Annotated in this window: 110 protein-coding genes and 2 pseudogenes (1 of these 112 cut by a window edge); 51 read left to right on the top strand and 61 right to left on the bottom strand. The window is 63.2% G+C overall.

What is annotated here, in order from left to right; genetic code table 11:
• Positions 1-713: the start of a 3-hydroxyacyl-CoA dehydrogenase gene (locus AAEZ08_RS10905; protein ID WP_500124261.1), read on the bottom strand. The gene continues 811 nt to the left of window position 1, outside the view; only the first 713 of its 1,524 coding nucleotides appear in the window; the start codon lies at positions 711-713; the stop codon falls past the left edge of the window.
• 119 nt (positions 714-832) lie between these two features.
• Here AAEZ08_RS10905 and AAEZ08_RS10900 point away from each other — a divergent pair, with 119 nt between their 5' ends.
• Together AAEZ08_RS10900 and AAEZ08_RS10895 are read left to right on the top strand one after the other, a co-directional pair.
• A complete protein-coding gene (locus AAEZ08_RS10900) occupies positions 833-1,276 on the top strand; it encodes a PaaI family thioesterase (RefSeq protein WP_500124260.1) in 444 nt (147 codons plus the stop codon).
• A 3-nt stretch (positions 1,277-1,279) separates the two neighbouring features.
• Positions 1,280-2,623: a hypothetical protein gene (locus tag AAEZ08_RS10895; RefSeq protein ID WP_500124259.1), complete on the top strand. Its 1,344-nt coding sequence runs from the start codon at positions 1,280-1,282 to the stop codon at positions 2,621-2,623.
• A gap of 3 nt (positions 2,624-2,626) precedes the next feature.
• Here the strand turns inward: AAEZ08_RS10895 and radC are convergent, their stop codons facing one another.
• Positions 2,627-3,301 (bottom strand): RadC family protein, encoded by a 675-nt coding sequence (gene radC, locus AAEZ08_RS10890; RefSeq protein WP_102820668.1) that lies wholly within the window; start codon positions 3,299-3,301, stop codon positions 2,627-2,629.
• Between the two features lie 138 nt (positions 3,302-3,439).
• On the opposite strand from radC, the gene coaBC reads away from it, so the two are divergent.
• From coaBC to argB, 4 genes are read left to right on the top strand one after another with little or no spacing between them, the layout of a single operon-like run.
• Positions 3,440-4,648, top strand: coding sequence for a bifunctional phosphopantothenoylcysteine decarboxylase/phosphopantothenate--cysteine ligase CoaBC (gene coaBC, locus AAEZ08_RS10885; RefSeq protein ID WP_003283362.1), 1,209 nt, complete (start codon positions 3,440-3,442; stop codon positions 4,646-4,648).
• Between the two features lies 1 nt (position 4,649).
• On the top strand, positions 4,650-5,105 hold the full coding sequence (gene dut, locus AAEZ08_RS10880; RefSeq protein ID WP_003283360.1) for a dUTP diphosphatase: 456 nt from the start codon (positions 4,650-4,652) through the stop codon (positions 5,103-5,105).
• 41 nt (positions 5,106-5,146) lie between these two features.
• Entirely contained in the window at positions 5,147-7,720 is a 2,574-nt protein-coding gene (locus tag AAEZ08_RS10875; RefSeq protein ID WP_500124258.1) for a phosphomannomutase/phosphoglucomutase, read from the top strand.
• Between the two features lie 15 nt (positions 7,721-7,735).
• Positions 7,736-8,638 (top strand): acetylglutamate kinase, encoded by a 903-nt coding sequence (gene argB / locus AAEZ08_RS10870; RefSeq protein WP_058063613.1) that lies wholly within the window; start codon positions 7,736-7,738, stop codon positions 8,636-8,638.
• 70 nt (positions 8,639-8,708) lie between these two features.
• Here argB and AAEZ08_RS10865 read toward each other — a convergent pair whose 3' ends face one another.
• From AAEZ08_RS10865 to pyrE, 3 genes are all read right to left on the bottom strand, one after another.
• Positions 8,709-10,184 carry a DUF3360 family protein gene (locus tag AAEZ08_RS10865; RefSeq protein WP_500124257.1) on the bottom strand — a complete coding sequence of 492 codons (1,476 nt, stop codon included), beginning with the start codon at positions 10,182-10,184 and terminating at the stop codon, positions 8,709-8,711.
• Between the two features lie 221 nt (positions 10,185-10,405).
• Positions 10,406-10,972: a DUF4124 domain-containing protein gene (locus AAEZ08_RS10860; RefSeq protein WP_036991616.1), complete on the bottom strand. Its 567-nt coding sequence runs from the start codon at positions 10,970-10,972 to the stop codon at positions 10,406-10,408.
• Between the two features lie 47 nt (positions 10,973-11,019).
• Positions 11,020-11,661 (bottom strand): orotate phosphoribosyltransferase, encoded by a 642-nt coding sequence (gene pyrE / locus AAEZ08_RS10855; RefSeq protein ID WP_003283353.1) that lies wholly within the window; start codon positions 11,659-11,661, stop codon positions 11,020-11,022.
• Between the two features lie 85 nt (positions 11,662-11,746).
• Between pyrE and crc the strand changes: the two genes are divergently transcribed.
• Positions 11,747-12,526 (top strand): catabolite repression control protein Crc, encoded by a 780-nt coding sequence (gene crc, locus AAEZ08_RS10850; RefSeq protein ID WP_181066304.1) that lies wholly within the window; start codon positions 11,747-11,749, stop codon positions 12,524-12,526.
• Positions 12,527-12,542: 16 nt separating this feature from the next.
• Here the strand turns inward: crc and AAEZ08_RS10845 are convergent, their stop codons facing one another.
• Entirely contained in the window at positions 12,543-12,911 is a 369-nt protein-coding gene (locus AAEZ08_RS10845) for a DUF4870 domain-containing protein (protein ID WP_500124256.1), read from the bottom strand.
• 17 nt (positions 12,912-12,928) lie between these two features.
• Positions 12,929-13,651, bottom strand: coding sequence for a ribonuclease PH (gene rph, locus AAEZ08_RS10840; RefSeq protein WP_003283349.1), 723 nt, complete (start codon positions 13,649-13,651; stop codon positions 12,929-12,931).
• A gap of 153 nt (positions 13,652-13,804) precedes the next feature.
• Between rph and AAEZ08_RS10835 the strand changes: the two genes are divergently transcribed.
• The 5 genes from AAEZ08_RS10835 (at position 13,805) to AAEZ08_RS10815 (ending at position 18,399) form a co-directional block, all read left to right on the top strand.
• Positions 13,805-14,668 carry a YicC/YloC family endoribonuclease gene (locus tag AAEZ08_RS10835; RefSeq protein WP_058063611.1) on the top strand — a complete coding sequence of 288 codons (864 nt, stop codon included), beginning with the start codon at positions 13,805-13,807 and terminating at the stop codon, positions 14,666-14,668.
• A gap of 70 nt (positions 14,669-14,738) precedes the next feature.
• Positions 14,739-15,359, top strand: coding sequence for a guanylate kinase (gmk, locus tag AAEZ08_RS10830; RefSeq protein ID WP_003283347.1), 621 nt, complete (start codon positions 14,739-14,741; stop codon positions 15,357-15,359).
• A gap of 116 nt (positions 15,360-15,475) precedes the next feature.
• On the top strand, positions 15,476-15,739 hold the full coding sequence (rpoZ, locus tag AAEZ08_RS10825; RefSeq protein WP_003283345.1) for a DNA-directed RNA polymerase subunit omega: 264 nt from the start codon (positions 15,476-15,478) through the stop codon (positions 15,737-15,739).
• Between the two features lie 60 nt (positions 15,740-15,799).
• The gene (gene spoT / locus AAEZ08_RS10820; protein WP_058063610.1) at positions 15,800-17,908 is read left to right on the top strand and encodes a bifunctional GTP diphosphokinase/guanosine-3',5'-bis pyrophosphate 3'-pyrophosphohydrolase; all 2,109 of its coding nucleotides are present in this window, start codon (positions 15,800-15,802) and stop codon (positions 17,906-17,908) included.
• A gap of 110 nt (positions 17,909-18,018) precedes the next feature.
• Positions 18,019-18,399 (top strand): RidA family protein, encoded by a 381-nt coding sequence (locus tag AAEZ08_RS10815; protein WP_003283343.1) that lies wholly within the window; start codon positions 18,019-18,021, stop codon positions 18,397-18,399.
• 45 nt (positions 18,400-18,444) lie between these two features.
• Here the strand turns inward: AAEZ08_RS10815 and AAEZ08_RS10810 are convergent, their stop codons facing one another.
• The 3 genes from AAEZ08_RS10810 to AAEZ08_RS10800 form a co-directional block, all read right to left on the bottom strand.
• Positions 18,445-19,002 carry an OmpA family protein gene (locus AAEZ08_RS10810; protein WP_058063726.1) on the bottom strand — a complete coding sequence of 186 codons (558 nt, stop codon included), beginning with the start codon at positions 19,000-19,002 and terminating at the stop codon, positions 18,445-18,447.
• Between the two features lie 23 nt (positions 19,003-19,025).
• On the bottom strand, positions 19,026-19,448 hold the full coding sequence (locus AAEZ08_RS10805) for a FecR domain-containing protein (protein WP_085987877.1): 423 nt from the start codon (positions 19,446-19,448) through the stop codon (positions 19,026-19,028).
• A 565-nt stretch (positions 19,449-20,013) separates the two neighbouring features.
• On the bottom strand, positions 20,014-20,622 hold the full coding sequence (locus tag AAEZ08_RS10800) for a substrate-binding periplasmic protein (RefSeq protein WP_500124255.1): 609 nt from the start codon (positions 20,620-20,622) through the stop codon (positions 20,014-20,016).
• Between the two features lie 495 nt (positions 20,623-21,117).
• On the opposite strand from AAEZ08_RS10800, the gene AAEZ08_RS10795 reads away from it, so the two are divergent.
• On the top strand, positions 21,118-23,091 hold the full coding sequence (locus AAEZ08_RS10795; protein WP_500124254.1) for an AAA family ATPase: 1,974 nt from the start codon (positions 21,118-21,120) through the stop codon (positions 23,089-23,091).
• 34 nt (positions 23,092-23,125) lie between these two features.
• Here the strand turns inward: AAEZ08_RS10795 and AAEZ08_RS10790 are convergent, their stop codons facing one another.
• The 4 genes from AAEZ08_RS10790 to vimR form a co-directional block, all read right to left on the bottom strand.
• The gene (locus AAEZ08_RS10790) at positions 23,126-23,743 is read right to left on the bottom strand and encodes a TPM domain-containing protein (protein ID WP_058063607.1); all 618 of its coding nucleotides are present in this window, start codon (positions 23,741-23,743) and stop codon (positions 23,126-23,128) included.
• Positions 23,744-23,761: 18 nt separating this feature from the next.
• Positions 23,762-24,505: a TPM domain-containing protein gene (locus tag AAEZ08_RS10785; RefSeq protein WP_500124253.1), complete on the bottom strand. Its 744-nt coding sequence runs from the start codon at positions 24,503-24,505 to the stop codon at positions 23,762-23,764.
• On the bottom strand, positions 24,502-25,125 hold the full coding sequence (locus tag AAEZ08_RS10780; RefSeq protein WP_003283335.1) for a LemA family protein: 624 nt from the start codon (positions 25,123-25,125) through the stop codon (positions 24,502-24,504). Before AAEZ08_RS10780 ends, AAEZ08_RS10785 begins: the two co-directional genes overlap by 4 nt.
• Before the next feature lie 72 nt (positions 25,126-25,197).
• Positions 25,198-26,136: a transcription regulator VimR gene (vimR, locus tag AAEZ08_RS10775; protein WP_500124252.1), complete on the bottom strand. Its 939-nt coding sequence runs from the start codon at positions 26,134-26,136 to the stop codon at positions 25,198-25,200.
• Positions 26,137-26,236: 100 nt separating this feature from the next.
• Here vimR and AAEZ08_RS10770 point away from each other — a divergent pair, with 100 nt between their 5' ends.
• Entirely contained in the window at positions 26,237-27,250 is a 1,014-nt protein-coding gene (locus tag AAEZ08_RS10770; RefSeq protein ID WP_102820664.1) for a zinc-binding alcohol dehydrogenase family protein, read from the top strand.
• A 17-nt stretch (positions 27,251-27,267) separates the two neighbouring features.
• Here the strand turns inward: AAEZ08_RS10770 and AAEZ08_RS10765 are convergent, their stop codons facing one another.
• Positions 27,268-28,491: a CaiB/BaiF CoA transferase family protein gene (locus AAEZ08_RS10765; RefSeq protein ID WP_003283332.1), complete on the bottom strand. Its 1,224-nt coding sequence runs from the start codon at positions 28,489-28,491 to the stop codon at positions 27,268-27,270.
• Positions 28,492-28,622: 131 nt separating this feature from the next.
• A complete protein-coding gene (locus tag AAEZ08_RS10760; protein ID WP_500124250.1) occupies positions 28,623-29,804 on the bottom strand; it encodes an acyl-CoA dehydrogenase in 1,182 nt (393 codons plus the stop codon).
• 174 nt (positions 29,805-29,978) lie between these two features.
• On the opposite strand from AAEZ08_RS10760, the gene AAEZ08_RS10755 reads away from it, so the two are divergent.
• Entirely contained in the window at positions 29,979-30,923 is a 945-nt protein-coding gene (locus tag AAEZ08_RS10755) for a LysR family transcriptional regulator (protein ID WP_500124249.1), read from the top strand.
• A 17-nt stretch (positions 30,924-30,940) separates the two neighbouring features.
• Here the strand turns inward: AAEZ08_RS10755 and AAEZ08_RS10750 are convergent, their stop codons facing one another.
• From AAEZ08_RS10750 to glcD, 11 genes are all read right to left on the bottom strand, one after another.
• On the bottom strand, positions 30,941-32,107 hold the full coding sequence (locus tag AAEZ08_RS10750) for a Fic family protein (RefSeq protein ID WP_003283326.1): 1,167 nt from the start codon (positions 32,105-32,107) through the stop codon (positions 30,941-30,943).
• 230 nt (positions 32,108-32,337) lie between these two features.
• On the bottom strand, positions 32,338-32,712 hold the full coding sequence (locus tag AAEZ08_RS10745; RefSeq protein WP_003283324.1) for an SCP2 sterol-binding domain-containing protein: 375 nt from the start codon (positions 32,710-32,712) through the stop codon (positions 32,338-32,340).
• 139 nt (positions 32,713-32,851) lie between these two features.
• Positions 32,852-33,124, bottom strand: a complete 273-nt coding sequence (locus tag AAEZ08_RS10740) for an HU family DNA-binding protein (RefSeq protein WP_003283322.1) — start codon at positions 33,122-33,124, stop codon at positions 32,852-32,854.
• A gap of 149 nt (positions 33,125-33,273) precedes the next feature.
• Positions 33,274-34,458: an NAD(P)/FAD-dependent oxidoreductase gene (locus AAEZ08_RS10735; protein ID WP_500124248.1), complete on the bottom strand. Its 1,185-nt coding sequence runs from the start codon at positions 34,456-34,458 to the stop codon at positions 33,274-33,276.
• Positions 34,459-34,492: 34 nt separating this feature from the next.
• Positions 34,493-34,660, bottom strand: a complete 168-nt coding sequence (rd, locus tag AAEZ08_RS10730; protein ID WP_003283319.1) for a rubredoxin — start codon at positions 34,658-34,660, stop codon at positions 34,493-34,495.
• A gap of 114 nt (positions 34,661-34,774) precedes the next feature.
• Complete coding sequence (locus AAEZ08_RS10725) at positions 34,775-36,478, bottom strand: L-lactate permease (RefSeq protein ID WP_090521887.1); 1,704 nt, start codon at positions 36,476-36,478, stop codon at positions 34,775-34,777.
• Positions 36,479-36,694: 216 nt separating this feature from the next.
• On the bottom strand, positions 36,695-38,875 hold the full coding sequence (locus AAEZ08_RS10720; RefSeq protein WP_500124246.1) for a malate synthase G: 2,181 nt from the start codon (positions 38,873-38,875) through the stop codon (positions 36,695-36,697).
• Between the two features lie 20 nt (positions 38,876-38,895).
• Complete coding sequence (locus AAEZ08_RS10715) at positions 38,896-39,300, bottom strand: heme-binding protein (protein ID WP_332822936.1); 405 nt, start codon at positions 39,298-39,300, stop codon at positions 38,896-38,898.
• 73 nt (positions 39,301-39,373) lie between these two features.
• Positions 39,374-40,591 (bottom strand): glycolate oxidase subunit GlcF, encoded by a 1,218-nt coding sequence (gene glcF, locus AAEZ08_RS10710; RefSeq protein WP_014595642.1) that lies wholly within the window; start codon positions 40,589-40,591, stop codon positions 39,374-39,376.
• 6 nt (positions 40,592-40,597) lie between these two features.
• Positions 40,598-41,659, bottom strand: a complete 1,062-nt coding sequence (glcE, locus tag AAEZ08_RS10705) for a glycolate oxidase subunit GlcE (protein ID WP_500124245.1) — start codon at positions 41,657-41,659, stop codon at positions 40,598-40,600.
• The gene (gene glcD / locus AAEZ08_RS10700; RefSeq protein ID WP_058063593.1) at positions 41,659-43,158 is read right to left on the bottom strand and encodes a glycolate oxidase subunit GlcD; all 1,500 of its coding nucleotides are present in this window, start codon (positions 43,156-43,158) and stop codon (positions 41,659-41,661) included. The genes glcE and glcD overlap by 1 nt, the downstream gene beginning before the upstream one ends.
• Before the next feature lie 237 nt (positions 43,159-43,395).
• Between glcD and glcC the strand changes: the two genes are divergently transcribed.
• The 7 genes from glcC (at position 43,396) to AAEZ08_RS10665 (ending at position 50,339) form a co-directional block, all read left to right on the top strand.
• Positions 43,396-44,169 carry a transcriptional regulator GlcC gene (gene glcC / locus AAEZ08_RS10695; RefSeq protein ID WP_103455869.1) on the top strand — a complete coding sequence of 258 codons (774 nt, stop codon included), beginning with the start codon at positions 43,396-43,398 and terminating at the stop codon, positions 44,167-44,169.
• Between the two features lie 111 nt (positions 44,170-44,280).
• Positions 44,281-44,820, top strand: coding sequence for a chorismate--pyruvate lyase family protein (locus AAEZ08_RS10690; RefSeq protein ID WP_500124244.1), 540 nt, complete (start codon positions 44,281-44,283; stop codon positions 44,818-44,820).
• 41 nt (positions 44,821-44,861) lie between these two features.
• Positions 44,862-45,755 (top strand): 4-hydroxybenzoate octaprenyltransferase, encoded by an 894-nt coding sequence (gene ubiA, locus AAEZ08_RS10685; protein ID WP_500124243.1) that lies wholly within the window; start codon positions 44,862-44,864, stop codon positions 45,753-45,755.
• 119 nt (positions 45,756-45,874) lie between these two features.
• Positions 45,875-46,564: a phosphate regulon transcriptional regulator PhoB gene (gene phoB / locus AAEZ08_RS10680; protein ID WP_003283304.1), complete on the top strand. Its 690-nt coding sequence runs from the start codon at positions 45,875-45,877 to the stop codon at positions 46,562-46,564.
• Between the two features lie 68 nt (positions 46,565-46,632).
• Positions 46,633-47,934 (top strand): phosphate regulon sensor histidine kinase PhoR, encoded by a 1,302-nt coding sequence (gene phoR, locus AAEZ08_RS10675; protein ID WP_003283303.1) that lies wholly within the window; start codon positions 46,633-46,635, stop codon positions 47,932-47,934.
• Between the two features lie 100 nt (positions 47,935-48,034).
• Positions 48,035-49,378, top strand: coding sequence for a hemolysin family protein (locus tag AAEZ08_RS10670; protein WP_181066318.1), 1,344 nt, complete (start codon positions 48,035-48,037; stop codon positions 49,376-49,378).
• A 193-nt stretch (positions 49,379-49,571) separates the two neighbouring features.
• Complete coding sequence (locus AAEZ08_RS10665; RefSeq protein WP_313476180.1) at positions 49,572-50,339, top strand: outer membrane beta-barrel protein; 768 nt, start codon at positions 49,572-49,574, stop codon at positions 50,337-50,339.
• A gap of 58 nt (positions 50,340-50,397) precedes the next feature.
• On the opposite strand, the gene AAEZ08_RS10660 is transcribed toward AAEZ08_RS10665, so the two are convergent.
• Positions 50,398-51,294, bottom strand: coding sequence for a peptidoglycan DD-metalloendopeptidase family protein (locus AAEZ08_RS10660; RefSeq protein WP_003283300.1), 897 nt, complete (start codon positions 51,292-51,294; stop codon positions 50,398-50,400).
• Between the two features lie 145 nt (positions 51,295-51,439).
• Entirely contained in the window at positions 51,440-52,351 is a 912-nt protein-coding gene (locus tag AAEZ08_RS10655; protein WP_003283299.1) for a response regulator, read from the bottom strand.
• Positions 52,352-52,550: 199 nt separating this feature from the next.
• Here AAEZ08_RS10655 and AAEZ08_RS10650 point away from each other — a divergent pair, with 199 nt between their 5' ends.
• The 6 genes from AAEZ08_RS10650 to AAEZ08_RS10625 all read left to right on the top strand — a co-directional run bounded on the left by AAEZ08_RS10650 (position 52,551) and on the right by AAEZ08_RS10625 (position 58,316).
• The gene (locus AAEZ08_RS10650) at positions 52,551-53,363 is read left to right on the top strand and encodes a universal stress protein (RefSeq protein ID WP_003283297.1); all 813 of its coding nucleotides are present in this window, start codon (positions 52,551-52,553) and stop codon (positions 53,361-53,363) included.
• A gap of 380 nt (positions 53,364-53,743) precedes the next feature.
• The gene (locus AAEZ08_RS10645; RefSeq protein WP_003283296.1) at positions 53,744-54,949 is read left to right on the top strand and encodes an ABC transporter substrate-binding protein; all 1,206 of its coding nucleotides are present in this window, start codon (positions 53,744-53,746) and stop codon (positions 54,947-54,949) included.
• Positions 54,950-54,951: 2 nt separating this feature from the next.
• Positions 54,952-55,746: an ABC transporter ATP-binding protein gene (locus tag AAEZ08_RS10640; protein WP_003283295.1), complete on the top strand. Its 795-nt coding sequence runs from the start codon at positions 54,952-54,954 to the stop codon at positions 55,744-55,746.
• A complete protein-coding gene (locus AAEZ08_RS10635; protein ID WP_500124242.1) occupies positions 55,739-56,443 on the top strand; it encodes an ABC transporter ATP-binding protein in 705 nt (234 codons plus the stop codon). The genes AAEZ08_RS10640 and AAEZ08_RS10635 overlap by 8 nt, the downstream gene beginning before the upstream one ends.
• Positions 56,443-57,330 carry a branched-chain amino acid ABC transporter permease gene (locus tag AAEZ08_RS10630; RefSeq protein ID WP_013981555.1) on the top strand — a complete coding sequence of 296 codons (888 nt, stop codon included), beginning with the start codon at positions 56,443-56,445 and terminating at the stop codon, positions 57,328-57,330. Before AAEZ08_RS10635 ends, AAEZ08_RS10630 begins: the two co-directional genes overlap by 1 nt.
• Positions 57,330-58,316, top strand: a complete 987-nt coding sequence (locus AAEZ08_RS10625; RefSeq protein WP_500124342.1) for a branched-chain amino acid ABC transporter permease — start codon at positions 57,330-57,332, stop codon at positions 58,314-58,316. Before AAEZ08_RS10630 ends, AAEZ08_RS10625 begins: the two co-directional genes overlap by 1 nt.
• A gap of 5 nt (positions 58,317-58,321) precedes the next feature.
• On the opposite strand, the gene AAEZ08_RS10620 is transcribed toward AAEZ08_RS10625, so the two are convergent.
• The 4 genes from AAEZ08_RS10620 to AAEZ08_RS10605 all read right to left on the bottom strand — a co-directional run bounded on the left by AAEZ08_RS10620 (position 58,322) and on the right by AAEZ08_RS10605 (position 61,677).
• Positions 58,322-59,095, bottom strand: a complete 774-nt coding sequence (locus AAEZ08_RS10620; protein ID WP_003283288.1) for a ParA family protein — start codon at positions 59,093-59,095, stop codon at positions 58,322-58,324.
• Positions 59,096-59,183: 88 nt separating this feature from the next.
• Complete coding sequence (locus tag AAEZ08_RS10615) at positions 59,184-59,978, bottom strand: thymidylate synthase (protein WP_102821037.1); 795 nt, start codon at positions 59,976-59,978, stop codon at positions 59,184-59,186.
• A 105-nt stretch (positions 59,979-60,083) separates the two neighbouring features.
• A complete protein-coding gene (gene lgt, locus AAEZ08_RS10610) occupies positions 60,084-60,884 on the bottom strand; it encodes a prolipoprotein diacylglyceryl transferase (RefSeq protein WP_003283285.1) in 801 nt (266 codons plus the stop codon).
• A gap of 10 nt (positions 60,885-60,894) precedes the next feature.
• Positions 60,895-61,677 (bottom strand): sulfite exporter TauE/SafE family protein, encoded by a 783-nt coding sequence (locus AAEZ08_RS10605; protein ID WP_482695208.1) that lies wholly within the window; start codon positions 61,675-61,677, stop codon positions 60,895-60,897.
• A gap of 161 nt (positions 61,678-61,838) precedes the next feature.
• On the opposite strand from AAEZ08_RS10605, the gene AAEZ08_RS10600 reads away from it, so the two are divergent.
• Positions 61,839-62,594 (top strand): NRDE family protein, encoded by a 756-nt coding sequence (locus tag AAEZ08_RS10600; protein WP_500124241.1) that lies wholly within the window; start codon positions 61,839-61,841, stop codon positions 62,592-62,594.
• A 5-nt stretch (positions 62,595-62,599) separates the two neighbouring features.
• Here the strand turns inward: AAEZ08_RS10600 and ptsP are convergent, their stop codons facing one another.
• Both ptsP and AAEZ08_RS10590 read right to left on the bottom strand, forming a co-directional pair.
• Entirely contained in the window at positions 62,600-64,873 is a 2,274-nt protein-coding gene (ptsP, locus tag AAEZ08_RS10595; RefSeq protein ID WP_102821033.1) for a phosphoenolpyruvate--protein phosphotransferase, read from the bottom strand.
• A 23-nt stretch (positions 64,874-64,896) separates the two neighbouring features.
• On the bottom strand, positions 64,897-65,376 hold the full coding sequence (locus AAEZ08_RS10590; RefSeq protein WP_003283278.1) for an RNA pyrophosphohydrolase: 480 nt from the start codon (positions 65,374-65,376) through the stop codon (positions 64,897-64,899).
• A gap of 184 nt (positions 65,377-65,560) precedes the next feature.
• Between AAEZ08_RS10590 and AAEZ08_RS10585 the strand changes: the two genes are divergently transcribed.
• A complete protein-coding gene (locus AAEZ08_RS10585) occupies positions 65,561-66,214 on the top strand; it encodes a histidinol-phosphatase (RefSeq protein WP_003283277.1) in 654 nt (217 codons plus the stop codon).
• 35 nt (positions 66,215-66,249) lie between these two features.
• On the opposite strand, the gene AAEZ08_RS10580 is transcribed toward AAEZ08_RS10585, so the two are convergent.
• Together AAEZ08_RS10580 and ilvA are read right to left on the bottom strand one after the other, a co-directional pair.
• Positions 66,250-66,678, bottom strand: coding sequence for a DUF2269 domain-containing protein (locus tag AAEZ08_RS10580; protein WP_058063580.1), 429 nt, complete (start codon positions 66,676-66,678; stop codon positions 66,250-66,252).
• Between the two features lie 23 nt (positions 66,679-66,701).
• The gene (gene ilvA, locus AAEZ08_RS10575; protein WP_003283274.1) at positions 66,702-68,216 is read right to left on the bottom strand and encodes a threonine ammonia-lyase, biosynthetic; all 1,515 of its coding nucleotides are present in this window, start codon (positions 68,214-68,216) and stop codon (positions 66,702-66,704) included.
• Positions 68,217-68,378: 162 nt separating this feature from the next.
• On the opposite strand from ilvA, the gene rpiA reads away from it, so the two are divergent.
• Positions 68,379-69,050 carry a ribose-5-phosphate isomerase RpiA gene (rpiA, locus tag AAEZ08_RS10570; RefSeq protein ID WP_003283272.1) on the top strand — a complete coding sequence of 224 codons (672 nt, stop codon included), beginning with the start codon at positions 68,379-68,381 and terminating at the stop codon, positions 69,048-69,050.
• 85 nt (positions 69,051-69,135) lie between these two features.
• On the top strand, positions 69,136-69,483 hold the full coding sequence (locus AAEZ08_RS10565; RefSeq protein ID WP_003283271.1) for a YegP family protein: 348 nt from the start codon (positions 69,136-69,138) through the stop codon (positions 69,481-69,483).
• 39 nt (positions 69,484-69,522) lie between these two features.
• Here the strand turns inward: AAEZ08_RS10565 and AAEZ08_RS10560 are convergent, their stop codons facing one another.
• The 4 genes from AAEZ08_RS10560 to AAEZ08_RS10545 form a co-directional block, all read right to left on the bottom strand.
• Positions 69,523-70,419 carry an SdiA-regulated domain-containing protein gene (locus AAEZ08_RS10560; RefSeq protein ID WP_003283269.1) on the bottom strand — a complete coding sequence of 299 codons (897 nt, stop codon included), beginning with the start codon at positions 70,417-70,419 and terminating at the stop codon, positions 69,523-69,525.
• Positions 70,420-70,506: 87 nt separating this feature from the next.
• Entirely contained in the window at positions 70,507-71,409 is a 903-nt protein-coding gene (locus AAEZ08_RS10555; RefSeq protein WP_500124240.1) for an SdiA-regulated domain-containing protein, read from the bottom strand.
• Positions 71,410-71,502: 93 nt separating this feature from the next.
• Complete coding sequence (locus AAEZ08_RS10550) at positions 71,503-72,168, bottom strand: fumarylacetoacetate hydrolase family protein (RefSeq protein ID WP_058063577.1); 666 nt, start codon at positions 72,166-72,168, stop codon at positions 71,503-71,505.
• A gap of 68 nt (positions 72,169-72,236) precedes the next feature.
• Positions 72,237-73,631 (bottom strand): D-2-hydroxyglutarate dehydrogenase, encoded by a 1,395-nt coding sequence (locus AAEZ08_RS10545; protein ID WP_003283264.1) that lies wholly within the window; start codon positions 73,629-73,631, stop codon positions 72,237-72,239.
• A gap of 199 nt (positions 73,632-73,830) precedes the next feature.
• Between AAEZ08_RS10545 and serA the strand changes: the two genes are divergently transcribed.
• Positions 73,831-75,060 (top strand): phosphoglycerate dehydrogenase, encoded by a 1,230-nt coding sequence (gene serA, locus AAEZ08_RS10540; RefSeq protein WP_038665977.1) that lies wholly within the window; start codon positions 73,831-73,833, stop codon positions 75,058-75,060.
• Between the two features lie 92 nt (positions 75,061-75,152).
• On the opposite strand, the gene AAEZ08_RS10535 is transcribed toward serA, so the two are convergent.
• The 4 genes and pseudogenes from AAEZ08_RS10535 to AAEZ08_RS10520 form a co-directional block, all read right to left on the bottom strand.
• Positions 75,153-75,446 (bottom strand): hypothetical protein, encoded by a 294-nt coding sequence (locus AAEZ08_RS10535; protein WP_500124239.1) that lies wholly within the window; start codon positions 75,444-75,446, stop codon positions 75,153-75,155.
• A gap of 150 nt (positions 75,447-75,596) precedes the next feature.
• On the bottom strand, positions 75,597-75,923 hold the full coding sequence (locus tag AAEZ08_RS10530; protein ID WP_003283260.1) for a hypothetical protein: 327 nt from the start codon (positions 75,921-75,923) through the stop codon (positions 75,597-75,599).
• Positions 75,924-76,044: 121 nt separating this feature from the next.
• Positions 76,045-77,111 (bottom strand): annotated as a pseudogene (locus tag AAEZ08_RS10525) (AI-2E family transporter).
• A gap of 68 nt (positions 77,112-77,179) precedes the next feature.
• A complete protein-coding gene (locus tag AAEZ08_RS10520) occupies positions 77,180-78,895 on the bottom strand; it encodes an OPT/YSL family transporter (RefSeq protein ID WP_427702542.1) in 1,716 nt (571 codons plus the stop codon).
• A 264-nt stretch (positions 78,896-79,159) separates the two neighbouring features.
• Here AAEZ08_RS10520 and AAEZ08_RS10515 point away from each other — a divergent pair, with 264 nt between their 5' ends.
• The 8 genes from AAEZ08_RS10515 to AAEZ08_RS10480 all read left to right on the top strand — a co-directional run bounded on the left by AAEZ08_RS10515 (position 79,160) and on the right by AAEZ08_RS10480 (position 85,193).
• On the top strand, positions 79,160-79,744 hold the full coding sequence (locus tag AAEZ08_RS10515; RefSeq protein WP_003283257.1) for a helix-turn-helix transcriptional regulator: 585 nt from the start codon (positions 79,160-79,162) through the stop codon (positions 79,742-79,744).
• Between the two features lie 217 nt (positions 79,745-79,961).
• On the top strand, positions 79,962-80,447 hold the full coding sequence (locus AAEZ08_RS10510) for a curli production assembly protein CsgB (protein ID WP_058063573.1): 486 nt from the start codon (positions 79,962-79,964) through the stop codon (positions 80,445-80,447).
• A 17-nt stretch (positions 80,448-80,464) separates the two neighbouring features.
• A complete protein-coding gene (locus AAEZ08_RS10505; protein ID WP_058063572.1) occupies positions 80,465-81,346 on the top strand; it encodes a hypothetical protein in 882 nt (293 codons plus the stop codon).
• Between the two features lie 47 nt (positions 81,347-81,393).
• A complete protein-coding gene (locus tag AAEZ08_RS10500) occupies positions 81,394-81,789 on the top strand; it encodes a hypothetical protein (RefSeq protein ID WP_102821023.1) in 396 nt (131 codons plus the stop codon).
• Positions 81,790-81,925: 136 nt separating this feature from the next.
• Complete coding sequence (locus AAEZ08_RS10495; RefSeq protein WP_003283253.1) at positions 81,926-82,531, top strand: outer membrane beta-barrel protein; 606 nt, start codon at positions 81,926-81,928, stop codon at positions 82,529-82,531.
• A gap of 70 nt (positions 82,532-82,601) precedes the next feature.
• Entirely contained in the window at positions 82,602-83,279 is a 678-nt protein-coding gene (locus tag AAEZ08_RS10490) for a response regulator transcription factor (RefSeq protein ID WP_003283251.1), read from the top strand.
• Entirely contained in the window at positions 83,276-84,673 is a 1,398-nt protein-coding gene (locus AAEZ08_RS10485; protein ID WP_003283249.1) for an ATP-binding protein, read from the top strand. Before AAEZ08_RS10490 ends, AAEZ08_RS10485 begins: the two co-directional genes overlap by 4 nt.
• Positions 84,674-84,749: 76 nt before the next feature.
• A complete protein-coding gene (locus tag AAEZ08_RS10480) occupies positions 84,750-85,193 on the top strand; it encodes a ketosteroid isomerase-related protein (protein WP_003283248.1) in 444 nt (147 codons plus the stop codon).
• 14 nt (positions 85,194-85,207) lie between these two features.
• Here the strand turns inward: AAEZ08_RS10480 and AAEZ08_RS10475 are convergent, their stop codons facing one another.
• From AAEZ08_RS10475 to AAEZ08_RS10440, 8 genes are read right to left on the bottom strand one after another with little or no spacing between them, the layout of a single operon-like run.
• Positions 85,208-86,860, bottom strand: coding sequence for a proton-conducting transporter transmembrane domain-containing protein (locus tag AAEZ08_RS10475; RefSeq protein ID WP_500124237.1), 1,653 nt, complete (start codon positions 86,858-86,860; stop codon positions 85,208-85,210).
• A complete protein-coding gene (locus AAEZ08_RS10470; protein WP_500124236.1) occupies positions 86,857-88,353 on the bottom strand; it encodes a complex I subunit 5 family protein in 1,497 nt (498 codons plus the stop codon). Before AAEZ08_RS10470 ends, AAEZ08_RS10475 begins: the two co-directional genes overlap by 4 nt.
• On the bottom strand, positions 88,350-89,774 hold the full coding sequence (locus AAEZ08_RS10465; RefSeq protein WP_500124235.1) for a complex I subunit 5 family protein: 1,425 nt from the start codon (positions 89,772-89,774) through the stop codon (positions 88,350-88,352). The genes AAEZ08_RS10470 and AAEZ08_RS10465 overlap by 4 nt, the downstream gene beginning before the upstream one ends.
• Positions 89,771-90,052 carry an NADH-quinone oxidoreductase subunit K gene (locus AAEZ08_RS10460; RefSeq protein WP_003283241.1) on the bottom strand — a complete coding sequence of 94 codons (282 nt, stop codon included), beginning with the start codon at positions 90,050-90,052 and terminating at the stop codon, positions 89,771-89,773. Before AAEZ08_RS10460 ends, AAEZ08_RS10465 begins: the two co-directional genes overlap by 4 nt.
• Complete coding sequence (locus AAEZ08_RS10455) at positions 90,049-90,957, bottom strand: Na(+)/H(+) antiporter subunit B (RefSeq protein WP_500124234.1); 909 nt, start codon at positions 90,955-90,957, stop codon at positions 90,049-90,051. The genes AAEZ08_RS10460 and AAEZ08_RS10455 overlap by 4 nt, the downstream gene beginning before the upstream one ends.
• The gene (locus AAEZ08_RS10450; protein ID WP_003283237.1) at positions 90,950-91,243 is read right to left on the bottom strand and encodes a cation:proton antiporter; all 294 of its coding nucleotides are present in this window, start codon (positions 91,241-91,243) and stop codon (positions 90,950-90,952) included. The genes AAEZ08_RS10455 and AAEZ08_RS10450 overlap by 8 nt, the downstream gene beginning before the upstream one ends.
• Positions 91,236-91,487, bottom strand: coding sequence for an MrpF/PhaF family protein (locus tag AAEZ08_RS10445; RefSeq protein ID WP_003283235.1), 252 nt, complete (start codon positions 91,485-91,487; stop codon positions 91,236-91,238). The genes AAEZ08_RS10450 and AAEZ08_RS10445 overlap by 8 nt, the downstream gene beginning before the upstream one ends.
• Positions 91,487-91,978 (bottom strand): Na+/H+ antiporter subunit E, encoded by a 492-nt coding sequence (locus tag AAEZ08_RS10440; protein ID WP_036991606.1) that lies wholly within the window; start codon positions 91,976-91,978, stop codon positions 91,487-91,489. Before AAEZ08_RS10440 ends, AAEZ08_RS10445 begins: the two co-directional genes overlap by 1 nt.
• Before the next feature lie 263 nt (positions 91,979-92,241).
• Between AAEZ08_RS10440 and AAEZ08_RS10435 the strand changes: the two genes are divergently transcribed.
• The 3 genes from AAEZ08_RS10435 to AAEZ08_RS10425 are packed head-to-tail and all read left to right on the top strand — an operon-like array spanning position 92,242 to position 95,187.
• Complete coding sequence (locus tag AAEZ08_RS10435) at positions 92,242-93,918, top strand: carbon starvation CstA family protein (protein ID WP_003283233.1); 1,677 nt, start codon at positions 92,242-92,244, stop codon at positions 93,916-93,918.
• Positions 93,915-94,181, top strand: a complete 267-nt coding sequence (locus tag AAEZ08_RS10430; protein ID WP_003283230.1) for a cory-CC-star protein — start codon at positions 93,915-93,917, stop codon at positions 94,179-94,181. The genes AAEZ08_RS10435 and AAEZ08_RS10430 overlap by 4 nt, the downstream gene beginning before the upstream one ends.
• A 4-nt stretch (positions 94,182-94,185) precedes the next feature.
• Positions 94,186-95,187, top strand: a complete 1,002-nt coding sequence (locus AAEZ08_RS10425) for an ArsA family ATPase (RefSeq protein ID WP_500124340.1) — start codon at positions 94,186-94,188, stop codon at positions 95,185-95,187.
• Here the strand turns inward: AAEZ08_RS10425 and AAEZ08_RS10420 are convergent.
• The 3 genes and pseudogenes from AAEZ08_RS10420 to AAEZ08_RS10410 form a co-directional block, all read right to left on the bottom strand.
• Positions 95,182-95,610, bottom strand: coding sequence for a DUF2628 domain-containing protein (locus tag AAEZ08_RS10420; RefSeq protein WP_036991604.1), 429 nt, complete (start codon positions 95,608-95,610; stop codon positions 95,182-95,184). The genes AAEZ08_RS10425 and AAEZ08_RS10420 overlap by 6 nt on opposite strands.
• A 124-nt stretch (positions 95,611-95,734) precedes the next feature.
• Positions 95,735-96,388 (bottom strand): annotated as a pseudogene (locus AAEZ08_RS10415) (dienelactone hydrolase family protein).
• Complete coding sequence (locus AAEZ08_RS10410) at positions 96,385-97,053, bottom strand: phosphoribosyltransferase (RefSeq protein ID WP_500124233.1); 669 nt, start codon at positions 97,051-97,053, stop codon at positions 96,385-96,387. Before AAEZ08_RS10410 ends, AAEZ08_RS10415 begins: the two are co-directional and overlap by 4 nt.
• Before the next feature lie 340 nt (positions 97,054-97,393).
• On the opposite strand from AAEZ08_RS10410, the gene AAEZ08_RS10405 reads away from it, so the two are divergent.
• Positions 97,394-98,476, top strand: a complete 1,083-nt coding sequence (locus AAEZ08_RS10405; RefSeq protein ID WP_500124232.1) for an ABC transporter substrate-binding protein — start codon at positions 97,394-97,396, stop codon at positions 98,474-98,476.
• Complete coding sequence (locus AAEZ08_RS10400; RefSeq protein WP_181066338.1) at positions 98,463-100,856, top strand: putative bifunctional diguanylate cyclase/phosphodiesterase; 2,394 nt, start codon at positions 98,463-98,465, stop codon at positions 100,854-100,856. The genes AAEZ08_RS10405 and AAEZ08_RS10400 overlap by 14 nt, the downstream gene beginning before the upstream one ends.
• Here AAEZ08_RS10400 and AAEZ08_RS10395 read toward each other — a convergent pair.
• Positions 100,853-101,527 (bottom strand): DUF1028 domain-containing protein, encoded by a 675-nt coding sequence (locus tag AAEZ08_RS10395; RefSeq protein ID WP_500124231.1) that lies wholly within the window; start codon positions 101,525-101,527, stop codon positions 100,853-100,855. The genes AAEZ08_RS10400 and AAEZ08_RS10395 overlap by 4 nt on opposite strands.
• Before the next feature lie 406 nt (positions 101,528-101,933).
• Between AAEZ08_RS10395 and AAEZ08_RS10390 the strand changes: the two genes are divergently transcribed.
• Genes AAEZ08_RS10390 through AAEZ08_RS10380 form a run of 3 tightly spaced genes read left to right on the top strand, consistent with a single transcriptional unit; the run spans position 101,934 to position 103,670 of the window.
• Positions 101,934-102,605 (top strand): CsgG/HfaB family protein, encoded by a 672-nt coding sequence (locus tag AAEZ08_RS10390; RefSeq protein ID WP_102821012.1) that lies wholly within the window; start codon positions 101,934-101,936, stop codon positions 102,603-102,605.
• An 18-nt stretch (positions 102,606-102,623) separates the two neighbouring features.
• Entirely contained in the window at positions 102,624-102,989 is a 366-nt protein-coding gene (locus AAEZ08_RS10385) for a DUF4810 domain-containing protein (RefSeq protein ID WP_181066339.1), read from the top strand.
• 9 nt (positions 102,990-102,998) lie between these two features.
• Positions 102,999-103,670, top strand: a complete 672-nt coding sequence (locus tag AAEZ08_RS10380) for a DUF799 domain-containing protein (protein WP_181066340.1) — start codon at positions 102,999-103,001, stop codon at positions 103,668-103,670.
• A 51-nt stretch (positions 103,671-103,721) separates the two neighbouring features.
• On the opposite strand, the gene AAEZ08_RS10375 is transcribed toward AAEZ08_RS10380, so the two are convergent.
• The 3 genes from AAEZ08_RS10375 to AAEZ08_RS10365 form a co-directional block, all read right to left on the bottom strand.
• On the bottom strand, positions 103,722-104,180 hold the full coding sequence (locus AAEZ08_RS10375; RefSeq protein WP_500124230.1) for a YehS family protein: 459 nt from the start codon (positions 104,178-104,180) through the stop codon (positions 103,722-103,724).
• Positions 104,181-104,245: 65 nt separating this feature from the next.
• Positions 104,246-105,634 carry a sigma-54-dependent transcriptional regulator gene (locus AAEZ08_RS10370; RefSeq protein ID WP_500124229.1) on the bottom strand — a complete coding sequence of 463 codons (1,389 nt, stop codon included), beginning with the start codon at positions 105,632-105,634 and terminating at the stop codon, positions 104,246-104,248.
• Positions 105,627-107,108, bottom strand: a complete 1,482-nt coding sequence (locus tag AAEZ08_RS10365; protein WP_500124228.1) for a sensor histidine kinase — start codon at positions 107,106-107,108, stop codon at positions 105,627-105,629. Before AAEZ08_RS10365 ends, AAEZ08_RS10370 begins: the two co-directional genes overlap by 8 nt.
• Positions 107,109-107,258: 150 nt before the next feature.
• On the opposite strand from AAEZ08_RS10365, the gene AAEZ08_RS10360 reads away from it, so the two are divergent.
• Together AAEZ08_RS10360 and AAEZ08_RS10355 are read left to right on the top strand one after the other, a co-directional pair.
• Complete coding sequence (locus tag AAEZ08_RS10360) at positions 107,259-107,651, top strand: DUF4168 domain-containing protein (protein ID WP_102821009.1); 393 nt, start codon at positions 107,259-107,261, stop codon at positions 107,649-107,651.
• Positions 107,652-108,395: 744 nt separating this feature from the next.
• Positions 108,396-109,280: a metallophosphoesterase family protein gene (locus AAEZ08_RS10355; protein ID WP_500124227.1), complete on the top strand. Its 885-nt coding sequence runs from the start codon at positions 108,396-108,398 to the stop codon at positions 109,278-109,280.
• A gap of 334 nt (positions 109,281-109,614) precedes the next feature.
• On the opposite strand, the gene AAEZ08_RS10350 is transcribed toward AAEZ08_RS10355, so the two are convergent.
• A complete protein-coding gene (locus AAEZ08_RS10350) occupies positions 109,615-110,511 on the bottom strand; it encodes an alpha/beta fold hydrolase (RefSeq protein WP_500124226.1) in 897 nt (298 codons plus the stop codon).
• Between the last annotated feature and the right edge of the window lie 343 nt (positions 110,512-110,854).

Below are 110,854 nucleotides of genomic sequence, written 5' to 3'. Positions count from 1 at the left end.
ATATCAAGCCCGGTGAGATCGAACAACTCGAACGGCCCCATGCGAAAGCCCGGTCCGTCGCGCAGAATGCGGTCGATCTGCTCGGCATTGGCGATACCCTCGGCAAGGATGCGCTGCGCCTCGGTGCTGTAGGCGCGACCGGCGTGATTGACCAGAAAGCCGGGGGTATCCGGCGTGATTGCCGGAAAGTGCCCAGCCTCTTCGGCCAACTTGACCAGCCGCTCGATGACCTGCGGATCGCTGCGCTCACCGCGCACCACTTCCACCAGCCTCATCAACGGTACCGGGTTGAAGAAGTGAAAACCGGCCACCCGCTCCGGGTGCTGGCAGGCCGCCGCGATGCGCGTGACCGAAAGCGACGAGGTGTTGGTCGCCAGCACCGCATCTTCGGCGAGCAGCGGCTCCAGCTCGATGAAGAGCGCCTGCTTGGCCTCGAGATTTTCGACGATCGCCTCGATCACCAGATCGCAGCCGGACAGATCGGCCAGCGCGGGCGCCGCCTGCATGCGGGCCAGCGTGGCGTCGAGCTCGGCGATGCTCAGCCGCCCCTTGGCCACGCCGCGTTCTAGCAGCTCACAGTTGAAGCGCAGCGCCTCGCTGATCGACTCGCTGCGTGCATCGTGCAACCAGACCTGCTTGCCGGCGCTAGCGAACAACTGTGCGATCCCGCGGCCCATGGCGCCTGCGCCGACAATGCCGATACGCTCAAACATGCAAACCTCCTCACGAGCAATGCGATATTTCGCAGTGCGGAACAAGATTCCATCGAATTGACCCTGAGCGTAAAGACTGCCAATCTCCAGCGCAAGTCAGCCGCCGAACCCGCACCTTCATGTCCGATCAACCCTATCCCGCCGCCACACTGCAACAGGTCGAACGCTCGTTGACCGGGTTCTTCCAGGACCTGGGCTGCCAGCTCAAGGAGTACGGCCGGGAGCGCGTGGTGGTCGAACTGCTGTTGTTGCCGCGTCACCTGAACAACGCCAGCAACCTGCACGGCGGCGTCACGGCGACGCTGCTGGACGTGGCGATGGGGCTCTGCGGAACCTGGGTCGAACAGCCGGAGCAGCGCCGCGTGGCGACCACGTTGTCGATGAACGTCAACTTCAGCTCCCCGGCACCAGTCGGCAGCCGCATCCGTGCGGTGGCCGTCTGCCGCTCCGCCGGGCACAAGGTGTTCATGGCCAGCTGCGATCTGCTGGACGAGGAGGACCAGTTGCTGGCCTTCGGCGAAGGCGTATACAAGCGCGGCAAACTGCGCAGCGAGCTGCCCTGAGCGATGCTTGCTCTGCTCCCGTTGGCGCTCGTCTGCGAGCTGTTCGCGCTGGTTACGCGCCTGCAGCTGCCGAGCGTGATCAGTGGTGCGCTATTGGTGCTGTTCTTCGTATGGCACTGGCGCTCGCTGATGCCCTACCCGCGCAGGCTCGGGCTGGTTACGCTGGGGCTTTTCGGTTACTGGGTGTTGTTCAGAGAGCCCGACTGGCAGCAGGCCCAACGGATGCTCGGCGCCGCGGCCTACTACGGCGCGTTCATCGGCGCCCTCGGGCTTGCTCACTGCGCGGTGAAGCGGATGCCGCAACTTGGTGAGCTGCATCGATTGTTGTTGCGGCAACCCCGTACCAGCCTCTACCCGAGCTATCTGTTCAGCACCTTTGCGATCAGCTCGGTACTGAGCTTCGGCATGCTCAATCTGGTCTGCGGCTCACTGGAACGCTATCTGGAGCGACAGCCGTATAGCCCGACCCAGCGCCGCGAGGGCGCCAGGGGCGTGATGGTTACGGCCCTGCGCGGCTTCGCTCTTGTGCCCTTGCTGGCACCGACCAGCGTGGCGGTGGCGATCCTCACTAGAGAGCTGCCTGGGCTGAGCTGGAGCGCCCTGCTGCCGTTCGGCCTGCTCTGCGGGGCCATCCTGCTGTTGGTGGGCTGGCCGATGGAAAACCACCGTCTGCAACAGTTGCGGGAAACCAATGCCCCGGTAAGTGACTCGAGCGCTACCGGGCCGGCAAAGGGGCTGCGCAACCTGCTGTACGGCAGTTTGCTCGGCATCCTGCTGATCGCACTGCTGGCCAGCCTGACCCCGCTGTCGGCAACTCAGGCTGCGATGCTGCTGGTGCCGCTCGCGGTGATCGGACAACTGCTACACCAGGGCGATGCACCGGCAACTGTTTATAGCGAGGTGCGCGACACCCTGGCGGGCATGCGCAACGAAACCTTTATCTTCGCCTGCTCGGCGCTGCTTGGTGGACTTACAGCTGTGCTGATCCCGGTAGAACGACTGGCCAGCCACTTCAGCAGCACGCCGTTGGCACTCTTCGGTCTCGGCAGTGCTGGCATGCTGACGATCATCGCCCTGGCCCTGCTCGGTGTCGCGCCGATCATCTCCCTGAGCCTGTGCGCCGCACTGCTCGCGCAGCTGGCCGGACACGGCGTAGCGATCATGCAGCCGGCAGTGGCGCTGCTGATCGGCTTTTCGCTGGCCATGCTGCTGTCGCCCTACGGCCCCTCGGCGCTGATGCTGGCACGCCACGCGCAGTTGTCGCCGTGGCGCATCGCCTTCGGCTGGAACGGCCGTTTCGTGCTGCTGGTGCTCGGCCCGCTGCTGCTGGTGCCGCTGCTGGCGTAGCGATCACATCCAGCCGTACTCGGCCATCGACAATGGCTCGCCATCACCAACGATGAAGTGATCGAGCACCCGCACATCGATCAGTGCCAGCGCCTCTTTCAGCCGCTGGGTCAGCTGACGATCCGCCTGACTCGGCTCGGCCACGCCGGACGGGTGATTGTGCGTAAGAATGACCGCCGCCGCATTATGCGCGAGGGCACGCTTGACCACCTGCCGCGGATAGACGCTGGCGCCGTCGATGGTACCGTGGAACAGCACCTCGAAGGCCAGCACGCGATGCTTGGAGTCGAGAAACAGGCAGCCGAACAGTTCGTGCGGCTCATGGCGCAGCCGCGCCTTGAGGTAGTCGCGTACCGCCTGCGGCGACTCCAGCGCCGAATCGCGGCGCAGCCGTTCGGCCAGATGCCGGCGCGCCATCTCCAGCACCGCCTGCAACTGCGCGAACTTGGCGGGCCCCAGTCCCAGATGTGCACCGAACTGATCGAGCTCTGCCTCCAGCAACGCCCGCAGGCTGCCAAACTCGGCGAGCAGATGGCGGGCCAGATCCACTGCGCTTTTTCCGGCGACCCCAGTACGCAGGAATATCGCCAGCAATTCGGCGTCGGAAAGCGCGGCTGCGCCCTGTTCGAGTAGCTTTTCCCGCGGCCGCTCCGCCGCGGGCCAGTCACGTATGCTCATGTCGCCTCCCTGTCGAGCAAGCCCACTTTTCCACTGTGGGCGCTGTGCTATCTTAGCCCGTCATTTTTCCGGGGTATCGGGCGAGTTCTGACCTGGTTCTCACTCCGGACAGTCCCTACAAGATAACAAGGCAGGCCTATGCAGCGGCTGTATCGTAAACGCATCGTCCTGGGCGTCGGCGGCGGCATTGCTGCCTACAAGAGTGCCGAGCTGGTCCGCCGCTTGCGTGACCACGGCGCCGAAGTCCGGGTGGTGATGACCCAGGGCGGACGGGAATTCATCACGCCACTCACTTTGCAGGCGCTCTCCGGTCACCCGGTCCATCTGGACCTGCTCGACCCTGCCGCCGAAGCGGCGATGGGGCACATCGAACTGGCCCGCTGGGCCGACCTGGTATTGATCGCCCCGGCCACCGCCGACCTCATGGCTCGTCTGGCCCAGGGCGTCGCCAATGATCTGCTGACCACCGTGGTGCTGGCGACCAATGCGCCGGTCGCCCTGGCACCGGCCATGAACCAGGCCATGTGGGCCGACCCGGCCACCCAGGCCAATCGCGAGTTGCTGCTGGAACGCGGCATTCGTCTGTTCGGTCCCGGTTCCGGCAGCCAGGCCTGCGGCGACGTCGGCATGGGCCGCATGCTCGAGGCCGATGAACTCGCTCAGGCCGCCGCGAACTGCTTCGCGACCGGGCTGCTGACAGGCAAGCACCTGCTTATTACCGCAGGTCCAACCCAGGAAAACATCGACCCGGTTCGCTACATCACCAACCACAGCTCCGGCAAGATGGGCTTCGCCTTGGCCGAGGCGGCCGCCGAGGCCGGTGCGCGAGTGACGCTGGTGACCGGCCCGGTGTTCCTGCCGACGCCCGATCGCGTGCAGCGCATCGACGTGGTCAGTGCCCGCGACATGCTCGCTGCCTGCGAAGCCGCGATGCCCTGCGACATCTTCGTCGCTGCAGCAGCAGTAGCCGACTACCGCCCGGAAGTGGTGGCGCCGCACAAACTCAAGAAAGACCCCAGCACCGGTGACGGCCTGCTGCTGCAAATGGTCCGCAACCCCGACATCCTCGCTACTCTGGCCAGCCGCCCGGACCGCCCGTTCTGTGTCGGGTTCGCCGCGGAAACCGAGAATCTGCTGGAGTACGCCACGCGCAAGCTGCGCGACAAGAACCTCGACCTGATCGTCGCCAATGACGTGGCCAACCCCAGCATTGGCTTCAACAGCGAAGACAACGCGGTCAGCGTCATCGACCGCCAGCAACACGAAACCCGCTTCGGCCAGGCCAGCAAGGGGCATATCGCCCGTGCGCTGGTGGCCTTCATCGCCGACCGCTACAAAGAGTCCTGACATGCACGCACTTCAAGCCAAGATTCTCGACCCTCGCCTCGGCCAGGATTTCCCGCTGCCCGAGTACGCGACACCGGGCTCTGCCGGCCTGGATCTGCGCGCCATGCTGCAGAGCGACACGGTGCTCGAGCCGGGCCAGACGCTGCTGATTCCCACCGGCATTGCCATCCACATCGGCGACCCGGGACTTGCGGCCCTGATCCTGCCGCGTTCGGGCTTGGGCCATAAGCACGGCATCGTGCTCGGCAATCTGGTCGGGCTGATCGACTCGGACTACCAGGGCGAACTGATGGTGTCCTGCTGGAACCGCGGCCAGAGTGCTTTCACCATCGCCGTTGGCGAACGCATCGCGCAGCTGATGCTGGTACCGGTCGTGCAAGCGCGCTTCGAACTGGTCGACAGTTTCGACAGCAGTGATCGCGGTGCCGGCGGGTTCGGACACTCCGGCAGCCACTAAGCAGAACCACTGTTACCTTTCAGGATGATTCGAGGAGCTTCATGGCACTCTTCAAGCGCACCGCCAAGGATTCAGGCGTACTGAACCCGGCCGGCACCCGCAGCAAGCGCGGCGGTTTCGATATCAAGCCACTGCTCGGCGGCTTGTTAAGCAGCCTGATCGGCCTTGGTGCCGCAGCCACCCTGCTCTGGCTGGGCCTGCAGAGTGCTCAGGAACAACAGCAGACTCAACTCGCCAATGCCTGGGGCCAAAGCCAGGCTAGCGCCCTGCAGCAGGCCCTAAAGCAGCTGCAGAGCGATACCCAGGCCGTGGTGGACCAGCAGCAACTAGCCGACGCACTTCGGGGCGACGTCGAGCGCAAAAGCGAAGCCGAGCAACGATTGCTGGAGTTGCCTGGCGTGATCGACGCGCACCTGAATCTACGCGGCAGGGCTGTGCCAGACACCAACCGCCCAGGTCCGTTGAACTTCGCCGCGCTCGATCTGCTGCAGCGGGTCGAAGCAGGCCAGTCGCCCGCGCCAGAGGCCTATAAGGTCGACAACCGCTGGCTGCTCTATAGTGCGGTGCCGCTACGCGCAGAGGGCCAGCAGGCCATACGCGGCACCCTTCTGCTAGTCAGCGATCTTGAACGCCTACTCACTGCGCTTCCGACGCTGCCCGCTGACGCCGGACAGTTACGTTTGACCCAGCAGTTCTCGGGTGCACCCGAGCAACAGCTGCTGCAACGCGGCGTGGCAGGCGATTCGGCTACTGCGACGGCTCTCGCTAGCGGCAACCCCAACTGGAAGCTGGCATACACGCCCGGCAACGATACTTCGCAGGCGAAACTCACGCCCATGCACCTGATAGCCGCGGCATTAGCTGCCCTTGCCGGCATGCTGATCGGCCTGCAGCTGGTGCTCGGCGCACAGCAACGCAAGCTGCGCGAAGACGTATTGCAGATCAGCCGTCTGCTGCAGGAACTCTCCACCGGCAAGACCATCCAATTACCGGCCTTGAGCCTGCCGGTCCTCGACGCACTGGCCAGGAACATGGTCCGACTGCCCGTCCGCTCTGCCGGACCGGCTTCGACTCAGGCACCCGCCGCGGCTCCAGCCGTTCGGCCCGCCAAACCTACCGAGTACGTCGATCCGCGCTTGCCGGAGACCGATATTCTCGACATCGATATTCTCGACGAGGACCAGGACATTTTCGGCCTCGACACCAAGGAGCGAGAAACCGCAATGAGCAGCGCCAAAGCCCCGAATTTGCCCGCCAGTATCTTTCGTGCCTACGACATCCGCGGCGTAGTCGGCGACAGCCTGACCAACGAGACAGCCTACTGGGTCGGCCGAGCCGTCGGCTCCCAGAGCCTCGCCCAAGGCGAGCCCAACGTTTCGGTCGGCCGCGATGGACGCCTGTCGGGTCCGGAACTGGTACAGCACCTCATACAAGGTCTGCTCGACAGCGGCTGCGATGTCAGCGATATCGGCATGGTTCCGACCCCAGTGCTGTATTACGCCGCCAACATCCTTGCCGGAAAGTCCGGCGTAATGCTTACCGGCAGCCACAACCCGCCGGACTACAACGGCTTCAAGATCGTTATCGCCGGCGACACCCTGGCCAACGAGCAGATTCAGACGCTACGCAAGCGCATCGAGACCAACGACCTGTCGAGCGGCGTCGGCAAGGTCGAGCAGGTCGATGTACTTGAACGCTACTTCCAGCAGATTCGAAGTGACATCGCCATGGCCAAACCCATGAAGGTGGTCGTCGACTGCGGTAACGGCGTCGCCGGCGTCATCGCCCCGCGCATGATCGAAGCACTGGGCTGCACCGTGATTCCGCTGTACTGCGACGTCGACGGCAACTTCCCCAATCACCATCCGGATCCGGGCAAACCGGAAAATTTGGTCGACCTGATCGCCAAGGTAAAATCCGAGAAGGCCGATTTGGGTCTGGCATTCGACGGCGACGGCGACCGCGTCGGTGTGGTGACCAATGCCGGCACCATGATCTATCCGGATCGCCTGCTGATGCTCTTTGCCAAGGATGTGGTTTCGCGCAATCCCGGTGCAGACATCATTTTCGACGTCAAATGCACGCGTCGCCTCACCCCGCTGATCAGCGGCTACGGCGGGCGCCCGGTGATGTGGAAGACCGGTCACTCGCTGATCAAGAAAAAGATGAAGGAGTCCGGCGCATTGCTGGCCGGCGAGATGAGCGGCCATATCTTCTTCAAGGAGCGCTGGTTCGGCTTCGACGACGGGATCTATAGCGCCACACGCCTGCTGGAAATTCTCAGCCAGGACAAGCGCGATGCCGAGCAGGTGTTCGCAGCGTTCCCCTGCGATATCTCGACACCGGAAATCAACATCACGGTGACAGAAGAAAGCAAATTCACCATCATGGACGCCCTGCAACGCGACGCTCAGTGGGGCGAAGCCAACCTGATCACCCTCGACGGTGTACGGGTCGACTATCCCAAGGGCTGGGGTCTGATTCGCGCCTCGAACACCACGCCGGTCCTGGTGCTGCGCTTCGAAGCCGATAGCGAGGAAGAACTCAGCCGCATCCAGGACGTCTTCCGCGTACAGCTGCTCAACGTTGCACCCGACCTCAAACTGCCGTTCTGATTTGCGGAGCCCTGCATGACCCTCAGCCGTGAAGCTGCCACCCAATTCGCCAAGGTACTGTCCGAAGCGCTGCCTTACATCCGCCGGTTCGTCGGCAAGACGCTGGTCATCAAGTACGGCGGCAACGCGATGGAGAGCGAGGAGCTGAAGACCGGCTTCGCGCGTGACATCGTGCTGATGAAGGCAGTCGGTATCAATCCGGTGGTGGTGCACGGCGGCGGCCCGCAGATCGGCGACCTGCTCAAGCGCCTGAACATCGAAAGCCACTTCATCGACGGCATGCGCGTCACCGACAGCCAGACCATGGACGTCGTGGAAATGGTACTTGGCGGGCAGGTCAACAAGAGCATCGTCAGCCTGATCAACCAGCATGGCGGCAGCGCCATTGGCCTGACCGGCAAGGACGCCCGCCTGATCCGCGCCAAAAAACTCAATGCGACCCGCCAGACTCCGGAGATGACCAAGCCGGAAATCATCGACATCGGCCATGTCGGCGAAGTTACCGGAGTTAACGCCGAGCTGCTGGAGATGCTGGTGAAGGGTAACTTCATCCCGGTCATCGCACCGATTGGCGTGGGCGAGAACGGCGAGTCCTACAACATCAATGCCGACCTGGTCGCCGGTAAAGTCGCAGAAGCGCTGAAAGCCGAGAAGCTGATGCTGCTGACCAACATTGCCGGCCTGATGGACAAGCAGGGCAGCGTGCTGACTGGCCTGTCCACGGCACAGGTCGACGCACTGATCGCCGATGGCACCATCTACGGTGGAATGCTGCCGAAAATCCGCTGCGCGCTCGAAGCGGTGCAAGGCGGCGTCAACAGCGCTCACATCATCGACGGTCGCGTCCCTAACGCGGTGCTGCTGGAAATCTTCACCGACGTAGGAGTCGGAACGCTGATAACCAACAGCCAGGGTTGAAGCAACTGCAAAAGAAAAGGGGAGCCGAAGCTCCCCTTTTTAATGCCGTCGATTTGTGCCGCCAGACCAATCAAAGATCGATACGGAACGACTCGAGCATCGCCGGGATACCTGGGAACATACCGATACCCAACATTACGGCGCATAGAACTATGAATACGATCGTCGGGATCACCCAGCGATGCAGGCGGCTCAAGGACTGACCGCGCTCCTTGTCACCGATTAGCCCTAGGTTGTCGAGCAGAACAGTCAGCGACCAACCGAACACCGGGTTAACCAGCGCTGACGAGAAAATTACGATAGCGGCGGACTGCGACGTCTTCCCTTCGCGAGTCATCTGCATCCCAGCCTCCAGTAGCGGCAGGAACACTCCCACCATCAGCGCCACGCTCAGCACCGGCGGCCATATCGCCAGGTCCATCGGATAACCCCATAGCGCAGCTACAACGCAGAGCAGACCGGTGAGCAATGCACCGGCGGGAATCGGCCGCTTGGCGATGGCGGCCGGCACCATGAAGGTACCCCAGGATGACGCCAGGTTGCCGCCGCCCAGCGAAGTGCCGACGATCTGCCGCGCCGCCGCTACGCACATGGTGTCATCGATGTTCATCAGCACTTTCTTCGCCTTCGGCGGGTAGTTGAGCTGCTGGAACACGCGATGACCGAGGAAGTCCGGCGACCACATCGCCACCGCCAACACGGCGAAGGGCGCGACGGCGATGAAATGATGCAACTCGGGCAGACCAATCTGCCAGCCGGTGTCATCACCCCACCAGTACATCGGATTCAGGTTGGGCACGCCAGGCTCGGTGGTGAACTCGAACGGCGCGCCCATGAGAAAGGCGATCAGGGCTGCTAATGCCGAGCCAAGCGGGATTGCCAGCCAGCGCATACGGATATGTTCGAGATAGGCGTACATCACGATGGTCGCGAACACCACGACGAAGGCGATGTAACCCATATCGAAGCTGTCGGCCCAGCCGAACAGCTTCTTGATCTGCGAGGTTATGCCGATGAAGCCGAGGTAGAGCAGCAGGCCGCCGCAAACCCCGTCGCTGGTAAGCCGCGCCAGCAAGCTACCCCCCTTGAATACACCCAAAGTGAAGCCGAGCACGCCGACCATGATACCCAGCGCCATCGGGTGGCCGCCCGACGCGACGATCAATGGAATCAGCGGAATCAGTGGGCCATGGGTACCGGCCAGATTGGCAGTCGGGTTGAGAAAGCCGGAGAACAGCACCACGAACAGCACCGCGGCAATCAGCATTTCGTAGCGGGCGTTCTCGATGACGAACTCATTGGACAGCCCCATCGGACCGGCAAAGGCCGCGACGACCGCGGCCACCATGACGATCTTGCCAATGGTTGCAGCCATCGCCGGCACCCAGTCTTCATACTCGAAGCGGTAGTCTCGAAACGGCAGGTTTATGCCCCAGCGCTTCGGCGCCATGATCTCGAGTTCGTGCTCAAGATAATCGGAGCGAGTCGCGAAATTTCCCTTCGGCTTATGGAGCTCCTGATAACTGCGTAGGTCCCTATCATTCATGATATTCAGCCATACCGAAAATTTCGCGACACGGTACAGACTGCCCCCCCTGAACTCATCCCTACCTTGAAACTATTGAGCTAGAGCGGTCGTTATGATAGTAAGCAAGCTACCCATCAGGCAGCAGCGAGACGTGCCGCCAACCCGAGACGTTTAGAGGCGGATTTGTTGGGAGGGGAAATCAGGGGATATCGAACGGGAGCTCCGCTGGGCAGCGAAGATTACTGCGTTTGCCCGAGCAACTCGGCGACGCGCTGCCGATCATTGGCAAAACTGACCTCGGCATCGGCGCGCGCCTTTTCGAATCGAGTGAGGTCGCGTAGCAGGCTTTGCTCTTCCTTCTCAAGATTCTTGATCTGCGCCAGGAGGTTATCCGGCACCTTGCGACCAGCACGCTCATGATTGGCCGCTTGCTTCTGCAGACTACTGCGCTGATTCCGAATCGACTGCAGGTTTCCCCGAGCCAATCCGATGACGCTGCCCAGCTCGGCCAGCTTGCGCGTCTCGGCACGCTCCACATCCTCGACACTGGCATACAGACGAAGCAACTGGGCATCCGACGCGTCACGCGCCTTCTGCGCCTGCAGCCGGGCGAACTCCTCGGCGCTCGGCGCCGGTGGCACCACACGAATGACCCGTCCTTGCTCATTGAGGACCTGATAGCCGCGCGAGATGTGCTGCGGCGGCACACCATGTCGATCAAGCACCACCACCCCACGCTCGTCCACATAGCGATACAGTTCGGCAGCCGAAGCCAGTGCCGGGTATACGACTCCCAGCAAAAGCATCATTCGAACGGCTACCGATTTGCGCATGGTGGAACACCTATCCTGGGTCAGATTCCATACTGCGCGCGATAGGCCTCAACCGCGGGCAGATACTGTTTCAACTGAACATCGTCGGCGAGATATTCCAGCACTTGCTCGAGCGACACAATACTGATTACTGGCATTCGATAATCACGTTCAACTTCTTGAATCGCCGACAGCTCTCCCTGCCCTCTTTCCTGGCGATTCAACGCAATCAGGACACCGGCCGCCTCGGCGTTCTGGGCCCGGATGATGTGCATTACCTCTCGGATTGCAGTGCCTGCAGTGATCACGTCATCAACGATCAGCACGCGACCGGCCAGAGGTGCGCCGACCAGAGTTCCGCCCTCGCCGTGATCCTTGGCCTCTTTGCGGTTGAAACACCAGGGCAAGTCGCGCTGATGCTGCTCAGCCAGGGCAATAGCCGTGGCGGCCCCCAAGGGAATGCCCTTGTAGGCCGGACCGAAGATGACGTCGAAGTCCAGACCGCTCTGCATCACCGCCGAAGCGTAGAAGCGCCCTAGCTGAGCCAGCGCACTGCCACTGTTGAACAGGCCGGCGTTGAAGAAATAAGGGCTGGTGCGGCCCGACTTGAGAGTGAACTCACCGAAACGCAAAACGCCGCGCTCGATGGCGAAGCGAATGAACTCGCGCTGGTACGCCTGCATGAGGAAATTTCCCGGAAAACCACTGTTTTAGCTAATTGCGAAGAGCTTGGGTTATCATACACGCACGTGTTTTTAGGGGCCATTTATGCGGATCATCAGTGTCAACGTGAATGGCATTCAAGCGGCGGCACAGCGAGGATTGCTCAGCTGGCTGCAAGCGCAGAATGCCGATGTCATCTGCCTGCAGGATACCCGCGCCTCTGCCTTGGAACTCGACGATCCGGCCTATCAGCTGGACGGTTATTTTCTCTATGCCTGCGATGCCGAGATTCCGGAGCAGGGAGGCGTGGCGCTCTATTCCAGGCTGCAGCCCAAAGCCGTCATCATGGGGCTGGGCTTCGAGACGGCAGATCGCTATGGACGCTATCTGCAGGCCGATTTTGACAAGGTCAGCATTGCCAGCCTCCTCGCGCCGTCTGGCCAAGGCGGTGACGCTGGCCTGAATCACAAGCTCAAGTTCATGGACGACTTCGCTCACTATATGGACAAGCAGCGTCGCAAGCGCCGCGAGTACATCTATTGCGGCTCGCTGTACGTCGCCCATCAGAAGCTTGACGTGAAGAATTGGCGCGACTGTCAGCAGGACCCTGGGTTCCTGCCACCGGAGCGCGCCTGGCTGGACGAGATCTTTGGCAACATGGGCTATATCGACGCACTGCGCGAGGTCAACCGCGAAGGCGATCTGTTCAGCTGGTGGCCGGATACCGAGCAAGCTGAGATGCTCAACCTCGGCTGGCGCTTCGATTATCAGATACTCACGTCCGGCCTGCGCCGCTTCGTGCGCAACGCCCGCCTACCACGGCAGCCGCGCTTCTCCCAGCACGCACCGCTGATCGTCGACTACGACTGGACGCTGAGCCTCTGAGGGCTCAGCGCTCGCCTTACTTGACGATTCGCCAGCAGAACGGATAGCGGTAGGGCTTGCCCTCATTGGCGCGAATGCCGGCGATCACCACCAGCACCAGCGCCACCACGCTTGCCAGAACCATCAACGGAAAACCGATGAGGATCCAGGCGAGCACGCCGCAAATCATTAGCACGATGCTGAAGGTGAGCTGAAAATTCAGTGCTTCCTTGCCCTGCTGATCGACGAAGGGATCCACGTCCTTCTTCAACTGCCAGACGATCAGCGGGCCGATCACATTGCCGATCATCGGCGCCAGAAACCAGAAGAACGCCGAGTAATGGCAGAACATCGCGCACTGACGCGCCTCGCGACTGGGCAGAGGAACGAGATCCTGATCGGCCATCACACGCGCCTCCTCTTTCAGTCTGCCAGCGCCGCGCGCTGCAATTCGAACAGCTCCCGTACGCCGTCATGGGCCAAGGCCAACATGGCATTGAGCTCGTCGGGGTGGAAGGGTGCACCTTCAGCGGTACCCTGGATCTCGATGAAGCCACCCGCGTCAGTCATCACCACGTTCAAATCGGTTTCTGCCGCGGAGTCTTCCAGGTAATCCAGATCCAACACCGGCTCGCCCTGATAGATACCCACCGAAACCGCAGCGATCATCTGCTTGATCGGATCGCCAGACTTCAAACCGCCCCGTTTCTTCAGCACCTTGAGCGCATCGATGACCGCCACCATGGCACCAGTGATAGACGCTGTGCGCGTGCCACCGTCGGCCTGGATCACATCGCAGTCGATGAACAATGTGTTCTCGCCGAGCTTGCTCATATCGAGCGCTGCACGCAGCGAACGACCGATCAGACGCTGGATTTCCAGGGTGCGGCCACCCTGCTTGCCGCGCGTAGCTTCGCGCTGGTTCCGGTCGCCGGTGGCGCGCGGCAACATGCCATATTCGGCAGTCAACCAACCCTGCCCCTGCCCTTTCAGGAAGCGCGGAACGCCGTTCTCGATGCTGACGGTGCAGATCACCTTGGTATCGCCGAACTCCACCAGCACAGAACCTTCAGCGTGCTTGGTGTAGTTACGGGTGATACGGATCGAGCGCAGCTGGTCGGCGGCACGCCCACTGGGTCGCTTCATGAATACACGTCCTGCTAGAAAAGAAAGTAACCAGCATTATAGGGCCCATTGGTTACGAATAGGGTCGCGGCCGTCAGGGCATCACTGCAGCGGCACCCGGTTTTCCTTTACAATCCTTCGCCTTTCGCAGCCCGCATTCGAGAGGTAACCCCGATGGTCCACAGCATGACGGCCTTTGCCCGCAGCGAGCAGGCCGGCACCCATGGCACCCTCAGCTGGGAAATCCGCTCGGTCAATCATCGTTATCTTGAGCCTCACCTACGCTTGCCTGAGGCGTTCCGCGATCTCGAGGGGCTGGTCCGCGACGCTCTGCGCAAGGGAATTTCCCGCGGCAAGGTGGAGTGCACCCTGCGTTTCACCGAGGAAAACAACCGCACGGCCCTACAGGTCGATCGCGAACGCGCGAGCCAACTGATCGCGGCAGCCGAAAGTGTTGCGGCACTGATCAGGCAGCCAGCCCCTATCGATCCCCTGCACGTGCTCGGCTGGCCAGGTGTGCTGGTGGGTGATGCGGCCGATCCACAAGCGCTCAACCACATTGCCCTGCAGCTTTTCCACAGTGCGCTCGATCAGCTCAAGGAAGGCCGCCGGCGCGAAGGCGAGGAGCTGGCCAAGCTGCTAAACGAGCGCCTGGACAGCATTCTCGAAGAAGTTGCCACATTGCGTGAACAGGTGCCGCATATGCTGGCAGCTCAGCGTCAGAAGGTTCTCGACCGCTTTGCCGAAATGCGCGCCGAGCTCGACCCGCAGCGCCTCGAACAGGAAATGGTGTTACTGGCACAGAAGAGTGATGTCGCCGAAGAGCTCGACCGCCTGAGTACCCATGTGACCGAGGTGCGGCGCGTACTCAAAACCGGTGGAGCAGCCGGACGCCGCCTCGACTTCCTCATGCAGGAACTCAACCGTGAAGCCAACACCCTCGGCTCGAAAGCATTCGACACGCGCAGCACTCAGGCAGCGGTGAACCTGAAGGTGTTGATCGAGCAGATGCGCGAGCAGGTGCAGAACCTCGAATAACCGCCGGCCGCCACAAGCGACTGGTCTATTTTTATCCCACAGCATTCATAGCGACTTCCAGGAACCCGTCATGTCCGCCACCACCGGTACGCTCTATATCGTTTCCGCGCCTTCCGGGGCCGGCAAGACCAGCCTGGTCAAGGCGCTGGTCGATGCACAACCGCAGGTGCGGGTGTCGGTATCCCACACGACCCGCGCCATGCGGCCAGGTGAGGTGGACGGGGTGAACTATCACTTCGTCAGTCGCGAGGACTTTCTCGCGCGACTGGAGCGTGACGAGTTTCTCGAGCATGCCGAGGTGTTCGGCAATCTGTACGGCACGTCGCAGCGCTGGCTCGAAGATACCCTGGCCGAAGGCTTCGACCTGATTCTGGAAATCGATTGGCAGGGTGCACAACAGGTGCGTCGGCTGATGCCGCAGGCCAAGTCCATCTTCATCCTGCCGCCAACCCAGGAAGCACTGCGCCAACGCCTCAACAACCGCGGCCAGGACAGTGACGAGATCATCGACAAGCGCATGCGCGAAGCGGTCAGCGAAATGAGCCACTACGTCGAATACGACTACCTGGTGATAAACGACGACTTCGCCCACGCACTGATCGACCTGCAATCGATCTTCCGCGCCAACCAGCTGATACAGCTGACGCAGCAGCAGCGGCATGCCCGCCTGCTCAGTGAACTGTTGGCGTAAACCGGCCAACGTGCAGCGCCGCAGAAACAGCGCTTCCATTAAGGCTGGTGATTTTTTAGACTACTCCGTCCGCTCGCCCATTCGGGCACGCTCTACCGCTACTGATGAGGAACACCATGGCCCGCGTTACCGTTGAAGATTGCCTAGACAACGTCGATAACCGCTTCGAGCTGGTCATGCTCGCTACCAAGCGCTCGCGGCAGCTGGCTACCGGCGGCAAGGAGCCCAAGGTGGCGTGGGAAAATGACAAGCCAACCGTCGTGGCCCTGCGTGAAATCGCTTCCGGCCTGGTCGACTACGATGTCATTGCACAGGACGAAATCGTTGACGACGAACCGCTCTTCACCCAGTACGAGGAAGAGCCGAACGAGGCCATCTGATTAAATGCCAGGTCGAAGTCGAACCGATAACATCGAAGCCCGCTGGCGAGGAGCACTATCTTGCCAGCGATAGACGCGCTCGCGGATCGCCTATCGACCTACCTCGGCCCAGACCAGGTCAACCTGGTCCGCCGTGCCTATTTCTACGCCGAGCAGGCCCACGACGGGCAGCGACGGCGCAGCGGTGAAGCCTACGTCACCCACCCCCTCGCGGTAGCCAATATCCTTGCCGACATGCACATGGACCATCAGAGCCTGATGGCCGCGATGCTGCATGACGTCATCGAAGACACCGGCATTCCCAAGGACGCACTGGTCGCGCAGTTCGGCGAAACCGTTGCCGAACTGGTCGATGGGGTCAGCAAGCTGACCCAGATGAACTTCGAGACCAAGGCCGAAGCACAGGCCGAGAACTTCCAGAAGATGGCCATGGCCATGGCTCGCGATATTCGCGTGATCCTGGTCAAGCTCGCCGACCGCCTGCACAACATGCGCACGCTGGAAGTGCTGGCCGGCGAAAAGCGCCGCCGCATCGCCAAGGAAACCCTCGAGATCTACGCGCCCATCGCCAACCGGCTGGGTATGCACACCATGCGCGTGGAGTTCGAGGATCTCGGCTTCAAGGCCATGCACCCGATGCGCTCCGAGCGCATCCGCGCCGCCGTGCGGCGCGCCCGTGGTAATCGCAACGAGATAGTCGAGAAGATCGAACAGTCGCTGATCCACTGCCTCGAGCGCGAAGGCCTGGAAGGCGACGTACTGGGCCGCGAGAAGCACCTGTACAGCATCTACAAGAAGATGCGCGGCAAGCGCAAGGCATTCCACGAGATCATGGACGTCTACGCTTTCCGCATCGTGGTGGACAAGGCAGATACTTGCTATCGCGTACTCGGCGCCGTACACAGCCTGTACAAACCGCTACCGGGACGCTTCAAGGATTACATCGCGATCCCCAAGGCCAATGGCTACCAATCCCTGCACACCACCCTGTTCGGCATGCATGGCGTGCCCATCGAGATCCAGATTCGCACCCGCGAGATGGAAGAGATGGCCAACAACGGCATCGCTGCGCACTGGCTGTACAAGTCTCCCGAGGACGAAGTGCCCAAGGGAACCCATGCCCGCGCCCGACAGTGGGTCAAGGGTGTGCTGGAGCTGCAGCAGCGTGCCGGCAACTCGCTGGAATTCATCGAGAGCGTGAAGATCGACCTGTTCCCCGACGAGGTCTACGTCTTCACCCCCAAGGGCCGCATCATGGAGATGCCCAAGGGTTCTACCGCCGTCGACTTCGCCTATGCGGTGCATACCGATGTCGGCAACACCTGCATAGCCTGCCGCGTCAACCGTCGCCTGGCGCCGCTGTCGCAACCGCTGGAAAGTGGCTCGACGGTGGAGATCGTTACCGCACCGGGCGCGCGACCGAACCCAGCATGGCTTAATTTCGTCGTCACCGGCAAAGCCCGTACGCATATCCGCCATGCGCTCAAGCTGCAGCGCCGCTCGGAGTCGATCAACCTCGGCGAGCGCCTGTTGAGCAAGGCACTCAGTGGTTTCGAAACCAGTTTGGAGAAGATCAGCGCGGAGCGTATTCAACAGGTGCTCGCCGAGTACCACATGGAATACGTCGAGGATCTGCTGGAAGACATCGGGCTGGGCAATCGCATGGCCTACGTGATCGCGCGCCGCCTGATATCGCGCGATAACGAAGAGGCGCCGGCGCTCGAAGGGCCGCTGGCAATCCGCGGCACGGAAGGGCTGGTGCTCAACTACGCCAAGTGCTGCACACCGATTCCTGGCGACCCAATCGTCGGGCATTTGTCCGCCGGCAAAGGCATGGTGGTGCACCTCGACACCTGCCGGAACATCGCCGACGTTCGCCACAACCCCGACAAGTGCATCCAGCTGTCCTGGTCCAAGGATGTTACTGGCGAGTTCAACGTCGAGCTGCGCGTCGAGCTGGAACACCAGCGCGGTCTGATCGCGCTGCTGGCCGGCAGTGTCAACGCCGCCGACGGCAATATCGAGAAGATCGGCATGGACGAGCGCGACGGGCGCATAAGTGTCGTCCAGCTGGTGGTCAGCGTGCATGATCGCGTGCACCTGGCCCGGGTTATCAAGAAGCTGCGCGCGATCAAGGGCGTCACACGCATCACCCGCGTCAAGGCCTGATCACTCCGCCAACGCCTTCCCAGGCAACACCCGCACAACGCCTCGGCTGGCCGCTGCCTCCGTCAGCCATTATGCTGGCTGCCCGCTGCCCAATTCCCAGAGGAGTCTCCATGAGCAAGACCGTGATCAACACCGACAAGGCCCCAGCCGCCATTGGCACCTACTCCCAAGCCATCAAGGCCGGCAACACCGTCTACCTGTCCGGGCAGATCCCGCTGGACCCCAAGAGCATGGAGCTGGTGGAAGGTTTCGAAGCGCAGGCGGTTCAGGTGTTCGAGAATCTCAAGGCTGTGGCGGAGGCGGCCGGTGGCTCGCTGAAAGACATCGCCAAGCTCAATATCTTCCTCACCGACCTCGGCAACTTCGCTACCGTCAACGAAGTGATGAGTCGCTACTGCCAGCAGCCGTATCCGGCACGCGCCGCCATCGGCGTTTCCGCGCTGCCCAAGGGCGCGCAGGTAGAAATGGACGCCATCCTGGTCATCGACTGATCAACGACAGCCCGGCCAGGCGCGGTACACCTGGCCGGCTTACCTTTAGCGCACCAGCACCTCGACCCGCCGATTGCGCGGCTCAGAGGTCGCATCGGGAGTCGCCACCAGCAGATTGCGTTCGCCGTGGGACTCCACTCGCAGCTCCATCGCCTCAAGCCCTTTGCTTCGCAACAGCTCGGCAACGCTTTGCGCACGACGCAGGCCCACCTGCTCGTTGGCCGCACGATGCCCCAGGGTGTCGGTATGCCCGATCACCGTGACCACCGGATAATCCCGACGGCGTGCAGCGAGCAGAACACTGTCGAGCACCTGCTCTGCTGCGCTGTCCAGCTCACCGGATGCTGCCAGGCGAACCGTAAAGCGCTCAGGCAACGCCGGTTGCGCCGCCAACGCTTTGTCAAAATCTCTTTTGCGCTGAAGTTCTGAAACGTTGTATGCCTGACCGGCACCTGTGATGGCCAAAGCCTTGCCCGACACATCGAGTAGTCGATCCCCATCATCACTGAGCATTACCCCGCCGCGCCCACCTGAGTCGTCCGCCAGCATCACGTAGGAATGCTGCGCGCAGCCACCCAGCGCCGCCATTGCCAGCGACACCATGATTTTTATCAGCCCTTGCCGCTTCACGGGTTCACCTTCATCAATACCTGACCACCGCGCACCCTGACCCGCCCCTGTGGGGTCTCGACGGCTATCGCTTGCGGATCGAGCCTCGCCATGTCACCGGAAATCAGGTTCAGCGTGCCACGGTTGAGCGTGGCGCGCAGACGCAGCTCATCCCTTGCCGGCGCGAAGCGGTAGTCATCCAGCGTCAGCTCGCTATGAGGCCCGAACGACAGCACGCTGCCGTCGCCGAGGATTACGCCAAGTGCGCCTTCGGCGCCGGTACTCAATGCCACGCCCGGCACGATTGCCTGACCGACCTTGGCGGCATTGGTATGGCCGCGGCTACTGATATATGCAGCGCCCTCTACCCGCGCCACATGCCCAATAGGCTCGGGTAGATTTTCCGCAGAGACGGACGCTGTCCAGAGTGCGCCAGCCATGCAGAGGGCAGGCAGCGTGTAGGTGTTAAGACGGATCATCGAAGCTCTCTATTCGTCAGGAGCGCATTAGTAGCGATCCCGTTGGACTGCACTGGACTAAGGCAGCCCAAATCGACAAAAAATCCCTCCACCTCGTTATCCGCCGTTCCGTCACCTGCTTTGGATGCCGGCGCCGCAGACTACTGCCACCGCGCTGCTATGTAGACGTCCTCCTTGGCGAAGCAACTACAGCTCATTGCGCAACCTGCACACGCCAGGGATCCGGCCGGCATCTATAGGGCAGGGAAGTAGCGGCGCTTGGCGCTTCGCATGTTTTTCGAGACACAGCGTTGCACTATGGCCGCGCAAAGAGCTTCTGCGCGTCACGGAGTCCGCCGGAGGAATCGAATGCTCGTCTCCGCTGGCACGAAACGCCGTCAGTTCACGTAGCGTCGGGCGGCCTGTTGCAGCAACCCTTCTTGCTTCATCTGGTCGAGGGTACGCTGCAGTTTCTCGACAACCGCGTCGGGCGTTTCCTTATTCAGCGCTAGATACAGATCGACACGATTCAGGGTCAGGGCAACGGTCAGCGGACCGACGCCAGCCTGCTTCGCTTCGTATTCACCGGAAGGGTTAGTGGTCGCCAGAGATCAAACTGGCCGGCCTTTAGCTTGGCCGGCGTATCGATCAATGAGCTCTGCACCTCGATACCACGGCTTATCAGGTACTGGCTGCCAACGCTGCCATCCTTCGAGCCGATCCGGTACTGCCTGGCGTCGTCCAGCGTAGAAAGCTGGATCGGACTATCAGGCCTCTTGAGCAACACGATCTGGATCTCGCTGAGCGGTCCGACCCACTTGTACTTGGGCTCACGCTCGGGCGTGCGGCTGAGAGAGAACACCGCAAAACCTGGGCTCTTCTCGGCCAGCTGCTGCAAGCGACTCCAGGGGAAACGAAGCGTCAGCGTGTAGGGCACGCCCGCTCGCTTGAACAGGGCAGCTACCACTTCGGCGTCGATGCCACTAATCGCAGCCTCCTTCGCGAAATTCTTGCCGTCGGCGGCCATGCTGAACGGCGGGAAGTTCTGTGTGAGCAGGTTGATCGTTTCTTCGGCAGCGCTGGCCGAAGCGAAGGGCAGGAGGCCAATCAGCGCACCCAGAAAAACGGAGCGGAAATACCTGTTGTAGGTCGGCATATTGAAGTCTCGGGTCGAACGGACGTTATTTTTTTACCGCTCCGGGCTTCGGGCCTGGTGCGGCTTTGGCAGATTTTTGTATGCCCGCATCAGATCGCGGCAAAGCGACCGCGCGGGGCGATGAGCCCTAGCAGGCCCTTGCGTCACAATCTCTGCGTCGGATCACTTACGTGACAGGCCGCCATCCGTGGCGTGGCCTGACATGTCGCAACACGCGGTTGCTCGGCACGAGATTCGTTCCACAAGCAACCGGTCATTCGTCGAAAACATACTGCCCGTTCGTCGCGACGCCACCCCCATGGTGGCACTTGCCGTATTCTCGCCGGCTATCGGAGTCTGCCGACCCGAGACACAGTCGGGCATATAAATCGCATCCAACACATCCGAACTGTGGCGCGCCATGCAATTGGCGCCGCGGGGTTTCCCGCAAACAACTGTGGTCCGCCTCATGGCGGTGGTTTGTCGAAACATCGGGCGTTCCCGATTGGATGTGAAATGAAAACACCTCGTCTGCTACAAGGTCGCCGCGGCCCTGTGCTCTCCGTTTTCCTGCTCCTGCTGATTGCCGCCAGCGTGGCCTATTGGCAGTTGCGCCCCACTGCTCCTTCGACACCAACCGGCGTCGCGGCGAGCATGCTCGATTCCCTACAGGAATCCGTCGACCCTTGGCAGGCCAACCGCGGGGACCTGTCCCGACTGATGGGCGACCTGCGCAGCGGCGCCATTTCCAGCGCGGCACTTGGAGCTGACGCGGTATATGTCACCACTGTTGCCGAGCAACATTACTGGGTGCCGGACCAGTCCGGCCGGGTCGCCACGCTGCTGCTCGATCAATACGCCGGCAGCAGCGGCGAGCTGTTCCCACTGGCGATGTTCCAGACCGACGCGGAAAAGCCCTTCTACAAGTTCCTCCTACCCTATTCGCCGTTCGCGCTGCTGCTGATCGGCGCCGCCGTCTTCTTCACCATGAAGACGCGCAGTTTCGAGGTACAACGCAAGGGCAGCGGCATCACCTTCGCCGATGTCATCGGCGCCGCGGAGGCCAAGCAGGCGCTGAGCGATGTGACCGCCTACCTGCGCGACCCTGCCGCCTACGCGCGCCTCGGCGCCCGCCCGCCCAAGGGGGTATTGCTGACCGGCGAGCCCGGCACCGGCAAGACCCAGTTGGCCAAGGCACTGGCCAGCGAATCTAATGCCAGCTTCATCCAGGTGACCGGCAGCGACTTTTCCTCGATGTACTTCGGCGTCGGCATCCAGAAGGTCAAAGCGCTGTTCCGTACCGCACGCAAGCAGGCGCCGTGCATCATCTTCATCGACGAGATCGACGGCATCGGCAAACGCGCCGAGCAGACCCGCTCCAGCGATGCCGAGAGCAATCGCATCATCAACCAGTTCCTTGCCGAGATGGATGGCTTCGATGGCGCCGCCGGGGTGCTGGTACTGGGCGCCACCAACTTCCCGAATTCCCTCGACCCGGCCCTGGTGCGCGAAGGCCGCTTTGATCGTTCCATCGCCGTTGGCCTGCCGGGCCTGGATGATCGCGAAGCGCTGTTCCGTCTGTACGCCGCAAAGGTCAGCGCCGCCAGCGATCTGGATCTAGCGCAACTGGCGCGCAACACAGTCGGTCTGACTCCGGCGGCCATCGCCTATATCGCCAACCATGCTGCGCTGCTGGCCGCCCGTGCCGGAGCCAAGCAGGTCGACATGGCTCATTTCGTCGATGCCGTGGAAACCTGCCGTATTGGCGAGCAGCCTTCCGGCGTAACGCCGCTGTCGGCGACCGACCGCAAGCGCATCGCGGTGCATGAGGCCGGCCACGCACTGGTCGCAGCAGCCTTGAACGTCGGCCGGGTGGAAAAGGTCACCATCCTGCCGCGCGGGCAGGCGCTGGGTGTGACCCTGGTGACACCGGTAGAAGACAAGCGCCTGCACATGTATTCTGACCTGCGCAACCGCATTCAGATGTTGCTTGCCGGGCGAGGCGCCGAGCAGCTGTATTTTCACGAGGTGTCTTCGGGTGCCGGGCAGGATTTACAGGAAGCCTCGAAGATCGCCCTTTCCATGGTCGGCGCGCTGGGCATGGGCCCACGCGGCTCGCTCCTGAGCTTGCAGGCCGTGCGTGATGCGCATCTGGAAAGCGACCCACGCGAAGCGCTGGAGGCGGCCGACGAGCTGTTGCAGCAACTCAATCAGGATTGTCTGGCGCTATTGCAGAGGCTCAGGCCAGCCCTCGATCACATCACCCAGCGCCTGCTCGACTGCGAGACGGTGCCCGGTGAAGAAGTACTGGCAGCCATCGCGCAGATTCCAGCCGACCGCGCCCACGGTGTCTCGCCTCTGCATGGCCCCGTAACCGGAATGGAGCGCGTCGCCGCGTCGGCCTTCGACGACACGACCGGCGGGTTATTCGATCTGGTTGCCGGGGAGCCAAAGGACGCTGCCGAACCGGAAGGCCCTGGCATGGCCTGAGGCGCTCGCTGATCGCCCGGCAAAGCCATGGCGATCAGGGCAGCAGCACCAGTCGATTGGGAAGCTCGTTACGCTCGTGGGTCTTGGGTACATGCTGCGCCAGCAGTGCGCCGCTGGCCTCGATGCAGCCGAGAAAGCCTTCCAGCACCTGCCCCTGCTTCACACGATCTGTGAAGCAGGCGACGATCGACTCCCAGGCGCCGTTGTCAATGCGGCTGGAAATGCCGCGGTCCACCAGAATTTCCACATAACGCTCAGCCTCTGATACGAAGATCAGCACCCCGGTGTCAGCATCGGTGTGATGAAGATTGAGCTCTATGAACTGCCGCCGCGCCAGGTTGCATGCGCGCCAGCAGCGTACCGAGCGTGGAATCATGCGGCTGGTCAGCGCCGGCATGCGGAACAGCACGGCCAGCACGATAAACGTCGCCCACTGCACCAGCAGCAATTGCCATGCGCCAAGCCAGCCGCTGAAGAACAGCAGGGCCCCGGGCAATAGCAACGCGATCAGGCTGGCCCATAGCAGCGGGATGTAGTGGTAGTCGTCGGCCTGGGCGGCCAGCACCGTCACCACTTCGGCATCGGTGTTGCGCTCGATTCTTTCGATCGCCTCGGCCACTTGTTGCAGTTCGCTTTCGCTCAGTAAGGTCATCGTTCATCCATCATTGATTTACCAGCTGCCGGAAGCGCCACCGCCGCCGAAACCGCCGCCGCCCCCACCGAAGCCACCGCCGCCGAAACCACCACCACCGCCCCGCCCCATACCGCCAAGCAAGGCGCCCAGCAGCAAGGCACGACGACCGCCACCGCGGCCACCGCGCCCGCCGCCGATAACGAAGATCGCTACCAGCATGAGGAAGAAACCAAGAATCCCGAGGCCGCCGGGCTGTTCCTGTGCCATCGGCATCACCGGCCGCAGCTCGGCAGGCAAGGCGTCGCCGCCAAGCACGGTGACGATCGCCTCTGCGCCCTCGGTGATGCCGGCTGCGAAGTCGCCACGCTGGAATGCCGGCGCGATGATCCGGTTGATGATGACCGAGGATTGCGCGTCGGTGAGCCGGCCTTCCAGACCGTAGCCGACCTCAATACGAATCTTGCGATCATCGCGAGCGACGATCAGCAGCGCGCCATTGTCCTCGCCCTTCTGGCCGATGCCCCAGGTACGGCCGAGCTCCAGACCGAACTCCTCGATACTGCGCCCACCCAGGTCCGGCACCGTGACAACGACTACCTGCTCGCCGGTCGCCTGCTCATGCCCGGCAAGCATGCTGGTCAGACGCGCCTCGGTCTGGGTGTCGAGGAGCTCGGCACGGTCAACCACTCGACCGGTCAGCTCCGGGACCTCAGCCTCCTGGGCGACCAGGCTACCGGCCCAGAGCAGCAGGACCAGCAGTAGGGGAAACCTGGAGGTCATTGAAACTGCACTTGTGGCGCTTGCTCGGCATTCTCGGCGGTAGCCTCGAAGTTTTCGCGCAGCGGCATATCGCTGTACATCAGCGTGTGCCAGATACGGCCGGGGAATGTACGAATCTCAGTGTTGTAGCGTTCGACTGACGCGATGAAGTCACGGCGCGCCACCGCAATGCGGTTCTCGGTTCCTTCGAGCTGAGACTGCAGCGCGAGGAAGTTCTGATTGGATTTCAGATCCGGATAGCGCTCGGATACCGCCATCAGCCGGCTCAGGGCTCCGGTCAGCTGGTTCTGCGCCTGCTGAAACTGCTGCAGTTTCTGCGGATCGTCCAGGGTACTGGCGTCGACCTGAATCGATGTGGCCTTGGCCCGCGCTTCGACTACTGCGGTAAGGGTTTCCTGCTCCTGACGAGCGAATCCCTTGACCGTCTCGACCAGATTGGGAATCAGGTCCGCACGGCGCTGGTACTGGTTCTCCACCTGCGACCAGGCGGCCTTCACCTGCTCGTCATAGGTTGGGATGTTATTGACTCCGCAGCCGGCCAGAAGCCAGGAGAGGAAGACCACGGCAGTCAGTTGCCAGGTGTAGCGAAAACGCTGCGTATGCATGATGCGCTTGTCCATTCTGTTAACCAGTACTCATATAAGAATAGCCAAACGCCATAAGAGTTCAGACGCGCAACAAAAGCTCACAGCTCAAGCACGAATAACGAGTCTAAAGAGATGCCAGGGCGCGCGCGCCAGCAGCGCCTTGCAACGGGTCTGCAGGTGTTCATGTAGCAGCCGCACCGGCTTGCTCAACTGCGCGCGATGGGCGCAAAGCAGGCTGAGCGGCGCCGCCTCGCCGAGACAGTCCGGCAATAGCACCTGTAGACGGCCCGCCGCCACGTCATCGGCGATGTCCAGCCAGGACTTGTAGGCCAACCCGCTCCCGGCCAGGGCCCAGCGTCGCACCACATCGGCATCATCGCTTACCCGGTCGCCCACGACCTGCACGGTGCGCCCCCGGCGCCCTTCCTGAAAGCACCAGCGGTCATGCACGCGGCCGGCGAGCATGAAGCGCAGGCAATTGTGTGCTGCCAGCTCGTCCAGCCGCTGCGGCGCGCCGTGGCGCTGCAGGTAGGCCGGCGAGGCGCACAGCACCCGGCGATTGCCAGCCGCCACCGGCAGCGCCACCAGGCTCGAATCCTGCGGCTCGCCGTAACGCAGGACCAGGTCCACCGGCTGCCGGAACAGGTCGGTCAACCCGTCGCCCAGCAGCAGGCGCACCTGCAACTGCGGATGACTCGCCTGGAATTCGTCGAGCCACGGCAGCAGCACGTTGCGCCCGAAGTCCGATGGCGCCGACAGCTGCAGCACGCCGCTGATCGCCTCGCGCCCGCCAGCGAGCGTCTGGGCGCCCTCGTGCAGGCTGGCCAGTGCCGCCCGGGCATGCAGCAGATACGCCTCACCCTCGGCAGTCAGGCGCAGGCTGCGGGTGGAGCGCGCGAACAGTCGCGCCCCCAGGCTCGCCTCCAGGCGCTTCAAGGCCGCGCTGGCCACCGCCGGCGACACGTCGAGCGTGCGCGCGGCCGCGGAAAGGCTGCCGCTGTCGGCGGTACGGACGAACAGCTGCAGATCGTCGATACGCAGCATTTTCAAAATCCTGTTGAAAGAGACTCGCTTATCGCCCCGTTTTTCTCCCGAGTCAAATAGCTGAGCATGCCCTCCCACCGAATCCATACGGAGCAACAGCATGAAAGCGGTCGCCTATTTCGAATCCCACGCCATCGACGATCCCCGTGCCCTGCAGGACGTGGAGCTACCAGAGCCGGTGCCCGGCCCGCGAGACCTGCTGGTGGAGGTGCGCGCCATCTCGGTCAACCCGGTGGACACCAAGGTACGCCGCAACACCCAGCCAGAAGCCGGCCAGCCTAAGGTGCTGGGCTGGGACGTGGCCGGCGTGGTGGTCGGGGTGGGCAGCGAAGTCAGCCTGTTCAAGGTCGGCGACGAGGTGTTCTACGCCGGCTCCATCGCCCGCGCCGGCGGCAACAGCGAACGCCATCTGGTGGACGAGCGCATCGTCGGACGCAAGCCGCAGAGCCTGAGCTTCGCCGAGGCCGCCGCGCTGCCGCTGACCGCCATCACCGCCTGGGAGCTGCTGTTCGAACGCCTGCAACTGGTGGAGGGCCATGGCGCCGGGCAGCAGCTGCTGATCGTCGGAGCCGCCGGCGGGGTCGGTTCGATCATGCTGCAGCTGGCCCGCCAGCTCACCGAGGTCAGCGTGATCGCCACCGCCTCGCGCCCGGAAACCCAGGCCTGGGCCCGCGAACTCGGCGCCCACCATGTCATCGACCATAGCCAGCCGCTGCACGCCGAGCTGCAGCGCGCCGGTTTCGCCAGCGTCAGCCATGTCGCCAGCCTGACCCAGACCGATCAGCACTTCGATCAGCTGGTCGAGGCGCTGACGCCGCAGGGCCGCCTGGCGCTGATCGACGATCCGGCCCAACCGCTGGACGTGATGAAGCTCAAGCGCAAGAGCCTGTCGCTGCACTGGGAGCTGATGTTCACCCGCTCGCTGTTCGAGACGCCGGACATGATCGAGCAGCACCACCTGCTGCAGCGCGTCAGCCAGCTGGTCGATCAGGGCGTGCTGCGCACCACCCTCGGCGAGCACTTCGGCACCATCAACGCGGCCAACCTGCGCCGCGCCCATGCCCTGCTGGAAAGCGGCAAGGCCAAGGGCAAGATCGTGCTGGAAGGCTTCTGAGCTAGATAGCCTCCAGGCTAGATAACTCTGGCCGCGCGCAGGCCGGCGATCTGCTCGTCGTTCATGCCCAGCAGGCGCTGCAACAGCGCCTCGCTGTGCTCGCCGAGCAGTGGCGGCGGGTTGCGGTACGCCACTGGCGAAGCGGACAGCCGCAGCGGGCTGGCCACCTGCGGCACGCGGCCGGCCAGCGGGTGCGGCATCTCGACGTTCAGCCCGCGATGCTGCACCTGCGGGTCGGCAAACACCTGCGCTAGGTCGTTGATCGGCCCGCAGGGCACGCCGGCCTGCTCCAGCGCACTGACCCATTCGGCCGTGGTGCGGAACACCGTGACCTGGCGGATCAGCGGAATCAGCTCGGCGCGATGGGAAACGCGCGCGCGATTGGTGGCGAAGCGAGCATCGGCCGCCCACTCGGGACGCCCGGCTACCTCGCAGAACTTGCGGAACTGACCGTCGTTACCGACGGTGAGGATGATGTCGCCATCGGCAGTGGGGAAATCCTGATAGGGCACGATGTTCGGATGGGCATTGCCCATGCGTTTGGGCGCCACGCCGGTGGTGAGGTAGTTCAGCGCCTGGTTGCCGAGGCAGGCGACCTGCACGTCGAGCAGCGCCGTATCGATATGCTGGCCCTCGCCGCTGCGTTCGCGATGTGCCAGCGCGGCGAGCACACCAACAGTGGCGTACAAGCCGGTAAGGATGTCGGTCAGTGCCACGCCGACCTTCACCGGTCCGCCGCCCTCCTCCGCATCGCTGCGGCCGGTCAGGCTCATCAGCCCACCGAGGCCCTGGATCATGAAGTCGTAGCCGGCGCGGGTGGCATAAGGCCCGTCCTGGCCGAAGCCGGTGATCGAGCAATAGATCAGCCGCGGATTGATCGCCTTCAGGCTTTCATAATCCAGCCCGTAGGCGGCCAGCCCGCCGACCTTGAAGTTCTCCAGCAGCACGTCGCACTGCGTCACCAGCTCGCGGATGATGCGCTGGCCCTCTGGCCGGGTGAAGTCGACGGTCAGCGACTGCTTGTTGCGGTTGGCGGTCAGGTAATAGGCCGCCTCCGAGGTGTTCTCGCCGTGCTGATCCTGGAGATAGGGCGGGCCCCAGTGACGGGTATCGTCGCCGGTGCCGGGGCGCTCGACCTTGATCACCTCAGCGCCGAGATCACCGAGAATCTGCCCGCACCAGGGCCCGGCAAGCACGCGCGACAGGTCGAGAACGCGGATATGGGACAGGGCGCCGGGCATGGAAAACCTCACAGGCTATTGGAAGGTGAAAGCACCCTCGCCCGGTAGGAGAGGGCCGGGGTGAAGGAACCATGAGCAGTGCCAAGCGCCCTCACCCCCAGCCCCTCTCCCAGAGGGAGAGGGGAGCAGTTTCAGAAGAACGCCTGAATGCCGGTCTGCGCGCGGCCGAGGATCAGCGCGTGCACATCGTGGGTGCCCTCGTAGGTGTTCACCACCTCCAGGTTGACCAGGTGCCGGGCCACGCCGAATTCGTCGCTGATGCCGTTGCCGCCGAGCATGTCGCGAGCCATGCGGGCGATATCCAGCGCCTTGCCGCAGCTGTTGCGCTTCATGATCGAGGTGATTTCAACCGCGGCGCTGCCCTCGTCCTTCATCCGGCCGAGGCGCAGGCAGCCTTGCAGGGCCAGGGTGATCTCGGTCTGCATGTCAGCCAGCTTCTTCTGGATCAACTGGTTGGCAGCCAGCGGCCGGCCGAACTGCTGGCGGTCGAGCACGTACTGGCGCGCGGTGTGCCAGCAGAACTCGGCGGCGCCCAGCGCGCCCCAGCTGATGCCGTAGCGGGCACTGTTCAGGCAGGTGAACGGCCCCTTCAGCCCCCGCACATCGGGGAAGGCGTTCTCTTCCGGGCAGAACACGTTGTCCATGACGATCTCGCCGGTAATCGAGGCGCGCAGGCCAACCTTGCCGTGGATCGTCGGGGCGGACAGCCCTTCCCAGCCCTTTTCCAGCACGAAGCCGCGAATCTCGCCGGCATCGTCCTTGGCCCAGACCACGAACACATCGGCGATCGGGCTGTTGGTGATCCACATCTTGCTGCCGGACAGGCGATAGCCGCCGTCGACCTTCTTCGCCCGGGTAACCATGCTGCCCGGGTCGGAACCGTGGTTCGGCTCGGTCAGGCCGAAGCAGCCGATATATTCGCCGCTGGCGAGCTTGGGCAGGTATTTCTGTCGGGTCGCCTCGTTGCCGAACTCGAAGATCGGCACCATCACCAGCGAGGACTGCACACTCATCATCGAGCGGTAGCCCGAATCAACGCGCTCGACCTCGCGGGCGATCAGGCCGTAGCACACGTAGTTCAGCCCGCTGCCGCCGTAGGCTTCGGGAATGGTCGCGCCGAGCAGGCCGGTTTCGCCCATCTCGCGAAAGATCGCCGGATCGGTCTGTTCATGGCGGAAAGCTTCCAGCACCCGCGGCGCCAGCTTGTCGGCGGCGAACTGCGCGGCGCTGGCCTGCACCATGCGCTCTTCTTCGGTCAGCTGCTGGTCGAGCAGCAGCGGGTCGATCCAGTTGAAGCTTGCTTTGCCGGCCATTCGGGGGCTCCTCTTGTTGTCTTCGGCACCGCGGGCGCGCGGGCGGTATGAGCTGATCCTAGGCGCCACGACAGCGCGTCGCAAACGAGGATTTCGCATCAAACTGTGCGTTTCCCTCACTCCGAGATAAGCTCTTCGTCCATTAGCAGGCTTATCCCGTGAGGTCTTTGCATAATGCGCCGCAAGATTCCCAGTACCGCCGCGCTGATCGCCTTCGAGGCCGCCGCCCGCCACGAAAGCTTCACCCGCGCAGCCGACGAGCTGGCGCTGACCCAGAGCGCCATCTGCCGACAGATCGGCGGGCTGGAGGAATTCCTCGGCCTGGCGCTGTTCCGCCGTTCGCGACGCGGCGTGAAGCTGACCGCCGCCGGCCAGTCCTACGCCCGCCGCATCGCGGCGCAGCTGGACGCGGTGGAGCGCGACACGCTGTCGGTGATGGGCCAGCAAGGCGCGATGAGCCTAGAGCTGGCCGTGGTGCCGACCTTCGGCACCCAATGGCTGGTGCCGCGCCTCAGGCATTTTCAGGCGCTGCATCCGGAGATCACGGTGAACCTGACCAACCGCACCCGGCCCTTTCTGTTCGCCGATACCGAGTTCGATGCTGCCATCTACTTCGGCGATGCCGACTGGTCCGGTACCGAGGCGCACTACCTGATGCCTGAGGACCTGCAGCCAGTCTGCAGCCCCGCCCTGCTGCGCGACGGTCAGCCGTTCACGACCCAGACTCTGGCCGAACTGCCGCTGCTGCAGCAGACCACACGGCCCTATGCCTGGCGGCAGTGGTTCGATTCGCTGGGGCTGAAAGTCGCCCGCGACATGACCGGCCCGCGGCTGGAGCTGTTCTCCATGCTGGCGCAGGCGGCCGAGCATGGCATGGGGGTGGCGCTGATCCCGCCGTTCCTGATCCAGCGAGAACTGGCCGAGGGGCGGGTGGTGCTGGCGCATCCGCACGCCTATCGCAGCGAGACGCGGGCGTACTACCTGATGATTCCGGAGCGCAAAGTGGAGTCGGCGGGGCTGGTGGCGTTTCGGGATTGGTTGAAGGAGGAAGCGAGGGATTGGCGGGAGGGGCAAGCTTCTAACGAACTCATCGCCGCCCCAAGAGAACCAGGCAGCTAGCCTTAATAGGCAGCCACTTATGGCCGTGCCGCTACGACAGGCTCAGGAATAAAGCCTTCGGCCGTCAACGTACGAATGACGCCCCGAAGCAGGTAGTTGTTCGTGAAGCCCAGTGTGTACTGACGGGAGTTGGGCTGAATCGGGACCAGCATTCGTCTGTCCACCAGTTTCTTGATTTGATAGGTCCGCTGCGGCCCGCTCAGGTCCGGCATCGCATCCGCTAGGTCTCCAGACTTCGCCACGCCGCTGTCAGTGTCCAGAAGTCGACGAAGAATTGAGTGCTCCTGGCCGGTGATGTGTTCTCTCTCGCGAGAGAAGGCGAGTGCCGGCTGCAGAATTCTGGCTTTAAGGTAGCCATAGTCGCACAGCCGATCGAGCTTGCTCAGCTCTGTGAGGATGCCTTGGAGTACGTAGATACACCACCGTTCCAGGCCTTGCTGTGTACCGCGATCAGCCTCGCCCAGCATCTCGTAGTAACGCTCACGATCATTGCAGAACACTGCAGTGGGGTTCAGCAGTCGACCGCCGGCGGAGACATCGAATCCATACTTGATGAGCATCAGGTACGTCAACAAACGAACCACCCGCCCATTGCCATTGGTGAACGGGTGAATCCATCCGAATCGGTGGTGCGCGAGCGCCACTTTCATAAGGTGGTACTTCTGCGGATCGTGCGCGTTGATGAACGCCACCAACTCATCCATGTACCCACCAACTTGCACGGCGTCCGGCGGGAGGTGCTCCGATTGCGCAATGCGAACCTGGGTCGTCCTGAGCTGACCGGGAGTCCGGTCTCCCTCTCTGTCGAGCCCCCCTACAGTAATGGCGTGCAATTCTCGAACGAGATGGAGGCTGACGTCCTCTCCTTCCTTGAAATGCTGCTCGATGAAGCTCATGGCTCTCTCGATGTTGGAGATTTCGCGCAGTTGATCGGTAGCCGTGTCATCTCCCTCCATCTTGCTTTCCACATAATCAGCGAGGGTTGTGTGGTTGCCTTCAATGCGCGCAGATCCGAGGCTTTCCAGGATGTGGAAAACGTTCTTGAGCTGGAAGAAAAGGCTTGCTGGAGTCGTACCCGCCAGCCTGTAGCGGCGTAGGTGCTCCAGCTCATTCAAGACATCGACAAGTGGTGAGTCGAAGGCTGGATTGAGGAGAGCCAAGTCGTGATGAGTGAAATTCGGCATGTTGAAAATCTCCAACCTGCTCAACAATTAAGTCGACACAATGCCACGAAAACCCGCAAAAATACTAGCCAAAGACACGATTCAACCAACACCACAAGTCAACTCACGCATTCAGCGAACTTAAATTTGAGTTACGACCAAGTCAAAGCTGATCCGCTCAGGCATGGACGCCCTACGCGGTTTTCCACCCTACGGTTCTTGGCCGGACATGAGAAGGTGACGCGGCAGGGTCACTTCTTCTTACGAGGCTTCAGGTACTTCATCAATCCCTGAAACCACATCACCAGCGCCGGATTCCCCTGGATCTGGATGTCCTTGTTCTGAATCCCCTGCATGAACGCCAGCTGCTTGTTCTTCGCCGTCATGGTGGCGAAGCCATAGGCGGCATCCTTGAAGCCAAGAGAGAACGCCGGCTCGCTCGCCGGGCCGCGCTTGCTGGTGACGCGTTGGTCCTTCACCACGAAGTGCCGGGCGACCTTGCCGTCCAGGGTGTGCAGCTGGAAGGTCAGATCCTTGTCGCCCAGCTGCTGCTGGAACTCAGGATTGGTACGGCTGGCTTTGGCCATCAGGCGGCCAAGCATCCAAAGCAGAAAGCGGAATTTCATGGTGAGGGTCCGACCGGTACGAGAAAAGGCCGCATTGTAGTGGCTTGGTCGGCAGGGGAAAGGACGGGTACGAATGGGTCCGAGGCGGACCAGGCAGTCAGGTTGACCCGGAGCCCGCTGGCTCCGGGTTGGCGCAGCGTCAGTTGACCGCGTCTTTGAGCATCTTGCCAGGCTTGAAGGCGACGGTATTGCTGGCCTTGATGGTAACCGGTTGCCCGGTCTGCGGGTTTTTCCCGGTGCGGGCACCACGGTGGCGCTGAACGAAGGTGCCGAAACCAACCAGGGTCACGCTGTCCTTGCGGTTCAGCGCGTTGGTGATTTCATCCAGCACGGCGTTGAGTACACGATTGGCCTGGTCCTTGGACAGATCGGCCTTCTCGGCAATGGCTGCGGCGAGTTCCGGTTTACGCATGGGGAGCCTCTGAGACGTTTTTGTTGTTGTGTCCGTACTGTTCACAAGAACAGCGCTAAAGGCGCTGCAACAGCTCTAGGCTGGGGCAGACTCATGGAGAATGGCACGACGCTAGCACCTGCGCCAGTCCCGCCGGACGCCTTACAGCATCAGCCTGGGGACTTTAGCGACAGAATTTGCGGTAGTTCCGCCAATACCGGCGGCAGCTGCTTGTTCAGCGCCATCCGTTCCTGCACCGCTGCGCCTGTCAGCGCATAGCCGAGCAGCTGGCCCTGATGCCCGAGATAGAGCGCTTTAACGTCATTCCCCTGGGCATCTATGGTCCAGTTGCCGACACTACCAACCGCGGGCAGCGACACCACCACCGGACACGCAGGGGTCTTTACCGTGATCGGCATGGGGCCGTAACTGACAAAGGTAGGATTGCCAAACAGCGTTTTAGCCAGGGCACGTGCGCCAGCCATCAATGGCATCACGTAAAGCAGGTTCAGACCTTCGACCTCGGCACAGTCGCCCAGGGCATAGACGTGTGCTGCCGACGTCTGCAACAGGCGATCGACGACGATGCCGCGCTTGACCTCGAGCCCCGCCTCGGCAGCCAATTCCGTCCGCGGACGCAGGCCAACCGCACTGACCACCAGATCGCAGGCCAGCTGGCTGCCGTCGGAAAGCTGAGCTTGCAAGCCGCCATCTCCGCGCTCGAGATGCTCTAGCACGCTACCCAGATGAAAGTGTGCGCCGATGCCCTCCAGACCACGCCTTACCGCCTGAGCCGCCTCCAGCGGCAGCAGGCCGGGCATGACCTGCTCGCTGGGGGCGACCAGATCCACTTTGTGGTTACCCAACAGCAGATCATTGGCGAACTCACAACCGATCAGCCCGGCACCTAGGATCAGCACCCGCCGCTTGCCGGCGACCGCAGCGCGGAAGCGGCCGTAATCGTGCAGGTCATTGATCGGGAAGATGGCGTCGGCGGCATCGCCTGCGACCGACACCTGAATCGTTTGCGCGCCCCAGGCCAGTACCAGGTCGCGGTATGGCACCGGCTCGTTGCCGATCCAGACGCGGCGATTCGCCGGGTCGAGACGGGTGACACGGGTATGGATGCGAATCTCCGCATTCAGCTGCTCGGCCATGGCGCCGGCGGTGGCCATGCCCAGGCTTTCGGCGTTCTTGTTGGCGGCGAAACCGGTGGACAGCAACGGTTTGGAGTAGGAGCGCCCGTCATCGGAGGTGATCAGCAGCAATGGCGTCTGGGTGTCCAGCTTGCGGAATTCCCGGGCCAGGTTATAGCCGGCCAGGCCGGTGCCGATGATAACTACAGATGCGCTCACGATCTTGTTCTCCAGAGAAGCGTTGCGAAAGAGATCAGCCGATGGCGATCATTTCGAAGTCCATCTTGCCGACACCGCAGTCCGGGCAAACCCAGTCTTCCGGCACGTCTTCCCAGGCCGTCCCGGGCGCGATGCCTTCTTCCGGTACGCCCAGCGCTTCGTCATAGATGTAGCCGCACACCACACATTGCCATTTCTTCATGGGTAACCTCGATGCTCTTTCGACTGCGACGCACGCTATACCAGAACAGCGCGCCGCACCAATTCCACAAATGAAAACGGGCGGCCTGAGCCGCCCGTCGCGATACCGCCAGGCTTAGCCTGCGGTACCCGCCAGCGGGTCGCTGATGCCCATCACGTAGAACCCGATCAGGCCGATGGTGCCGGCCAGGATGAGGTAGTACAGGGTCGGCAGCATGGTCTTGCGCAGGGTGATCCCCTCGCGACCGAGCAGGCCTACCGTGGCCGAAGCCGCCACCACGTTGTGAATGGCGATCATGTTGCCCGCCGCCGCACCCACCGACTGCAGCGCCACCATCAGTGCACCAGACAGGCCGAGCAGCCCCGCGGTGTTGAACTGGAACTGCGACAGCATCAGGTTGGATACGGTGTTGGAACCGGCGATGAAGGCGCCCAGCGCACCGACTGCCGGAGCGAAGAACGGATAGACGCTACCCACGCTGTTGGCCACCAACTGCGCCATGGCCACCGGCATGGACACTAGATCGGAGCCGTTCACGCCCGAGTTGATCAGGATCCGCACCATCGGGATAGTGAAGATCAGCACGAAGCCCGCGCCAAGCAGGGTCTTGCTCGACTCGGAAATCGCCGCGCCCAGCTCACCTGCCTTCATCCGATGCAGGAAGAAGGTGATCAGCACCACGATGCAGAGAATGCCACCCGGCAGGTACAGCGGCTCCAGCGTACCGGACACGCCGGTCTCACCGAGGATGTCCTTCCAGCCGAAGCTGAACGACATCAGCAGCGCCTTGAAATCCGGGAACACCCGCGACGCCACCAGCAGTGCTGCGAGGATCAGATACGGCGCCCAGGCCATCGGCACCGAAATCGGCGTCTTGCCGGCGACGTCCTCGATCTTCATCTCGATCTTGCCCATCCACTCGGATGGCCACTCGCTCGCCGGGGCGAAATCCCAGCTGTCCTTCGGCAGCAGGAAACCGGCCTTGGCCGCCGGCACAACGATGGCCAGACCGACCAGCGCACCGATCATCGACGGGAATTCCGGACCGAGGAACACACCCGCCGCGGCATACGGAATGACGAAGGCCAGACCGGTGAACACGGCGAACGGCGCAACCGCCAGACCTTCGGTCCAGGATTTGTTGCGGCCGAAGTAGCGGGTCATGATGCTGACCATGATCAGCGGCATGAGAATCCCGCACAGCGCATGGATGATGGCGACGCGCGAGAAGATCAGGTGGAAGAACACCTCCCAGTTGCTGCCCACCGCTGCCAGCTGCTCGCTGATACCGGTCTTGTCCAGCCCCGCACCGACGCCGACCAGAATCGGCGTGCCCACCGCGCCGAAGGATACCGGCGTGGACTGCACCATCATCCCCATGACCACTGCCGCCAGAGCCGGGAAGCCCAGCGCGACCATCAGCGGCGCCGCCACCGCAGCCGGCGTACCGAAGCCCGACGCCCCCTCGATGAAGCAACCGAACAGCCAGGCGACGATCAGCACCTGAACGCGACGGTCAGGACTGACATTGGAGAAGCCACGCCGAATCGAACTGATCCCCCCGGAATGTTTCAGCGTGTTTAGCAGCAGAATCGCACCGAAGATGATCCAGAGGATCGCCGCGGTGAGGATCAGGCCCTGCAAGGTCGAGGCGATGACCCGGTTGAGGGTCATGTCCCAGGCCAGCAGGCCGATCACTGCAGTGAGGACGAAAACCAGCGGCATGGCGTACTTGGCCGGCCAGCGAAAGCCGATCAGCAGCACACCCGCCAGCACCAGCGGCACGAAGGCCAGGATGGACAGTAGTGTTTGACTCATTTGTTGGGTCCCTGCTTTTTTGTTGTGAACCGCTTCTATTGTGTCCGGGCATGCCCGGTGCCTCGCATGAAACGCCCCCTCACGGCGCGCCTCGCAGCGACCAGGCCGAAACCTCGTCGCTCATGCTCGAAAGCCCCGGGCGCCGTGGAGCGCCTGGGGCTTCTGTCCTTTACCGCATGCGCCGGGCTTCCGGCAGCACGCGGCTGATCCTGCCTGTCAGCCCTGGGCCGCCTTGAAACGCTGGCGCCAGGCGTGCAGCAGAGGCTCGGTATAACCGGCCGGCTGCTCGCGCCCCTTGAACACCAGATCACAGGCCGCCTGGAAGGCCGCCGACTGAGTGTAGTCGGCAGACATGGCGCGATAGAGCGGATCACCGGCATTCTGCTGGTCGACCACCTTGGCCATGCGCTCCAGGGTTTCCTGCACCTGCTCGCGGGTCACCACGCCATGGTGCAGCCAGTTGGCCACGTGCTGGCTGGAGATACGCAGGGTGGCGCGGTCCTCCATCAGGCCGACGTTGTGGATGTCCGGCACCTTGGAGCAGCCGACGCCCTGCTCGACCCAGCGCACCACGTAGCCGAGGATGCCCTGGCAGTTGTTGTCCAGCTCCTGCTGCTTCTCCTCGGCGCTCCACTTGTCCTCGGCGACCACCGGGATGGTCAGCAGATCGTTGAGCAGCTGCTCGCGCTCGGCGGCCAGATCGACCTTTTCCAGCTCGCTCTGCACGGCCTGCACATTCACTTGGTGGTAATGCAGCGCGTGCAGGGTGGCGCCGGTCGGCGACGGTACCCAGGCGGTGTTGGCGCCGGATTTCGGATGGCCGATTTTCTGCTCGAGCATGGCCGCCATCAGGTCCGGCATGGCCCACATGCCCTTGCCGATCTGCGCCTTGCCGCGCAGGCCGCAGGCCAAGCCGACCAGCACGTTGTTGCGCTCGTAGGACTGGATCCATGGGGTGGATTTCATGTCGCCCTTGCGCAGCACCGGGCCGGCTTCCATGCAGGTGTGCATCTCGTCACCGGTACGGTCGAGGAAGCCGGTATTGATGAAGGCCACGCGGTGCTTGGCCGCCGCGATGCAGGCCTTGAGGTTGGCGCTGGTACGGCGCTCCTCGTCCATGATGCCCATTTTCAGGGTATAGCGAGGCACACCGATCAGGTCCTCGACGCGACCGAACAGCTCGTCGGCGAAGGCGACTTCCTTCGGCCCGTGCATCTTCGGCTTGACGATGTAGAAGCTGCCGGTGCGCGAGTTGCCCTTGCGCTTCAAGTCATGCTTGGCGATCAGGCTGGTGAACACGCCATCCATGATGCCTTCGGGAATCTCGCGGCCGTCTTCCAGCAGGATCGCCGGGTTGGTCATCAGATGGCCGACGTTACGGATGAACAGCAGCGAGCGGCCGTGCAGTTTCAGCTCGCCGCCATTGGGCGCGCTGTATTCGCGGTCCGGGTTGAGGCGGCGGACGAAGCTCGAACTGCCCTTGGCCACTTCCTCGCTGAGGGTGCCCTGCACGATACCCAGCCAGTTGCGGTAGGCCAGCACCTTGTCGTCGGCATCCACCGCGGCGACCGAATCTTCGCAGTCGAGAATGGTGGAAACCGCGGACTCGATCAGCAGGTCCTTCACGCCGGCGGCATCGGTCTGGCCGATCGGGCTGTTCGGGTCGATCTGGATCTCGATGTGTAGGCCGTTGTTCTTCAGCAGCACGGCCTTCGGCTCGACCGCTTCGCCCTGGAAGCCGACGAACTTCTCTGGCTGCTCGAGGCCGGTGACACTACCGTTCTCCAGGGTGACCTTGAGCTGGCCATCCTGAACGCGGTAGGCGGTGGCGTCGGCATGGCTGCCTTCGGCCAGCGGCGCGGCCTGGTCGAGGAAGTTGCGTGCGTAGGCGATGACCTTGGCGCCACGGACTTCGTTGTAGCCCGGACCCTTCTGCGCGCCGCCCTCTTCGGAGATGGCATCGGTGCCGTACAGCGCGTCATACAGCGAACCCCAGCGGGCGTTGGCGGCGTTCAGCGCATAGCGCGCGTTCATGATCGGCACCACCAGCTGCGGACCGGCCTGGGTGGCGATCTCGCTGTCGACGTTGGCCGTTTCGATCTTCACCTCGCCCGGCACCGGCAGCAGATAGCCAATGGATTCGAGGAAGGCGCGGTAGGCGGCCATGTCCTTGATCGGGCCTGGGTTGGCCTTGTGCCAGCTGTCCAGTTCGACCTGCATGCGGTCGCGCTCGGCGAGCAGCTCACGGTTCTTCGGCGCCAAGTCATGGACCAGGGTGTCCAGGCCCTGCCAGAAGGCGGCGGCTTCGATACCAGTGCCCGGCAGGACTTCGTCTTCGATGAATCGCTGCAGATTGGCCGCAACCTGCAGGCGGCCCAGAGTTACACGCTCGGTCATCTGTCGTTCTCCTTGTCTGTTCAGTTGGCCAGGGCGGCGACGCCGGCCTTGGCGATCTGGGCGTCCTGCGCGGCGGTCACACCGGATACGCCGACCGAACCGATGACCTGGCCGTCGACCACCAGCGGCACGCCGCCTTCCAGCGAGCAGACCACCGGCGCGGAGAGGAAGGCAGTGCGGCCGTTGTTGACCATGTCTTCATAGCCCTTGGTTTCGCGACGGCCGAGGGCCGAGCTGCGGGCCTTCTCGGTGGCGATGTAGGAGGCGATCGGCGCGCAGCCGTCCAGACGCTCCAGCGCCAGCGGATGGCCGCCGTCGTCGGCGACGACGATGGTCACGGCCCAGCCGTTGGCCTGCGCTTCGGCACGGGCGGCGGCGAGGATGGTGGCGACTTCGGTCTGGCTCAGTACGGCTTTGCTTTTCATCTCGATTCTCCTGTCTTCGTATTTCGGTTGTTCGTTGGCCGCCCTGTCTGGGCGGCCGAACCATGAGGCATTGCTACTGCATCGATTCCTCGACCACTTCGATCCAGTGCTTGACCGGCGTGCGGCCGGCGCCATCGAGGTGGGTCTGGCAACCGATGTTGGCGGTGACGATCACTTCCGGCTTGCCGCTCTCCAGCGCGTTGAGCTTGTTGTCGCGCAGCTGGTGGGAAATCTCCGGCTGGGTGATCGAATAGCTGCCGGCCGAGCCGCAGCACAGGTGCGCATCGGGCACCGCAGTGAGCTGGTAGCCCAGACGGGTGAGCACGTCTTCGACCGCGCCGCCGAGCTTCTGTGCGTGCTGCAGGGTGCACGGGCAATGGAAGGCCATGCGCTTGTCGGCACGCACGTCGAGTTTTTCCAGTTCGGCGCTGCGCAGCACTTCGACCAGGTCCTTGGCCAGCTCGCTGACACGGGCGGCCTTGGCCGCGTAGGCCGGGTCGTCCTTGAGCAGATGGCCGTATTCCTTGACGAAGGCGCCGCAGCCGCTGGCCGTCTGCACGATGGCTTCGGCACCGGCCTCGATGGCCGGCCACCAGGCGTCGATGTTGCGCCGCGCGCGGTCCAGGCCGGCCTCCTGGGCGTTGAGGTGGTAGTCCACCGCACCGCAACAGCCGGCCTCACGCGCCGGGCTGACGCTGATGCCCAGGCGGTCGAGCACCCGTGCAGCGGCGGCGTTGGTGTTCGGCGACAGGCTCGGCTGCACGCAGCCTTCGAGCATCAGCACGCGGCGGCTGTGCAGCACCTGCGGGCGTGGCTTGGCCGGGCGGATCTCGCGCGGCAGGTGATCCTTCAGCGAGGCCGGCATCAACGGCTTGAGCGCATTGCCGGCGCCCAGCAGTGCCTTGAACAGGCCCGGTCGCGGGATCACCGTGCGCAGGCCGCCGCGCACGACGCGCTCGCCCAACGGGCGCTGCACCTGCTGCTCGATGAAGTCGCGGCCGATGTCCAGCAGGTTGTGGTACTTCACCCCGGACGGGCAGGTGGTCTCGCAGTTGCGGCAGGTCAGGCAGCGGTCCAGGTGCAGTTGGGTGCTCTCGGTCACCTCACCGCCCTCGAGCATCTGCTTCATCAGGTAGATCCGCCCGCGCGGGCCGTCCAACTCGTCGCCCAGCAGCTGGTAGGTCGGGCAGGTGGCATTGCAGAAGCCACAGTGCACGCAGGAGCGCAGGATGCTTTCGGCTTCCTCGGCGCGCGGCAGTTTTTTCGCGGCTTCGCTCAGATTCGTTTGCATACGTCGTCAGACCTCGGAATACATGCGGCCGGGGTTGAAGATCCCCTGCGGATCCAGCGCGGCCTTGAGCTGGCGGTGATAGCGCAACAGCGGCGCCGACAGCGGCTGGAACGGATTGCTCGTGGCGCCTGCGGTAAAGCAGGTGGCGTGGCCGCCGACCTCGATGGCGATGCCGCGGATGGTCACCGCATCGGCGTCGGACTTCAGCCAGCGCTGGGCACCGGCCCAGTCCACCAGCTGATCGCCCGGCAAGCCGAGCGCCGGCGTGTTGTTCGGCAGCGACAGGCGCCACAGCGGACGCGGGTCGGCGAAGAAGGCCAGGCGCTGCTCGCGCAGGTCGTTCCAGTATCCGGGGTCAAGATCGTCGCCACCGATACGCTCGCGGGCAGCACCCACCGAGCCTTCGCCGCCTTCCAGACGCAGGTGCAGCGCCTGGCCGTCATGGCTGGCGGCGCTGATCGGGATCGGCTGCTGGCCCCACTCGGCGAGCTTGAGCAGCGCGCGCTCGAGATCGATTTCCAGACGCAGGCTGGTGCACAGGCGCGGCTTGGGCAGCACCTTGAGCGAGACTTCGGTCAGCACGCCGAGGCAGCCGAAGCTGCCGGCCATCAGGCGCGACAGGTCGTAACCGGCGACGTTCTTCATCACCTCGCCGCCGAAACGCAGGTGCTTGCCCTGGCCGGTGATGACCCGCGAGCCGAGCACGAAATCGCGCACCGAACCGCTCCACGGGCGACGCGGCCCGGACAGCCCGGCGGCGATCATGCCGCCGACGGTGGCGCCTTCGCCAAAGTGCGGCGGCTCGCAAGGCAACATTTGCCCGGCCTCGTCCAGCGTGGCCTCGAGTTCGGCGAGCGGCGTACCGGCACGCGCTGTCACTACCAGCTCGGTGGGGTCATAGGTGACGAGGCCGCGATGCTCGCGGGTATCGAGCAGCACACCGTCGGCCTGCCGCCCGAGAAAGCTCTTGCTGCCGCTGCCCTGGATGCGCAGCGGCGTGTTGGCGGCAAGCGCCTGGTTGACCTGGTCCAGCAACTGCGCGCTGGCGTCGTTGGCGATTACGGACATCAGAAACGCTCCAGTTCGGGGAAAGGCAGCTGGCCGTTGTGGATGTGCATGCGGCCGAATTCGGCGCAGCGATGCAGGGTCGGAATGTTCTTGCCCGGGTTGAGCAGACCGCTCGGGTCGAAGGCCGCCTTCACCGCGTGGAACAGCGTCAGCTCGTCGGCGTTGAACTGCGAGCACATCTGATTGATCTTCTCGCGGCCGACGCCGTGTTCGCCGGTGATGCTGCCGCCCACCCTCACGCAGAGTTCGAGGATCTTGCCGCCCAGGTCTTCGGCGCGCTCCAGCTCACCGGGCTGGTTGGCATCGAACAGGATCAGCGGGTGCATGTTGCCGTCGCCGGCGTGGAACACGTTGGCCACGCGCAGACCGAACTGCTCGGACAGGTCGGAAATACCCTTGAGCACGCCCGGCAGCTCGCGGCGCGGAATGGTGCCGTCCATGCAGTAGTAGTCCGGCGAAATACGGCCGACCGCCGGGAAGGCGTTCTTGCGTCCCGCCCAGAAGCGCACGCGCTCGGCTTCGTCCTTGGCCAGGCGCACTTCGGTGGCGCCGGCCAGCTTGAGCACTTCGCTGACGCGGGCGCAGTCGTCGTGCACGTCGGCTTCCACGCCATCCAGTTCGCAGAGCAGGATCGCTTCGGCATCCACCGGGTAACCGGCATGGATGAAGTCCTCGGCGGCGCGGATCGACAGGTTGTCCATCATCTCCAGGCCGCCGGGGATGATGCCGGCGGCGATGATGTCGCCGACCGCACGCCCGGCCTTTTCCACCGAGTCGAAGGCAGCGAGCAGCACCTTGGCCACCTGCGGCTTGGGCAGCAGTTTGACCGTCACCTCTGTGACGATACCGAGCATGCCCTCGGAGCCGGTGAACAGCGCCAGCAGGTCGAAACCCGGCGAATCCAGCGCATCGGAGCCGAGCGTCATGCGCTCGCCCTCGACGGTGAGGATGTCCACCTTGAGCAGGTTGTGCACGGTCAGGCCGTACTTCAGGCAGTGCACGCCGCCGGCGTTCTCGGCGACGTTACCGCCAATCGAACAGGCGATCTGCGACGAGGGGTCCGGCGCGTAGTACAGCTCATAGGGGGCCGCGGCCTGGGAGATCGCCAGGTTGCGTACACCGGGCTGGACGCGGGCGAAACGACCAGCGGGATCGACCTCGAGAATCTTGTTGAAGCGCGCCATCACCAGCAAGATGCCCTGCTCCAGCGGCAGCGCACCGCCGGACAGCCCGGTACCGGCGCCGCGAGCGACTACCGGCACGCCGCGCTGATGGCAGAGCTTGAGCAGCGTCTCGACCTGCTCGATGCGCTCGGGCAGCACCACCAGCAGCGGCGTGGTGCGATAGGCGGACAGCCCATCGCACTCGTAGGGCTTGAGGTCCTCGCTGCGGTGGAGGATGTCCAGATCGGGCAACTGCGCCTGCAGCTCGGCCAGCAGGGCGGCCTTGTCGACCTTGGGCAACGCACCATCGACGCGTTCGTCGTAGAGAATGTTCATGGCAGGTTCCGGTTCTCGTGGGTTGCAGCCAGCGCGAACGACTGCGGTGGAATGACGCATCTTTAACGTCGAAGATGGGCGTCAGTCCACGACCTAAGCAACTGGTCCTACCAGTTTTTTGTAGTCGCCCGATGAAAGGCACTACCGAATAGTCATCCAGACGGCGCTGTTACTGGTATTCAGGCATTCAGGGTAAACTCCCGCCAAACTGGTCCTACCAGTGGGAGAACGAAGGACATGCAGAACGAAAACCACAATGACCGTCGTCAAGTCGCCGACGTCGTCGCCGAGCGTATCGAACGGCTGATCGTCGACGGCGTATTGAAGGTGGGCCAGGCGCTGCCATCGGAACGCCGCCTGTGCGAAAAGCTGGGCATATCCCGCTCTGCGTTGCGTGAGGGTCTACGTGTTCTGCGTGGCCGCGGCATCATCGAGACCTCCCAGGGTCGTGGCTCCTTCGTTGCCGAATTGTCCGGAAACCATGACGCCAGCCCGCTGATGCACTTGTTCAAATCGCAGCCGCGCACGCTCTATGACCTGCTGGAGGTACGCGCCCTGCTGGAAAGCGAATCAGCCCGGCTGGCAGCATTGCGCGGCACCGACGCGGATTTCGTCCTGCTTGGCAGGCGCTATGAGGAGATGCTCGCCGCGCATACCAGCGAGGCAGGCGCCGACCCGCGCGAGCACGCCCGCCTCGATCACGCGTTTCATCTGGCGATCTGCGAGGCCTCGCACAACCCGGTGCTGGTACATACGCTGCAGTCGCTGACCGACCTGATGCTGAGCACCGTGTTCGCCTCGGTGAACAACCTCTACCACCGTCCAGCGCAGAAGCGACAGATCGACCGCCAGCACTCGCGGCTCTACCACGCGGTGATCGAACGCCTGCCGGAACAGGCCCAACGTGCGGCACGCGACCATATCCACGGCATTCGCGACAACCTCAAGGAGATCGAACAGGAGGAGCAGCGCCTGGTGCGCGCCACCATGCGTCTTGAAGGCTGGACCTGAGGCGTATGTAGCGTTTACCGAGCGCGGCTACAGCCTGGCCGGACAGCCGCACCCGTGCCGCCCAAGTCGCATGCTAGACTCGCCGCTCTTTTCCGCTAGCTCTGACGCACCGTGTCCGAAATTCATGACTGGCTAAGTGCCGACCGCCTCCCCTCCCCCCTCGATCCCGCCCTGCACGACTGGCTCTACGTCGACAAGGGCTCGCTCACCCGCCGCCTGACCGAGCTGGCCGATGGCGCCTTCAGCGTGACGCCGCTGCACGAAGCCTGGCAGCCCCTGCGTACCGACGAGTGCGCCGCGCTCGGCGTTCCGGCCGACAGCGAGGGCTGGGTGCGCGAGGTGTATCTGTGCGGTCACGGCCAGCCGTGGGTATTCGCTCGTAGCGTTGCCGCGCGAGCGCAGCTGGCTGAATCCGGCCTCGACCTGCAGCGCCTGGGCAATCGTTCCCTGGGCGAGCTGCTGTTCAGCAATCCGGCGTTCACCCGCGGCACGCTTGAGGCCTGCCAGTACCCATCACACTGGCTACCGAATGCGTGCCGTGTCGACGGCCTCTGGGCGCGGCGCTCGTGCTTCCGCCAGAATCGGCTCGGCGTGCTGGTCGCCGAGGTGTTCCTCCCCGAGCTGTGGCAGGCCGCCGCCGTCACGCCCTGAGCGCGCCGCTGCATGCCCCCTTCCGCCAAGGAGAGCCACTGATGTATCTAAAACTGCTGCAATCGTGCAATCGCCTGCACCCGCGCGCCTGGGACTTCATCCAGCTGATGCGCCTGGACCGGCCAATCGGCACTTACCTGCTGCTGTGGCCGACGCTGTGGGCGCTGTGGATCGCCGCCGAGGGCGTGCCCAGCGCGAAGAACCTGTTCATCTTCATCACCGGCGTGATCCTGATGCGCGCCGCCGGCTGCGTGGTCAACGACTTCGCCGACCGCAACTTCGACGGCCACGTGCAACGCACCCAGACGCGCCCCATGGCCACCGGCAAGATCAGCTCGCGCGAGGCCTGGACGCTGTTCGCCGTGCTGGTGGGCCTGAGCTTCGGCCTGGTGCTGCTGACCAACGCAACCACCGTCTACCTGTCCTTCGGCGCCTTGGCGCTGGCCGCCTGCTACCCGTTCATGAAGCGCTACACCTTCTATCCGCAGGTGGTGCTCGGCGCAGCCTTCTCCTGGGGCATGCCGATGGCCTTCACTGCCGAGACCGGCAGCCTGCCGCCCGAGGCCTGGCTGCTGTTCATCGCCAATCTGCTGTGGACGGTGGCCTACGACACCTACTACGCCATGGCGGATCGCGACGACGACCTGAAGATCGGCATCAAGTCCACCGCCATCCTCTTCGGCGAAGCGGACCGCGTCATCATCGTCACGCTGCAGGGCCTGGCACTGTTCTGTCTGCTCCTTGCCGGCGTGCGCTTCGAGCTCGGCCAGTGGTTCCACCTCGGGCTGGTGATCGCCGCCGGCTGCTTCGCCTGGGAGTTCTGGAAGACTCAATCGCGCAAGCCACAGGCTTGCTTCAAGGCTTTTCTACATAACCATTGGGCGGGGCTGGCGATCCTTGCCGGCATCGTGCTGGATTACGCAACCCGGGCTTAAGCGCGCACGTACCGGACTAGAGCCATGCTCCCGGTACTGCACTGCCGTCTGCCTGTCACATGGCTGCAATAATTCCGTTATCTAATGCCGGACGACAAGAACAGACCCGAGGCTTGACCATGAACGGCAAGAGCATACTGATCGTCGATGACGAGGCGCCGATCCGGGAGATGATCGTCGTCGCCCTGGAAATGGCTGGCTATGACTGTCTCGAAGCAGAGAACACCCAGCAGGCCCATGCGCTGATCATCGACCGTAAGCCGGACCTGATCCTGCTCGACTGGATGCTGCCCGGCACTTCCGGCATCGAGCTGGCCCGCCGCCTCAAGCGTGACGAGCTGACCGCCGACACGCCGATCATCATGCTCACCGCCAAGGGTGAAGAGGACAACAAGATCCAGGGCCTGGAAGTCGGTGCCGACGACTACATCACCAAGCCCTTCTCACCGCGCGAGCTGGTGGCCCGCCTGAAGGCCGTGCTGCGGCGCGCAACGCCGGTGGACAGCGAATCGCCGATCGAGATCGGCGGCCTGCTGCTAGATCCGGTCAGCCATCGCGTCACCATCGACGGCAAGCCGGCCGAGATGGGCCCCACCGAATACCGTCTGCTGCAGTTCTTCATGACCCACCAGGAACGCGCCTACACCCGCAGCCAGTTGCTTGATCAGGTCTGGGGCGGCAATGTCTATGTCGAGGAGCGCACCGTGGACGTGCATATCCGCCGGCTACGCAAGGCGCTCGGCGAAGCCTATGAGAACCTGGTGCAGACGGTACGCGGCACCGGTTATCGTTTCTCCAGCAAAAGCTGAGCACGCCGGGTGAGCATGCGTCCCGGCGTCATCCACCACATCATCGCCACCTCTCTGGAGTGCATCGGTTGAATCAGGACTGGCAAGGAGCCCTCGTTCGTCGCCTGCTGCTCCTGCTCGGCGGCTGCCTGCTGCTGGGGCTGATCACTGGCGAATACGCCTGGGTGCTGGTGATCGGCCTGAGCGGCTATCTCATCTGGACCCTGCGCCAGCTGCTGCGTCTGCAGCGCTGGCTGCACCGTGCCGACCCCGACGAGCCACCGCCCGATTCGGCCGGAATCTGGGGCGATGTGTTCGACAATCTCTACCAGATGCAGCGCCGCGACCTGCGCCTGCGCGCGGAGTTGCAGGGCATCATCGACCGCGCCCAGGGTTCGACCGCTGCCCTCAAGGACGCGGTAATCATGCTCGACAGCGAAGGCAATCTGGAGTGGTGGAACCCCGCCGCCAATCGGTTGCTGGGGCTGAAAAAGCCGCAGGATGCAGGCCACCCCATCGGCAATCTGGTGCGTCATCCGGCATTCAAGGAGTACTTCGACAGTGGCAGCTACGATCAGCCGCTGGAGCTGGCCTCGCCAGTGGACGATCGTCTTCGCCTGCAGTTCAACATCACCCGCTATGGCAATCGCGAACACCTGCTGCTGGTGCGCGATGTCACTCGCCTGCATCAGCTCGAACAAATGCGCAAAGACTTCGTCGCCAATGTCTCCCATGAGCTGCGTACGCCACTGACGGTGATCGCTGGCTACCTGGAGACCATGCTGGAGAACGCCGAAGGAGTGAATCCGCGCTGGCTTCGTGCCCTGCAACAGATGAATCAGCAAGCCGGCCGCATGCAGCACCTGCTCAACGACCTGCTGTTGCTGGCACGCCTGGAAACCAGCAGTCGGCCAACCGACAACCAGCCGGTGGCGGTGGGCTTGCTGTTGCAGTCGATCATCAGCGATGCCCGAGCCCTTTCCGGCAGCCGCGGCCACCTGATCAGTCTCGATGCAGACCCGGCGCTACAGCTCAAGGGCAGCGAGACGGAGCTGCGCAGCGCCTTCTCCAACCTGGTTTTCAACGCGGTTAAGTACACACCTGATGGCGGCAATGTGCACGTGCGCTGGTGGGGCGACGAGGTTGGCGCCCACCTGAGTGTCGAGGACAGCGGCATCGGTATCGAACAGAAACATCTGCCACGCCTGACCGAGCGCTTCTACCGGGTTGACTCCAGTCGCGCCAGCAGCACCGGCGGCACGGGATTGGGCCTGGCCATCGTCAAACACGTTCTGCTTCGCCACCAGGGCCGCCTGGATATCAGCAGCACCCCCGGACAGGGCAGTCGTTTCGCCTGTCATTTCCAGAATGGGCAGTTGGCGGGCCGCTGATTGGCACCATCACGATCAGCTGCGAAATTCCCGGCTGATCGCTTGAAAAGCCGGCTCACCGCCGCCATTCTGTCGCGATCATTGGCTACCCGACCCCTTCATGGACCCTTCCCCCAGTTACGCTGCCTCTTCCTACTTTGCCGATTTCGGCCTGATTCTCTTTGCCCTGTTCCTCGTGCTGCTCAACGGCTTCTTCGTCGCCGCCGAGTTCGCTATGGTCAAACTGCGCGCCACCAAGGTGGAAGCGATTGCCAGTCGGCATGGCTGGCGTGGGCATATCCTGCGTACCGTGCACCATCAGCTCGATGCTTACCTGTCCGCCTGCCAGCTCGGCATTACTCTGGCTTCGCTAGGCCTCGGCTGGGTCGGTGAGCCGGCGTTCGCGCACCTGCTCGAACCGCTGCTGGCCGGTATCGGCATCCAGTCACCGGCTCTGGTACATGGCGTCGCCTTCTTCACCGCGTTCTTCATCATTTCCTATCTGCACATCGTGATCGGCGAGCTGGCACCCAAATCCTGGGCGATCCGCAAACCGGAGCTGCTGTCGCTTTGGACGGCGGTGCCGCTGTACCTGTTCTACTGGCTGATGTACCCGGCCATCTACCTGCTCAACGCCAGCGCCAACGCCATCCTGCGCATCGCCGGCCAGGGCGAGCCGGGCGCGCATCACGACCATCACTACAGCCGCGAAGAGCTCAAACTGATCCTGCACTCCAACCGCGCCCGCGACCCCGGCAATCAGCAGATCCAGGTGTTGGCTTCGGCAGTGGAAATGAGCGAACTGGAAGTGGTCGACTGGGCCAATTCCCGCGAGGACCTGCTACAGCTGGACCACGATGCCTCACTGAGCGATGTGCTAGGCGTGATCCGTCGTCACAAATACAGCCGCTATCCGGTGTACGACAGCAGCAAAGGCGAGTACGTAGGCCTGCTGCATATCAAGGACCTGCTGCTGGCGCTGGCCGCCGACGACCATCTGACCGAGCATTTCTGCCTAAACGAGCTGCTGCGGCCGCTGGAGCGGGTGTCCAAGCACATGCCGCTGGCAACCCTGCTCGAGCAGTTTCGCCAGGGTGGCGCGCATTTCGTACTGGTAGAGGAAGGTGATCACAAGGTCATCGGCTTTCTGACCATGGAAGACGTGCTCGAAGTTCTGGTTGGCGACATCCAGGACGAGCACCGCAAGACCGAACGCGGCGTGCTCGCCTACCAGCCCGGCAAACTGCTGGTACGTGGCGACACCCCATTGTTCAAGCTCGAACGTCTTCTGGAGATCGATCTGGACCATGTCGAGGCAGAAACCCTTGCCGGGCTGGTCTACGAAACGCTCAAGCGCGTCCCCGATGAAGACGAAGTGCTCCAGGTCGATGGCCTGCAGATCGTGATCAAGAAAATGCGCGGACCGAAGATCGTATTGGCGAAGGTACTCCGCTTTCAGGATTAAGTGACTGGCGAGTCACATGACTAAATCCCCACTTACATTCTTGTTTACGTACCCGCTGCTAGTGATTGATCTGCAAGGATTATGACCGTCCATCGCATAGTGCAGAATTTTTTACAGGTAGTACCGGTCCACGGGATTAGGCGGACGCTTAATCCCGCTACCCGATTCTCATCGAAACGATGGAGCTACCTAAATGCGCATCAATGGTTTGACTACTACTACCGCTGCCTTGGCCCTTTGCCTGGCTGGCACTTCCCAAGCGTTCGCTCAGTCCGCAACCGGCCCGATTTCAACCATCGGCGTCATCGGCTCGCACAATCAGTACAAGCTGACCGTGAACGACGAGAGCGACAAGGAGCGTCTGAATCAGGGCGGTCTGTACTACACCTTCGGCAACAAGCTGACCGGCCAGGAAGGGTTCATCTACCAGCTGGGCATCGAAGGTCAGTACCGTGACAAGGACGACGTCGAGTATCTCTCAGCTCGCGCCGACCTGGATCTCGGCCTGCGTGCGGCGCTGAGCACTAACAACTATGTCGACCTGATCGTTGGTGGCGGTTACGACTGGGGCCGCATCGAGCAAGATGACGTCGATTTCGGCCTGTTCGGCGACGAAGACGTCAAGCTGACCACGCGCTCGCCCTTCGCCAAAGCCGGTGTTGGCTATAACTACCTGACGCCGGACTACACCGTGCGCCTGGAAGTGGGCGCTCGCTATTCCATCGAAGCCGACAGCAAACTGAAAGTCGGCGGGGAAAGCGACACTGTTGACCTCAAGGACAAGGTCAACCCCTACGGCGAGCTGAGCGTGCTTTGGAACAAGGGCATCAACAACATGCCGATCAGCACCAGTCTGTACTACACCCAGACCCGCTACGAGCTCGACAGCAGCAGCGAGTTCGCTGAGAACAGCAAGCTCAAGCAGGAGCAAGTTGGCCTGAAGGTTGGCCTGGCGTTCTAAGCCACTAACCTTCGCCAGCCTGCCGGACGAATAGGCCAGGATGTAGCCCGCGAGCGGGCTACTCTCCACCCACGGCGAAGTTCGGCAGGCTGTTGACCGGCTGCGAAAAGTCGAAGGGAATCGACTCGATGGCCAGGCCGACGTTGCGCTGCACCACGAAGTGCAGGTGCGGCCCGGTGCTGTTGCCGGTATTGCCGGAACGCGCGATACGCGTACCACTCTCGACCCGCTGTCCCTCGCGCACCGCTACCGAGCCTTTCATCAGGTGCAGGTAGACGCCCATGGTGCCGTCGTCATGCATGATGCGCACGAAGTTTCCGGCCGGATTGTTGCCGCGCCCGCTCTGCTCGTTTTCGATCTTCACCACCATGCCACCGCGCGCCGCGACGATGGGCGTGCCCTCGGGCATGGCGATGTCTACCGCGTAACGCCCCTTGGGCGTGAAGTGGCTGTACTGGCCGTTCGCGCCCTGGGTCAGGCGAAACGGACCACCGCGCCAAGGCAGCGGATATTTGTAGGGCTTGGGTAACAGACGCGGATCGCCAAGCGCGTGTCGCAGCTTGGGCGTGTACCTGATGGGCTTGGATGCATCGCGCGGTGCCAGCGTCGCCAGGCGGATCTGACTGCGTGGCGGCAGTACCCAGCGGATGGGCTTGGCGGGTGCGCCGACAACGTTATCGACGTTTTCCAGCTTCAACTCAATATCAACCGGCGCGAACAGATCATTGCGCACCAGCAGCGTTTCACCGGCCGCGTGTTTGCGGGTCTCCAGTCGAACCTGAGTGTCGAGCTTTTCCACCATCCGGTCACGGAAGACGAATACCTGCGCGCCAGCCGCAGCCTGGTCACTGTAGGTAACGACCCCATTGGCGTCGGTGTATTTGTAGATGGTCAGGGCCAGCACTGGCGAGGCCAGCACGGACAACCCGAGCAACAGAAGGATGCGCCCCAGCATAACGGCAGATTTCTAGTGATTATGGTGTTGGAGCGCAAAGACTAGCAGTGGCGACTGGCCTGCGCGAGCTACCGACCGTCGGGGTGTGATGCCGGTCAGTTTGTGAGCACCGCCAGGCGCCGAACGGTCGCCTGGCCCAGTCGAATCAAGCGCCTGGAACGAAATGCCGCTGCGCCGTGCCGCGGGCGATCAGGCGCGACAGGTAGTCCATTTTCTGCGGGTCGCGATCGACGAAGCGAAACGACAACTGCAGCCACTCGCTGTCAGGCTTGGGCTCGAAGGCGGCAACCGCGTGCAGATAACCATTGAGACGAGCAACTTCACCGCCATCACCCTGTTCGAGATCGAGCACGGCGCTTTCCAGCACCTGCGGCAACTGCTCGCCGCGTTTGACCACCAGCAGCGCCTCCTTGAGGCTCAGCGCCTTGATCACGCAGGCGATACTGCCGCTGGCCAGGCGCAGCTGGCCCTGACCACGACCAGACGCAGCACCCGGTGGGCTGCTGGCAGGTGGCGATTTCTGGAGTAACGGTGATGCCTTGGCCTCTGCAGCCGCAGCAGATGCGGCGGGACGCACCACCTCCGCCTTACCGCCGGTCAGCGCAGCGAGCGAATCATTGGCCATACCGGTCGCCATGTTTCTAGTTGGGGCACTGGCGGCCAGCGCATCCAGCTTGCCGGCACGCCCGAGCGCCTTGCGAACCTTGCTGGTTAGCTGCTCGTTGGAAAACGGCTTGCCGACGAAATCCGACACTCCGGCCTGAATGGCCTGTACTACGTTTTCCTTGTCGCCCCGGCTGGTGACCATGATGAACGGGGTGGTCTTCAGAGAATCCTGGGCACGACACCAGGTCAGCAGCTCCAGCCCCGACATTTCCGGCATCTCCCAATCGCAGAGAATCAGGTCGAAGCGCTCGCGACCAAGCATCTGCTGGGCCTTGCGCCCATTCACTGCATCCTCGATGTGAATGCCGGGAAAGTGACTACGGAGCGCCTTCTTCACCAGATCACGGATAAAGGGCGCGTCATCCACTACCAGCACACTGACCTTGCTCATCCTTAACTCCTGCTCGAATGCCGGCAAGCATAGCTGCAGGATCGAATCGACAAAAGCGCGAGTCACCATTGCCGACAAAGTTGTTGCGCGCGATCAACGTCGCGCTTGTACATGGGATACGCCGAAGACTACCTCCCGGCGGGACAGCAACACGCTGGCGCGGCATACTCGCAACTTTGCCAGCTTCGCGAGGCCGCCCATGTTTCAGCAAAATCGGGTTCAGCACATTCTTGTCGCCCACGATCTCAGCCCGGACGCCGATCTGGCCTTGTGTCGTGCGGCCCAGCTGGCACGCCAGACCGGCGCTCGCTTAAGCCTGCTGTGCGTGATTGGCGAGGGCGCTGGCGAAGCCGACGAGCAGGACGCACGTACCCTGCTGCACGAACGTCTGCAACGCAACGGATTCGCTCACATCGAGCCCTGGGTTCGCCGTGGCCAGCCGGTGGAAGAGATCCTCACACAGGCCCAGGGTCTGGAGGCCGACCTACTGGTATTGGGGCAACACCACAGAGGTTCGACCCAGGGCTTCGCCGGCACCACGCTGGAGCGCATCATGCTCGAAAGCGCGGCACCGCTACTGCTGGCGACTGCGCCGGCGGACACGCCGTACCTGCGGGCCATGGCTGCACTGGATTTCTCCCGCTGCGCCACACGCGCCCTGCAGTGCGCCTGGGAGCTGTTGGGCGACGGCGCCGAGCTACGTGCGCTGCATGTGCACGAGATGGCTGAAGTACATGGTCCCGATCACGAAGGCCTGGCGTTGCAACAGGAGCTGTTCGATCAGCTGGTCGAAGACATTCAGAGTCAACTTCCCGGAACGGGCGCACGGCTTAGCCATAGCCTGCTTCAGGGTGAGCGCAGTAACTGCCTGGAAACGGCCATCGACGATCTGCGACCACAGCTGCTGGCACTGGGCAGCCACAGCCGAGGCGAGCTGAGCAGTGCCCTGCTCGGCAGCCTGGCGCGGCAGTTTCTCGACCATCCGCCCTGCGACATCCTGATCGCACGCTAAGCCTGTTCCCGCGCCTGCCCGTATTGCGCAGGCCGGCGTGCAACAAGCTACGCGCTACCCCCAAGTTGCGTCCCTGCAAACCCCTGCTACGTTTAGAGCCAGAACAACAATAAGAAGAAGACGCCCATGTGCCTCGCTTCGACTCGTTTCTGGTTTCGCGTTCCAGCCCCCATCTCTGCGACTTTCCACGACGTCGTGGTGCCCCGCGCACGCTTGCGTTCGCCGCGCGTACGTCAATGCCAGGCCGCTGCATTCAACCAGCCGGCGATCCACGACATTGCGCACCTGACCGTCTGCCCAGCTTTCCCCTAACCCGCCCATACGGACCGCTTCGCATGGGGCGAGCCCGTATGCCGAGCAAACCGTGCAAGGAGATACGCATGAAGCTTTCAGCAATCGCAGCGGCAACCCTGACGGCAGTGGTCGCCGTACCCGCCTCGGCCGAGATTTCCGACGGCAAGGTGAAGATCGGCATTCTCAACGACCAGTCCGGCGTGTATGCCGATTTCGGCGGCAAGTGGTCGTTCGAGGCGGCGAAGATGGCCGCCGAGGATTTCGGCGGCAAGGTGCTCGACGCCCCCATCGAGATCGTCACTGCCGATCACCAGAACAAGCCGGACATCGCCTCCAACATCTCGCGGCAGTGGTACGACCGCGAGCAGGTCGACTCGATCATGGAGCTGACCACCTCCTCGGTCGCGCTGGCGGTACAGGGCATTTCCAAGAACAAGAAGAAGATCAATCTGGTGACCGGCGCCGCCACCACGGAGCTGACCGGCAAGCAGTGCTCGCCCTACGGCTTCCACTGGGCCTACGACACGCACGCGCTGGCGGTCGGCACCGGCGGTGCACTGGTTTCCCAGGGCGGCGACAGCTGGTATTTCCTCACCGCCGACTACGCCTTCGGCTACTCGCTGGAAGAGCAGACCGGCAAGTTCGTCAAATCCAAGGGCGGCGAAATCAAGGGCGCGGTACGCCATCCGCTGGCGAGCACCGATTACTCGTCGTTCCTGCTGCAGGCGCAATCCTCCGGCGCCAAGGTCATCGGCCTGGCCAACGCTGGCCTGGACACCGCCAACAGCATCAAGCAGGCCGCCGAGTTCGGCATCGTCGCCGGCGGCCAGCGCCTCGCCGCGCTGCTCTTCACCCTCGCCGAAGTGCACGGCCTGGGCCTCGACGCCGCCCAGGGCCTGACCCTGACCGAAAGTTTCTACTGGGACCGCGACGACAAATCCCGCGAGTTCGGCGAACGCTTCTTCAAGCGCACCGGCCGTATGCCGAACATGGTCCACGCCGGCACCTACTCCGGCGTCATGCAGTACCTCAAGGCGATCGAGAAGGCCGGTACCGACGCCACCGAGCCGGTCGCCAAGGCCATGCACGAGATGCCGGTGGACGATGTCTTCGCGCGCAACGCCAAGGTCGGCGCCAACGGCCGGCTGATCAGCGACGTCTACCTGATGGAGGTGAAGAAGCCCGAAGAGAGCAAGCGCGAGTGGGACTACTACAAGGTGCTGGCGACCGTGCCGGGCAACGAGGCCTACATCGATCCGGCCGAGAGTGGCTGTGACCTGGTCGGGCAGTGAGCATGGCCGCTGTTCATCCCAACCCGGCCGGCGACGCCGAGCGGGACGCACCCGTGATGCTCTCTGCCCGAGGTCTGCGCAAGGAGTTCGGTGGATTCGTCGCGGTCAACAATGTCGATCTGGACGTGCGCCATGCACGGGTGCACGCCCTGATTGGCCCCAACGGCGCGGGCAAGACCACGGTGTTCAACCTGCTGACCAAGTTCCTGCAGCCCACCGCCGGAACCATTCGCCTGCTCGACCATGACATCACCCGTACCGACCCGGCCAAGGTGGCGCGCATGGGCCTGGTGCGCTCGTTCCAGATTTCCGCGGTATTCCCGCACCTCTCCGTCCTGGACAACGTGCGCGTTGCTCTGCAGCGCCCGGGCGGGCTGGCCACCCAATTCTGGCTGCCGATGCGCTCGCTCAACCGGCTCAACGAGCGCGCTATGCAGCTGATCGAATCGGTTGGCCTGGCCGACAAGCGCAACGAGTTGGCCGCCGATCTCTCCTACGGACGCAAGCGCGTGCTGGAGATCGCCACCACCCTCGCGCTGGAGCCCAAGGTGCTGCTGCTGGACGAACCTATGGCCGGCATGGGCCACGAAGACGTGCACGTGGTGGCAGAGATCATCCGCGGGGTCGCCACCCAGCGCGCGGTGCTGATGGTCGAGCACAACCTCAAGGTGGTGGCCGACCTCTGCCATCAGGTGACGGTGTTGCAGCGCGGCGAAATTCTTACCTCCGGCGACTACCGCACCGTCAGCCAGGACGAGCGCGTGCGCGTGGCCTACATGGGGACCGACGATGACTGAACCCCTGCTCAGCGTGCGCGACCTCAACGCCTGGTATGGCGAAAGCCATGCCCTGCATGGCATCGACCTCGACGTGCACCAGGGCGAGACGGTGACCCTGCTCGGCCGTAACGGCGTAGGCAAGACCACCGCGCTGCGCTCGATCGTCGGGATCATCCGCAAGCGCAGCGGGACGATCCGCTTCGACGGCAAGGACATGCTGCGAGTACCGCTGCACCGCACCGCCCGCCACGGCATCGGCTACGTGCCGGAGGAGCGCGGCATTTTCTCCACGCTTACCGTCGAGGAGAACCTCACCCTGCCGCCGGTGATCGCCAAGGGCGGCATGACCCTGACTGAGATCTACCAGCTGTTCCCCAACCTCGAGGAACGCCGCAAGAGCCCGGGCACCAAGCTTTCTGGTGGCGAGCAGCAGATGCTGGCCATGGCGCGCATCCTGCGCACGGGCGCCAAGCTGCTGCTGCTCGACGAACCCACCGAAGGCCTGGCTCCGGTGATCATCCAGCGCATCGGCGAGGTGCTACAGACGCTCAAGCAGCGCGGCATGACCATCCTGCTGGTGGAGCAGAACTTCCGCTTCGCCAGCAAGGTGGCCGACCGCTTCTATGTGGTCGATCATGGCAAGGTCATCGATTCGTTCGACGTCGCCGATCTGCCCGGCCGCATGACCATGCTCAACGAAGCCCTGGGGGTCTGATGACGACGATTTTCGATGTGCCGATCCAGGCCTTCCTCGGCCAGCTCTTGATCGGCCTGATCAACGGCTCGTTCTACGCCATGCTCAGCCTGGGCCTGGCGATCATCTTCGGCATGCTGAAGATCATCAACTTCGCCCACGGCGCGCAATACATGATCGGCGCCTTCGCCGGCTATCTGCTGCTGGCGACCCTCGGCATCGGCTACTGGCCGGCGCTGATCCTCGCGCCGATCATCGTCGGCTTATGCAGCGCGGTGATCGAGCGCCTCGCGCTATCGCGGCTGTACAACCTCGACCACCTCTACAGCCTGCTTTTCACCTTCGGCCTGGCGCTCGCCCTGGAAGGCGCGTTCCGCTACTTCTACGGCTCCTCCGGGCAGCCCTACGCCGTGCCGAAAGAACTGGCCGGTGGCTACAACCTGGGCTTCATGTTCCTGCCCAAGTACCGCGCCTGGGTGGTGCTGGCGTCGCTGGTGATCTGCATCGCCAGCTGGCTGCTGATCGAGAAGACCAAGCTCGGCGCCTACCTGCGGGCCGCCACCGAGAACCCGACGCTGGTGCGCACCTTCGGCATCAACGTGCCGCTGCTGCTGACCTTCACCTACGGCATGGGCGCGGCACTGGCCGGGCTGGCCGGCATGCTCGCCGCGCCGATCTACCAGGTCAGTCCGCTGATGGGCTCGAACCTGATCATCGTGGTGTTCGCCGTTGTCGTGGTCGGCGGCATGGGCTCGATTCTCGGCGCGATCATTACCGGCTACATGCTCGGCATCCTCGAGGGCCTGACCAAGGTGTTCTATCCGGAGGCTTCCAACATCGTGATCTTCGTGATCATGGCGATCGTACTGCTGGTGCGCCCGGCCGGCCTGATGGGGAGGGACGCATGATGAACAGCCAGGTGAACGTCACGCCGACCACCAAACGCCCGCTGCTGCGCCTGGAGACCGTGCTGATCCTGATCGGCGTGGTCGCGCTGGCACTGGCACCGTTCTACTTCTACCCGATCTTCCTGATGAAGGTGCTGTGCTTCGCCCTCTTCGCCTGCGCCTTCAACCTGCTGCTCGGCTATACCGGCATCCTCTCCTTCGGCCACGCGGCGTTCTTCGGCGGCGCGGCGTATTTCACCGCCCACGCGGTGAAGGAATGGGGGCTGCCTCCGGAGTTGGGCATTCTCGTCGGCGTCGCCGGCGCGGCGTTTCTCGGGCTGATCATCGGCTTCCTGGCGATCCGCCGGCAGGGCATCTACTCGACGATGATCACCCTGGCGCTGTCGCAGATGTTCTTTTTCTTCTGCCTGCAAGCTCCGTTCACCCATGGTGAAGACGGCATTCAGAACGTTCCACGTGGGCACCTGCTCGGCTTTATAGATCTGCAGGAGCCGCTGTACATGTACTTCTTCGTGCTGTCGGTGTTCCTCGCCGGGATGCTGCTGATCTGGCGCGTGATCAACTCGCCGTACGGCATGATCCTGCGCTCGATCCGCGAGAACGAGAACCGTGCCATTTCCCTGGGCTATTCGGTATCGCGCTACAAGCTCGGCGCCTTCGTCATGTCCGCCGCCTTGGCCGGACTGGCCGGCGGCCTGAAGGCGCTGGTGTTCCAGTTCGCCACGCTGACCGACGTCAGCTGGCAGATGTCCGGCGAGGTGGTGCTGATGACCCTGCTCGGCGGCATTGGAACGCTGGTCGGCCCGGTTTTTGGCGCGGCACTTGTGACCACGCTGGGCAACTACTTCGCCACTTCCGAGCTGCCGGTCACGCTGGTCACCGGCATCATCTTCATGGTCTGCGTACTGGTATTCCGCCGCGGGATGATCGGCGAGTTCTATGCCTCCCGGCTGGGCAAGAAGCTGCAGCGGCGCCCCGAGGACTGACGTTCTCAGCCGGCGGACTCGAGCAGCTCGTGCAGTTCGACGAACTGCTGGCTCAGCTTGTGCCGCGGGTCCAGGTACACCAGCGGCATGCAGGCCTGGTGCGACTCGCGCATTTTCACCGAACTCATCAGGTAGACCGGCAGCACCGGAAGCCCCTCGCTCAGCAGTTCATCGATCATCTGCTGCGGCAGCGCGGCACGCGGCTGGAACTGATTGACCACAATGCCCTCGACCTCGAGCGTCTCGTTGTGGTCTTCCTTCATCTCCTCGATCTCGTCGAGCAGGCTATACAGCGCCTGGCGGGAAAAGCTGTCGCAGTCGAAGGGAATCAGGCAGCGATCAGCTGCGATAAGCGCAGAGACCGTATAAAAATTCAGCGCCGGCGGGGTGTCGAGGTAAATCCGGTCATAGTCCTCGGCAAGACCGTCGAGCAATTTTCGCAGCTTGTTGATCTTGTGTTTGGCCTCCAGCTTGGGCTGCAGGTCGGCGAGCTCGGCCGTCGCGCTGATCAAGTGCAGATTGTCGAAGGCCGTTTCGAGGATCGGCGGGCGCGCCTTCTTGCCAGCGGTACCGCCGGCGAGGATCTGCTTGAAGAAATCGGCGATGCCGGTGGGAATGTCATCGCCGGTCAGCCCGGTCAGGTAATGCGTGGAGTTTGCCTGGGCGTCCAGATCCACCAGCAGCGTGCGGTAGCCTTGCGATGCACTGACCGCTGCCAGGTTGCAGGCGATGCTCGACTTGCCGACACCGCCCTTCTGATTGAACACGACCCTGCGCATGACTTGCCTCCCAAAATGTACCTGAGCGGTCGAGTCTATACGGCAAATGTGTCGCTCAGGTTATCCGCAACGGCAAACCCGACCAAAGTCAGACGGCAACGGGTGCCTTGATGTGCGGATGCGCTTCGTAGCCAACCAGTTCGAAGTCCTCGAAGCGGAAGGCGAACAGGTCCTTCACGTCCGGATTGAGCTTCATGGTCGGCAGCGGCAACGGCTCGCGGGTCAGCTGCAGGTCGGCCTGCTCCAGGTGATTGGCGTACAGGTGACAGTCGCCGCCGCTCCAGATGAACTCTCCCGGTTGCAGGTCGCAGACCTGCGCCACCATCAGCGTCAGCAGCGCATAGCTTGCGATGTTGAACGGCACGCCGAGGAAAATATCCGCCGAGCGCTGGTACAGCTGGCAGCTGAGCTTGCCGTCGGCGACGTAGAACTGGAACAGCGCGTGGCACGGCGGCAACGCCATCTGCTCGACCAGCGCCGGGTTCCAGGCCGAAACGATCAGGCGGCGCGAATCCGGATTCTTCCTGATCATCGCCAGCAGATTGGCGATCTGATCGATCGATTCACCGTTTGGCGCCGGCCACGAGCGCCACTGGTAGCCGTACACTGGCCCCAGCTCACCATTCTCGTCGGCCCACTCATCCCAGATGCGCACGCCATTCTCTTTCAGGTACTTGATGTTGGTGTCGCCCTGAAGGAACCACAGCAGCTCGTGGATGATGGACTTGAGGTGGCACTTCTTGGTGGTGACCAGCGGAAAGCCTTCGGCCAGATCGAAACGCATCTGATGGCCGAACACGCTGTAGGTGCCAGTGCCGGTACGGTCGCTCTTGAAGGTGCCATGGTCGCGCACGTGGCGCATCAGGTCGAGGTACTGTTTCATCGATTGACTCGAAGCAGGCGCCGAAGCGCGGTGAAAAGGCTGCGCGAATAGTAAAAGGCATGCGCCCCGCTTGTCGCCCTCGTGGCGACAGGCAGGGCAACGAAATCAGGCCGGAGCCCGACCCGCGTCGCGGCGATAGCCCCAGGCGATCATTGCCAAGCCGAGCAACACCATCGGCACACAGAGCACCTGTCCCATGGTCAGCCAACCAAAGGCCAGATAACCCAGCTGCGCATCTGGCACGCGGACGAACTCGACGATGAAGCGGAAGATGCCGTAGCACACCGCGAACAGCCCGGAAACCGCCATGGTCGGCCGCGGCTTGCGCGAATAGAGCCAGAGAATGACGAACAGCGCGACGCCTTCCAGGGCGAACTGATAGAGCTGCGACGGGTGCCGCGCCAGCTGCTGCGGATCGGTCGGGAAGACCATCGCCCAAGGCACATCGGTGGCCTTGCCCCAAAGCTCGGCATTGATGAAGTTGCCGATACGTCCGGCGCCCAGACCGATCGGCACAAACGGCGCGATGAAATCCATCAGCTCGAAGAAGCTCTTGCCGTTGCGCCGAGCGAAGATCCAGCTGCACAGTAGTACGCCGATCAGCCCGCCGTGGAAGGACATGCCGCCCTTCCACACCTGCAAAATCAGGCTTGGGTCATTGATGTAGGCAGCCAGATCGTAGAACAGCACATAGCCCAAACGCCCACCGACGATCACGCCCATGGCGACCCAGAACACCAGATCGGACAGTTTGTCCTTGGGCCATTCGGGCGCGAAGCGTTGCACCCGCAGCGAGGCCAGCCACCAGGCACCGCCGATGCCGATCAGGTACATCAGGCCGTACCAGTGAATCTGCAATGGTCCGATGGCGATGGCCACCGGATCGATCTGCGGATAGGGCAGCATCCGTTACTCCTCAAACCAGAAAATTGATGCCGACGCTCAGCAGCAGCAAAGCGAACAGCCGTTTCAGAACCTTCGCCGACAGGCGATGCGCCAGCTTCGCACCGAGCCTGGCGGAGAACATGCTTGTCGCCGCGATGCCAAGCATGGCTGGCAGATAGACGAAGCCCAGACTCCAGTCCGGCAGTTGCGCCTCGTGCCAACCAACCACCATAAAACTCAACGCCCCGGCGATGGCGATCGGCAGGCCGCACGCGGCGGAGGTCGCAACTGCCTGCTGCATCGGCACGCTGCGCCAGGTCAGATACGGTACCGACAGCGAGCCTCCGCCAATGCCGAAAATGGCCGACGCCCAGCCAATGAGCACGCCAACAAACGACAGCTCCGGCCGTCCGGGTGCTCGACCAGTGGCCTTGGGTCGCAGGTCAAAGCCCATCTGCACGGCCATCGCCAAGGCGAACACACCAATGATCTTCTGCAGCATGGGCCCCTGGATCGCCGCCGCGGTCAGGCTACCGAGCGCCGCGCCGAGGAGGATACCGAAGGTCATCCACAGCACCATCGGCCAGCGCACCGCACCCTTGCGATGGTGCGTAAGAATCGAATTGACCGAGGTGAAGACGATGGTGGCCAGCGAAGTCCCGACCGCCAGGTGGGTGAGGATCTCCTGGGAGAATCCCTGAGCGCTGAAACTGAACACCAGCACCGGCACGATTATCAGCCCGCCGCCCACGCCGAACAGGCCGGCCAGCACCCCGGCGAATCCGCCCAGCAGCAGATACAGCAGAAACTCCATGCGCCCCATCCCGGCGAAACAAAGCGGCATGTTAGCGGAAAATGCGCGCAGGACGCTCGCGCGGGATGATCACTGCGCGTTATATGCGCCCCGTCCAACGGTGGCTCACGGCTCTCGCACGACTGTACCCTTGCGGGTCCGGACCGTTCATTAGGTGTCACATGTGTCTGATCGTTTTCGCCTGGCGCCCTAGCCACTCGCAACCACTGGTAGTGGCCGCCAACCGCGATGAATTCCACGCCCGTCCCAGCCTGCCATTGGGCTGCTGGGAAGATGCGCCCTGGATCGTTGGCGGGCGCGACCTGCAGGCCGGCGGTACATGGATGGGCATCACTACCAGCGGACGCTTCGCTGCCCTGACCAATATCCGCGCCCCCGGCCAGCCGACCGGCCTACGTTCGCGCGGCGAGCTGCCGGAGCACTTCCTGCGCGCAGATCTGCAACCGGCGGACTACCTCGCCCAGCTGGCCGAGCGCCGGGGTGACTATGGCGGTTTCAACCTGCTGGTCGGCAACCACCAGGCCCTGTGGCATTTCAACTCCCAGAGCGGTCTGGCAACGGCACTGGAGGCTGGCGTCTACGGTTTGTCCAATGCCGGCCTGGACACGCCTTGGCCCAAGCTGAAGAAGGCCCGCGCAGCACTGGTCGGCGAGCTCGACAAGCCGAACCCCGAGCAGCTGCTGGCGCTACTCGCCGACCCTCAGCTGGCGGCTGAGCATGAGTTGCCGCACACCGGCGTTCCGCTGGAATGGGAACGCCGACTGTCGAGCATCTTCATCGTCAGCCCGGAGTACGGCACACGCGCCAGTACGGCGCTGATCCGCCATGCCGACGGTGCGCTGGATATTCTGGAGCGTAGCTTTGGCCCAGACGGGCCGTCAGGCGAAGTGCGCTACCGCCACCCACCGCGCGGCTGATGGACTCAAACGGCGGCGGACGGATTGATCAGCTTGTTCAAGCCCAGGTTGCGCAAGGTCAGTTGCACCGTGCTATGGATGACCTGAGGGCTGTCCAGCAGCATGACGCGCGCGAGCAGCTGCTGTGCGGTATCCATGCTGATCTGGCGTAGCAGCCATTTCACCTTGGGCAGGTTGGTGGCGTTCATCGACAGGCTGTCGAAGCCCATCGCCAGCAGCAGCATGGCCGCCGCCGGATCGCCCGCCATCTCGCCGCATATGCTCACCGGCTTGCCTTCGCTGTGCGCTTCCTTCACCACCCGTTGCAGCGCCTCGAGCACGGCAGGATGCAGGTAGTCGTAAAGGTCGGCCACGCGCGGGTTGTTACGGTCCACCGCCAGCAGGTATTGGGTCAGGTCGTTGGAGCCGACCGAGATAAAGTCCACCTGGCGCGCCAGTTCGCGGGTCAGGTAGACCGCCGCCGGCACTTCGATCATCACGCCGACGGGCGGCATGTGAACGTCCAGCCCCTCGTCGCGCACCTCGCACCAGGCACGATGAATCAGGTGCAGTGCCTCTTCCAGCTCACCAATGCCGGAAATCATCGGCAGCAGGATGCGCAGGTTGTTCAGGCCGGCGCTGGCCTTGAGCATGGCGCGGGTCTGCAGCAGAAAGATTTCGGGGTGGTCGAGGGTGACGCGAATACCGCGCCAGCCGAGAAACGGGTTCTCTTCCTTGATCGGGAAATATGGCAGGCACTTGTCGCCACCGATATCGAGACTGCGCATGGTCACCGGCAGCGGATGGAAAGCTTCCAGCTGCTCGCGGTAAATCGCCATCTGCTCCTTCTCGCTGGGGAAGCGCTCCTTGATCATGAACGGCACTTCGGTGCGATACAGGCCCACGCCCTCGGCGCCGCGCTCCTGCGCACGCACCACGTCGGCCAGCAGCCCGGTGTTCACCCACAACGGAATGCGATGGCCGTCGGTGGTCTCGCAGGGCAACTCGCGCAGCACGTCGAGCCCGGCGGAGAGCTGACGCTCCTGCTCGGCGAGCACCTCGTACTGCTCGCGCAGCACCTTGCCCGGGTTGGTAATGATCTCGCCGCGGTATCCATCGATGATCAGCTCGATGCCGTCGACCTTGGAATAAGGCAGGTCGACCGCCCCCATCACCGTGGGTATGCCCATGGCACGGGCAAGAATGGCAACGTGGGAGTTGCTCGAACCGAGCACCGAGACCATACCCACCAGCTTGCCCTCGGGCACCTCGCCAAGCATGGCTGGCGACAGCTCCTCGCTGACCAGAATGGTCTTGTCAGGGTAGGTCAGGGTCTGCTGACGGGCTTCCTGCAGATAGGCAAGCAGGCGCCTGCCGATATCCTTTACGTCCGATGCGCGCTCACGGAGGTAGGCGTCGTCCATCATCTCGAAGCGCCGCACGTGCTCGCTGACCACCTGGCGCAGGGCGCCCTGGGCCCACTGTCCAGTACGGATGACCTTGGTCACTTCGCCGCCCAGCGCGGAGTCGTCGAGCATCATCAGGTATACATCGAACAGCGCGCGCTCTTCCTTGCGCATCTGTGTCGCGAGCTTCTCCGATAGATTGCGCATGTCCGCGCGCACGGCTTCCAGCGCCGCTTCGAACAGCGTCAGCTCGGCGTCGATATTGTCGATGTTCTTGTCCGGCACCACATCCAGATCGGCCGGTGGCAGCACCACCACGGCGGTTCCGACGCCAGCGCCTGGCGCGCCCGGAATGCCGATGAAGCGGGTTTCCTGAATGCCCTTGCCCTGCCGACCCAGACCGCGGATCGAACCGGTCGCCTCGGCGTGGGCGATAACGCCGGCAAGCTGAGCGCTCATGGTGACCAGGAAGGCTTCTTCGCCCTCGTCGAACTGACGGCGCTCCTTCTGCTGGATGACCAGTACGCCCATCACCCGCCGATGGTGGATGATCGGCGCGCCGAGGAAGGAGGCATAGCGTTCCTCGCCGGTTTCGGCGAAGTAGCGATAGCGCGGGTGCTCGGAGGCGTGTTCGAGGTTGAGCGGTTCTTCGCGGGTGCCCACCAGGCCTACCAGACCTTCGTTGGGCGCCATGCTGACCTTGCCGATGGCGCGCTTGTTGAGGCCTTCGGTGGCCATCAGGACAAAGCGCTGGGTTTCCGGGTCGAGCAGATAGACCGAGCAGACCTGGCTACCCATGGCCTCCCTGACTCTCAGCACGATGATGCCCAACGCCGCCTTGAGGTCCTTGGCGGCATTCACTTCCTGGACAATCTTGCGCAGCGTGCCGAGCATGCTCAGAGGCTTTCTCCCCGGTCTCAGTCCCGCACCGGAAGGCGCGGGGCGAGTTCTTTAAGTGCGCGACGATAGACCTCGCGCTTGAAGGTGACCACCTGCCCCAGCGGATACCAGTAACTGACCCAGCGCCAGCCGTCGAACTCTGGCTTGCCGGTCAGATCCATTCGCACACGCTCTTCGGCGCTAGTGAGGCGCAGCAGAAACCACTTCTGTTTCTGTCCGATGCAAAGCGGCTGGCTGTGGGTACGCACCAGGCGCTGCGGCAGACGATAACGCAACCAGCCACGGGTGCAGGCGAGGATCTTCACATCCTGCTCTTCCAGGCCGATCTCTTCGTTGAGTTCGCGAAACAGTGCATCTTCCGGCGTCTCACGGGCATTAATCCCGCCTTGCGGAAATTGCCAGGCATCCTGATTGATCCGCCTAGCCCACAGCACCTGACCGACATCGTTGGTCAGGATGATGCCGACATTCGGGCGAAAACCATCGGAATCGATCACGGCATACAACCTCGCAGACGCATGTCGCGGCATTGTTCCACAAAACCGCAATAAGCCGAAAGCGCGGAAAGGCGCCATTCGGCAAGTGCCGGCAAGCTCGCTGACAGGCCGGCCGAGACTGCCCCCGAGCCGGTCTAGACGTTATGCTTGGCTCTACCCTGATCATCCCCGAGGTAAACCATCCGTGCGCCTGGCTCTTTTCGATCTCGACAACACTCTGCTGGCCGGTGACAGCGACCACGCCTGGGGTGAATACCTCTGCCAACGCGGCCTAGTCGATGCAGCCCACTACAAGGCCCGGAACGATGCCTTCTATCAGGATTACCTGGCCGGCGACCTAGACGTACACGCCTACCAGAACTTCTGCCAGGAACTGCTCGGCCGCAGCGAGATGGCGCAGCTGCAGCAATGGCACGACGAGTTCATGCAGGACTTCATCGAACCGATCGTGTTGAGCAAGGGCGAGGCGCTGCTGCGACAGCATCTGGATGCAGGCGACAAAGTGGTGATCATCACAGCCACCAACCGCTTCATCACCGGCCCGATTGCCGCGCGCCTGGGTGTCGACACTCTGCTGGCAACCGAATGCGAGATGCACGACGGCCGCTACACCGGGCGCCTGACCGATATCCCCTGCTTCCAGGAAGGCAAGGTCCAGCGTATCGAACGTTGGCTCGCGGAAACCGAGCAGACGCTGGAAGGCAGCTATTTCTACAGCGACTCACGCAACGACCTGCCGCTGCTGCAACGCGTAAGCCACCCCGTTGCGGTGGATCCGGACCCGATCCTGCGCGAGATCGCCACCGAGCGTGGCTGGCAGATCATCTCGCTGCGCTGATATCGGCGCAGCGTAGATGTGAGGGTTGCTAAGCCTCAGACAGGCTTGGCGCCCATCAGGGCAGTGATTGCGATCAGCACGATCAACACCAGCACGCCGTAGATACCGGCAGTTCGCGCCGCCATGGCGTTACCCGGCGTCTGCCAGGCTGTGAGACGCCCCGCCAGCAGCAGGACCAGCGGGATCAGCGCGAGGAACAGCAGAGAGCTGCCCAGCAGCCAGAACTGCCCCAGCGGCCAGCCGGCCAGGTGCACCAGCCACCAACCGGTCAACGGCAGCGACAGACCGATCACCGCGAGCAGTGGCAGCGATAAGCTGCGGGTGCGCTGCAGTTTGCGTTGCAGCACTGCCTGATCGCCACCGCGACCGGCCTTCCACAGCATGAACAGGTGCACGATCACGCCCAGCAGCAACAGCACCGCAGTCACGCCATGGACGATTCTGATCGTCAAATAATGTTCCATTCGCTTTCCTCTATATTGCTCGCTTAACCGAGAAACAACTTGTAGGCCGGGTTATCACTCTCATCCCAGTATCGGTAGCCGATCTTCTCCAGCGCTGCCGGAACCAGATGGCGCTCATCGGCGGGCACCTGCAGCCCCGCCACCACTCGGCCGTCAGCCGCGCCGTGGTTACGGTAGTGAAACATGGATATGTTCCAGCGCCCGCCCAACTTGTTGAGAAAGTTGAATAGCGCGCCGGGACGCTCGGGAAATTCGAAGCGCAGCACCATCTCGTTGCTGACCCCGACCGCATGGCCGCCGACCATGTGCCGCGTGTGCAGCTTGGCCAGTTCGTTTTCGGTCAGATCGAGCACGGGGAAGCCCTTGTCACGCAGCCCCTGCACCAGTGCCGCGCGTGGATCGTTTTCCGGATGGGTCTGCACGCCGACGAAGATGTGCGCTTCGCGGTCGGTGTGATAGCGATAGTTGAACTCGGTGATCTGGCGCTTGCCGATGGCTTCGCAGAAGGCCTTGAAGCTGCCTGGCTGCTCGGGAATGGTGACCGCGATGATCGCCTCGCGCTTCTCACCCAGCTCGGCACGCTCGGCGACATGGCGCAGGCGATCGAAATTGACGTTCGCGCCCGAGTCGATGCCTACCAGCACCTGCCCGCTTACACCGTCGCGCTCGACATACTTCTTGATCCCTGCCACGGCCAGCGCGCCGGCGGGCTCGGTGATCGAACGGGTGTCGTCGTAGATATCCTTGATCGCCGCGCATATCTCGTCGGTGCTGACGGTGATCACCTCGTCGACATGATCTTTGCAGAGCTCGAAAGTGTGCTGACCGATCTGCGCCACTGCTACGCCGTCAGCGAACAGGCCGACCTGTTCGAGCACCACGCGCTCGCCGGCGGCCATCGCCGCTTGCAGGCAATTGGAGTCGTCCGGCTCGACGCCGATCACCTTGGTCTGCGGATAGAGGTATTTCACGTAAGCCGCAATGCCAGCCACCAGACCGCCACCACCTACCGGTACGAAGATCGCGTCGATCGGTCCCTGGTGCTGACGGAGAATCTCCATCGCCACGGTGCCCTGACCGGCAATCACATCGGGATCGTCGTAGGGGTGGATATAGACGTAGCCCTTCTCTTCCACCAGCTTCAGCGAATAAGCCAGCGCCTCGGGGAATGCATCGCCATGCAATACTACCTTGCCGCCACGGGCACGCACGCCCTGCACTTTGAGCTCCGGCGTGGTACGCGGCATGACGATGGTCGCCTTGATCCCCAGCTGCTTGGCCGCCAGCGCAACGCCCTGGGCGTGATTACCGGCCGAAGCGGTTACCACGCCACGGGCCAGCTCTTCGACCGATAGCTGCGCCAGCTTGTTGTAGGCGCCGCGCACCTTGAAGGAGAACACCGGCTGCAGATCCTCGCGCTTGAGCAGAATCTGGTTGCCAATACGCTCAGAAAGCTGACGGGCGGGCTGCAGCGGAGTTTCGATGGCGACGTCGTAGACGCGGGAGGTGAGGATCTTCTTGACGTAATGTTCGAGCATTCTGGCTGTCTTGGCGGGCGTTGCGAGGGAGCGACGAGTCTACCCCTGCGACGCCCCCTGCGACCACCGGCAATCCGCCATGTATTCCCAAGCAGCTACGAACAAGACCCGCTGCGGGCGGAGGGCTATAATCGGCGTCTCGTCTTCTCGCCCGGATTTACCATGACTCAGGATCAGCTCAAGCAGGCCGTCGCCCAGGCCGCCGTCGACCATATCGTCCCGCAGCTCACCGATCGCAGCATCGTTGGCGTGGGCACCGGCTCAACCGCCAACTTCTTCATCGACCTGCTGGCCAAGCATAAAGGCTTCTTCGATGGCGCCGTCGCCAGCTCCGACGCCACTGCCGAGCGCCTCAAGCAACACGGGATTCCGGTCTACGACCTGAACTCGGTTCACGACCTGGAGTTCTACGTCGACGGCGCCGACGAAGCGAACAAGCATCTTGAGCTGATCAAGGGCGGTGGTGCGGCCCTGACTCGCGAGAAGATCGTTGCGGCGGTGGCCCAGACATTCATCTGCATCGCTGACGGCAGCAAGCTGGTCGAGCAACTGGGCGTCTACCCGCTACCGGTGGAAGTCATTCCGATGGCACGCAGCTATGTTGCGCGCGAACTGGTCAAGCTTGGCGGCGACCCGGTTTATCGCGACGGCGTGGTGACCGACAACGGCAACGTCATCCTCGACGTGCACAATCTGATGATCGGCTTCGCGCCGGAGCTGGAAGAAAAGATCAACAACATCGTCGGCGTGGTTGCCAACGGCTTGTTTGCCGCGCGCCCGGCCGATCTGCTCCTGCTCGGCACCGACAGCGGCGTGCAGACGCTGAAACGCTGAAACGCGAAGGCACCTTGCGCATGTGACAGCTACGCTTGGATGAGCCGTGTCGAGCCCGACGCGGCTCATCACAGGAGGTGTCGCCATGTCCGGGAAATTCCAGCTGAAGCGAGCCAGTAACGGGCAGTACCATTTCAACCTGCTGGCCAGCAACGGCCAGGTCGTGCTGTCCAGCGAGCAGTACAAGGCCCATGCTTCGGCGCTGAACGGCATCGATTCGGTACGCAAGAATGCAGTGCGTGAAGGCGCATTCGAGGTCAAGGAGTCGAGCAACGGCAAGCATTACTTCGTACTCAAGGCCACCAATGGCCAGGTCGTTGGCCAGAGCCAGATGTACGCCAGCCTGCACAGCGCCGAGCAGGGTTGCGACTCCGTTCGACGTCATGCACCCGCTGCCGCCCTGCAGGATGAAAGTGCTTCGTCAGTCGCCTGAGCGGCTTTCCGGGTCAGGTGTCCGAGGTGGCACGTCCGCTCACCTGACCTGCTTGCTGAACACGTAGAACAGGTTTGGCTCGCTGACCAGATACAGTGTGCCGTCCGGCCCCATCGCAATCCCCTCCGCCTGCGGTACGTTGCGCTCGAGCCCATGCTTGCCTGCGCTCAACGACAGACTGCTGAGCGGCTGCCCGTTGCTGTCCAGCTCTACCACCAGCCGCGATTCGTCGGACAGCGCCAGCAGATGCCCGCTGCGCTCATCGAACTGCAGGCTGGACAGGTCGCGCACGAACAGCCGCGCGTGGTGTTCATTGATATGCACCGATGGCGTCGGCTCGGTATAGGGAAAGCCGGAAATCTCATAAATCCGAACCGGGTCGCGCTCCTTGGCGACGAACAGGCGCTTGCCTGCCGTGTCGTACGCCAGGCCCTCGAAGCCCTTGTTGCCGTTCAGATCAATGCCCAGTGACAACTGCTGCGCCCGCGCGGCATCGATCACCGTGGTCTGCTCGTTGACCTCGACGCGCAGCAACCGCTGCAGGCGCTCGTCACTGATTACATAGACGCCTTCGGAAATGTACTCGATGGCCTCCGGGTCACCGAAGCCGACCAGGGGGATCGCCCGCAGCAACTCGCCTTCCAGGCTGAGCTCCAGCCAATGCGGTTTGCCATTGGTGACGGCAATCAGGCTGTTGCGGTCCGGATCGAAGGTCAGTGCCGAAAGATCGTCATCAATTCCACTGATCACCTTGCCCTGAATGGTCGCCTGGTAATCCGGTAGCCACAGCGAGACTTCCTGAGCCTGCTCGCCCTGATGCCACTGATTGAATTGGAACCAGCCACGCTCGAACAGGCGGTAATGAACGCCAGCGGCAACCGCCAGCAGCAACGTCACGCCCAGCAACGCAGCCAGGAGAATTTTCAACGCACGCATAAGGCCCACTTTCTTCTGCTTTGAGAGCGCAATTTTGCTTTGCCTGGCTTAAATCAGGCTTAACCGGCGCCCTCCAACCGCCAGGCCTTAACGCTTACGGCTGAACATGTAGAAGCGATTGGGCTCGCCGACTACATAGATATTGCCCTCGCCGTCCATCGCCACGCCCTCGGCCTGGTCGATGCCCTGTACGAGCCCATGCAGACCACCGAACAACGCGATGAAGCTACGCGGCTGTCCCTGCAGGTCGAGTTCAACCAGCAACCGCGACTCGTCGGAGAGCAGCAGGGTATGACCGCTCTGTGGGTCGATCGTCACCGAGGACAGATCACGCACTATCAGCGACTGGCTTGGCAGGGCCTGAAGCGCCCCGACCGCGCCGTCTTCACCCGGGAATGGCAGTTCGAAAAGGCCCTGCGGATCGCGCTCCTTGGCCAGCAGAAGGCGCTGGGTATGCGGATTCCAGGCCAGGCCTTCGAACCCCTTGTTGCCCGCATCGGCAAAGCCCAAGTCATAACTGGTCAGGTCATCGAGATCGAGACTTTCCACCCCAGGATCAAGGTGGAACACCGCAACCAACCGGCGACGCTCATCGACAATGGCCAGGCGGCCATCATCCAGGGCCTCCACCGCTTCCGGATCGGAAAAGCCGATCAGTTCGACACGCCGTAGTACCACCCCGGCAGGGGTGAACTCGATCAGCTGTGGATGCTTGCCGGTGACGGTGAACAGCGTACCGGTCAGCGGGTTCCAGGTCAGGCCGGAGGTTTCATCCCTCTCCAGTCCTGCCAGCGTCGTTTCCAGCACCAACTCGTAATCCGGTAGCCAGATACCAGCCGCACGCTGCTCGGCGCTGACCGAACGTTCCTCCCAGTACAGACGGAGCTGGTCATCCCAGTGCAACAGGCGGCCAGCAACCAGCAGAGCTATAAAAAGCAGCAACAGAGTGACGGCGACGACCAGGCGCCAGCGGGAATAACGGACAGGCATGAGAAACGTTCCAGCGGATGGTGCCGGACTGCAGCGTTACTGCGGTCCGTAAAGATGCAGCGGACGCGGCGGGCTTGCCCCGCCGCGCGGGAATCAGAGTACGCGGCTCTCGAAGCGCGACAGGCCGACCAATTCAAGCACCAGCTGATCGCCCGACTTGAGCGGACCGACGCCGGCTGGCGTGCCGGTCAGCACCACATCGCCCGGCTGCAGGCTGAAATGTCCGGCAATGTGCTGCAGCAGCGGCAGGATGGCATTGAGCATCTGGCTGCTGTTGCCGTCCTGGCGAACTTCGCCATTGATGGTCAGGCGAATGCCGATATCGCCCAGATCCTCTACCGCATCGCCCGGCACGAACGGCGCCAGTACGCACGCCCCGTCGAAGCTCTTCGCGATTTCCCAGGGATGGCCCTTTTCCTTGAGGGCGGCCTGCACGTCGCGCAGCGTCAGGTCCAGCGCCGGGGCGAAACCGGAGATGGCATCGAGCACTTCCTCGGCGTTCGGTTTGCGCGACAGCGGTTTGCCGATCAGTACGGCAATTTCCGCCTCGTAGTGCACCGCACCACGATCAGCGGGAATGCTGAAGCTGCCATCCAGCGGCACGGTGCAGCTGCCGGCCTTGATGAACAGCAGCGGCTCGGTCGGCACCGGGTTGTTCAGTTCCTTGGCGTGCTCGGCGTAGTTGCGGCCGATGCAGACCACCTTGCCCAGCGGGTAATGGATCGGCGTGCCATCGGTGTAGTGGTGCTGGTAGCTCATGGAGTGCTCCTGAAAACGTCCGTAATCGCTAAGGGGGGAACGGCCCAAGGCCGTTCCACCATCCGGCCTCACGCCGCGAAAATCTTGCCCGGGTTCATGATCCCGTTGGGATCGAACACTGCCTTGACCGCCTTCATGTACTCGATCTCCGCCGGCGAACGGCTGTACTCGAGGTAGTCACGCTTGGTCATGCCGACGCCGTGTTCGGCGGAGATCGAGCCGTTGTACTTCTGTACGGTTTCGAACACCCACTTGTTCACCGTTGCGCACTTGCCGAAGAACTCGTCCTTGTCCATGGCATCGGGCTTGAGGATGTTCAGGTGCAGGTTGCCGTCGCCGATGTGGCCGAACCAGACGATCTCGAAGTCCGGGTAGTGCTCACCGACGATGGCGTCGATTTCCTTGAGGAAGGCCGGCACCTTGGCGATGGTCACCGAGATGTCGTTCTTGTACGGCGTCCAGTGGCTGATGGTCTCGGAGATGTACTCACGCAGCTTCCACAGGTTCTGCAGCTGCTGCTCGCTCTGGCTCATCACGCCATCGAGCACCCAGCCCTGCTCGACGCAATGCTCGAAGGTCGCCAGTGCCTGGTCGGCGCGCTCATCGGTGGTGGCCTCGAATTCCAGCAGCGCGTAGAACGGGCAGTCGGTTTCGAACGGGGCCGGCACGTCGCCGCGGCCCAATACCTTGGCCAGTGCCTTGTCCGAGAAGAACTCGAAGGCGGTCAGATCCAGTTTGTCCTGGAAGGCATGCAGCACCGGCATGATCGAGTCGAAATCCGGGGTGCCCAGCACCAGCGCGGTGAGGTTGGTCGGCTGGCGTTCCAGGCGCATGGTGGCCTCGACGACGAAGCCCAGCGTACCCTCGGCGCCGATGAACAGCTGGCGCAGGTCGTAGCCGGTGGCGTTCTTGATCAGGTCCTTGTTCAGCTCAAGGACGTCGCCCTTGCCGGTGACCACTTTCAGGCCGGCGACCCAGTTGCGGGTCATGCCGTAGCGGATCACCTTGATGCCACCGGCGTTGGTGCCGATGTTGCCGCCGATCTGGCTGGAGCCGGCGGAGGCGAAGTCCACCGGGTAGTACAGACCCTTGTCCTCGGCGAACTGTTGCAGCTGGGCGGTGACCACGCCGGGCTGGCAGACGGCGGTGCGGTCCATCTCGTTGAATTCGAGAATCTGGTTCATGTAGTCGAACGACACCACTACCTCGCCATTGGCCGCCACCGCGGCGGCCGAAAGCCCGGTACGGCCGCCCGAGGGCACCAGCGCGACCTTGCGCTCGTTGGCCCAACGCACGATGGCCTGGACCTGCTCGATGCTCTTGGGGAAAACGATGGCCGACGGCGCGGGAGCGAAATGCTTGGTCCAGTCCTTGCCGTAGGCATTCAGCGAATCGGCGTCGGTCAGCACTTTGCCGGGCTCGACCAGGGTTTTCAGCTCATCGATCAGGGCGGGGTCGGTCATCACGGGAACTCTCATACGATTCATGGTCACCCTGAGCACGCTTCAGCACAGGGGTGGGGGTGTTTCGCGGGGCTCGTATGCTAGCATACGCACCCCTTTGAAACGTGCCTCGGCAGACTCCCGACACCGCTAATGACGGGTCGGCCAGCCTTCGCTGGACACTTCAGTCCTATCCTTCGGCCTTAAGGTTTTAATGCAGATGAGCCAGACCTCTCTCGACAAGAGCAAGATCAAGTTTCTTCTTCTCGAAGGCGTGCACCAGAACGCCGTCGATACCCTCAAGGCGGCCGGCTACACCAACATCGAGTACCTCAAGGGCGCGCTGTCCACCGAGGAGCTGAAGGAGAAGATTGCCGACGTTCACTTCATCGGCATCCGCTCGCGCACCCAGCTCACCGAAGAGGTCTTCGATGCGGCCAAGAAGCTGATCGCCGTCGGCTGCTTCTGCATTGGTACCAACCAGGTCAACCTGAATGCCGCCCGCGAGCGCGGCATCGCAGTGTTCAACGCGCCCTACTCCAACACCCGCTCGGTCGCCGAGCTGGTGTTGGCCGAAGCCATCCTGCTCTTGCGCGGCATCCCTGAGAAGAACGCTTCCTGCCATCGCGGCGGCTGGATCAAGTCGGCGGCCAACTCCTTCGAGATCCGCGGCAAGAAGCTCGGCATCATCGGCTACGGCTCCATCGGCACGCAGCTGTCGGTACTGGCCGAAGCGCTGGGCATGCAGGTCTTCTTCTATGACGTGGTGACCAAGCTGCCGCTGGGCAATGCCACCCAGATCGGCTCGCTGTACGAGCTGTTGGGCATGTGCGACATCGTCTCGCTGCACGTTCCGGAGCTGCCGTCCACCCAGTGGATGATCGGCGAGAAGGAAATCCGCGCCATGAAGAAGGGCGCCATCCTGATCAACGCCGCCCGCGGCACCGTGGTCGAGCTGGATCACCTGGCCGCCGCGATCAAGGACGAGCACCTGATCGGCGCCGCCATCGACGTGTTCCCGGTCGAGCCGAAGTCCAACGACGAGGAATTCGAAAGCCCGCTGCGTGGCCTGGACCGCGTGATCCTGACCCCGCACATCGGTGGTTCCACCGCCGAAGCGCAGGCCAACATCGGCCTTGAAGTCGCCGAGAAGCTGGTCAAGTACAGCGACAACGGCACCTCGGTGTCCTCGGTCAACTTCCCGGAAGTCGCCCTGCCGTCGCACCCGGGCAAGCACCGTCTGCTGCACATCCACCAGAACATTCCGGGCGTGATGAGCGAGATCAACAAGGTCTTCGCCGACAACGGCATCAACATCTGCGGCCAGTTCCTGCAGACCAACGAGAAGGTCGGTTACGTCGTCATCGACGTGGACAAGGAATACTCCGACCTGGCGCTGGAGAAGCTGCAGCACGTCAACGGCACCATCCGCAGCCGCGTGCTGTTCTGATGCGTTGACCGGGCGGTACTGACAAAAGGGAGGCTTCGGCCTCCCTTTTTCGTTTGCACGCCTGGGCCGATTGGCTCTCGGTCTAGCTTGGCCTAGCTGCGCAGCTCCCGGTTGCCTGCGGCGTCTACGTCCGCCCCCGGTCGATCATCACGCGGTTCGGGCATGGGCGGCACATCCGTCTCGGTAGGTGCCTGGCGCGGCTGCAGCATCGGCGCCTCGAGCTTCTCCGCATCCTGCGGCTGCTCGCCCGCCCCGCCGCGTGGTTCGCTACTGTCCAGTGGATGTTGGCGAGCCTTTTCCGGATGGGTGGGGCCGGTGCCGTCAGACATGACAGCCGAGGCGCCAGCCAGCGATACCAGCAGAATGCTCAAGCGCAGCATGCTCATCGTGCACCTCCGATAAGGATTGGTCCGCTTTCGGCACACATGCGCCAGCAAAGGTTTCCCCCGCAATGCAACAAGCAGCCGAGCGGTTAGAAAAACGCAGAACGGCCCGACAAGCGCTGCCTGCCGGGCCGTTATGCTTCACCGCGTGGATCAATAGGCGCCGCGTTCACCACCTTCGCCACCAGTGCCCGTGGTGCCCTGTTTGCCGGTTGCACCATCGCCACTGGCGTCAACACCGGTGCCACGATCACTGCCCGTGGTGGTCGCCGGACGCTCGGTCTCGTCGGGCATCTTGCCGGTATCGGAAGTCGAATCCATTCCGGTGCCGGTGCCGCCCATGGTCCCTGGCTGCTCGGTGCTATGACCCATCGAGTCGCGGTGCCCGGTATCGGTGCCAGTGCCAGTGTTGCCGGCCGCGAATGCCGCGCCGGAAATCAGCCCGGCGAGAGTGAATGCCGCAATCTTGTGCATGCTCATGATTGTCTCCTGCATATTTCAGGGGGTTCATGTAATCCGGCAGCAGGACCCGCCAAGGGTTTCCTCGTCAGACTTTACAAAACATGACAGGGTCGACGAACCCCATTCCAGAGCGGTCTTATCACGAACCGTCGGTCGCATCGGGCCGATCACCGAGCAGATCCTCTACGTAGAGCATGCGTACCAACACCATACCGGCCGCCGCCAGCGGCGTTGCCAGCAGCAAGCCCAGGGTTCCCGCAAGCAGGCCGAACAGCAGCTGCACGGCGATGGTCAACGCCGGCGGGATCGAGACGATGCGTTGTTGCATCCAGGGCGTGAACACGTAGCTTTCCAGCGCCTGGACGAACAGGTAGAGCCCGGCCACATAGAGCACCGTGCGCCCGCCTTCCAGAGAAGCTAACAGTAGCGCCGGAATCACCGCCAGCACCGGGCCGATGTTGGGGATGAACGACAGCAGACCGGCAATCAGCCCGAGCACCAAAGCCAGCTCGATGCCCAGCAGCCACAGGCCGAGGGTGGTCAGCACGCCGATCAGCAGCATTTCCAGCAGTTTGGCCAGCAGCCAGGCGCGCAGCGTTGCGCCGGTTTCGTCGAGCACTTCGGCGGCACGTGGCCGATAACCAAGCGGAATCAGTTTCAACAGACCACGAACATAGACCTGCGGATTGATCGCCAGACAGATGCCGATCGCAAAGGCGATGACGAAACTGCTCAGCGCACCCACCAACGAACCCATCACCTTGGTCACCAAGTTGAAGGCGCTGGAGCCGTCGGGCAAAGAGTCCTCAGGCGTTCGCGTTGTTGCAGCAGTTCGTTGGCCCAAGGCAACTGCTCGGCACGTTCGCGCAGTTGCTCGACGGCTTGTGGCAGGGAGTCGGATAAGGCATCGGCTTGCTCGGCGATGTTTGGCGCGACCAACCAACCTCCACCCCCCAGCCCGAGCAGCATCACCACGAAGAACAACGGCATGGCAGCCTTGTAGGGCATGGAGGTGCGATCGCTGATCCACTGGCTTACGCCGTGAATCAGTACGCCGAAGAGGATCGAGGCGAACAGCAGCAACAGGAAATCAAAGGCCAGCCAGGCGACGATGCTCAGCAGCACCACCGCGGCCAGCACTGCGGCCTGCACCATGGCACGATTGGCAACCTTCTTCGCGTCGTTCTGCGGCGTTGGCGTGGACATGGCTCTCCCCCTGATGAGTACAAGGGTACGACCGGTCACGCGGCGCTTTAATTCAGGCGTTGCGCCAATCAGCGCAACAGCTGCCAGAGCGATGCACCGACGCCGGCCATGCTTTCGCCCGCCACCAACCCGGCCGCTGCAACGATCACGAAGCGCTCGCCGAGGCTACGCCAGCGTGACGCGAAGGCCCAGGCAAGCACGGCGCCGAAGGTCATCATCAGCGAAATCGACGCAGGAATGATGAATGCCAGGCCGAGCGCCGCGGAGCTCGGCAGCCAACGCAGGCGCCGTTCGGGTAACAGACCCTCAAGCGTACCGAGCAGCACGCCACAGAGCGCGCCAACCAACATGGCCCAGCGCACATCGGCAGCGAGCGCGCCGAGACCGCCGGTCAGCGCTTCGGCCACGGCCTTCCAGGTCGCGACCGCAGGAGCGGGCCATTCGGGGGTGATCAACATGCTCTGCGGATCGGGAATCAGCAGCTGATAGGCCAGCACGCCGACCACGCTGCCCAACAGAATGCCAAAGCACTGCGCCACCGCCTGGCGACCCGGCGCCGCACCGATGACATGCCCAACCTTGAAGTCGTTGAGCAGGTCGGTGCACTGCCCCGCTGCGCCACCGGCGGTGTTGGCGCTCATCAGATTGACCGGCACCTGGCCCGGGGCGAACACGCCGAAGCTCAGCTGCGACAACTGCCCGATTGCGCCAATCGGTGGAATCCCGGTCGCGCCGACGACGCGGGCGGCGACCATCGCCAGCAGCAACGCCAGCGGAATCGACAGTAACGCCAGCCAGAGATCGATGCCGAACAGGCTGACCTGCAGGACGACCACCAGCATCACCGCCAGCACGAAGCCAGCCGCCGGCAAGCCATGCGGGCGCCGCAGCCTCGGGTGCCGGCGTACCGATGTCGAGCGCGAACGCAACAGGCGCAACCCCAGGGAGGTCAGCGTGGCACAAACCATCAGGCTCACGCCCGGCCACAGCAGCCATTCGATCAGCGCAGCGAACTGCGGCCCCTGAGCGGAGGCCGGCAAGCGCACCAACCCCTCGGCCAGCACCCAGGGCGCGACCAAGCCCCAGGCCAGCAACGCGCCGAGCAAAAGCGACAGGCCGACCCGCAGCCCGATGATTCCGCCGAAACCAAGCAACAGCAGCGAGGGCTCGAAGGTGAAGGTGAGGCGCTCCAGCTGCAACGAGGGCGACCAGCGCGGCAGTGCCCAGAAGAAGGTGTCGCTCAGCTTGGCCCCGGCTGCCAGCACTGCAGCGCCACCCAACACCCATAGGCGACGCCCGGCTTCGGCGCCATGGCTGTAGATCTGCTGCAACGTCGCCAGGGTCGCCATGCCTTCGGGAAAGCGCAGCCCCGACTCAACGATCAACGATGGCCGCAGGTACCAGGCCACCCAGATACCGAGAAAGCTCACCGAGAACACCCACGCCATCAGCGGCAGGCTGTCCAGCTGCTGGCCGGTGAGCAACGTGTAAGCTGGAATCGGCGCCACCAGCCCGCCCGATATGATCGACGCACACGACGAAGCGGTGGTCTGGTTGATGTTGCTTTCCAGCAGCGACCAGCGCGGGCGACCGAAGGCGACGGACACGCTCTGCCAAAAGGCGAAGCCAATCAGCAGCGCGATGATCGACATATTGAACGACCAGCCGATTTTGAGGCCCGAGTAAACATTCGACGGAGCCAGCAATGCACCCAGAAGCAGCCCGGTCAGGAGAGCGCGCAGGGTCAGCTCACGAGGAGAAGAGGCAGAAGTGAAAGCAATCATGCCTCTACCTTAGCAGCACCAATCGGTGCAAAAACGCGCGCTCTTCCAGGCGGCTCACGTGCGATTCGACCGTGTTGCGCACGCACTGGCCAGATAATGCCCGTTTGCCATCTCCCTGCTGAACTTCGCTGCAAGGTGCTGGTCGTTTAGTAACTTTTTAATCAATCACGCCCGACTGACTAGGTACCGAACATGGATGCGGATCTTACGCGGGACATATCCTCCCCAACTGTCACGCTATTAACCGGCAATGAGCTGCTTGGGTTGTTTTTTCGCCACTTTCTCGGCGAGCAGGCGCAGGTCGAGGTTTCGCTCGCGGGACTGGAATCACCGGAGCATCGTGGTGCCGACCTTTTTCTGGTCGACGCCGGACACACCGAAGCCGAACAGATTTCCAGCCTGATCGACCAGCTCGACGAACACACGCCGGTAGCGCTGGTGAACATCGTTCCCGAGCAGGCCGAACAGCTGGTGGAAAAGCACCCGGTCATTCGAGGGGTGTTCTATAGCCACGCCACCCGCGAGCATTTGCTCGAGGGTATCCGGGTGCTGCTCAAAGGCGGCGACTGGCTGCCGCGGGTGCTTACCGAGCGGCTGCTGGGGCAATGGAGGCGCATGCGTCAGCTGGCTGAAACCAAGTCCAGCCTGACACTGCGCGAGCGGGAAATTCTCACCCTGGCGGGCAAAGGTTTATCCAACGCCGAAATCGCCGAACAGTTGTGCCTGAGCCCACATACCATCAAGAGCCATATACACAACCTGCTGCGCAAGATCGGCGCATCCAACCGCGCCGAAGCGGCATATCTGTTGCGCGGCCATCTGGACTGGGACAAGTCCTGCCGCGCCTGATCGTTTCCTGCCCCATCCGGCAGCGCACTAATTGGCATCGTGCGCTGCCGGAACAGTACCTCGCTGACGTCATCATAAGGGGCTTACGGATCGTGCGGCTGCGCCCGGGATTAATCCCTATATGGCGTTTTCCGCTATCGCTTTTCCATCCTCGGATGGATACCCAAAACCGTACCCAGCGTTCAAGAATCGCGACCACTGCATACGGTACCTACCGATGACTTCTTCTGCCTTGCCCCGCGCCGCTCACCTGCTCGCCCTGTTCGTCAGCCTCGCCAGCACCACGCTGATGGCGATGGATCTGATGGATAACGGCGATCTCGCGCCAGACCGCGGCGTGCTGAGTGCAAGCTCCACTTCGCACCTGTCCGATGCCAAGGCGGCTTTTGTACAGCAACAGGGCCAGGGTAACCTCGCCGAGCTTGTGCAGACCGGTCAGGCACTCAACGCGCAGGTGTTGCAGCAAGGCAGCGACCAGGAAGCCTTCATTCTCCAGCATGGCGAAAACCTGCTGGCAATCATCGAACAGGCTGGCCACGGCAACTTCGCCGAGATCCTCCAGACTGGCAGCGACAACCAGGCCACCATCAGCCAATACGGCGCATACAACGACGCTCGCATTGAACAGGCCGGTAGCGGCCAGCGCAGCGCCGTCACGCAATACGGCACCGGCCAACAGATAAACATTGTGCAAGGTCGCTAAAGGCCACGGAGAATCACATGTTCAAGCCCACAGTAATCGCTTCCATTCTCGCACTCGGCGCCGCTCAGGCGTTTGCGCAAAACAGCATCGAGCTGGAACAGGTCGGCACGGACAACGTGGCCGAGCTGCAACAGACCGGCCTGGTCGACTCTAGCGCGATAGACGTCAGTCAGACCGGCAACCTCAATTTCGCCAGCGTCACTCAGGTTGGCGAGGCTTACTTCAAGGTCGCCAACCTTCAGCAAGTCGGCAATGCCAACGTCGCCACCGTCGAACAGACCGGACGCACCAGCACGCTGAACGCCAGCAGCATTGGCAACGGCAACCAGATTACCGCCAGCCAGACCAGCTTCGTCGTCGCCCAGGTCGAGCAGCGTGGTGACGACAACGTGCTGACCTTTAGCCAACAAGGGTATTACGAGGGGGCACGGATGAACGTGTCTCAGGACGGCCTGGGCAACATGGCGGACATTTTCCAAGGTGACGGCAACCGCATGACGCTCGCCCAGGCCGGCACCTATAACGTCGCCGACATTCATCAAAGCGACTATCACAATGAACTCGACTTCACCCAGAGCGGCGACGGCAACCGGCTGACGGTGGACCAGAACGGTTTCGGTGGCCGCATCAGTGGTTCGTCGACCGGCAGTGGCAACAGCGTCGATATTGCGCAGACTTACATGTCCAACCAGGCCACGGTAGTCCAGAACGGCAACGACAACCTGGCGAGCATCGAGCAGGGCAACTACAGCCATCAGGCCACCATCACACAGATGGGCAGCGCCAACGAGGCGATGATTCGCCAGAACCTGCCGGCCAACGATTACACCCGTCTGCCGGGTGTCGCAGCGATCCACCAGAGCGGTACCGGCAACAGCGCGTCCATCGTCCAGCAGTAGCGCAACGACCATCCAGCCAAGGACAGGCTTCAACGGAAACAGAACGGATGCTGACCATGACCCTTGCAACCTGGCTGCTCGCAGCCTCCCCCGCACCTGCTGACGCCTCCGTGGACGTCAACCTCGAGCTGCAACCCGTCGAGGAAAACCGCCTGTCACTCGCCCTGTGCTTCAAGGGCAGCGGCCAGCAGGTTCGCTTTCGCCTCAAGGTCCGTTCCAGCGGCAGCGCCGGCAACGCCCAGACCGCTCAGAGCGGCACGCTGACCGCTGACGCGACGCCGCAATGCCCGTTGCGCAACCGCATCGGCATCGCCGGTGACACCCGCGTTGAGGCCGAGCTGCAGTGGTGGATCGATGATGCCGAGCAGCCGCCTATCCTGCGCAACTACCCGGATGACGCGAGCGATGTGGACGAGGGAAACGAGCCGCAGCAAATTGCCTGACGGGACCAGACCCGGACCAACGGCATCCCACGAGGCGTTCGTTCAGCGCAGGTTCAGGCGGGGTTCAGGAAGGGTTCAGTGACAACCATTCAGGCTAGGGGCCGTCAGTATCCCGCTGCCTGAAAAGGAGTCACCGATGAAAAAACTTAGCACTCTGGCCCTCGCCACGACCCTCGGCATCTTCAGCTTCGGCGCCCACGCCGCTGAGAACTTCGCCGGTTTCACCTGGGGCAAAAGCACCGTCAACACCGATCGTTCCAGCTCGCTGAAGCAGAACATGGACGGCAAGAATCGCTTCGATGACGTGATCAAGAACAGTGGCACCTGGGGCGTGCGCGCCGGTCAGATGACCGACGAGGGTCGCTACTACATGACCTATGAAAACGTCTCCGATGATTACGGCAGCAGCCTCAAGCTGCGTCAGCAGAACCTGATCGGCAGCTACGACATGTTCGTCCCGCTGGGTGACACCACCCGCCTGTTCGGTGGCGCCAGCGCCGGTCTGACCAAGCTGGAGAACGAGTCCAAGGGTTACAGCCGTGACAGCGATATCGGCTACCTGGTAGGCCTGCAGGCCGGTATCCTGCAGAAGCTCGGCGACAACACCTCGGTGGAAGCCGGTTACCGATACCTGCGCAGCAACGCCGGTACCGAAGTGTCCGAGCGTGGCGTCGGCAAGCTGGGCTCGATTGATGTGCACAGCAGCAAGCAGGCCTACCTGGGTCTGAACTATCACTTCTGACGGCTACTGGGCTGACAGAACGTTGAACGACGGCCGGGCAATGCTCGGCCGTTTGCATAGGAGCACAAACATGAAAGTGCTGGTGGTGGAAGACGAGGCGCTGCTGCGCCACCACTTGCTGACGCGGCTCGGTGAAAGCGGGCATATCGTCGATGCCGTGCCCAACGCCGAAGAAGCGCTGTATCAGACCCACGAATTCAATCACGACCTGGCTGTCATCGACCTCGGGCTACCGGGCATCAGCGGGCTGGACCTGATCCGTCAGCTGCGCAGTCGCGGCAAGACCTTTCCCATTCTTATCCTCACCGCCCGCGGCAACTGGCAGGACAAGGTCGAAGGACTGGCCGCCGGTGCCGACGACTATGTGGTCAAGCCGTTCCAGTTCGAGGAACTGGAAGCCCGGCTGAACGCCCTGCTGCGCCGCTCCAGCGGCTTCACCCAAGCCACCATCGAAGCCGGCCCGCTGCTGCTCGATCTCAATCGCAAGCAAGCCACCGCCAACGGCGAGCCGCTGGCGCTGACCGCTTACGAATACCGCATCCTCGAATACCTGATGCGCCATCAGCAGCAGGTGGTAGCCAAGGATCGGCTGATGGAGCAGCTCTACAGTGGCGACGAGGAGCGTGACCCGAACGTCATCGAAGTGCTGGTTGGGCGGCTGCGGCGCAAGCTCGAAGCGCAGTGCGCGATGAAACCCATCGAAACCGTGCGCGGCCTGGGCTACCTGTTCACTGAGCGCTGCCGATGAGTCTACGCTGGCGCCGGCTGCAGGCACGCGTTCGCACACGTCTGACCGGCGCCATGTCGTTGCGGCTGCGCCTGATGCTTGGTGCGGCGAGCCTCGCCGCTCTGTTCATGCTGGCGTTGCTGCCCGTGCTGCAGGGTGCTTTCAGCCTGACATTCGAACGCGTTATCGAACAACGCCTGGCCGCCGATGCCAGCACGCTGATTACCGCCGCGCATGTCGAGGGCGGTCGGCTGCAAATGCCCGAGCGTATGCCCGACGAAGAATTCAACCTTCCGGACGCACAGCTGCTTGGCTTCATCTACGACCGCCGCGGCGAGCTGGTCTGGCACTCGCGCTCGGCGGCCGACGAGCGTATCGACTACCGGCCGCGGTACGAAGGCGGCACCAGTGAGTTCCTGCGTACGCGCGATGCGGCCGGGTTGGAGTATTTCGTCTACGACGTCGAACTGCATCTGGACGGCAGCCGCGACAATGCCTTCAGCTTCGTCACCATGCAGCCCACCAGCGAGTACCTCAGCCTGTTCGACGAGTTTCGCCGGCAGCTCTATCTATGGCTCGGTAGCGGCCTGCTGGTGCTGCTGGTGCTGCTCTGGGCGGGTCTGACCTGGGGCTTTCGCACACTCAAGCGGGTCAGCGCCGAACTCGATCAGGTCGAAGCCAGCCAACGTGAACGACTAAGCGACGACCACCCACGTGAATTGCTGCGTCTGACCCGCTCGCTGAACCGTCTGCTGGACAGCGAACGGCGCCAGCGCGAGCAATACCGCAATTCCCTGGGCGACCTGGCTCATAGCCTGAAAACCCCGCTCAGCGTATTGCAGGGCGTCGGCGAGACGCTCTCGGCGCAGACGCAGAGCCGCGAGCAGGCGCAGGTGATGCAGGCGCAAATCGAACGCATGAGCCAGCAGATCGGCTATCAACTGCAGCGCGCCAGCCTCGGCAAAAGCGGCCTGGTGCGCCACCGGGTCGAGCTGCGGCCACTGCTGATCAGCCTGTGCAGCACGCTGGACAAGGTCTACCGTGACAAGCGCGTGCAGATCGACATGCAGCTGATCGAACCGTGCCTGGTGCCGATGGAACAGGGCGCGCTGATGGAGCTGCTCGGCAATCTGCTGGAAAACGCCTACCGGCTGTGTCTTGGGCAGATCCGCATCAGCGCCCGCACCCATGACAACGACCTGCTGCTCGGCATCGAGGACGACGGCCCAGGCGTGCCGGTCGACCAGCGCGCACGCATCATCCACCGCGGCGAGCGCCTAGACGCCCAACACCCTGGCCAGGGCATCGGACTGGCGGTGGTCAAGGACATCCTCGACAGCTACGGGGGCGAACTCAGCCTTGGCGAGTCGCCGCTCGGTGGCGCGGCATTTCAGATCCGGTTGCGAGCGGACTGATCGATTCACACTCCCGCGCTACGCTGGGCGCTGCTAGAGTTCACTACCGAGCCACCTGCAGCCCATCGGAGCGCGCATGTCACTGGATGACCGCAAGAAACTCGTCCGCCAGCATATCGACCTGACCTGGAATCGCGGGCACCTGGCGCTGGCTGAGCATCTGCACAGCAAGGATTTTCTCTACAAGAGTTCCTTCATTGGCCGGCCACTCTACAGCGCCGAGTTCCTCGATATGGTCCGACAGATCCGCCATGCCATGCCGGAACTGGAAGTAGTCGTCGAAGAGTGCATCGCCGAAGGCAACCGCGTGGTCACCTGGAGCACGCTTATCGGCACCATCGAGCATGCGGCGTTCGGCTATCCGCCCAGCGACAAGGTGCTGAGCATCTCGGCCATGGCCTTCTGGAGCATCACGCCGACACAGCAGGTACAGGAAATCTGCACCATGTTCGACATGGAGAGCTTTCGCGCTCAGCTGGGGATGGATACCCGGCCTTACGCCGAAAAAGCGCTGCCCTGAGACAGCCGCTCAGCTCACCACAGCCAACCGAGCCAGAGCAGCAGCACCAGCAGCCAGGCGCTGAGCGTCAGTGCACCACGCTCCCACTGCCGATTCCAGCGTCGCTCGCGCTGACGCCAGCGATTGCGCTCAAGGTGGATCGCGGGAACAGGCAACGGCGGCTGACGCAGCACCCGGGTGACATATAGCGACGCCCACAGCGCCGGGTTCGGCAACCGTGCCAGACGCGAAGGCACTTGCCAGGCACGGCGCAGCGCCCATCCAGTCAACGTCAGCGCAGCCAGCAGCGGCCAAAGCGCTGCCCATAATCCGCCTGGATAGAGGCCGTCCAGCAAGGGTTCACGCAACGCCGGCCAAGCCCAGGGCAACAGCAACGAGGCCGTGCTGAGCACCGCCCATGGCAGCCATTGGCCAAACGGCGGGCGTTGCGCCGGGGCATGCTGCTGATCGCGCCACATCAGCCAGAGTGCGCGCAGCAGCAGCAGTGCGGTAGCGAAGCTGGCAAGCGTCAACCAGGGTGCCCAGGCGGCGAATGCGCTGTCGTGCCAGGCATCTTTGAGCAGGTATTTGACCGCCGCACCGCTACTCAGCGGCGCGCCCATGATCGCCAGCGCCGGCAGTAGCAAAAGCGCCCAGGCCAGTCGTGGCAGGCGCCCTTCATGGACCATCCCCGCCGCCAGGAATAGCGCGCCCTTGGCCAGGCCGTGATGCACGCCGAACAGCAGTAGCACCGCAAGAATTCCCGCCGACGGTTCATCGAGGCCCCAGGCCAGCGCCAGAATCATCAGCATCCAGCCCATCTGGCTTACCGAGGAATAGGCCAGCACCGCCTTCGACTTGGCAGCACACAGGCCCAACGCAGCCGCATAGAGCGCGCCGAAAATTCCCGCGACAAGCAGCGGCGTGCTCCAAGCCGCCAGCGTCGGATCGCCTTCCGGCACGCAGCGCCAGATGCCAAGGATGCCGGCCTTGAGCATCGCTCCGGAGAGCACCGCGCTGGCCGGTGCCGGCGCCTCGGGATGGGCCAGCGGCAGCCAGACATGCAGCGGCCAGAATCCGGCCTTCAGACCAAGACCGAGCAGCAGCAGGGCGAGGGTCAGATTGTCGATAGGCTGCGCCTGCCAAGTGACAAAATCGAATGCCTGTCCGGTGGAATGGGTGCGCAACAGCAGCCCGGCGAGCAACAGCATCTCACCGCAGATCGCCAACTGCAGATACAGCCGCCCGGCGCGCCGCGGTCCTGGGCCGCCGCGGTGCACGATCAGCCCGTAGGCGGACAGGCTCATGGCACTGAAGCCGAGGTAGAAACTCAGCGCGTCGGTGGCGATGATCAGTAACAGGTTGCCGGCCAGCGCCAGTTGCCAGAAGGCCCAAAAACGTAACCGGCGCGGATCGCGGCTCAGGCTGCTGTTGGCGAAAACTGCTGCGCAGCCCCAGAGCAATGCGGAAAAACCCAGCCAGGCGCGGGTCAGCGAATCGCTGCCGCCCCAGCGTACGCCCTCCCACAGCCAGGGCAGTTCGAGCGCCGCCGGGGGCTGCAGCGCCACCAGCAACGCCGGCACGCAGGCCAGCCACAACCACGGCAGGCTGCGTTCACGCAGGCACAGCAGAAGCACGCCGCCGAGCAACGGCGCGAATGGCACCAGCAACCACAGCCAGGCATTCATATAGCGAACTCCCGCTCGACGATCAGCTGGCTCCAGCCCAGCGGACTCAATGCGGTGGCGGCCAGCAGCCCAACCAGTAACGACAGCAGCGCGGTGATCACCGGTGGCAGCAGCAACATCCAGTGGGTCTCGAAACGCTCCTCCGCCCAACGATTTTCGTGCCAGTCGGCCGGCTCGGCGAACCAGCCGCGCCAGAGCAGCGGCAGAAAGTACGCGGCATTCAACAGCGCCGAGCCGAGCAGCACCAACAACACCCAGTCCTGACCGACTTCAAGGGCGCCGAGGCCAAGCGTCCATTTGCTGATGAAGCCGGCGATGGGCGGGATGCCGATCATGCCCAGCGCACCGATTGAGAACGCCGTCATGGTCCAAGGCATCCGCCGGCCGACCCCGTCCATCTCGCGAATGCGGTGGATGCCTAAGGTTTCGGCGAAGTTGCCCGCGCAATAGAACAGCGTCACCTTCATCAGGCCCTGATGGACCAGATGCACCAGCCCGCCCACCGCGGCGATAGGTCCGAGCAGTGCCACACCGAGGGTGACGTAGGACACCTGACTGATGGTCGAGTAGGCCAGGCGCTTTTTCAGCTCTCGCTGCTGCAGGGCTCGCAACGAGCCGTAAAGAATCGTTCCGGCTGCCAGCCAGAGCAGCGGTTTGGTGAGATCCAGCTGCATCAGCGCTTCGGCACCGAAGACATCGTAGACCACCCGCACGATGCCGAACGCCCCCGCCTTGACCACCGCCACCGCATGCAGCAGCGCGCTTACCGGCGCCGGCGCGACCATCGCCTGCGGCAGCCAGCCATGCAGCGGGATCAGTGCGGCCTTTACACCGAGGCCGAGAATCAGCAGAACAAAGGCGACCTGCAGTGCAACATCGTGCTCAGCTACCTGCTCTAGCAAATAGCCGGCGGCCTGGAAGTCCGGTGTGCCGGCGAGGCTGTGCAGCAACGCCACACCCATCAGCACCAGCGTGCCGCCACCCACCGTGTAGGCCAGATATACCCGCCCGGCACGTAGCGACTCGGGCGTACCGCGGTGCACCACCAGTGGAAAGGTGGCCAGGGTCAACAACTCGTAGAACAGCAGGAAGCTGACCAGGTTGCCGGCCAGCGCCAGCCCCACCGTAGCGCTGACGCACAGGCTGAAATAGCCGAAGAAGCGTGAGCGCAGCGGCGATTCTTCCAGATAGCCGATGGCGTAGATCGTGGTCAGCGCCCAGAGCAGCGACGACAGCGCGACGAACAGCAGCGCCAGAGCATCGGCCTGCAGCACCAGCGGCGCGCCCGGCAACAACGGCACGCTGAAGCGGTATTCATTACCCTGGCTGACGCCATAAAGCATGCTGCCGACCAGCAGCAGCTTGAGGGTTACGCCGAGCACGTTAAGGGTGACGCGCAGCCGCTGCTGGTCCTCGCGCAGGCCGAAGATCACCAGGCCCGGCAACAGCGAGCTGAGCACGATGCCCAGCGGCAACAGTCCGTGCCAGCTCATCGTCCGAGCCCCCCCAACCAGAGCAGCAGCGGTTCGCTGATCAGCGCCAGCCCCCACACCAGCAGCGCTGGCAGCAAGGCCAGCCACTGCGCCAGGCGATCCGGGCGGATGCTCGGCGGATTGGGTCGCGCCCGGTCGAAACCGTGGGCAACGACGCGGAACACATAGGCGGCAGACATCAGCGTGCCGAGCAGGACGCCCACGGCCCACGGCCAGTGCTGCGGCTGCTCGAACAGCGGCTGCAGCAGCAACCATTTGGCCAGAAAGCCCCCGCTGGGCGGCAGGCCCACCAGGCTGCCACCGGCCACGGCAAATGCAGCCAAGGCGATGGGCACGTTCTGGCTGGCACCGCGCATGCCCGTCACCCGCTTGCTGCCGAGAATGCTCTGCAATTCGCCAGCAGCGAGAAACATCGACACCTTGGCCAACCCATGGGCCAGCACGAACAACCAAAGAGCCGCGTGCAGGCGAGGCTCCTCTAGGTGCAGGAGCAGCCCCAGAGCCAGTAGCGCATAGCCCAGCTGGGCGACCGTCGAGTAGGCCACCAGGGTCTTCAGCCGCGGCGCGCGCAGTGCCGACCAGCCGCCAGCGAGCAGCGCCAGCACCCCGGCGGTGCCGAACAGCAGGCCGGCGTCGCGGCCGAATTCAACCGGGGCAATCTCGCTCCAGATCAGCCAGAGAATATACAAAGGCCCCTTGACCACCAACGCCGAGAGCAGCGCGCTAACCGCCGTCGGCGCCGCCGCGTGGGCCGGCGGCAACCACAGATGCAGCGGCCAGAGCGCAGCCTTGAGCATCAGCCCGAGGGTTATCAGCAGCAACGCCAGGTGGGTCACGCCATCGGCTTCGGTCAGTTGCGCCAGCACGGCCAGATCGAGCACGCCATAGCGTCCGTAGATCAGCGCCACACCCAGCAGATAGGCCAGCGATCCGGCCAGCGACAGCAGCAGGTAGTTCAGCGCCGGCCTCCAGGCCTTGCGCCCGGCCAGCGACACCAGCGCCACGGCGACCAGGCTGAGCAGTTCCAGCGTGACGTAGAGGTTGAACAGGTCCGCCGACAGCCACAACGCAGCCAGGGCCGCATGCAGCAGGCAGGACAGCGGCCAGTAATCTTCCTTGCCCGCTGCGTGGGCGATGCGCGCTGCATAGAGTGCGACCAGCAAATGCAACCCAGCGGTGAACACCAGCAACAGCGCCGCCAGCGGTGTCAGGCGAAAGCGGATCGCCAATCCTGCCTCCCAGCCACCGACAAGCAGGTTGCGCTCACCATGATCGAGCACCACCTGCAGCGCCATGATCGCCGCCACCAGCGCACCCAGGCTCAGCGCGATCACCCAGCGTCCGCTGCGCGCCGGGCGCAGCAGAATCAGCAGCAAGGCGCCGGCCAGGGGCAGCAGCAGGCTGAACAGGGCAGCGTTCATCGCTCGTGCTCCGTCGATGAAGCCAGCGCACTGCTCAGCCGCAAAGCCAGGGCAGTCGCGCTCACCGCCACCACCAACCCGGTGACCACCAGCGCCACCAGCAACGGATCGCTCGGGTCGTGGCGTGCCGCCAGGGCAATCATCACCAGAAATACGCCGCTGCCCATAAGGTTGATGGCGATTATCCGCCGCAGCGCATGGCGCAGTGTCAGCAGCCCGTGCAGGCCGAGTAGCCAGAGGGCGAAGCCGATGGCGATCCAGAACAGCGTGGCGCTCATGGCTGCGTCTCCGGTTCGTCACCGATCACCAGCAGACTCAGGCTGGCCGCGATAGACAGCGTCGCCGCCGCTTCAATCAAGAGGATCAGCAGCTTGGCCGACCCGACCGGGTAATGCAGCCAGCCATCGCCGTACCAGGCACAGGCAGCGGCAACGCCAATGAACAACAACAGCCCCGCCAGCACCAGCAGGCGCAGCGGCCAGAAGCTCCAGTGCAAGGCCGGCAAAGCGCCCGCCAGACGCAGCAACACGATGCCCGCCGCCAGCAACGCCCCGGCCTGAAATGCGCCGCCCGGCGAGGCCGCGCCACGCCAGAGCACATACCCCCCAGCAAGCACCAGCAGCGGCGCCAGTGTGCGCCCCCAGGCCTGCAACAGCGGCCAGGGTTCGCTCAGGTGCGGCTGCAGCGGCCCGAGCTGGCGGGCGCCGAGCAGCGCCAGCAGCAATACCGCCAGCTCCAGCAGCGTGTCCCAGGCGCGGAAGTTGAGCAGTACCGCCGTCACCGGATGCTCGACGCCGCTTTGCGCCAGAGCAGCGTCGATCTGCGCTGGCACCGTCGGCTGCAGTTCAGCCAGAGGTTCCAGCTGTGGCAGCAGCAGGATCAACAAGGGCAGCAACACCAGCACCGCAGCCAGGCGGCGGCGCCGCGACAAGCGCGGTTCGCTGCCGGCCTGCGGTTGGCGCGCCAGCGCAGCGAATAGCAACACACCGGTCAGCCCGGCACCAATGGCAGCCTCCGCCAGTGCCAGATCGGCGGCTCCCAGACGCGCCCATACCAGCGCCAAGACCAGCCCAAACGAGATGAACAGCAGCACCCCTGCATACAGCTGACGCACATGCAACGCACCACCGGCCAGACCCAGCAGCAACACGCCGAGTACTCCGTCAACCAGCCACTCACTCATCGCCGCCCTCCTCGTCGCACTGGCGTGCCAGCAGCTGGCAGGCGGTGGCGCCGGAGGCCAGCACCAGCAGCCAGATCAGCAGCATCTGCGCGACTTCCAGCAGACTGCCGGCGCGCAGCGAAAGGCCGGCGACCACCAGACCGAGGCCGAGGGTGTCGGCCTTGGTCAGCGCGTGCAGGCGACTCAAGGTGTCGGGAAAGCGCAACAGGCCGATGCTGCCGGCGGCGAAGAACAGCAGGCCGCCGCCCAACAGTAGCCAGCTGAAGATGTTCAGCCACTCACTCATGGCGACTGCGCCGCAGCAGTTGTACGAGGGCGGCGCTGATCATCGCCGCCAACAGGGCCAGCACCAGTGCCGCATCGCGCAGTGCCGGAGCGGCCTGCCACTGCGCCAGCACCAGCAATAACGCGGCGCCGCTGGTCCCGAACAGTTGCACCGCGAGCAGCCGATCAACCCGCCCCGGTCCGCGCAGTACGCGCCACAGACCGATGATCAGGGTCAGCAAGAGCAGCGCCGAAAACACTGCCATCACCGCGGCTCCCTTTCGCCAAGCAACCGCTCAAGATGCCCTTCGAGTTCAGCGATGGTGGCCTGCCAGGGCAGGCGCTCATCCAGCACATGGACGCGCATCTGCTGGCCATCGATGCGCGAGGCCAGCGTGCCGGGCAACAGCCCGACCATGGCCGAGAGCAGCAAACGCACCCGCGGCGACTGACTGACCAGCGGGTACGGGTGCCACGCCGGCTGCAGCGGGCAACGGGGTTGCAGGGCGCGTCGTGCCACGTCCCAGCCGCCGAGCAGCATGTGCTTGAGGAAGAAGCCGAGGAACGCGGGCAAGGCGATGGGATGCATGGCCAACGGCCGCAAGCCAAGCCACAGGCTCAAAGCAACGGCCAATGCGATCGTCGGGGCGCCCAGCGTCCAGCCCTGTCCGGCGGCGAACAAGGCCCAAAGTGCGGTGTAGATCAGTGACCAGAAGAGTGCGTCGGTGGCTCCGCGACGCCATGCGGCCTGAGTCATCTCATTCTCCTTGGCATACCGGTCTTTGTAACAAGTCGAGGCCAAGAGTTCGCCACTGTCCACCAACTGCAGCGAAATGCCTTGTATCAGCAGATTGCCGCTGGCCAGGTCCGCAGAACGACGGTCACGAGCGGCGGAACGTCCGCGCCCAGTGCTGGTCTGTCCTCCCTGAGGCTGCGGCGTGGACGCCCGGTCATAACAATCACCCCACGAGGGCAAAACAGGGCTGAGCTGCCGGCGAACGGCACGCCGAGGAATCCGAGATGAGTGCAATTGCGTTGTTGTTGGTAGGCCTGGGCGCCATGGGCCTTGGTTACGTCTTCTACTCGAAGTTCATCGCCGAACGGATTTACCGTCTCGATCCCAACTACCGCACACCGGCGCACACCATGCGCGATGGCGTGGACTACGTCCCCACCAACAAATTCGTGCTCTGGGGCCACCACTTCACCTCGGTGGCTGGCGCCGCGCCCATCGTCGGCCCGGCCATTGCGGTGATCTGGGGCTGGGGGCCGGCCTTCGCCTGGGTCGTCTTTGGCACCATCTTCTTCGCCGGCGTGCACGACCTGGGCGCACTCTGGGCCAGCGCCCGCAGCCGCGGTCAATCGGTGGGCATGCTCAGCGGTCGGCTGATCGGCGCACGCGGCCGCAGCCTGTTCTTGGTGGTGATCTTCCTGGTGTTGCTGATGGTCAACGGCGCGTTCGCCGCGGTGATCTCCAACCTGCTGGTGTCGACCCCGACCTCGGTGATCCCCGTGTGGGGCGCAATCATCGTGGCGCTGGTGATCGGTCAGATGATCTACCGCTACAACGTGAAGCTGTTGTGGCCATCGCTCGGCGGGGTGATCGTGCTCTACGCGCTGATCCTGCTGGGCAATCAGTACCCCGTCGCGCTGCCGGATGAAATCATGGGCCTGTCGGCTAAATCAGTGTGGATCCTGCTGCTGTTCGTCTACGCCGCAATCGCCTCGCTGCTGCCGGTGTGGGTGCTGCTGCAGCCGCGCGATTACATCAACGGCCTGCAACTGTTCGTCGGCCTCGGCCTGCTCTATCTGGCGGTGCTGTTCGGCGCGCCGGAGCTGGTGGCGCCGGCCTTCAACCAGGAGCTGCCGGCCGATACCCCGAGCATCGTGCCGCTGCTGTTCGTCACCATCGCCTGCGGCGCGATCTCCGGCTTCCACGGACTGGTCGCTTCCGGTACGACCTCCAAGCAGCTGGACAAGGAAACCGACGCCCGTTTCGTCGGCTATTTCGGCGCTATGGGCGAAGGCATGCTCTCGCTTGCGGCGATCATCTGCTGCACCGCCGGCTTCGCCACCCTGACCGACTGGCAACAGGTGTACACCTCCTTCGGCACCGGCGGCGTCACGGCCTTCGTGCAGGGCGGCGGCACGCTGCTGGCTAACGGCCTGGGCCTGCCGGCGGAGCTCGGCGGAACCATCCTTGCGGTGATGGCTATCCTCTTCGCCGGCACGACCATGGACACCGGCCTGCGCCTGCAGCGCTTCGTTATCCAGGAAGCCGGGGAGCTGGCGGGAATGAAGGTCAACACGCTGATCGGCACGCTGATCGCGGTCGGTGTGTGCATGGCGCTGGCTTTCGGCGCTGGCGCGGACGGCTCCGGCGGCATGGTCATCTGGCCGCTATTCGGCACCACCAACCAGTTGCTGGCCGGCCTGACCCTGGCGGTGATCACCGTCATCCTGATCAAGCTCGGCCGATCGCCGATCTACACCCTGGTGCCGCTGGTGTTCCTGCTGGCCATGTCGATCTATGCGCTACTGGTGCAGATGGGCCAGTTCTACCGCGCCGAAAATTGGCTGCTGCTGGGCATGGACGTGATCATTCTGATTGCTGCGCTATGGGTCACCCTGGAAGCGGTGATCGCCATGCGCAAAGGCCGCGACCCGGCCGAACAGGCCTTCGAGGCGCAGCCGTGAGCGAGCCGCTGAGCATCCTCGGCAAGGTTTCCGCGGGGTTGCGCGAGTTCTACGTTGCGCCCTATCGCCGGACCTTCGCCCGCGCCCGGCGTGATGAAGACGACCTGTTCATGCTGCTGGTGTTCTCCGAAACCCTGGGCGTGCCCAACCCGGCCGCCTGGTACACCCTGGAGCTGATGCCGGCGCTGTACGAGCGCTTCCATGACTGGCATCGGCGCATGGGCATGGAGCGCTCGCCACTGGATCACATCGGATGTTGCTGACGCCATGTTGCTAGAGCTGGCCGAACAGCGGCGCGTACTGTTCTTCGGCGGCAAGGGCGGCGTCGGCAAGACCACCGTCGCCGCTGCCACGGCGCTCGCGCAAGCGCAGGCAGGCCGGCGCGTGCTGCTGATTTCCACTGACCCGGCGCACAACCTCGGTCACCTCTGGGATCGCCCGGTCGGCCCGCAGCAGGTACGCCTGGCACCCGGCCTCGATGGTATGGAGCTGGACCCCGAGCTGACCGTGCGCCAGCACCTCGACGAGGTCGGCGCCGCCCTGCGCAAACTGATGCCGAAACACCTGGCCGGTGAGGTCGACAAACACATGGCGCTGTCCCGCGATGCGCCGGGCATGCACGAGGCTGCGCTGCTCGAACGCATCGCCGAGACGGTTGATCAGGGACTGGCCGAATACGACCTGCTGGTATTCGACACCGCGCCGTCCGGACATACCGCGCGGCTGATGGCATTGCCGGAAATGATGGCCGCCTGGACCGAGGGACTGTTGCGCCGCCAGGAGCGAGGTTCGCGCTTCGCCCAGGTGCTGAAGAATCTTGGCGAGAACGACCGCGGTTACGGCCAATCCATCCTTGGCCACGGCAGTGACGACGCCCCGCAAGATCGCGACAGCCGCATTCGCAACATCCTCGACCGCCGCCGCGAGCGTTTCAACCGGCTGCGCGAAGTGCTGGGCGATGCGAGCCTGTGCGCATTCGTCATCGTCCTGGCCGCCGAACGCTTGCCAGTGTTGGAAACCCTTGAGCTGCATGCGCAACTGCAGCGGGCGGGCACGCCGGTTGGCGCATTGATCGTCAATAAACGCTCGCCGGCCGATGCCGGCGCCTTCCTGGCCGAGCGACACGCCCAGGAAAGTCTGCACCTCGAAACCCTGCGCGACGCCCTGGGCCACCTACCGTTGCAGCAACTGCCGTTGCTGGCCAGCGACGTTCAGGGGCACGCAGCGTTGCAAGCCTTCGTCAGGCTGCTGGCAACACCAGCCCTATAGCCAGCCGTTGTCGCCCTGAACCTTGAGCTTGTAGAAATCGAGGTTGGCACGCATGGCAAACACGCCCGCCACCCCGTACGAAAGGAAGCGAGTGAACTGGCCATATCCCAGCGCCTCGAGTAGCAGATCGATCAGCATGACGGCAGCCAACGCCAGCGCCGTGTAGCTGAGCGCCCGGCGCCACATGCCCTTGGCCAGGTAGTAAAGCGGCCCGAACAGAAAGGCCAGAATATTGAAGGCCATTGCCTGACGCCGCTCGGCGCGCGACATACTCTTGAACTGCGGCAGGCTCGGCCCGCCCGCCTTGGCGATAGCCTGAAAACGACGCTTCCAGGTATCTGAAACCGGCAGAGCCTCGATACGCGTCTCGGCGTCGCCGGCCAGCGGTGCAAGGGGTGGTGCGTAGGGGTTGGTGCTACTCATGAAAACCTCCGTGTCATTCGAGCGGCCAATCATCGCGCCCGCCGCGTTCCCGCGCCAACCGAGGTGCATGCGGCGTGACCGGGTGCACGGCTCCGAGCCGCAGGCGCAATAGGCCCCGGTGCGATCAGCACAGATGGCGCATGAACCAGTCACCGGCCAGCCGCGCCACCTCTTCCAGCGTTCCGTGTTCCTCGAACAGGTGCGTCGCATCCGGCACCACCACCAACTGATGCACGCACTGCAGGCGCGCGGCAGCGGCGCGATTGAGCTCAAGCACCTCCAGATCGCGACTGCCGACGACAAAAAGCGAGGCCGCCTTGACCCGAGCCAGCGACAGATCGGCCAGATCGACTCGCCCGCCACGGGACACCACAGCAGCGATGTCAGCCGGGCGCGAAGCTGCGGTGGTCAACGCAGCAGCAGCACCGGTGCTGGCACCTTACAGGCCGATGCGCAGCTCTCGCAGGCGAGCGTCACTGCTCAACTGATCGACCACGCCACTCAGCCGCTGACTGAGCAGCGGAATGTCGAAACGCAACTGACGGGTGATCTCGTCGATGGGTTGTTCGTGTGTCGTGAGCAGATCGAACTGCAAGGTGGCCAAGCCCATTTCATTGAAACAGCGCGCTACGCTCTGGTTGCGAGGGCTGTGTCGGCTGCTGCCGCTGCCATGGACGAACACCACCAGGCCGGTGGCTGCGGACGGCACGCACAGGTCGCCATGCAGACGAGCCTTGCCGAGGGTAAAACGCATCGGTGTCGACGGGTGCTGGCTCATGCCGGTTGGTCTCCCTTGCTCCAGGCGCGCTGCAGTAGCTCCATCACCTGCCGATCGGACGTCTGATCGAAGTTCTGATACCAGCGGCCAATGGCGTACAGATCATGGGGTAGATACAGACAGACGATACGCTCGGCCAGTGGTTCCAGTAGCGCGACGCTATCCGGCGCTGCCACCGGCACGGCAACGGTGACGCTACCTGCGCTCATCTTACGCACCGCCTGCACCGCGGCGCGCATGGTGGCACCAGTCGCCAGGCCGTCATCCACCAGAATCACTGCGCGCCCTTCGATGGCGGGCCGCGGTCGATCACCACGATAAGCCCGCTCGCGGCGTAGCAGTTCATGGGTTTCCTGAGCGACGGTGCCGTCGATCTCGGCCTTGGAGATGTGGATGTAATGCACGATGTCATCGTTCATCACCCGCACGCCGCCGCTGACTATGGCACCCATGGCCAGCTCGGGATTGCCCGGCACGCCGAGCTTGCGCACTACGAGTATGTCCAGCTCAAGTCCCAAGCGCTGCGCCACTTCAAAGGCCACCGGCACGCCACCACGCGGCAATGCGAGCACCAGAGCGTCCTGCCAGTTGCCATCCTGTGCCAGGCGCTCGGCCAATGCCTCACCAGCCTGCACTCGATCGGGGAACGGAATCTTCAGGGTCATGGCAGGCTCCTCGTCGTCGATGCTGACTGCTTAGGAGTCTGGCTCAAGAATTGGCCGCAAGAGGCCTGTATGCGACAAAAAAACACGCCAAAGCCGGGCGCTAGGGCAGACGGGCAGCCCACCTCGACACTTGGCCCTGCCAATCGATGCACATCCGCTGATCGGGGCAGCCCGGAGTTCATTACAAAATCGTTGCCGCCGTCTATCTGGCGCCAATAAAGTGACATCATTGTCTGCCGATACAACGTGTGCAGCGCTCGTGCAGCCTATGTGCGATCCAGGCAGCGCGCCCAGGCAGCCCGCCAATCATTTCAGCGGCCAGTCAGCAAATGGATACCCGATGACCAATAAGAAAACATTTGCGCCATGGCGTACACGCAGCGCGCTGTTGATGGCATTCAGTCTGCTGTTTCCGTCCGGCTCGCTACACGCAGAAGACACCCTCACCCTGCTTACCTGGGAGGAATACCTCAGCCAAGCGGTGATCGAACGCTGGCAGGCCGAAACTGGTGTCCAGATCAGACAGATCTACTTCGACAGCGGCGACAAGCGTGACGAAATCCTCGCCAAACCCGATCACCAGATCGATGTCGCACTGACCGAGCTGATCAGCTCGTCACGCTTCGGGGCTCGCGGGCTGCTGGAACCGTTGGACGACAAGGCACTGCCAGGGCTGCGCCATGTCCCGCAGCGCTGGCAGGAAAGCTGTGGTGCCTACAGCATGCCGTACCTCTGGGGCACGCTGGGCATTGCCTATCGCAGCGACCGTATCGACAGCGCCCCGCATTCCTGGGCCGATCTGCTGCAGCCGGTCAGGCCCGATCAGCCGCACATCATCATGATGGAAGATCACGAGGACATCCTCGCCAGCCCGCTTATCCTTCGGCAACACTCGATCAATACCTCGAACAACGATGAGCTAAAGGCCGCTTTCGAGCTGCTCATGGCTCAGTCCAAAGCCGTACTGACCTACGAATATGTGATCACGTCCCTGCGTAGCCAGCGATACCTGGACCAGGCAGACATGGCCCTGGCCTATAGCGGCGACCAACAGGTGCTTAACGAAGTCGAGGGCGTCGAGGGCGAACCCTGGCGCTATGTGGTGCCAAAAGAAGGCACGCTACTCTGGGTCGATTGCCTGTCTGTCGCGAGCAGCAGCAGAAACAAGCCACTCGCCTACCGCTTTCTGGACTTTCTCAACCAGCCGGACATCGCGGCGCTCAACGCAGCCGAGCTGGGCGTCGCCACACCGAACGCCGCCGCGCGGGCGTTGCTGCCCGATGATATCCGCCAGGACCAGACCATCTATCCACCGGAGGACGTGCTTGCACGCAGCCAGGTCTACGAAATGCGCCCACTGGAAGCCACGCAGACGCGGCGGCGCATCATCAGCGCCCTGATCAACGCCCATGACGCTAGGTAAACGTGCGCTGCTGGTGATCTTCCCGGTCATCCTGATCATCCAGCTGGTTGCCGCGACCACCGCCTACCTGACCCAACGCTCCTCGCTGCTGGGGCTGGAACAGGCGCGCCTGGAGCAACAGCTCTCGGCACTGAAATCGGCCTATCTGGACTACGAGGCGTTCAATCGCAGCGTGCTCTATTCGCTCATCGATAGCGAAGCGCTGTTGATGTTCCTGCGCGAGTCCGACACTGCCTTCCGCAACGACACCCTAGGCCTGCGCTTCCAGCAGAGCATCCGCTCGCTGTCCAATACCGAACTTTCGTTCGTCTCGTTCGCTGTCGTGCAACCGGATGGCGAACCAGCCTATTACTTCGAAAGCAGCCTTTCACCGTTCGCTTCGATGAACGACACCCAGCAACAGATCGTCCGTGAGGCCAAGCAATCTTCGGCGTCCAGGCAAATGATCTATGTCGAACAGGCCGAAGGTGGGCCCCTGCTGCTGGACACCGATTTCATCCTGCCGGCGTCCAGCAGCCGGCCACTGCCTAGCCAGCGCGGCGAAGCCTTTGCCGTCCAGCTGGCGGTGCGGCCGGAACGTTTTATCAAGCTCAAGCGCAACCTCGAGAGCGAATACGGCGCCGCCGTCGAGATCACCACACAACAGATGCCGGTCGCCCCTGGACTGTCTGCGCAGATATCACTGTCGCGAGCGCTGCATGCACGCCTCACCCCTGCACCGGAGTACATCGCCACGCGCTTGCGGACACTCGGCCTGGCATTTCTTGCCGGCAGTGCGCTGATCTGCCTGGTTTCCATCGGCCTGCTGCTGTGGCTGATCCGCCGCTATATCACGGGGCCCGTCAGCCGACTGGACAATCAGCTCACCGATCTGCTGCTGTGCAAACGCGCGGCGCTCGACGAGCCAAGTGACGGCGGCGAAATTGGCCGACTGACGGAGAACATGAAAACGCTGCACGACCGCAACACTGCGGCGCTGCAACGCATCCAGGAGATTTCCTGGGCCGACAGCCTGACCCAGATCAGCAACCGTGCGCACTTCGGCGTACTGGCCAATGCCATGTACGAGCAGTGCATCCATAACCGCAAACGCCTGGCCCTGCTGTTCCTCGACCTGGACAATTTCAAACAGGTCAATGACCAGCACGGTCACGACGCCGGCGACGCGCTGCTGCAGATATTCGCCCAGCGTGCACAGGGCGTACTCAAACGCCATCAGGCGGATTACCCACAAACAGAAGCGGCTTTCGCTCGGCTGTCGGGCGACGAATTCGCCATTCTGCTGATGACCGATGCCGGCTACGACGGCCTTGGTGCGCTGTGCCAGGCCTTGCTTGGCCTGTGTCGCGGCGGCTTCCACCTGGAAGACCGCATCTATCCGGTCAGCGTCAGCATCGGAACCGCCTGCTACCCCGCCGATGCGGATTCCATCACCCAGCTGCTCACCCGTGCCGATACCGCTATGTATCAGGCCAAGGCGGTGGGCAAGAACACGGCTGTGGCGTTTAGCGAAGAACTCGAGCAGCGCAACCAGCGCATCCGCCTGATCGAGGAGCAGCTGCGTGAGCTAGATGGCGATGATCAGCGGCGGCTGGTTTATATGCCGGCGCTCGACCGCGATGGTGCAGTCGTCAGCTGCGAAGTCCTGCTGCGCTGGCATTCGCCGCTGCTGGGAACCGTCTCGCCTGGCGAGTTCATACCGATTGCCGAGCGCGCCGGACTGTTTCCGAAGATCGACAGCTGGGTCATCGATCATGCGCTGGCGGACTATCCGAAGCTGGTCCAGCTATTCGGCGAGGGCGTAATCCTGGCGATCAACGTTTCCTCCGCGCAGCTGGTCGATGACCGCATCTGCCGCTCGCTGATCGAGCGTGCAGCGCACCACGGCGTTGCGCCCGGCCTGATCGAGATCGAGCTGACCGAAACCTACGCCGCCGAGCTCTGCAAGGACACCATGGAAGTGGTTCAGGCGATTCGTCAGGCGGGCTTCCGCGTTGCCATCGATGACTTCGGCGTCGGCTATACCTCGATCCAGCAACTGCTCGAATACCCCGCCGACACCATCAAGCTGGACATGGCGATCATCACCCGGCTGACGCGGCCGGAAATGCAGCAAAGCCTGAGCGCCCTCATCGCGTTCTGCCACGCCCAGGGCAAGCGCGTGAATGCCGAAGGCGTGGACAACATGGAAAAGCAGTCGGCATTGCTGCAAGCCGGCTGCGACCTGTTCCAGGGTTATCTGATCTCCCCGCCACGCTCACTCAGCGCATTGGAGGACTGGATGGCCGTACGCAACCGTGCCCAGGGTGCGCTGCGTCTGGAGCAGTTGCCACAGTCCAGTGCCGCGCCGCTCAGCCCACTCCCGCTCGGCACCGACTAGATAGAATCCTCCTCGGCTGACCCGGCGGGATTGGCGCGGGTTGACATGGCGAGGATTTCCGGTACGACTTCGCGCTCGAACACATCATGCAGCCTACGCAGCTCGGCTACCGGATCGCGATGATGGTCCACGCGGATGTCCCATAGCGGATACTCCTCGCGGTCGACGACATACACCGTCGCCGAGGACTCGCCATGACGATCACCACCCAGCTCATCGCCGGCAGCTACGGCTTCCATCAAACGCTCCACCAGCGGTAGCTCGGCGGTACGCTGAAACGCCTCGCAGGCCGCCTCCAACACCTCACGCCCCTTGAGCCGATTGCCCTGCACGCAGAACTGCTCGCCGGCAATCGAACCCGCCCAGGGCAGACACTGTTCCCCAGTCCAGCAGGCCGTGTGGCCCTGCGCATCGATCACCGCGCACTGGCGCTGACTCATGCAAGGGTCGGTGCGCCGCAACCGTTCGAGCACTTCGGCAGCGGGGCTGAATTCGCGCAGAAAACGCAGGCCGTCGATGCCTAGATAAGGGTTGATCTGCGCCTGGGTCGCCACTGCGCCGACATGTGCCGCCGCGTGGGTCAGCAACTTACCCACCGCGGGCATCGCTGTGGCGGCTGCTACGCCGAACTGCCCTGTGCGCGGACAACGGGCGACGATGGAAAAGGTCATGTGCGTGCTCTCGGAATTTGTCTGTCATTAGGCCGGACACGACACATAAACGTTCAGCGCGGGCTGCTGTTGCTTGCCATAGCAGGCGCCGCTACGACGAATGACTGTGATGGCCCGCACTGCGCTTCGCACCAGTACTGGCACATTGCCTGACGGATTTGTAGACTCGCCGCCCTCGGTACGCCTGCCAGGAACGGCAGTCGCCGGACATGCGCCCGGGTACGCCTCTGGGCGAAACGTCTGCAAGAGCTAGAAAGACATGGAAGCGTCACTCTCCCCACACCGCCCCGCCAGCACACGGCCGGCCGTCCTGCGCAGGACCAACTGCACCGATATCCCGCAGCAGCCGGAGCACCGAAGCCCGCGGCAGGGCGTTCAATCGTCGTTGAAAATGAGAAACACGAATATGAAGAAGCAGCTGATGGCCGCGCCTCTGATCGGCCTGAGTATTTTGTTCAGCGGCTGCGCTACGGAGCAGTCGCGCACCCTGGAAGTCGCTAAGGTCACTTCGGCGCAGAGCGTCTACCATGGCCAGCGCAGCCCCATTGCGGTGGGCAAGTTCGACAACCGTTCGAGCTATATGCGCGGCCTGTTTTCCGATGGCGTCGACCGTCTCGGCGGCCAGGCCAAGACCATCCTGATCACTCACTTGCAGCAGTCGAATCGTTTCAACGTGCTCGATCGCGACAACATGTCCGAGATCGCCCAGGAAAGTGCCATCGCGGCCAAGCGTGCGCAGCTGCGCGGTGCAGATTTCGTGGTCACCGGCGACGTTACCGAGTTCGGCCGCAAGGAAGTCGGCGACCATCAGCTGTTCGGCATCCTGGGCCGTGGCAAGTCACAGATCGCCTACGCCAAGGTCAACCTGAACATCGTCAATGTCAGCACCTCCGAAGTGGTTTATTCGGCACAGGGCGCTGGCGAGTACAGCCTTTCCAACCGTGAAGTGATCGGCTTCGGCGGCACCGCCAGCTATGACTCGACCCTCAATGGCAAGGTGCTGGATCTGGCCATCCGCGAAGCAGTGAACAACCTCGTGACCGGCGTCGACAGCGGCGCATGGCGCCCCGTGCAGTAACCCTCAAGGACGAGAACGATGAATACCTATCTGAGAACCGGCGCGCTCGCAGTCGCACTGCTGTCGCTCGCCGCCCTGACTGGCTGTGCCAGCCAACCGAAAACCCTCTACCACTGGGCCGGCTACGAAGAGCAGGTCTATGAGCACTTCAAGAACGAAAAAGGCCCGCAGGAACAGATCGCCGCACTGGAAGCCAGCCTGCAGCAGGCCCGGGCGCGGGCGCGGGATGTGACGCCGGCACCGGGCTTTCACGCCCACCTCGGCATGCTCTACGCCGAAGTTGGCAAGGGCGATCAGGTTCGCCAGCAGTTTGAAACCGAGAAAACCCTGTTCCCAGAGTCCGCGCCCTACATGGACTTTCTGATGCGCAACTTCGAGAAATAAGAGGCCATGATGCCAAACATCAGTCTGAAAACCCTGCTGGTGCTCGCTGCCCTGAGCGTGCTCGGCGGCTGCGCGACACCGACACCCTACGACTACAGTGCATTCGAGCGGAACAATCCGGCATCGATTCTGGTATTGCCCCCGGTCAACCGCTCACCGAACATCAAGGCCAGCTACAGCGTGCTCTCGCAAGTCAGCTACCCACTCGCCGAAGCAGGCTATTACGTGCTGCCGGTGGCTGTGGTGGACGAGACGTTCAAACAGAACGGCTTGATGAATGCCGACGAGATGCACATGGCCCCGCCAGCCAAGCTTCGCGAAATCTTTGGCGCGGATGCTGCGTTGTATATCGAGGTCACCCGTTACGGCAGCAGCTACAAGGTGCTGACCAGCGAGGTCGCGGTGGAAGCGCACGGCAAGCTCGTCGACCTGCGCAGCGGCGACCTGCTCTGGGAAGGGAAAGCGTTGGCCAGCTCGGCGGAAAACCAGAACCAGAACAGCGGAGGCTTGGTGGGCATGCTCATCACCGCAGCCGTCAACCAGATCGTCAACACCCTCAGCGATCGCGGCCATGAGATCGCCGGCATCACCAGCCGTCGCCTACTGACTGCGGGCATCCCCAACGGCATTCTCAGCGGGCCCCGCTCGCCGCAGCACCCGAGCCGACTGGCCAGCCGCTAACCAGATGTCATGCGGGCGGCGGCGTGGAGAGCGCCCAGCCGCCCTTGCAGCTCAGCCCTGGCGCAGCGAAAGACCCTTGAGGAAATTGCGCAAGAGCTGATCGCCGCAGGCGCGGTAGTTGCTGTGGCCGGGCTTGCGGAACAGCGCGCCGAGCTCGGATTTCGACAGCTGCAGGTCGGCGGCATGCAGGATCGCCTGCAGGTCCTCGTCGCGCAGCTCGAAGGCCACTCGCAGCTTTTTCAGGATCTGATTATTGCTGACCGGCAGCTCCAGCGGCGGCGCCGGACGGCTGTCGTCCTTGCCACGCTTGAAATGGATCAGCCCGTCGAGAAACCGCGCCATCGCCTCGTCAGGGCATTCCACGTAGCCGTCCTCGTCCTCCCGGCTAAGCCAGGCGCGAACCTCCGCTTCATCCACCGTGCAGCCACCCAGAGCGGCGATTTTGGCCATCTGTGCATCACTGGCCTTGAGGGTGTAGCGCAGGCTGCGCAGGACGTCGTTGTTGAGCATGTTCTCTCCTTGCTGAGAATGAAGGCCGGCAGTGTGCGCTCTCGAACGCCCTGGGGCGAGTCCGATCAACCTTCCTCGCGCTCGCCCAGGCGTCGGTACAGCGTGCGCCTGCCGATGCCGAGCAGGGCCGCCGCGCGCCGCTTGTTGCCGTCCACCAGTTTAAGCACATGCTCGATATAGCGCTGTTCCAGCTCTTCCAGGGTCGGCAGCAGCGGCCCGTCACTGAGCTGGGCGAGCAACTCGGCGCCGGCGCTACGGGCGTTGTCATCACGATAGTCGGCGATGCGACTGGGCAGGTGCTCCAGCTCGATGCTGCGCCCGTGGCAGAAGGTTACCGCGCGCTCGATGGCGTTCTGTAGTTCGCGCACGTTGCCGGGGAATGGATAGCGTCGCAGCTGCGCCAGCGCCGCCGGCGCGATACCGCGCACCGGCCGACCGCTGCGCGCCGCAAAGTGGGCGACGAAACCGGCGGCCAGCAGTTCGAGGTCCTCTTCACGATCGCGCAGCGGCGGCACCTGCAGGATGAAGGTTTCCAGACGGAAGTACAGGTCTTCGCGGAAGGCCTCACGGCCGGCCTCGGTTTCCAGCGGGCGGTTGCTCGCCGCGATGATGCGCACATCCACGGTCAACTCCCGCTCGGCGCCCACCGGACGGATCGTGCCTTCTTGCAGCACGCGCAGGAGCTTGGCCTGCAGCGGCAGCGGCATCTCGCCAATCTCGTCGAGAAACAGCGTGCCACCGTCGGACTGCTGGAACAGCCCCTTGTGCGTGCGATTGGCACCGGTGAAGGCACCAGAGACATGGCCGAAAAATTCGCTTTCCAACAATTCGGCCGGCAGCCCGGCACAGTTGATGGCAAGGAACGGCTCCTTGGCGCGTTCGCTTTGCGCATGTACGGCACGGGCGACCAGCTCCTTACCGGTGCCGCTCTCGCCGATCACCAGCACCGGCCCCTCGGCACGGGCGAGCTGACGGATCTGGTCGAACAAGCCACGCATCACCCGGCTGCGACCAAGCATGCCGTGAAAGCGATCATCACTGAGCAGCTGCTGAAAACGCCGCACTTCATCGCGCAACCGCCGCGTCTCCAGCGCACGGGCCACCGCTAGGGCGAAGTGCTCGAGGTCCAGCGGCTTGGTGAGAAATTCGTCGGCGCCCTCCTTGAGCGCCGCCACCGCCTGCTGAATGCTGCCGAACGCGGTGATCACCAGAAAGGCCGGTGCCGCCTGCATCGTCTTGACCCGTCGCAGCAAGGCCATGCCATCGGCACCGGGCAGGCGCAGATCGCTGACCACCAGCGCCGGCTCCCAGCTTTCCAGCGAGCCGACCGCCTCCTCTGCGCTGGCCAACGCACGCACCTGCAGGCCGCGATCTTCCAGCTCCTCGACCAGCAGCTGGCGCAGGCTGTCGTCGTCCTCAACCAGCAGCACCCGCTCCTGCGTCACTTCAGTCATGCTCGACCCCCTCGTCGCTCAATGGCAATGCGATACGGAAGGCGGCGCCCGGCAGGCTGCCGTCCACCAGTTCGATACGTCCGCCACACTCGCTGACCACCCCGTGCGCCACCGCCAAACCCAGGCCGCTGCCCTCACCCACCGGCTTGGTAGTGAAGAACGGCTCGAACAGCGCAGCACGGTTTGCCTCGGCCACACCCGGGCCGTCGTCTTCCACCTGCAGCAGCAGCTCGTCAGCTCCGCGCCACCAGCTCAGCCGCACTTGCCCACCTGGGCTGGCCTGGGCGGCATTGCGCAGCAGATTGGTCAGTGCCTGCTCGAAACGCGGTGGGTCCACCCGGCAAAACAGCGTTTGCGCCGGTGCCTGCAGCTCCAACCGAACCTGCAGCGCGGCCAGCTCATCGGCCACCGCAGCGGCTGCCGAGTGCGCCAGCACTTCAGCAGGAATCCTGCGCAAGGGCGAACCGGCGGCACGACCGAAATCCAGCAGCTGGCGGACGATCGCACTAAGCCGCGCCACCTGCCGGCGAATCTGCAACAGCGCACGGCGATGAGTTTCGGCCAGGCCGTCGTCGCGTAACACCCGCTGCGCCTTGCCGTCGATGACGCTGAGCGGGCTACCCAGCTCATGCGCCACGCCGGCCGCCAACCGTCCTACCGCCGCGAGTTGCTGACTCTGACGCAGGCGCGCCTGCAGCTGCTCTTCGCGGGTCTGCTGCTCGGCCACCTGACGTTCGGCGGCAGCAATGCTGTCGAGCATCTGGTTCAGCGCACCGGACAGCACGACGATTTCCTGCGGCCCGCTACGCGGAGCACGATGCTCGCGCTCGCCAGCCGCGACGCGCTCCATGCTGCGCGCCAGCTGCTGCAAATGCTTGCCCACGGCAGAGCGGTGGCCAAGCAGGATCACCACCAGCGCCACCCCGGCCAGCAAGCCGCCCAGGCCCGCGGCGATCAGGCGCAGGCGGCGGATGTCGCGTTCGAAGTCACCCCAGCGCCGGGTCACCTGCAGCAGGCCATTGATCTGCCCACCGCTTTCTTCCAGCGGAACGAAATAGGAATACACCGGGCGACCGTTGATGCGCTGGTACTCGCCGGTCAGCTCGCCGCCTTCGGTGAGCTGCTGAATCGCCGACTCATCCTGATCCGGCTCCACCGCACCGGCATAGGCCGCAAGCTTGCCGTCGCGATCGTAGACATAGGCGCCATATACACGACCTACGCCGAGCACCGACTCCAGCACCTGCTGCAAGGTGCGCTCATGGTTCTTTTCCAGGCTGGCGCTCAGGGGCAGCCGCACCGCACGCGCGACCAGTTCCACCTCGGCCTGCAGCCGGCGCTCGCTGTTGCGCTCGACGGTCCAAAGCACCACCGAACTGAAGCCAAACATGATCGCCATCAGCGGCACGACGACCTTGAGCAGGAGTGCGCCACGTAAGCTGGATGGGCGCTGCCAGATTGATACATGTGTCATATAGGCACACTACAGACGCTAAATGTATGGGTCCACCCCGCCCCGACGAAACGGATAACTGCTTAAAAAACAGTTAGTTATTTCTACGCTACAAAGCTGGCACGGGTGCTGCACTAACCCAAACCATCTTTAACCGAAGCAGGAATGAACATGACCCAGCACAACGCTCGTCTCGCCTTCGCCGGAATTTTCTCGCTCTTCCTCGGCCTGGCTGCCCCCCTCGCATCGGCGCAATCAGCCACCCCAGCACCCACTGCCCAGCCGGCGGCCGGCGCTCAGGCCCAGCAGTTCGGCGAGGAAAAACTGGAAAGCTTTGCCGAGTCACTCGGCGAGATCATGGAAATTCGCGAGGAGTTCACCGGCAAGCTGCAGCAGACCGAAGACGCAGACAAGGCTCGCGAGCTTCAGCAGCAAGCCAATGAGAAGATGCTTGGTGTAATCGAGGAAAAAGACATCAGCATCGACGAGTACAACGCCATCAACGAAGCCGTGCAGACCGACCCGGAATTGCGCAACCGTGTGATCGCGATGATGCAGCAGTGATTACACCTGAGGCGCGCGGCACTGCCTGACGCGTCACGCACAAATGGCAGGAAAAGCCCCGCAGAGCTAACGCATGCGGGGCTTTTTATCGCCAGCTAAAACTCTACCGGGTAACCGAATCGCGCAAGCGTAACTACCAAATCGCCCAAGTATTGGCACGCGGGAGTCAAAATCAGTCACGCACTCCCCGACTCATCCCTCTTCGCCCCCCGCTCTGCGCCATGCCCAAAATCCATACGCATCCGCGCCCAGGTCAATCTAGATCACCCATCCGGTCACCAATTACGCCAGCCCCACTACTCCTAAAACAAATCGGATCGCCCTGAGAGCAACGCCCTCCCCCCGCCCAAGCCACCAAGCACCAGACAGACCCGTCGTAGGGTGGGCTTGAGCCCACCAGCCCCCCGCCAGGCCCACAAAGCAGAGCACTGCACAGGGTCAAATAAGCTCAAAACAGCCTCGCCTTCCAGGCAAAAACACCGCATAACGAACCGCTCCCACAAGCTGTCACCGAAGTGACATTTACCCCCGCTAAGGTCCGCGGCAACTGCGTTGGTCGGCCCCCCGCTCACATCCGCCTCATGCGAACCACAGGCGACCACCACGGGTAGATCAATAACCGTCGCGGCTTCCAGACCGCTCGTCTGCAGCGCAAATCTTCATGGAGTGGCGTCTAGCAAGCACTTGAGTCGACCGAAGCTCACCAATCCCAGCGAATCTGAAAACCAACCAAGCAGGAGCTATATGAACGTCTTTATCCGCCCTAGCGCTTGTCTAGTCGCCCTCTTGCTGATGCTCTCTTCAGCCATCCTTCACGCCGCGCCAACAGCGGGCGCCGAGCCCGTGCTGCGCTTCGCCGTATTAGGCGACGCCGAGCCCAAACCGCTCGCCGAATTCCCAGGGCTAGCCAGCGCTGTAGATCACGTCAACGCGCTGGCTGCAGCGCAACCCATGAATTTCGTAGTAGGTGTCGGCGACATTGCTCACAAGGGCACACAGGTCCAGTACGAAAATGCCAGTCTTGAACTGGAACGCCTCAGCTTGCCGTTCTACCCCATCATGGGTAACGAAGAGCACGGCGCCAGCGTCGCCCGCTTTCTGCAGTACGCCAACCGCTGGAACACCGACAAAGTTCACATCGAGAACGCCCGCTACGTAGTCGAGCAGGAACAGGTTGCGCTGGTATTCGCTTCGCCGGATCACGGCCGCGACTTCGATGACAGCGGCGTGCAGTGGATCGCCGAGCAGATAGATCGGCTACACCCCAAACCGGTTTTCCTGGTGGTGCATGGCGCCCAAGTCGGCGTCTTTCCGGAAAATGCCGACAAAGGCATCACCAACCGTGCCTTTGATCAAATAACCAGCAAAGAAAACCTTGCCGTGATGATCTCCGGTGATCTGCACATGGACATGGACCGCGTCGAGCACTCGAAAAAGATTGGCCACGTGCACTACCTGCACATACCCGCCCTCGAACGCACCAAGATCCCTGACGAAGAACAGCACACGCCCATGTTTCGCGTCGTTTCACTCTACGGCGATGACACGGTAGTAGTGGATACCTACGAAGCCGGCGCAGGCAACACACCTCTTGAACGGCATGACTACCGCTTCTCGCTGCGCCGCTGAGCTTGCTCAGCCGTGTGATCGCGATAATGCAGTGACGCCATCGCCCAGCCGCTCGAAGGCTGTACTGCGAAGTGCGGACCAATGCCCCGTTCGGCTGACGCCAGCGGGGCGTTTAGATAACAGATCCTGGAACCGCACGATTCAAAACGAGCCCGACGAGAGTCAACCAGCTAGGCGGCCATTCTCCAGATCCATAGTCAGTGTTGGTCACCGCTCCTTGGCGCCCCTCGCCGCTTCTACCACAAGGCGCCTAGCTCGCAGCGCTGCCAGCCGCGTAAAGCCTGGGGCCAGCGCAGTCGCACCGGTTGCCGAACAGCGATAACGCGCGTCCGACTCAACTGCCGCACGCCACGGACACAAGGTGGGTGCGAAACTCGAAGTAGTGTTCGAGTACCCGTTCCGGAGCCTCAGCCTGCGGGTAGTGGCCGATGCCCTCCAGCAGCACGGTGTCGGGCGCCGGAATGAGCTCGCGGTAGCGCGCGACCATGTGCGCACCAGAGATCGGATCGGCCGCGCCGTCGATCACCCGCAACGGCACACTGCAGCGCTGCATGGCCGTAACCCAGCGCTCGCGTTGCGCGACCCGCTCCGGCATGTAGCGGATCAGCCGGTGCATCACCGCCGGTCCATTGCCCTCGGCGATCAGTCGCCAGTAATCGTCCAGTTCGGCGTCGCTTGGCTGCGTCTGAGCGCCGAACACCCGGCCGAAGGTCGCACCTAGCGACCGCCGCGAGAACAACCTGCCCAGCAGAAAGCCGAACGGGCCGAGCAGCAGTTTCTGCACTCGCACCGGGTGATGGGTTTCAGGGAACAGCCCTCCATTGAGGAACACGCAACTGGCCAGCGCGATGCGCCCTTCGCAATGCCGCGCCAGCAGTTCCTGAGCGACGCTGTCGCCATAATCATGAGCCAGCACATGGATCGCGCCGTCGACACTCAGCTCCGCCAGCAGTGCCTGCTGCAGATCGGCCTGCTCGACCAGACTGTAGGCGTGCCCGCGCGGCTTGGCCGAATAGCCGAAGCCGAGCATGTCGCAGGCAATCAGCCGGTAACGCGCCGCCAGCGGCTGCCAGACCTTGTTCCAGTCCCAGCTGGCGGTGGGAAAGCCATGGATCAACAGCAGCGGCTCACCTTCGCCAGCCGTCCAGTAGCGGATGCGCTTGCCGCCAAAATCGAACTCGCGAGCGCTGGCGCGCCACGTATCCGGTGGTATGCCGTCGGTGCTACTCATTCGTTTTTCTTGTTTTCGTGGAGACGAAGAACAGTTTAGCGGGCCGGTGTGGCATGACGACTTGCCGCGCCGGCCAGGTTAGTGGCCCGACGAGTCAGCCGGGTGCGGAGGCGCAATGTCACATAGGGCGGAAAATAAATCTGTCCCCTTTTTCCCTCAGAGGGTCTGTCCTCTACGGTCTTTCTTTATTCTTCTTTTCTTTCTGAAATGTTATTGCCACCATCTGCATACAAATCTTCCTTGCTTAGAGAAGCATTGTCATACCACCAATGTCATCAACTTTGGAAATTATCCATAAATATCATATAATTAGCGCTCAAATCAGTGCATGGGAGAAGCCCTT

The organism is Pseudomonas sp. E45-MNA-CIBAN-0222 (genome assembly GCF_040310405.1).
Lineage (GTDB): Bacteria > Pseudomonadota > Gammaproteobacteria > Pseudomonadales > Pseudomonadaceae > Stutzerimonas > Stutzerimonas stutzeri_AC.
Note: the sequence above shows the minus strand (reverse complement) of the source record. Positions and strands in the feature narration are given on the sequence as shown.

What these genes read in the sequence shown, in the direction of transcription:
- ptsP (WP_102821033.1), bottom strand. Translation starts at nt 64,873, where the DNA reads ATGCTCGGCACGCTGCGCAAGATTGTCCAGGAAGTGAATGCCGCCAAG.
- gmk (WP_003283347.1), top strand. Translation starts at nt 14,739, where the DNA reads ATGTCCGCCACCACCGGTACGCTCTATATCGTTTCCGCGCCTTCCGGG.
- serA (WP_038665977.1), top strand. Translation starts at nt 73,831, where the DNA reads ATGAGCCAGACCTCTCTCGACAAGAGCAAGATCAAGTTTCTTCTTCTC.
- phoB (WP_003283304.1), top strand. Translation starts at nt 45,875, where the DNA reads ATGAACGGCAAGAGCATACTGATCGTCGATGACGAGGCGCCGATCCGG.
- AAEZ08_RS10440 (WP_036991606.1), bottom strand. Translation starts at nt 91,978, where the DNA reads ATGACTCAGGCCGCATGGCGTCGCGGAGCCACCGACGCACTCTTCTGG.
- AAEZ08_RS10860 (WP_036991616.1), bottom strand. Translation starts at nt 10,972, where the DNA reads ATGCTTTTGCTGGGAGTCGTATACCCGGCACTGGCTTCGGCTGCCGAA.
- AAEZ08_RS10375 (WP_500124230.1), bottom strand. Translation starts at nt 104,180, where the DNA reads ATGCTCAACAACGACGTCCTGCGCAGCCTGCGCTACACCCTCAAGGCC.
- AAEZ08_RS10795 (WP_500124254.1), top strand. Translation starts at nt 21,118, where the DNA reads ATGAAAACACCTCGTCTGCTACAAGGTCGCCGCGGCCCTGTGCTCTCC.
- lgt (WP_003283285.1), bottom strand. Translation starts at nt 60,884, where the DNA reads ATGCTGCCCTATCCGCAGATCGATCCGGTGGCCATCGCCATCGGACCA.
- radC (WP_102820668.1), bottom strand. Translation starts at nt 3,301, where the DNA reads ATGAGCATACGTGACTGGCCCGCGGCGGAGCGGCCGCGGGAAAAGCTA.
- AAEZ08_RS10485 (WP_003283249.1), top strand. Translation starts at nt 83,276, where the DNA reads ATGAGTCTACGCTGGCGCCGGCTGCAGGCACGCGTTCGCACACGTCTG.
- AAEZ08_RS10790 (WP_058063607.1), bottom strand. Translation starts at nt 23,743, where the DNA reads ATGACCTTACTGAGCGAAAGCGAACTGCAACAAGTGGCCGAGGCGATC.
- AAEZ08_RS10370 (WP_500124229.1), bottom strand. Translation starts at nt 105,634, where the DNA reads ATGACTGAAGTGACGCAGGAGCGGGTGCTGCTGGTTGAGGACGACGAC.
- rpoZ (WP_003283345.1), top strand. Translation starts at nt 15,476, where the DNA reads ATGGCCCGCGTTACCGTTGAAGATTGCCTAGACAACGTCGATAACCGC.
- AAEZ08_RS10490 (WP_003283251.1), top strand. Translation starts at nt 82,602, where the DNA reads ATGAAAGTGCTGGTGGTGGAAGACGAGGCGCTGCTGCGCCACCACTTG.
- AAEZ08_RS10495 (WP_003283253.1), top strand. Translation starts at nt 81,926, where the DNA reads ATGAAAAAACTTAGCACTCTGGCCCTCGCCACGACCCTCGGCATCTTC.
- AAEZ08_RS10520 (WP_427702542.1), bottom strand. Translation starts at nt 78,895, where the DNA reads ATGATTGCTTTCACTTCTGCCTCTTCTCCTCGTGAGCTGACCCTGCGC.
- AAEZ08_RS10420 (WP_036991604.1), bottom strand. Translation starts at nt 95,610, where the DNA reads ATGAGTAGCACCAACCCCTACGCACCACCCCTTGCACCGCTGGCCGGC.
- AAEZ08_RS10390 (WP_102821012.1), top strand. Translation starts at nt 101,934, where the DNA reads ATGAAGAAGCAGCTGATGGCCGCGCCTCTGATCGGCCTGAGTATTTTG.
- AAEZ08_RS10645 (WP_003283296.1), top strand. Translation starts at nt 53,744, where the DNA reads ATGAAGCTTTCAGCAATCGCAGCGGCAACCCTGACGGCAGTGGTCGCC.
- AAEZ08_RS10510 (WP_058063573.1), top strand. Translation starts at nt 79,962, where the DNA reads ATGACTTCTTCTGCCTTGCCCCGCGCCGCTCACCTGCTCGCCCTGTTC.
- AAEZ08_RS10425 (WP_500124340.1), top strand. Translation starts at nt 94,186, where the DNA reads ATGTTGCTAGAGCTGGCCGAACAGCGGCGCGTACTGTTCTTCGGCGGC.
- AAEZ08_RS10405 (WP_500124232.1), top strand. Translation starts at nt 97,394, where the DNA reads ATGACCAATAAGAAAACATTTGCGCCATGGCGTACACGCAGCGCGCTG.
- AAEZ08_RS10445 (WP_003283235.1), bottom strand. Translation starts at nt 91,487, where the DNA reads ATGGCAGTGTTTTCGGCGCTGCTCTTGCTGACCCTGATCATCGGTCTG.
- AAEZ08_RS10630 (WP_013981555.1), top strand. Translation starts at nt 56,443, where the DNA reads ATGACGACGATTTTCGATGTGCCGATCCAGGCCTTCCTCGGCCAGCTC.
- AAEZ08_RS10750 (WP_003283326.1), bottom strand. Translation starts at nt 32,107, where the DNA reads ATGCCGAATTTCACTCATCACGACTTGGCTCTCCTCAATCCAGCCTTC.
- AAEZ08_RS10845 (WP_500124256.1), bottom strand. Translation starts at nt 12,911, where the DNA reads ATGGCCGATCAGGATCTCGTTCCTCTGCCCAGTCGCGAGGCGCGTCAG.
- AAEZ08_RS10600 (WP_500124241.1), top strand. Translation starts at nt 61,839, where the DNA reads ATGTGTCTGATCGTTTTCGCCTGGCGCCCTAGCCACTCGCAACCACTG.
- ubiA (WP_500124243.1), top strand. Translation starts at nt 44,862, where the DNA reads ATGTATCTAAAACTGCTGCAATCGTGCAATCGCCTGCACCCGCGCGCC.
- dut (WP_003283360.1), top strand. Translation starts at nt 4,650, where the DNA reads ATGCACGCACTTCAAGCCAAGATTCTCGACCCTCGCCTCGGCCAGGAT.
- AAEZ08_RS10715 (WP_332822936.1), bottom strand. Translation starts at nt 39,300, where the DNA reads ATGAAAAGCAAAGCCGTACTGAGCCAGACCGAAGTCGCCACCATCCTC.
- AAEZ08_RS10805 (WP_085987877.1), bottom strand. Translation starts at nt 19,448, where the DNA reads ATGGCTGGCGCACTCTGGACAGCGTCCGTCTCTGCGGAAAATCTACCC.
- AAEZ08_RS10635 (WP_500124242.1), top strand. Translation starts at nt 55,739, where the DNA reads ATGACTGAACCCCTGCTCAGCGTGCGCGACCTCAACGCCTGGTATGGC.
- AAEZ08_RS10620 (WP_003283288.1), bottom strand. Translation starts at nt 59,095, where the DNA reads ATGCGCAGGGTCGTGTTCAATCAGAAGGGCGGTGTCGGCAAGTCGAGC.
- AAEZ08_RS10565 (WP_003283271.1), top strand. Translation starts at nt 69,136, where the DNA reads ATGTCCGGGAAATTCCAGCTGAAGCGAGCCAGTAACGGGCAGTACCAT.
- AAEZ08_RS10505 (WP_058063572.1), top strand. Translation starts at nt 80,465, where the DNA reads ATGTTCAAGCCCACAGTAATCGCTTCCATTCTCGCACTCGGCGCCGCT.
- AAEZ08_RS10360 (WP_102821009.1), top strand. Translation starts at nt 107,259, where the DNA reads ATGACCCAGCACAACGCTCGTCTCGCCTTCGCCGGAATTTTCTCGCTC.
- AAEZ08_RS10745 (WP_003283324.1), bottom strand. Translation starts at nt 32,712, where the DNA reads ATGAAATTCCGCTTTCTGCTTTGGATGCTTGGCCGCCTGATGGCCAAA.
- AAEZ08_RS10640 (WP_003283295.1), top strand. Translation starts at nt 54,952, where the DNA reads ATGGCCGCTGTTCATCCCAACCCGGCCGGCGACGCCGAGCGGGACGCA.
- AAEZ08_RS10605 (WP_482695208.1), bottom strand. Translation starts at nt 61,677, where the DNA reads ATGGAGTTTCTGCTGTATCTGCTGCTGGGCGGATTCGCCGGGGTGCTG.
- AAEZ08_RS10665 (WP_313476180.1), top strand. Translation starts at nt 49,572, where the DNA reads ATGCGCATCAATGGTTTGACTACTACTACCGCTGCCTTGGCCCTTTGC.
- AAEZ08_RS10660 (WP_003283300.1), bottom strand. Translation starts at nt 51,294, where the DNA reads ATGCTGGGGCGCATCCTTCTGTTGCTCGGGTTGTCCGTGCTGGCCTCG.
- AAEZ08_RS10550 (WP_058063577.1), bottom strand. Translation starts at nt 72,168, where the DNA reads ATGAGCTACCAGCACCACTACACCGATGGCACGCCGATCCATTACCCG.
- AAEZ08_RS10470 (WP_500124236.1), bottom strand. Translation starts at nt 88,353, where the DNA reads ATGAGCTGGCACGGACTGTTGCCGCTGGGCATCGTGCTCAGCTCGCTG.
- AAEZ08_RS10460 (WP_003283241.1), bottom strand. Translation starts at nt 90,052, where the DNA reads ATGAGCGCCACGCTGTTCTGGATCGCCATCGGCTTCGCCCTCTGGCTA.
- AAEZ08_RS10455 (WP_500124234.1), bottom strand. Translation starts at nt 90,957, where the DNA reads ATGAGTGAGTGGCTGGTTGACGGAGTACTCGGCGTGTTGCTGCTGGGT.
- AAEZ08_RS10760 (WP_500124250.1), bottom strand. Translation starts at nt 29,804, where the DNA reads ATGGCCGGCAAAGCAAGCTTCAACTGGATCGACCCGCTGCTGCTCGAC.
- AAEZ08_RS10385 (WP_181066339.1), top strand. Translation starts at nt 102,624, where the DNA reads ATGAATACCTATCTGAGAACCGGCGCGCTCGCAGTCGCACTGCTGTCG.
- AAEZ08_RS10800 (WP_500124255.1), bottom strand. Translation starts at nt 20,622, where the DNA reads ATGCCGACCTACAACAGGTATTTCCGCTCCGTTTTTCTGGGTGCGCTG.
- AAEZ08_RS10895 (WP_500124259.1), top strand. Translation starts at nt 1,280, where the DNA reads ATGCTTGCTCTGCTCCCGTTGGCGCTCGTCTGCGAGCTGTTCGCGCTG.
- AAEZ08_RS10435 (WP_003283233.1), top strand. Translation starts at nt 92,242, where the DNA reads ATGAGTGCAATTGCGTTGTTGTTGGTAGGCCTGGGCGCCATGGGCCTT.
- rd (WP_003283319.1), bottom strand. Translation starts at nt 34,660, where the DNA reads ATGAAGAAATGGCAATGTGTGGTGTGCGGCTACATCTATGACGAAGCG.
- AAEZ08_RS10480 (WP_003283248.1), top strand. Translation starts at nt 84,750, where the DNA reads ATGTCACTGGATGACCGCAAGAAACTCGTCCGCCAGCATATCGACCTG.
- AAEZ08_RS10720 (WP_500124246.1), bottom strand. Translation starts at nt 38,875, where the DNA reads ATGACCGAGCGTGTAACTCTGGGCCGCCTGCAGGTTGCGGCCAATCTG.
- AAEZ08_RS10865 (WP_500124257.1), bottom strand. Translation starts at nt 10,184, where the DNA reads ATGAATGATAGGGACCTACGCAGTTATCAGGAGCTCCATAAGCCGAAG.
- AAEZ08_RS10740 (WP_003283322.1), bottom strand. Translation starts at nt 33,124, where the DNA reads ATGCGTAAACCGGAACTCGCCGCAGCCATTGCCGAGAAGGCCGATCTG.
- crc (WP_181066304.1), top strand. Translation starts at nt 11,747, where the DNA reads ATGCGGATCATCAGTGTCAACGTGAATGGCATTCAAGCGGCGGCACAG.
- AAEZ08_RS10650 (WP_003283297.1), top strand. Translation starts at nt 52,551, where the DNA reads ATGTTTCAGCAAAATCGGGTTCAGCACATTCTTGTCGCCCACGATCTC.
- AAEZ08_RS10560 (WP_003283269.1), bottom strand. Translation starts at nt 70,419, where the DNA reads ATGCGTGCGTTGAAAATTCTCCTGGCTGCGTTGCTGGGCGTGACGTTG.
- glcE (WP_500124245.1), bottom strand. Translation starts at nt 41,659, where the DNA reads ATGTCCGTAATCGCCAACGACGCCAGCGCGCAGTTGCTGGACCAGGTC.
- AAEZ08_RS10810 (WP_058063726.1), bottom strand. Translation starts at nt 19,002, where the DNA reads ATGGTGTCGCTGGCAATGGCGGCGCTGGGTGGCTGCGCGCAGCATTCC.
- AAEZ08_RS10770 (WP_102820664.1), top strand. Translation starts at nt 26,237, where the DNA reads ATGAAAGCGGTCGCCTATTTCGAATCCCACGCCATCGACGATCCCCGT.
- AAEZ08_RS10530 (WP_003283260.1), bottom strand. Translation starts at nt 75,923, where the DNA reads ATGAGCATGCACAAGATTGCGGCATTCACTCTCGCCGGGCTGATTTCC.
- AAEZ08_RS10365 (WP_500124228.1), bottom strand. Translation starts at nt 107,108, where the DNA reads ATGACACATGTATCAATCTGGCAGCGCCCATCCAGCTTACGTGGCGCA.
- ilvA (WP_003283274.1), bottom strand. Translation starts at nt 68,216, where the DNA reads ATGCTCGAACATTACGTCAAGAAGATCCTCACCTCCCGCGTCTACGAC.
- AAEZ08_RS10755 (WP_500124249.1), top strand. Translation starts at nt 29,979, where the DNA reads ATGCGCCGCAAGATTCCCAGTACCGCCGCGCTGATCGCCTTCGAGGCC.
- AAEZ08_RS10835 (WP_058063611.1), top strand. Translation starts at nt 13,805, where the DNA reads ATGGTCCACAGCATGACGGCCTTTGCCCGCAGCGAGCAGGCCGGCACC.
- AAEZ08_RS10765 (WP_003283332.1), bottom strand. Translation starts at nt 28,491, where the DNA reads ATGCCCGGCGCCCTGTCCCATATCCGCGTTCTCGACCTGTCGCGCGTG.
- AAEZ08_RS10815 (WP_003283343.1), top strand. Translation starts at nt 18,019, where the DNA reads ATGAGCAAGACCGTGATCAACACCGACAAGGCCCCAGCCGCCATTGGC.
- AAEZ08_RS10725 (WP_090521887.1), bottom strand. Translation starts at nt 36,478, where the DNA reads ATGAGTCAAACACTACTGTCCATCCTGGCCTTCGTGCCGCTGGTGCTG.
- AAEZ08_RS10875 (WP_500124258.1), top strand. Translation starts at nt 5,147, where the DNA reads ATGGCACTCTTCAAGCGCACCGCCAAGGATTCAGGCGTACTGAACCCG.
- AAEZ08_RS10625 (WP_500124342.1), top strand. Translation starts at nt 57,330, where the DNA reads ATGAACAGCCAGGTGAACGTCACGCCGACCACCAAACGCCCGCTGCTG.
- AAEZ08_RS10475 (WP_500124237.1), bottom strand. Translation starts at nt 86,860, where the DNA reads ATGAATGCCTGGCTGTGGTTGCTGGTGCCATTCGCGCCGTTGCTCGGC.
- AAEZ08_RS10615 (WP_102821037.1), bottom strand. Translation starts at nt 59,978, where the DNA reads ATGAAACAGTACCTCGACCTGATGCGCCACGTGCGCGACCATGGCACC.
- glcF (WP_014595642.1), bottom strand. Translation starts at nt 40,591, where the DNA reads ATGCAAACGAATCTGAGCGAAGCCGCGAAAAAACTGCCGCGCGCCGAG.
- rph (WP_003283349.1), bottom strand. Translation starts at nt 13,651, where the DNA reads ATGAAGCGACCCAGTGGGCGTGCCGCCGACCAGCTGCGCTCGATCCGT.
- AAEZ08_RS10350 (WP_500124226.1), bottom strand. Translation starts at nt 110,511, where the DNA reads ATGAGTAGCACCGACGGCATACCACCGGATACGTGGCGCGCCAGCGCT.
- glcD (WP_058063593.1), bottom strand. Translation starts at nt 43,158, where the DNA reads ATGAACATTCTCTACGACGAACGCGTCGATGGTGCGTTGCCCAAGGTC.
- AAEZ08_RS10670 (WP_181066318.1), top strand. Translation starts at nt 48,035, where the DNA reads ATGGACCCTTCCCCCAGTTACGCTGCCTCTTCCTACTTTGCCGATTTC.
- AAEZ08_RS10655 (WP_003283299.1), bottom strand. Translation starts at nt 52,351, where the DNA reads ATGAGCAAGGTCAGTGTGCTGGTAGTGGATGACGCGCCCTTTATCCGT.
- pyrE (WP_003283353.1), bottom strand. Translation starts at nt 11,661, where the DNA reads ATGCAGGCGTACCAGCGCGAGTTCATTCGCTTCGCCATCGAGCGCGGC.
- rpiA (WP_003283272.1), top strand. Translation starts at nt 68,379, where the DNA reads ATGACTCAGGATCAGCTCAAGCAGGCCGTCGCCCAGGCCGCCGTCGAC.
- AAEZ08_RS10400 (WP_181066338.1), top strand. Translation starts at nt 98,463, where the DNA reads ATGACGCTAGGTAAACGTGCGCTGCTGGTGATCTTCCCGGTCATCCTG.
- AAEZ08_RS10465 (WP_500124235.1), bottom strand. Translation starts at nt 89,774, where the DNA reads ATGAACGCTGCCCTGTTCAGCCTGCTGCTGCCCCTGGCCGGCGCCTTG.
- AAEZ08_RS10500 (WP_102821023.1), top strand. Translation starts at nt 81,394, where the DNA reads ATGCTGACCATGACCCTTGCAACCTGGCTGCTCGCAGCCTCCCCCGCA.
- AAEZ08_RS10555 (WP_500124240.1), bottom strand. Translation starts at nt 71,409, where the DNA reads ATGCCTGTCCGTTATTCCCGCTGGCGCCTGGTCGTCGCCGTCACTCTG.
- coaBC (WP_003283362.1), top strand. Translation starts at nt 3,440, where the DNA reads ATGCAGCGGCTGTATCGTAAACGCATCGTCCTGGGCGTCGGCGGCGGC.
- glcC (WP_103455869.1), top strand. Translation starts at nt 43,396, where the DNA reads ATGCAGAACGAAAACCACAATGACCGTCGTCAAGTCGCCGACGTCGTC.
- AAEZ08_RS10535 (WP_500124239.1), bottom strand. Translation starts at nt 75,446, where the DNA reads ATGAGCATGCTGCGCTTGAGCATTCTGCTGGTATCGCTGGCTGGCGCC.
- AAEZ08_RS10450 (WP_003283237.1), bottom strand. Translation starts at nt 91,243, where the DNA reads ATGAGTGAGTGGCTGAACATCTTCAGCTGGCTACTGTTGGGCGGCGGC.
- AAEZ08_RS10545 (WP_003283264.1), bottom strand. Translation starts at nt 73,631, where the DNA reads ATGACCGACCCCGCCCTGATCGATGAGCTGAAAACCCTGGTCGAGCCC.
- AAEZ08_RS10355 (WP_500124227.1), top strand. Translation starts at nt 108,396, where the DNA reads ATGAACGTCTTTATCCGCCCTAGCGCTTGTCTAGTCGCCCTCTTGCTG.
- argB (WP_058063613.1), top strand. Translation starts at nt 7,736, where the DNA reads ATGACCCTCAGCCGTGAAGCTGCCACCCAATTCGCCAAGGTACTGTCC.
- AAEZ08_RS10580 (WP_058063580.1), bottom strand. Translation starts at nt 66,678, where the DNA reads ATGGAACATTATTTGACGATCAGAATCGTCCATGGCGTGACTGCGGTG.
- AAEZ08_RS10395 (WP_500124231.1), bottom strand. Translation starts at nt 101,527, where the DNA reads ATGACCTTTTCCATCGTCGCCCGTTGTCCGCGCACAGGGCAGTTCGGC.
- AAEZ08_RS10410 (WP_500124233.1), bottom strand. Translation starts at nt 97,053, where the DNA reads ATGACCCTGAAGATTCCGTTCCCCGATCGAGTGCAGGCTGGTGAGGCA.
- vimR (WP_500124252.1), bottom strand. Translation starts at nt 26,136, where the DNA reads ATGCTGCGTATCGACGATCTGCAGCTGTTCGTCCGTACCGCCGACAGC.
- AAEZ08_RS10785 (WP_500124253.1), bottom strand. Translation starts at nt 24,505, where the DNA reads ATGACCTCCAGGTTTCCCCTACTGCTGGTCCTGCTGCTCTGGGCCGGT.
- AAEZ08_RS10380 (WP_181066340.1), top strand. Translation starts at nt 102,999, where the DNA reads ATGCCAAACATCAGTCTGAAAACCCTGCTGGTGCTCGCTGCCCTGAGC.
- AAEZ08_RS10900 (WP_500124260.1), top strand. Translation starts at nt 833, where the DNA reads ATGTCCGATCAACCCTATCCCGCCGCCACACTGCAACAGGTCGAACGC.
- AAEZ08_RS10780 (WP_003283335.1), bottom strand. Translation starts at nt 25,125, where the DNA reads ATGGACAAGCGCATCATGCATACGCAGCGTTTTCGCTACACCTGGCAA.